The sequence below is a fragment of the Mesorhizobium sp. M0136 genome (genome assembly GCF_040322515.1).
In the GTDB taxonomy this organism is placed as follows: domain Bacteria; phylum Pseudomonadota; class Alphaproteobacteria; order Rhizobiales; family Rhizobiaceae; genus Mesorhizobium.
In genome coordinates this window covers 167333-282106 of the sequence record NZ_JAMYTP010000002.1, presented here as the reverse complement: position 1 = coordinate 282106, position 114774 = coordinate 167333, and the positions used below count along the sequence as shown (strand labels likewise).

101 protein-coding genes and 1 pseudogene (2 of these 102 only partly in view) are annotated in these 114774 nt (G+C 63.3%); 59 read left to right on the top strand and 43 right to left on the bottom strand.

The features are described 5' to 3' along the window. The 9 genes from NKJ35_RS03165 to NKJ35_RS03125 form a co-directional block, all read left to right on the top strand. On the top strand, positions 1-535 hold the 3' portion of the coding sequence (locus NKJ35_RS03165) for a GntR family transcriptional regulator (RefSeq protein WP_352644914.1). 191 nt of this gene lie to the left of the window's left edge; the window shows 535 of its 726 coding nt (coding positions 192-726); its start codon lies off the left edge, out of view; its stop codon occupies positions 533-535. 2 nt (positions 536-537) lie between these two features. Then, entirely contained in the window at positions 538-1584 is a 1047-nt protein-coding gene (locus NKJ35_RS03160) for an ADP-ribosylglycohydrolase family protein (protein WP_352644912.1), read from the top strand. Continuing rightward, positions 1581-2567 carry a PfkB family carbohydrate kinase gene (locus NKJ35_RS03155; RefSeq protein ID WP_352644911.1) on the top strand — a complete coding sequence of 329 codons (987 nt, stop codon included), beginning with the start codon at positions 1581-1583 and terminating at the stop codon, positions 2565-2567. Before NKJ35_RS03160 ends, NKJ35_RS03155 begins: the two co-directional genes overlap by 4 nt. Positions 2568-2606: 39 nt before the next feature. Continuing rightward, entirely contained in the window at positions 2607-3668 is a 1062-nt protein-coding gene (locus tag NKJ35_RS03150; RefSeq protein WP_352644910.1) for an ABC transporter substrate-binding protein, read from the top strand. A 60-nt stretch (positions 3669-3728) separates the two neighbouring features. Then, on the top strand, positions 3729-4598 hold the full coding sequence (locus tag NKJ35_RS03145) for an ABC transporter permease (RefSeq protein ID WP_352644909.1): 870 nt from the start codon (positions 3729-3731) through the stop codon (positions 4596-4598). Beyond that, a complete protein-coding gene (locus NKJ35_RS03140) occupies positions 4598-5386 on the top strand; it encodes an ABC transporter permease (protein WP_352644908.1) in 789 nt (262 codons plus the stop codon). The genes NKJ35_RS03145 and NKJ35_RS03140 overlap by 1 nt, the downstream gene beginning before the upstream one ends. Further along, on the top strand, positions 5386-6453 hold the full coding sequence (locus tag NKJ35_RS03135) for an ABC transporter ATP-binding protein (protein WP_352644906.1): 1068 nt from the start codon (positions 5386-5388) through the stop codon (positions 6451-6453). The genes NKJ35_RS03140 and NKJ35_RS03135 overlap by 1 nt, the downstream gene beginning before the upstream one ends. A 79-nt stretch (positions 6454-6532) precedes the next feature. Next, on the top strand, positions 6533-7780 hold the full coding sequence (locus NKJ35_RS03130; RefSeq protein ID WP_352644905.1) for an aconitase X: 1248 nt from the start codon (positions 6533-6535) through the stop codon (positions 7778-7780). Continuing rightward, complete coding sequence (locus NKJ35_RS03125) at positions 7777-8199, top strand: aconitase X swivel domain-containing protein (RefSeq protein WP_352644904.1); 423 nt, start codon at positions 7777-7779, stop codon at positions 8197-8199. Before NKJ35_RS03130 ends, NKJ35_RS03125 begins: the two co-directional genes overlap by 4 nt. A 1-nt stretch (position 8200) precedes the next feature. Here the strand turns inward: NKJ35_RS03125 and NKJ35_RS03120 are convergent, their stop codons facing one another. Next, complete coding sequence (locus NKJ35_RS03120; protein ID WP_352644903.1) at positions 8201-8485, bottom strand: hypothetical protein; 285 nt, start codon at positions 8483-8485, stop codon at positions 8201-8203. 24 nt (positions 8486-8509) lie between these two features. After that, on the bottom strand, positions 8510-9541 hold the full coding sequence (locus tag NKJ35_RS03115) for a LacI family DNA-binding transcriptional regulator (RefSeq protein ID WP_352644902.1): 1032 nt from the start codon (positions 9539-9541) through the stop codon (positions 8510-8512). A gap of 370 nt (positions 9542-9911) precedes the next feature. On the opposite strand from NKJ35_RS03115, the gene NKJ35_RS03110 reads away from it, so the two are divergent. The 15 genes from NKJ35_RS03110 to NKJ35_RS03040 all read left to right on the top strand — a co-directional run bounded on the left by NKJ35_RS03110 (position 9912) and on the right by NKJ35_RS03040 (position 25729). After that, a complete protein-coding gene (locus tag NKJ35_RS03110; RefSeq protein ID WP_352644901.1) occupies positions 9912-11525 on the top strand; it encodes an extracellular solute-binding protein in 1614 nt (537 codons plus the stop codon). Between the two features lie 78 nt (positions 11526-11603). Beyond that, positions 11604-12464 (top strand): carbohydrate ABC transporter permease, encoded by an 861-nt coding sequence (locus NKJ35_RS03105; protein ID WP_352644900.1) that lies wholly within the window; start codon positions 11604-11606, stop codon positions 12462-12464. Next, complete coding sequence (locus NKJ35_RS03100; RefSeq protein WP_352644899.1) at positions 12461-13414, top strand: carbohydrate ABC transporter permease; 954 nt, start codon at positions 12461-12463, stop codon at positions 13412-13414. The genes NKJ35_RS03105 and NKJ35_RS03100 overlap by 4 nt, the downstream gene beginning before the upstream one ends. Next, entirely contained in the window at positions 13411-14502 is a 1092-nt protein-coding gene (locus NKJ35_RS03095; RefSeq protein WP_352644898.1) for an ABC transporter ATP-binding protein, read from the top strand. Before NKJ35_RS03100 ends, NKJ35_RS03095 begins: the two co-directional genes overlap by 4 nt. Positions 14503-14506: 4 nt before the next feature. Then, complete coding sequence (locus tag NKJ35_RS03090) at positions 14507-15568, top strand: ABC transporter ATP-binding protein (protein ID WP_352644897.1); 1062 nt, start codon at positions 14507-14509, stop codon at positions 15566-15568. A 50-nt stretch (positions 15569-15618) separates the two neighbouring features. Then, the gene (locus NKJ35_RS03085) at positions 15619-16707 is read left to right on the top strand and encodes a Gfo/Idh/MocA family protein (RefSeq protein WP_352645046.1); all 1089 of its coding nucleotides are present in this window, start codon (positions 15619-15621) and stop codon (positions 16705-16707) included. A 26-nt stretch (positions 16708-16733) separates the two neighbouring features. After that, positions 16734-17648, top strand: coding sequence for a sugar phosphate isomerase/epimerase family protein (locus NKJ35_RS03080; RefSeq protein ID WP_352644896.1), 915 nt, complete (start codon positions 16734-16736; stop codon positions 17646-17648). A 37-nt stretch (positions 17649-17685) separates the two neighbouring features. Beyond that, entirely contained in the window at positions 17686-18627 is a 942-nt protein-coding gene (locus NKJ35_RS03075; RefSeq protein WP_352644894.1) for a sugar ABC transporter substrate-binding protein, read from the top strand. Between the two features lie 60 nt (positions 18628-18687). After that, positions 18688-19692, top strand: coding sequence for an ABC transporter permease (locus tag NKJ35_RS03070; protein WP_352644892.1), 1005 nt, complete (start codon positions 18688-18690; stop codon positions 19690-19692). Next, complete coding sequence (locus tag NKJ35_RS03065) at positions 19689-20471, top strand: ATP-binding cassette domain-containing protein (RefSeq protein WP_254820537.1); 783 nt, start codon at positions 19689-19691, stop codon at positions 20469-20471. Before NKJ35_RS03070 ends, NKJ35_RS03065 begins: the two co-directional genes overlap by 4 nt. A gap of 34 nt (positions 20472-20505) precedes the next feature. After that, positions 20506-21687 carry an aldose 1-epimerase family protein gene (locus tag NKJ35_RS03060; protein WP_352644890.1) on the top strand — a complete coding sequence of 394 codons (1182 nt, stop codon included), beginning with the start codon at positions 20506-20508 and terminating at the stop codon, positions 21685-21687. A gap of 91 nt (positions 21688-21778) precedes the next feature. Continuing rightward, positions 21779-22867, top strand: a complete 1089-nt coding sequence (locus NKJ35_RS03055) for a fatty acid desaturase family protein (protein WP_352644888.1) — start codon at positions 21779-21781, stop codon at positions 22865-22867. A gap of 42 nt (positions 22868-22909) precedes the next feature. After that, positions 22910-23224, top strand: a complete 315-nt coding sequence (locus tag NKJ35_RS03050) for a MocE family 2Fe-2S type ferredoxin (RefSeq protein ID WP_287249971.1) — start codon at positions 22910-22912, stop codon at positions 23222-23224. Positions 23225-23261: 37 nt separating this feature from the next. Next, on the top strand, positions 23262-24062 hold the full coding sequence (locus NKJ35_RS03045) for a 3-methyl-2-oxobutanoate hydroxymethyltransferase (protein WP_352644886.1): 801 nt from the start codon (positions 23262-23264) through the stop codon (positions 24060-24062). A gap of 224 nt (positions 24063-24286) precedes the next feature. Then, positions 24287-25729: a DHA2 family efflux MFS transporter permease subunit gene (locus NKJ35_RS03040; protein WP_352644884.1), complete on the top strand. Its 1443-nt coding sequence runs from the start codon at positions 24287-24289 to the stop codon at positions 25727-25729. Positions 25730-25810: 81 nt separating this feature from the next. Here NKJ35_RS03040 and NKJ35_RS03035 read toward each other — a convergent pair whose 3' ends face one another. The 11 genes from NKJ35_RS03035 to NKJ35_RS02985 form a co-directional block, all read right to left on the bottom strand. Continuing rightward, positions 25811-26698, bottom strand: a complete 888-nt coding sequence (locus tag NKJ35_RS03035; RefSeq protein WP_352645044.1) for an amidohydrolase family protein — start codon at positions 26696-26698, stop codon at positions 25811-25813. After that, positions 26698-27831 carry a vWA domain-containing protein gene (locus NKJ35_RS03030; RefSeq protein ID WP_352644882.1) on the bottom strand — a complete coding sequence of 378 codons (1134 nt, stop codon included), beginning with the start codon at positions 27829-27831 and terminating at the stop codon, positions 26698-26700. The genes NKJ35_RS03035 and NKJ35_RS03030 overlap by 1 nt, the downstream gene beginning before the upstream one ends. Beyond that, entirely contained in the window at positions 27828-28724 is an 897-nt protein-coding gene (locus NKJ35_RS03025; RefSeq protein ID WP_352644881.1) for an AAA family ATPase, read from the bottom strand. Before NKJ35_RS03025 ends, NKJ35_RS03030 begins: the two co-directional genes overlap by 4 nt. 9 nt (positions 28725-28733) lie before the next feature. Further along, positions 28734-29738 (bottom strand): xanthine dehydrogenase family protein molybdopterin-binding subunit, encoded by a 1005-nt coding sequence (locus NKJ35_RS03020; RefSeq protein ID WP_254820526.1) that lies wholly within the window; start codon positions 29736-29738, stop codon positions 28734-28736. A 1-nt stretch (position 29739) separates the two neighbouring features. Beyond that, positions 29740-31107 (bottom strand): xanthine dehydrogenase family protein molybdopterin-binding subunit, encoded by a 1368-nt coding sequence (locus NKJ35_RS03015; RefSeq protein ID WP_352644878.1) that lies wholly within the window; start codon positions 31105-31107, stop codon positions 29740-29742. Positions 31108-31120: 13 nt separating this feature from the next. Beyond that, a complete protein-coding gene (locus NKJ35_RS03010; protein WP_352644876.1) occupies positions 31121-31603 on the bottom strand; it encodes a (2Fe-2S)-binding protein in 483 nt (160 codons plus the stop codon). Between the two features lie 50 nt (positions 31604-31653). Then, on the bottom strand, positions 31654-32448 hold the full coding sequence (locus tag NKJ35_RS03005) for an FAD binding domain-containing protein (protein ID WP_352644874.1): 795 nt from the start codon (positions 32446-32448) through the stop codon (positions 31654-31656). 31 nt (positions 32449-32479) lie between these two features. Then, positions 32480-32923, bottom strand: a complete 444-nt coding sequence (locus NKJ35_RS03000) for an SRPBCC family protein (RefSeq protein ID WP_352644872.1) — start codon at positions 32921-32923, stop codon at positions 32480-32482. A 107-nt stretch (positions 32924-33030) separates the two neighbouring features. After that, positions 33031-33858, bottom strand: coding sequence for a helix-turn-helix domain-containing protein (locus NKJ35_RS02995; protein WP_352644870.1), 828 nt, complete (start codon positions 33856-33858; stop codon positions 33031-33033). A gap of 316 nt (positions 33859-34174) precedes the next feature. Then, a complete protein-coding gene (locus tag NKJ35_RS02990; RefSeq protein WP_352644868.1) occupies positions 34175-35173 on the bottom strand; it encodes an ABC transporter permease in 999 nt (332 codons plus the stop codon). A 34-nt stretch (positions 35174-35207) separates the two neighbouring features. After that, the gene (locus NKJ35_RS02985; RefSeq protein WP_023675804.1) at positions 35208-35948 is read right to left on the bottom strand and encodes an ATP-binding cassette domain-containing protein; all 741 of its coding nucleotides are present in this window, start codon (positions 35946-35948) and stop codon (positions 35208-35210) included. Positions 35949-36374: 426 nt separating this feature from the next. Here NKJ35_RS02985 and NKJ35_RS02980 point away from each other — a divergent pair, with 426 nt between their 5' ends. Together NKJ35_RS02980 and NKJ35_RS02975 are read left to right on the top strand one after the other, a co-directional pair. Next, positions 36375-37364 (top strand): sugar-binding protein, encoded by a 990-nt coding sequence (locus NKJ35_RS02980; RefSeq protein ID WP_023675805.1) that lies wholly within the window; start codon positions 36375-36377, stop codon positions 37362-37364. A gap of 153 nt (positions 37365-37517) precedes the next feature. After that, a complete protein-coding gene (locus NKJ35_RS02975) occupies positions 37518-38297 on the top strand; it encodes a FadR/GntR family transcriptional regulator (RefSeq protein WP_352644865.1) in 780 nt (259 codons plus the stop codon). Between the two features lie 946 nt (positions 38298-39243). Here NKJ35_RS02975 and NKJ35_RS02970 read toward each other — a convergent pair. Beyond that, on the bottom strand, positions 39244-40182 hold the full coding sequence (locus NKJ35_RS02970) for an NAD(P)-dependent oxidoreductase (RefSeq protein WP_352644863.1): 939 nt from the start codon (positions 40180-40182) through the stop codon (positions 39244-39246). A gap of 145 nt (positions 40183-40327) precedes the next feature. Here NKJ35_RS02970 and NKJ35_RS02965 point away from each other — a divergent pair, with 145 nt between their 5' ends. Further along, entirely contained in the window at positions 40328-41224 is an 897-nt protein-coding gene (locus tag NKJ35_RS02965; RefSeq protein WP_352644861.1) for an NAD-dependent epimerase/dehydratase family protein, read from the top strand. A gap of 91 nt (positions 41225-41315) precedes the next feature. Here the strand turns inward: NKJ35_RS02965 and NKJ35_RS02960 are convergent, their stop codons facing one another. Next, positions 41316-41804, bottom strand: a complete 489-nt coding sequence (locus tag NKJ35_RS02960) for a nucleoside deaminase (RefSeq protein WP_352456259.1) — start codon at positions 41802-41804, stop codon at positions 41316-41318. Positions 41805-42265: 461 nt separating this feature from the next. Between NKJ35_RS02960 and NKJ35_RS02955 the strand changes: the two genes are divergently transcribed. Then, positions 42266-42811, top strand: coding sequence for a type II toxin-antitoxin system HicB family antitoxin (locus NKJ35_RS02955; RefSeq protein ID WP_352644858.1), 546 nt, complete (start codon positions 42266-42268; stop codon positions 42809-42811). A gap of 230 nt (positions 42812-43041) precedes the next feature. On the opposite strand, the gene NKJ35_RS02950 is transcribed toward NKJ35_RS02955, so the two are convergent. The 3 genes from NKJ35_RS02950 to NKJ35_RS02940 all read right to left on the bottom strand — a co-directional run bounded on the left by NKJ35_RS02950 (position 43042) and on the right by NKJ35_RS02940 (position 45183). Further along, positions 43042-43212, bottom strand: coding sequence for an RNA-binding protein (locus NKJ35_RS02950; protein WP_352644857.1), 171 nt, complete (start codon positions 43210-43212; stop codon positions 43042-43044). Between the two features lie 502 nt (positions 43213-43714). Next, positions 43715-44572, bottom strand: coding sequence for an EamA family transporter (locus NKJ35_RS02945; protein ID WP_352644855.1), 858 nt, complete (start codon positions 44570-44572; stop codon positions 43715-43717). Beyond that, the gene (locus NKJ35_RS02940; RefSeq protein WP_352644853.1) at positions 44569-45183 is read right to left on the bottom strand and encodes a nitroreductase family protein; all 615 of its coding nucleotides are present in this window, start codon (positions 45181-45183) and stop codon (positions 44569-44571) included. Before NKJ35_RS02940 ends, NKJ35_RS02945 begins: the two co-directional genes overlap by 4 nt. A gap of 110 nt (positions 45184-45293) precedes the next feature. On the opposite strand from NKJ35_RS02940, the gene NKJ35_RS02935 reads away from it, so the two are divergent. Beyond that, positions 45294-46295 carry a LysR family transcriptional regulator gene (locus NKJ35_RS02935; RefSeq protein WP_352644851.1) on the top strand — a complete coding sequence of 334 codons (1002 nt, stop codon included), beginning with the start codon at positions 45294-45296 and terminating at the stop codon, positions 46293-46295. A 30-nt stretch (positions 46296-46325) separates the two neighbouring features. Beyond that, positions 46326-47099 carry a FadR/GntR family transcriptional regulator gene (locus NKJ35_RS02930; RefSeq protein WP_254819087.1) on the top strand — a complete coding sequence of 258 codons (774 nt, stop codon included), beginning with the start codon at positions 46326-46328 and terminating at the stop codon, positions 47097-47099. Positions 47100-47125: 26 nt separating this feature from the next. Here the strand turns inward: NKJ35_RS02930 and NKJ35_RS02925 are convergent, their stop codons facing one another. The 5 genes from NKJ35_RS02925 to NKJ35_RS02905 all read right to left on the bottom strand — a co-directional run bounded on the left by NKJ35_RS02925 (position 47126) and on the right by NKJ35_RS02905 (position 52423). After that, entirely contained in the window at positions 47126-48232 is a 1107-nt protein-coding gene (locus tag NKJ35_RS02925) for a Gfo/Idh/MocA family protein (protein WP_352644849.1), read from the bottom strand. A gap of 32 nt (positions 48233-48264) precedes the next feature. After that, entirely contained in the window at positions 48265-49077 is an 813-nt protein-coding gene (locus NKJ35_RS02920) for an ATP-binding cassette domain-containing protein (RefSeq protein ID WP_352645042.1), read from the bottom strand. Between the two features lie 14 nt (positions 49078-49091). After that, the gene (locus tag NKJ35_RS02915) at positions 49092-50207 is read right to left on the bottom strand and encodes an ABC transporter permease (protein ID WP_352491125.1); all 1116 of its coding nucleotides are present in this window, start codon (positions 50205-50207) and stop codon (positions 49092-49094) included. A gap of 205 nt (positions 50208-50412) precedes the next feature. Then, positions 50413-51381, bottom strand: a complete 969-nt coding sequence (locus NKJ35_RS02910; protein WP_352644847.1) for a rhizopine catabolism ABC transporter substrate-binding protein — start codon at positions 51379-51381, stop codon at positions 50413-50415. A 13-nt stretch (positions 51382-51394) separates the two neighbouring features. Continuing rightward, complete coding sequence (locus NKJ35_RS02905; RefSeq protein WP_352644845.1) at positions 51395-52423, bottom strand: polysaccharide deacetylase family protein; 1029 nt, start codon at positions 52421-52423, stop codon at positions 51395-51397. A gap of 348 nt (positions 52424-52771) precedes the next feature. Between NKJ35_RS02905 and NKJ35_RS02900 the strand changes: the two genes are divergently transcribed. Then, positions 52772-54016: a DegT/DnrJ/EryC1/StrS family aminotransferase gene (locus NKJ35_RS02900; RefSeq protein WP_352644843.1), complete on the top strand. Its 1245-nt coding sequence runs from the start codon at positions 52772-52774 to the stop codon at positions 54014-54016. A 169-nt stretch (positions 54017-54185) separates the two neighbouring features. Continuing rightward, positions 54186-54629 (top strand): SRPBCC family protein, encoded by a 444-nt coding sequence (locus NKJ35_RS02895; RefSeq protein ID WP_023675820.1) that lies wholly within the window; start codon positions 54186-54188, stop codon positions 54627-54629. A gap of 31 nt (positions 54630-54660) precedes the next feature. On the opposite strand, the gene NKJ35_RS02890 is transcribed toward NKJ35_RS02895, so the two are convergent. The 5 genes from NKJ35_RS02890 to NKJ35_RS02870 all read right to left on the bottom strand — a co-directional run bounded on the left by NKJ35_RS02890 (position 54661) and on the right by NKJ35_RS02870 (position 58414). Beyond that, a complete protein-coding gene (locus NKJ35_RS02890; RefSeq protein ID WP_352644841.1) occupies positions 54661-55026 on the bottom strand; it encodes a GFA family protein in 366 nt (121 codons plus the stop codon). A 191-nt stretch (positions 55027-55217) separates the two neighbouring features. Then, positions 55218-56684 (bottom strand): rhizopine catabolism transcriptional regulator MocR, encoded by a 1467-nt coding sequence (gene mocR, locus NKJ35_RS02885; RefSeq protein ID WP_352644839.1) that lies wholly within the window; start codon positions 56682-56684, stop codon positions 55218-55220. Positions 56685-56688: 4 nt separating this feature from the next. Beyond that, positions 56689-56895 carry a LacI family DNA-binding transcriptional regulator gene (locus tag NKJ35_RS02880; RefSeq protein ID WP_352644837.1) on the bottom strand — a complete coding sequence of 69 codons (207 nt, stop codon included), beginning with the start codon at positions 56893-56895 and terminating at the stop codon, positions 56689-56691. A 201-nt stretch (positions 56896-57096) separates the two neighbouring features. Then, positions 57097-58008 (bottom strand): myo-inosose-2 dehydratase, encoded by a 912-nt coding sequence (gene iolE, locus NKJ35_RS02875; protein ID WP_352644835.1) that lies wholly within the window; start codon positions 58006-58008, stop codon positions 57097-57099. A 118-nt stretch (positions 58009-58126) separates the two neighbouring features. After that, positions 58127-58414, bottom strand: coding sequence for a DUF3175 domain-containing protein (locus tag NKJ35_RS02870; protein ID WP_254819078.1), 288 nt, complete (start codon positions 58412-58414; stop codon positions 58127-58129). 176 nt (positions 58415-58590) lie between these two features. Here NKJ35_RS02870 and NKJ35_RS02865 point away from each other — a divergent pair, with 176 nt between their 5' ends. The 7 genes from NKJ35_RS02865 to NKJ35_RS02835 all read left to right on the top strand — a co-directional run bounded on the left by NKJ35_RS02865 (position 58591) and on the right by NKJ35_RS02835 (position 66577). After that, a complete protein-coding gene (locus NKJ35_RS02865; protein WP_352644833.1) occupies positions 58591-59823 on the top strand; it encodes an MFS transporter in 1233 nt (410 codons plus the stop codon). A 171-nt stretch (positions 59824-59994) separates the two neighbouring features. Continuing rightward, the gene (gene gntR, locus NKJ35_RS02860; protein ID WP_254819076.1) at positions 59995-61023 is read left to right on the top strand and encodes an HTH-type transcriptional regulator GntR; all 1029 of its coding nucleotides are present in this window, start codon (positions 59995-59997) and stop codon (positions 61021-61023) included. Between the two features lie 296 nt (positions 61024-61319). Then, the gene (locus tag NKJ35_RS02855; protein ID WP_352644830.1) at positions 61320-62444 is read left to right on the top strand and encodes a sugar ABC transporter substrate-binding protein; all 1125 of its coding nucleotides are present in this window, start codon (positions 61320-61322) and stop codon (positions 62442-62444) included. An 80-nt stretch (positions 62445-62524) separates the two neighbouring features. After that, positions 62525-64066 (top strand): sugar ABC transporter ATP-binding protein, encoded by a 1542-nt coding sequence (locus tag NKJ35_RS02850; protein WP_352644829.1) that lies wholly within the window; start codon positions 62525-62527, stop codon positions 64064-64066. Then, entirely contained in the window at positions 64063-65043 is a 981-nt protein-coding gene (locus NKJ35_RS02845) for an ABC transporter permease (RefSeq protein WP_352475436.1), read from the top strand. Before NKJ35_RS02850 ends, NKJ35_RS02845 begins: the two co-directional genes overlap by 4 nt. Beyond that, positions 65040-66026: an ABC transporter permease gene (locus NKJ35_RS02840; RefSeq protein WP_292658927.1), complete on the top strand. Its 987-nt coding sequence runs from the start codon at positions 65040-65042 to the stop codon at positions 66024-66026. The genes NKJ35_RS02845 and NKJ35_RS02840 overlap by 4 nt, the downstream gene beginning before the upstream one ends. A 71-nt stretch (positions 66027-66097) precedes the next feature. Beyond that, positions 66098-66577 carry a gluconokinase gene (locus NKJ35_RS02835; protein WP_352645039.1) on the top strand — a complete coding sequence of 160 codons (480 nt, stop codon included), beginning with the start codon at positions 66098-66100 and terminating at the stop codon, positions 66575-66577. Here the strand turns inward: NKJ35_RS02835 and NKJ35_RS02830 are convergent. Then, a complete protein-coding gene (locus tag NKJ35_RS02830) occupies positions 66574-67023 on the bottom strand; it encodes an RrF2 family transcriptional regulator (protein ID WP_006202816.1) in 450 nt (149 codons plus the stop codon). The genes NKJ35_RS02835 and NKJ35_RS02830 overlap by 4 nt on opposite strands. Before the next feature lie 245 nt (positions 67024-67268). Further along, the gene (locus NKJ35_RS02825) at positions 67269-68255 is read right to left on the bottom strand and encodes a sulfate ABC transporter substrate-binding protein (protein WP_352644827.1); all 987 of its coding nucleotides are present in this window, start codon (positions 68253-68255) and stop codon (positions 67269-67271) included. Between the two features lie 284 nt (positions 68256-68539). On the opposite strand from NKJ35_RS02825, the gene NKJ35_RS02820 reads away from it, so the two are divergent. Both NKJ35_RS02820 and NKJ35_RS02815 read left to right on the top strand, forming a co-directional pair. Continuing rightward, complete coding sequence (locus NKJ35_RS02820) at positions 68540-68812, top strand: antitoxin (RefSeq protein WP_352644825.1); 273 nt, start codon at positions 68540-68542, stop codon at positions 68810-68812. Then, positions 68812-69210, top strand: coding sequence for a type II toxin-antitoxin system VapC family toxin (locus NKJ35_RS02815; protein WP_352644824.1), 399 nt, complete (start codon positions 68812-68814; stop codon positions 69208-69210). The genes NKJ35_RS02820 and NKJ35_RS02815 overlap by 1 nt, the downstream gene beginning before the upstream one ends. Positions 69211-69224: 14 nt before the next feature. On the opposite strand, the gene NKJ35_RS02810 is transcribed toward NKJ35_RS02815, so the two are convergent. From NKJ35_RS02810 to NKJ35_RS02780, 7 genes are all read right to left on the bottom strand, one after another. Continuing rightward, a complete protein-coding gene (locus NKJ35_RS02810; RefSeq protein WP_254819067.1) occupies positions 69225-70265 on the bottom strand; it encodes a sulfate/molybdate ABC transporter ATP-binding protein in 1041 nt (346 codons plus the stop codon). 73 nt (positions 70266-70338) lie between these two features. Then, positions 70339-71223 (bottom strand): sulfate ABC transporter permease subunit CysW, encoded by an 885-nt coding sequence (gene cysW / locus NKJ35_RS02805; protein WP_254819066.1) that lies wholly within the window; start codon positions 71221-71223, stop codon positions 70339-70341. Next, positions 71216-72067, bottom strand: a complete 852-nt coding sequence (cysT, locus tag NKJ35_RS02800; protein WP_352644821.1) for a sulfate ABC transporter permease subunit CysT — start codon at positions 72065-72067, stop codon at positions 71216-71218. Before cysT ends, cysW begins: the two co-directional genes overlap by 8 nt. An 18-nt stretch (positions 72068-72085) precedes the next feature. After that, on the bottom strand, positions 72086-73114 hold the full coding sequence (locus NKJ35_RS02795) for a sulfate ABC transporter substrate-binding protein (protein ID WP_352505538.1): 1029 nt from the start codon (positions 73112-73114) through the stop codon (positions 72086-72088). Between the two features lie 221 nt (positions 73115-73335). Continuing rightward, on the bottom strand, positions 73336-74040 hold the full coding sequence (locus NKJ35_RS02790) for a M15 family metallopeptidase (RefSeq protein ID WP_352644819.1): 705 nt from the start codon (positions 74038-74040) through the stop codon (positions 73336-73338). 54 nt (positions 74041-74094) lie between these two features. Further along, complete coding sequence (pbpC, locus tag NKJ35_RS02785) at positions 74095-76185, bottom strand: penicillin-binding protein 1C (RefSeq protein WP_352644817.1); 2091 nt, start codon at positions 76183-76185, stop codon at positions 74095-74097. Positions 76186-76398: 213 nt separating this feature from the next. Continuing rightward, the gene (locus NKJ35_RS02780) at positions 76399-81879 is read right to left on the bottom strand and encodes an alpha-2-macroglobulin family protein (RefSeq protein WP_352644815.1); all 5481 of its coding nucleotides are present in this window, start codon (positions 81877-81879) and stop codon (positions 76399-76401) included. 273 nt (positions 81880-82152) lie between these two features. On the opposite strand from NKJ35_RS02780, the gene NKJ35_RS02775 reads away from it, so the two are divergent. From NKJ35_RS02775 to NKJ35_RS02750, 6 genes are all read left to right on the top strand, one after another. Next, on the top strand, positions 82153-84081 hold the full coding sequence (locus tag NKJ35_RS02775) for an autotransporter assembly complex protein TamA (RefSeq protein WP_352644813.1): 1929 nt from the start codon (positions 82153-82155) through the stop codon (positions 84079-84081). Beyond that, positions 84081-90131 carry a translocation/assembly module TamB domain-containing protein gene (locus NKJ35_RS02770; protein ID WP_352644811.1) on the top strand — a complete coding sequence of 2017 codons (6051 nt, stop codon included), beginning with the start codon at positions 84081-84083 and terminating at the stop codon, positions 90129-90131. Before NKJ35_RS02775 ends, NKJ35_RS02770 begins: the two co-directional genes overlap by 1 nt. A gap of 261 nt (positions 90132-90392) precedes the next feature. Next, complete coding sequence (locus NKJ35_RS02765) at positions 90393-92045, top strand: ABC transporter substrate-binding protein (protein ID WP_352475427.1); 1653 nt, start codon at positions 90393-90395, stop codon at positions 92043-92045. Between the two features lie 219 nt (positions 92046-92264). After that, complete coding sequence (locus tag NKJ35_RS02760; RefSeq protein WP_352491082.1) at positions 92265-93299, top strand: ABC transporter permease; 1035 nt, start codon at positions 92265-92267, stop codon at positions 93297-93299. A gap of 12 nt (positions 93300-93311) precedes the next feature. Then, on the top strand, positions 93312-94469 hold the full coding sequence (locus NKJ35_RS02755) for an ABC transporter permease (RefSeq protein WP_352644809.1): 1158 nt from the start codon (positions 93312-93314) through the stop codon (positions 94467-94469). 95 nt (positions 94470-94564) lie between these two features. Then, a complete protein-coding gene (locus NKJ35_RS02750) occupies positions 94565-96988 on the top strand; it encodes a dipeptide ABC transporter ATP-binding protein (RefSeq protein WP_352644807.1) in 2424 nt (807 codons plus the stop codon). Between the two features lie 14 nt (positions 96989-97002). On the opposite strand, the gene NKJ35_RS02745 is transcribed toward NKJ35_RS02750, so the two are convergent. Beyond that, positions 97003-97593: a transglycosylase SLT domain-containing protein gene (locus NKJ35_RS02745; RefSeq protein WP_352505546.1), complete on the bottom strand. Its 591-nt coding sequence runs from the start codon at positions 97591-97593 to the stop codon at positions 97003-97005. A 218-nt stretch (positions 97594-97811) separates the two neighbouring features. Here NKJ35_RS02745 and NKJ35_RS02740 point away from each other — a divergent pair, with 218 nt between their 5' ends. Continuing rightward, positions 97812-99350, top strand: coding sequence for a trimethylamine methyltransferase family protein (locus tag NKJ35_RS02740; RefSeq protein ID WP_352644805.1), 1539 nt, complete (start codon positions 97812-97814; stop codon positions 99348-99350). Positions 99351-99429: 79 nt separating this feature from the next. After that, a complete protein-coding gene (locus tag NKJ35_RS02735) occupies positions 99430-101871 on the top strand; it encodes a GcvT family protein (RefSeq protein WP_352644803.1) in 2442 nt (813 codons plus the stop codon). Between the two features lie 102 nt (positions 101872-101973). On the opposite strand, the gene NKJ35_RS02730 is transcribed toward NKJ35_RS02735, so the two are convergent. After that, positions 101974-102366 carry a DoxX family protein gene (locus NKJ35_RS02730; protein WP_352644801.1) on the bottom strand — a complete coding sequence of 131 codons (393 nt, stop codon included), beginning with the start codon at positions 102364-102366 and terminating at the stop codon, positions 101974-101976. A gap of 156 nt (positions 102367-102522) precedes the next feature. Beyond that, the gene (locus NKJ35_RS02725) at positions 102523-103299 is read right to left on the bottom strand and encodes a VOC family protein (RefSeq protein ID WP_352644800.1); all 777 of its coding nucleotides are present in this window, start codon (positions 103297-103299) and stop codon (positions 102523-102525) included. 470 nt (positions 103300-103769) lie between these two features. On the opposite strand from NKJ35_RS02725, the gene NKJ35_RS02720 reads away from it, so the two are divergent. The 5 genes from NKJ35_RS02720 (at position 103770) to NKJ35_RS02700 (ending at position 107979) form a co-directional block, all read left to right on the top strand. Continuing rightward, a complete protein-coding gene (locus NKJ35_RS02720) occupies positions 103770-105134 on the top strand; it encodes an NAD(P)-dependent oxidoreductase (RefSeq protein WP_352644798.1) in 1365 nt (454 codons plus the stop codon). Positions 105135-105136: 2 nt separating this feature from the next. After that, positions 105137-106450, top strand: a complete 1314-nt coding sequence (gene preA, locus NKJ35_RS02715; RefSeq protein WP_352644796.1) for an NAD-dependent dihydropyrimidine dehydrogenase subunit PreA — start codon at positions 105137-105139, stop codon at positions 106448-106450. A gap of 109 nt (positions 106451-106559) precedes the next feature. Then, complete coding sequence (locus NKJ35_RS02710) at positions 106560-107078, top strand: RrF2 family transcriptional regulator (protein ID WP_352644794.1); 519 nt, start codon at positions 106560-106562, stop codon at positions 107076-107078. 13 nt (positions 107079-107091) lie between these two features. Beyond that, positions 107092-107550 (top strand): carboxymuconolactone decarboxylase family protein, encoded by a 459-nt coding sequence (locus tag NKJ35_RS02705; protein ID WP_352644792.1) that lies wholly within the window; start codon positions 107092-107094, stop codon positions 107548-107550. A 51-nt stretch (positions 107551-107601) separates the two neighbouring features. Next, on the top strand, positions 107602-107979 hold the full coding sequence (locus tag NKJ35_RS02700) for a DoxX family protein (protein ID WP_352644790.1): 378 nt from the start codon (positions 107602-107604) through the stop codon (positions 107977-107979). A 38-nt stretch (positions 107980-108017) separates the two neighbouring features. Here the strand turns inward: NKJ35_RS02700 and NKJ35_RS02695 are convergent. Both NKJ35_RS02695 and NKJ35_RS02690 read right to left on the bottom strand, forming a co-directional pair. Continuing rightward, positions 108018-108728 (bottom strand): annotated as a pseudogene (locus tag NKJ35_RS02695) (SDR family oxidoreductase); the annotation flags it as partial. Further along, positions 108725-109576 (bottom strand): SDR family oxidoreductase, encoded by an 852-nt coding sequence (locus NKJ35_RS02690; RefSeq protein WP_352644789.1) that lies wholly within the window; start codon positions 109574-109576, stop codon positions 108725-108727. The gene NKJ35_RS02690 and the pseudogene NKJ35_RS02695, both read right to left, overlap by 4 nt. 105 nt (positions 109577-109681) lie before the next feature. Between NKJ35_RS02690 and NKJ35_RS02685 the strand changes: the two genes are divergently transcribed. After that, entirely contained in the window at positions 109682-110554 is an 873-nt protein-coding gene (locus NKJ35_RS02685) for a helix-turn-helix transcriptional regulator (protein ID WP_352644787.1), read from the top strand. Between the two features lie 22 nt (positions 110555-110576). On the opposite strand, the gene NKJ35_RS02680 is transcribed toward NKJ35_RS02685, so the two are convergent. Next, positions 110577-111218, bottom strand: a complete 642-nt coding sequence (locus NKJ35_RS02680) for a TetR family transcriptional regulator C-terminal domain-containing protein (protein ID WP_352644785.1) — start codon at positions 111216-111218, stop codon at positions 110577-110579. Positions 111219-111461: 243 nt separating this feature from the next. Between NKJ35_RS02680 and aptA the strand changes: the two genes are divergently transcribed. The 4 genes from aptA to hydA form a co-directional block, all read left to right on the top strand. Next, the gene (gene aptA, locus NKJ35_RS02675; protein ID WP_352644783.1) at positions 111462-112790 is read left to right on the top strand and encodes an omega-aminotransferase AptA; all 1329 of its coding nucleotides are present in this window, start codon (positions 111462-111464) and stop codon (positions 112788-112790) included. 136 nt (positions 112791-112926) lie between these two features. After that, positions 112927-113328 carry an endonuclease domain-containing protein gene (locus tag NKJ35_RS02670; protein WP_352644781.1) on the top strand — a complete coding sequence of 134 codons (402 nt, stop codon included), beginning with the start codon at positions 112927-112929 and terminating at the stop codon, positions 113326-113328. 13 nt (positions 113329-113341) lie between these two features. Continuing rightward, positions 113342-114592, top strand: a complete 1251-nt coding sequence (locus tag NKJ35_RS02665; RefSeq protein ID WP_352644780.1) for a Zn-dependent hydrolase — start codon at positions 113342-113344, stop codon at positions 114590-114592. Between the two features lie 57 nt (positions 114593-114649). After that, positions 114650-114774, top strand: partial view of a dihydropyrimidinase gene (gene hydA / locus NKJ35_RS02660; protein ID WP_352475407.1) — the 5' portion only. The gene runs 1327 nt beyond the window's last position; 125 of the gene's 1452 nt are visible here — the first part of the coding sequence; its start codon is at positions 114650-114652; its stop codon lies beyond the right edge, outside the window.

Sequence of the window (114774 nt, the reverse complement as noted above, 5' to 3'; positions counted from 1 at the left end):
CGGGCTGATCACCACCAAGGTCGGCATCGGCTCCTTCGTCACCTTCGACGGAATGCCGGTCGACGACGCGGTCGGCTGGTCGCGCGCGCTGGCCAATGCCGGCGCCAATGCTGAGACCCGCACACTCAGGCTCGAAGTACTGCAGGACGCGGATCTCGCAGCCAGACTCGGGATCGAAAGCCCCTTCTTCATCGCTGTCGACCGCGTGCGCACAAACGCCGATGACGGGCATGCCATCTCGATCGAGCGCAGCCGGCTGCCGCTTTCGCCTGAACTCGAGGACGTGCCGTTGCGCGGCCTGCGCGAAGGCTCGCTGCACCAGACGCTGCGCAGTGCCGGCCTTGTGCCGGATCACGGCGAGGAGTGGGTCGATATCGAGATGCTCAGCCAAGGGGATGCAGCGATCCTGAACTGCGCGCCAGGGACGCCGTTCCTGCGTACGCGACGGCTGACGCGCGCCGCCGATGGCCGCGCCATTGAACACGTCACCAGTCTGCTCAATCCGGCGCATTTCGCCCTCCACCTGGAGTTCTGAGCATGGATACGGCCGAGATGATCGACCGGGCCATGGGTGCGCTGATGGGCGGGGCGCTGGGCGATGCGATCGGCATGCCGACACAGCTCCTGTCGCCGGCCCGGATCGCCGAACTCTACGGCCATGTCGAGGACTTTGTGCCGCCCGTCGCCGACCATCCGGCGTCGAAAGGCCTCGCCGCCGGCACCATAACGGACGACACTGAACAGGCGCTGCTGCTTGGCCGCATACTGGTCGACTCCGGTGACCACTTCGATCACGCGCGCTGGGTCAACACCCTGCTCGCCTGGGAGCGCGAGGTCAAGGCGCGCGGCAGCTACGACTTGTTAGGACCGTCGACAAAACGCGCCATCGACGCCATCAATGCCGGTGTACCACCTGAGGAGGCTGGCCGCAGCGGCGATACCAACGGTGCGGCCATGCGCATCGCGCCGGTCGGCATCATGATGCCGACCGAGCCGCTCGACGCGCTGGTCGCCAAAGTCGCGGAAACTTGCCGGGCGACGCACAACACCTCGATCGCCATCGCCTCGGCCGCGGCCGTTGCCGCCGCGGTAAGTTGCGGCGTCGGCGGCGGCGAGTGGCGCGCCGCTTCGGATCAGGCGATTGTTGCGGCCAAGCGTGGCGCCGAGCTCGGCCACTGGGTGACCGGCGGCGATATCGCCGCCCGCATCGACTGGGCGAGGGGGCTCGTCCGCGGCAAGGCGACGACGGACGCGATTCGGCTGATCAGCGATCTGGTCGGCACCGGCGTCGCCAGTCAGGAGTCCGTTCCGGCTGCATTCGCAGTGCTGGAACTCGCCGGCGGTGATCCGTGGCAAGCGGCGGTCATCAGCGCCAATCTCGGTGGCGACACCGACACGATCGGCGCTATCGCGGCCGGCATGGCCGGCGCCTGCACCGGCTTTTCCCGATTGCCTCAGGACCGCGTTGCAGACCTCAAGGGCATTGACATAGCGGCGGTTGGCGCGCTCGCCGCCGACCTTGTTGCGGCGCGGATGTCCAAGCGCGGTGCGGACAAGACCGGTACCGGCAAGGATGCGGCATGAGCGGGCGTCTCGTCCATGTCGGCAGCGCGGTGGTCGACTACGTCTACCGTATTGACGCCTTGCCGGCGCCCGGCACTGAAAAGACCGCATCGAGCTTTGTTCAGGTCGCCGGCGGCGGCTTCAACATGATGGTCGCTGCCAGCCGCACCGGAATGACGGTCGTCTTCGGCGGCCAGCTTGGCAGCGGACCGAATGGCGACTTCCTGCGTGCCGCATTTGCCGCCGAAGGCATTGCGATCCTGACGCCGGCATCACTCGTAATGGACAGCGGCAATTGCGTCGCCATGATCAGCGGCAACGCCGAGCGAACCTTCGTGTCATGGCCTGGCGCCGAGAGTGTGCTCAGCCTCGGTATGATGGCGCCCGTCCGGGTTGCGCCGGGGGATTGGGTGTTCGCCTCCGGCTACACACTGAGCTATGTTGGAAGCCGCGACGCGCTGGTCGACTGGACCGAGGCGCTGCCGGCCGAAATTCCCTTGGTCTTCGATCCGACGCCGGTCATCTCGGACATTCCGCGCACCATTCTCGACCGGGTGCTGGCGCACACGAGCTGGCTGAGCTGCAACACCGCCGAAGCGGCTGAGATCGCCGGCACCGGCGATGTCGAGGCCATTGCTGCCCGGCTGCTGGCCAGCCACTGCTCCAAGGCGGCAGGCGTGGTCGTCCGCGCTGGCGCGAAAGGCTGCTTCGTGCGGCTGGCCGACGGCACCGCGAAAGACGTGCCCGGGTTCAAGGTCGCGGCAGTAGACACCAACGGCGCCGGCGACACTCATATCGGCGCTTTCGTCAGTGCGCTGGCGCGCGGCATGCCGCCTTTTGCGGCAGCGCGCTACGCCAATGCGGCGGCGGCCATTTCCGTCACCCGCCACGGTGGTTCATCAGCACCGACCGACCACGAGATCCAGACATTCCTGAGCCATGCTGACGGTCCGCCGACCGGCCTCCATGGCCGGAAGCAAGAGGCCAAACGCCCGACAGCCTGACAAAGCCCGGGAAGCGGGCAAACACAGAGAGGAACGAACATGCGCATGCCCGATTTGACTGCCCTGCTGACGGCGACCGCCGTCCTCATCTCCGCACTTGCGTTTGCCGCCAAGGCCGACGAGGTGCACGTACTCAACTGGAAGGGCTACGGCGCCGACGAGCCGTGGGCCATCGAGGCCTTCGAGAAGGCGACCGGCAACGAGGTCGTCAACGACTTCTTCAATTCCGAACAGGAAATGCTGACCAAGCTCAGGACCAATCCCGGCCTCTACGACGTCGTTATGATCAACGCCGCCTTCAACGACCAGGCAATGGCGGAAAAGCTGATCCAGCCGATCGACACATCCAAGCTGCCGAACTATGCCGACATCAGCAAAGACAAGGCGAGTTCGCCGATGCTCGTCCATGACGGCAAGGTCTATGGGGTACCTTGGGTCTGGGGACTGACGGCGCTCGCCATCAACGACAAGTCCTTCGACAAGCCGCCAACGAGCATCGCCGAAATGTGGGATCCCGCCCACAAGGGCCGCGTCACCATCCGTGACGATGCCGTCGAGGCGGTGCAGTTCGGCGCCATTGCCACCGGCCAGAACATCAACGATGTCAAGGACATGGAGGCGGTCAAGGCGAAACTCACCTCGCTGATGCCGCAGATCAAGACGTTCTGGAGCTCGGAGAACGACTGGAACCAGATGGTTGCCTCTAACCAGATCGACATCGGCACCTATTGGAGCGGCTCGGCCGACCGCGCCAAGACCCATTTCAAGCTGCCGGTCTCGCTCGTGATCCCGCAGGAGGGCGCTGTCGCCTGGCTCGACGCCTTCTCCATTCCCGTCGGTTCCAAGAATGTCGCCGGCGCCGAGGCCTTCATCAACTACATGGTCGACCCGACGTTCTATGTCGAATGGGTCACCAAGGTCGGAGCCCCGGTATCCGCCAATACCAAGGCTGTGGAAGCACTTCCCGAGGATGCGTTCAACCGCAAGGTGATGGGTGACCCGGCAGTTGCCAAGCGCATTCAGTTCCAGGCGCCGATCACAGACGCCCAGCGCGAAGCCTATCTGTCGCTCTGGCAGCAGCTCAAGGTCAACGTGAAGTAACAGCAGAAAGCGGGATCAGCCGATCTTACATGTCGGCTGATCCTTCCCTGGGAGGATGTCATGGCAGCACAGGTTGCGGCCGCGTCGCGCAGCGGGCTGAGATCGGCCTTGCCACTGCTGGCGCCTGCCTATCTCTGGCTGACGGTTGCGATCTTCCTGCCGCTCTCAGCCATGGTATTCTTCTCCCTCATGACCGAGCTGCCGCTGTCGGGCAAGCCGTGGGCGTTCACGCTCGAAAACTATGCCGCCTTCTTCTCGCAGAGCCTCTACCTGACGCTTCTGCTCGCCTCGCTGCGCCTCGGCCTCGAGGTGACGCTGTGGTGCATCATCATCGGTTATCCTGCCGCTTATGTGCTGGCCAAGGTGCTGAAAGGCCGCAGCCGCGAGGCGATTTTCCTCCTCGTCATCTTGCCGTTCTGGTCAAACGGGCTTGTGCGCATCTTCTCCTGGGCGATGGTGCTGCGCGAAGGAGGCATTCTCGACACCGCGCTCAACGCCGTGCTGCCGTTCAAGATCAGTATCGACCTGATGTATTCTTATCCGGCCGTCATCATCGGGCTAGTGCACTCCTACGTTCCTTACATGGTGCTGACTTGCTACCTGACCCTACAGGCCATCGATGACTCGCTGATCGAGGCCGGGCGCTCGCTCGGTGCCTCGCGGCTGCAGATGCTGAAGCGGGTCATCATTCCGCTGTCGATGCCGGGGCTGGTGGCTGGCGCAGCCCTCATCTTCGTCCCGGTCGTTGGCTCGTTCATGGAGCCGCGCATCCTTGGCGGCCGTACCGGCACCTTTTACGGCACTGTCATCGAGGACCAGTTCGTCGCCGTGTTCAATTGGCCGCTGGGTGCTGCGCTCTCCTTTATCCTGCTGGCCGTCGTGCTGGTCATCCTGGCGGTTGCCTCGCCGGTGCTGAGGAGGGCTACGTGATGGCGACGACACGGGTCCTCGAATGGCTCGGCCGCCTCTACATTTGGCTGTTGCTCGCCTTCCTCTATGTGCCCATCATCATCATGGCGCTGATGTCTTTCAACGTTTCGCCCTTCTATCAGTTGCCGTTCGAATGGACGACGGAATGGTATGCCTCGCTGTGGCAGAACGACCAGCTCATCTCAGCCACCTGGAACAGCCTCGAGATCGCGGTCATCACCACCATCATTTGCGTGGTGCTTGGCTCGGCGGCGTCACTGGCGCTCTACCGCTATGAGTTTCGCGGCAAAAAATTCCTGCAGGCGCTGCTGTTTCCGCCAATCGCCATTCCGTGGCTGATTACCGGCACGGCGATGTTGATCTTCTTCTTCGGCGTCGGCATTGGGCGCGGCCTGGTCGCCATCCTGCTCGGCCACGTCGCGCTTGCGCTGCCCTATGTCATCGTCGTGGTGTCGGCGCGACTGCAGACCTTCGCGCCCGAGTTGGAAGAAGCGGCGCGCTCGCTCGGCGCCAATCAATGGCAGGTGACGAACCGGGTAACCCTGCCCTGGATCATGCCGGGCGTCATTGCCGGCGGGCTGTTCGCCTTCGCCGTGTCCTTCGACCAGTTCGTCGTCTCCTACTTTTTGTCGACGCCCGGCCAAACGACGCTGCCGGTCGAAATCTACGCCGCGATCCGCAAGGGTTTCACGCCCGAGATCAATGCTGTCTCGACAATCATAATTGTCGTGTCGATGGCGCTGATGCTGCTGACAGCGCGCTTCTTCAAATTCGGCGGAGAGAAATAATGGCCGGCGTGCGGGTATCGAATGTATCGCGCAGTTTTGGTGCGCATAAGGCGCTGGACGATGTCTCGATCGATTTCGCCGACGGCGGCTTCTACGCCCTGCTCGGTCCCTCCGGCAGCGGCAAGACCACGCTCCTGCGCCAGATTGCCGGCTTCGACTTTCCCGACTCTGGCCGCATCTCCATAGGCGGCGAAAGTGTTGAGCGGGTGCCAGTGGAGAAGCGGCGCATCGGCATGGTGTTCCAGAACTACGCGCTGTTTCCCAATATGAGTGTCTCCGACAATGTCGCCTTCGGACTGTCGGTGCGTGGCGAGCCCAAGGCGGTGATTGCCAGCGAGGTGCAGCGCGCACTCGACCTCGTGCAACTCGGCACGCTCGGCGGTCGCCGGCCGCACCAGCTCTCCGGCGGCCAGCGCCAACGGGTGGCGCTCGCTCGCGCGATCGTCACCACGCCGCGCGTGCTTCTCCTCGACGAGCCGCTCGGCGCGCTCGACAAGGCGCTGCGCGTGGACATGCAAATCGAATTGAAGCGTATTCAGCGCGAGATCGGCATCACCACGATCTTCGTCACCCACGACCAGGAAGAAGCGCTGACGATGAGCGACCGTATCGGCATTCTGCGCGATGGCAAACTGGTGCAGGAAGGCCCGCCCGAGGAGATCTACGATCGGCCGAAGAGTGAGTTTGCCGCCACCTTCCTAGGCGACGCCAACATCCTTCGCGGCAACGCCACTGGTACGGGCATCCGGCTGCCTGACGGAACGGGGATTGCCGCAGGCGCAGGGGTTACGCTTGTTGCCGGCACGAAGGCGAGCTGCGCCGTGCGGCCTGAACGAATCCGCATCGCCACCAATGCCGGCGTTCCGGACCGAGCCCATGCCAACATGCTCACGGGGCGGGTTTCCAAGCGCATCTTCGCCGGCAACAACAGCACGTATTTTGTCGATCGCGATGGCCAGACAATCAAGGTCATCGTGCAGAACACCGGCATCGAAAAGCTGGCGGAAGGACAACAGGTGGTGCTGCGCTGGTCGTCGGAGAGTACGGTGCTGATCGACGCGAGCTAGCAGATCCAATCCTTCAGTCTTGCCAGGCGGTCCGCAATCGGGGAAAGCATGGTCGGGCAAAGTGTGAGCGGAATACTCGATGACGCTGGAATTGACGGCCGGCGACCAGTCGATGCTGCATGGCGAGCAAGGCTCGGCAGCGGCTGCCGCCATGAAGATCCTGGTCGCCTTCGCGAAGGCGGTCGGCGCGCGCAAGTTGTTGAATATTGCCGGTGCCCATATCGACGGCTGCCTCTATCACGGCCAGGCCAGCCTCGATTTTGTCGAAAGGCTGATCGAGGGCGGCGGCCGCGTTCGGGTGCCGACGACGCTGAATGTCGGTTCGTTCGACCTCATCCATCCCAGATTGGTGAAGATGCCGATGTCGCAAGAAGCGCCGGCGCGACGCCTGATGATGGCGCATCTGGACCTCGGCTGCCAGGCGACCTTCACCTGCGCACCCTATCAGACTCGGTTCCGGCCAAGGTTCGGCGAGCAGATAGCCTGGGGTGAGTCCAACGCCATCGTCTTTGCCAATTCGGTGATCGGGGCGCGAACCAACCGCTATGGCGATTTCATCGATTTATGCTGCGCAATGACCGGACGCGCGCCGGCCTGGGGACTGCATCTGAGTGAAAATCGACGAGGCCAGATCCTGTTCGAGCTGACTGGCGGCCTCGAGCCCAGCGACGCCCTGTTCGTGGGTGTCGGACTACTTGTCGGGCAAAAGAGCGGCGACCGCATTCCTGTCATATCAGGCCTGCCGCAGCCGCGCGACGAGGACCAACTGAAGGCGCTGGGGGCGGCGGCGGCAACGACGGGCGCTGTGGCGCTGTTTCATGCGGTCGGCATTACGCCGGAGGCGACGACGCTGGATGAGGCGTTGCACGGCCTGGCGCCGGAGGAAAAAATCCGGATCTCTCGCGCTGATATCCGCCATGCGCTGGCCAGGCTGTCGAGCGTCCCCGACGGCGTGCAGCTTGCAGCCGTGTCGTTAGGCACGCCGCATTTCTCCCATGAAGAGTGGATGCGCCTGTTGCCGCTGCTGCGCGAAGTTGCGCCGGGCAGGGGCGTCCCGATCTATGTCAACACAGGGCGTGCCACGCTGACACGACTGCAGGACGAAGGCGCACTGGCCGGCATGGAAGCCTTCGGCCTTGTCCCGGTCACCGACACCTGCACCTATGTCACGTCGATCCTCGAGCGTCTCGACGGCGTGGTGATGACCAATTCGGGCAAATGGGCGCATTACGCACCTGGCAACATCGGTGTCTCGGTGGCCTTCGGCGACATGGAAGACTGCGTCCGCTCGGCCGCGGCCGGCCGCGTCGTGCGAGGCGCGCCATGAAGGCGCCGGCCAGAACCGGTACATTCCACCTTGCCGGCTCCGCACAAGGCCCGGCGCTGGTGCTTTCGCAGGCGCTCAGCTTCTGGGGCGGGATCGACGTCGAAACGGGCGACATCATCGACCATTCGCATCCGGACCTGGGCGGCAATATCGCCGGCAGGATCCTGGTGATGCCGAGCGGGCGGGGGTCGTCGTCCTCGTCTTCGGTTCTGGCCGAAGCGATCCGCAGAGGAACGGCGCCGGCCGGTATTATCCTGGAGCGGCCGGACCCGATCCTTGCCGTCGGCGCCATCGTTGCCGAATTCCTCTACGAAATCAGCATGCCGCTGGTCGTCTGCGACATATCAGGCATTGCCTCCGGCGACCGGATCGCTATTGATCTGGGCGAAGATGCGCAAGCGATGGTGAGCAAGCTCTAGTCTAGCCGGCCATCAGTCCTGCCGCGCCCCGCCGCCAGGTCGACGCTGAAATCGAGTTTGGCGTGGCCGTTGGTGCGCCAGTGGCAAAGACGTTGACCAGATCGAAGCCGTCATCGACGAGCGCCGGTTCGTCCGGTTTGCTGCGGTTGGTGCGCGTGATCTTGCCAACGCTGAGATATTGCGCGCCAACGGTGAGCTGGTCTTCCAACATCCTGTTGTTCAGCGGCTGGCCAGAATAGACGACGCTGACGATCTTGGCGTCGATAAGCGCGCCGGCACGATTCACGAAACCCCGGCCATTCACCTGGGTTCAGATCTCCGGGATGCTTTCCCTGAAGATCACTTGCAGCCTCGGCTGGTGCAGTTCGTAGGGCAAGCCCTTGACCGCGTGGGTCAAGGTGTTGAGCGCCTCGCGGGCCTCGACGCGCGGGTTCTGGTCGATGACCGCGTCGAGCGTGCCGTCGAGCAGAAGCTCCTTGGTGCCTTCCGTCACCTCATGGCCGAGAAAGACCGTCGACAGCGCGCGCCCGCGTTCCTTCAGCGCGCGGGCGATGCCGGTGTTGCCAGCGCCGACATTGTAGATGGCGGCTAGGTCCGGGTGCCGGTCCAGCAGGGCGCAGGCCTCAGAGTAGGCTTTTTCCCGATCGTCGAGCATTTCGCGCATCTCGACGATCTGCAGATTGGGCGATTCTTCCGTCAGTATGTGGCGGAAGCCCATCTCGCGCTCTTCGTGGCCGCGGTAGGAGAGCGAACCGGCGAACAGCGCGACCTTGCCCGGACGCCCTGCGCCCATGAAGCGGTTGAGCAGGTAGCCGGCGAGCCGGCCGGCGGCGCGGTTGTCGATGCCGATATAGGCAACCCTCGGCACATGCAGGATGTCGGAAGCGAGGGTGACCACCTTGACGCCGCTGGCCGAAAGCGAGCGGATCGCCTCGCGCACCGTCGGATGGTCGAGCGCGATCACACCAACGCCTTGCGTCTGCCCGTGCAGTTCCTGCAGCAGACGGGCGAGCCGATCCGGATTGAAGCCTTCGATAGTGGCGACGCGGACGTCGAGGTCAGGGCGCGACTGCGCCTGCGCCTCGATCTGGCTGTGCAGCATCTTGATGAAGGAATTGGTGCCGGCGGGCAGGGCGAAATCGAGCCGCATGACCTCACCGCGCAGCGCGTTGAGCGAGCTCGGACTGTTTGAATTTTCAGCGATATAGCCAAGCCGCTGTGCCGTTTCGAGCACGACCTCGCGAGTGCGCGCCCTGACCCCGGCGCGGTTGTTGAGCACACGGTCGACCGTGGCGGCGGAAACGCCGGCTTCCCGGGCTATGTCTGTCAGGGTGGACCGCACTGTCGATCACCTCATTCCAAAATGTGCCAAAGGCGCATCGAGATTACGCATTTCATAGGTCCGATGTCGGAGAGCGGCCTAATCGCCGCTCGCGATTCTGATGGGAAATGATGTAACCGGCCTTGGCCGATCCGCAAGTCGCTGCGCTAGACCAAATTCCGAAGCGGACCAACGCGCCGAGGTGGGCAGCCTGGTTCCCTCAAATTCAAGCACCGGCTTCAGTGCGAGAGCCTTGATAAACGCCAATTTCCCCTCCCTTGAGATATTATGATGTGTCTTGATTATTTATGATGTTGACAGCCTTGGTGCAGTGCCGTCAATATCCATCATAAGGGCCGTGGAGGAACAAGGCCCTGAGGGAGGATTTCCAATGTCGAATTTGATCCGCGTGTCGCGGCGCCGTTTGCTGGCGTCCGGTGGAAAGGCGGCAGTCCTTGTTGCCGCCGCAGGTATCGCGCCGAAATTCATTCGCCCAAGCCGTGCCTATGCGGCCGATGCCCTGGCGCCCGGCATGATCGGTGGCCCGACCGGCTTCGACGGCTCGGAGCGCTATCAGTATGGCGCCGACACACCCGAGGGCCGCGCCATCGAGGCAGCCAAGGCGATGAAGGGCGCCGGCAAGGCGCCGACGAAGATCGTGCTCGGCCTGTCCGACGGTTCGATCGGCCAGCTGACGCAGCCGTTTCCGGCGGGCGCGCCGTCGATCAAGGATCTATGGGAGAAGGAAACCGGTATTCCGCTCGAGATCGTCGGTGTGCCCAACGGCCAGGAATTCACCAAGACGATGCAGGACATCTCCACCAAGGGTGGAGCCTACGACATCTACGCGGTCGAATGGAACCGTCTTGGCGACCTCGCCGAAACCGGCGGCATCCTCAAGCTCGACGACTTCGTTGCACAATATAAGCCGGAATGGGACGATCCCGAGCGTGGCTACGTCAACGGCCCCAAGGGCGTCTCGCTGCTCAACCAGTATCGCGGCTCGACCTACGGCGTGTCGCTGGATGGCGATTTCCAGACCTGGGTCTACCGCACCGATCTGTTCGGCGACGCAGCCGAGAAGAAGGCTTTCTCCGACAAATACGGGTATGAACTGGCAGCGCCGAAGACGTGGAAGCAGCATGACGAGATCGCAGCCTTCTTCCAGCGCCCGGACAAGGGCCTGTTCGGCTCGACCGATCTGCGCAACCAGGGCTGGGGCTATACCAACTGGTATCAGCGTTATGTCTCAATGGCTTCGCCCAATCAGTTCTTGTTCGACGATGCCGGCAAGCCGCTGATCAACTCGGAGCAAGGTATCGCAGCGACCAGCGAGTACATTGCGTCGCTCTCGCATCATTCGCCGGATGCGATCTCCTGGGGTTGGCCGGAGCAGTACGGCAATTTCGCCAAGGGCGGTGCGGCCATGACCTGTGCCTTCTCCAACCTGCCGAAATTTCTCGACAATGCCGGCAACAAGGATTCAGCTGTCACTGGAAAGATCGGCTCCATGCTGCCGCCCGGCCGCGAGATCGACGGAAAACTGGTCAGCCGTTCGGTGCTGTGGCTTAACCTGTCGGCGTCGGTTTCCTCGCAAGCCAAGAACCCGGAAGCCTGCTACCTGTTCCTGCAATGGCTGGGTTCAAGCCGCATCTACGCCTGGATGACCGCCAATCCGGGCGGCTATTTCGATCCGTTCCGGCTGTCGGATTTCTCCGATCCGCTGGTTCGCCAGACCTATCACGCCTACCACATGGACGTGGTGCGCGAGACGGTCGCCCGCACCGTGCCCACCATCAACTATCCCGGCGCCACCGCCTTCCACAACGCGCTGGACGAGAACCTCGTCGCCGCGTTGACCAAGGCCAAGACAGCCGAGCAGGCGATGGCCGACACCGAGGCCGAGTGGAAGAAGATTGCCCGCCGGACCGGCGAGGAGAAGCTTCTCGAAGCCATCAAGACCAACAAGGAGGCCTGGCCGACCGTCCTCGATCCGATCGCCTGATCCTCGCAGGATCTTACCAAGGAGGGGAGGAGCGGCCGCTCTTCCCCTCGCCAACGAAGGACCCAGCAAAGCCGCAAGATGAAGCGTTCAGTCCCTTTCGAGATATTCCGCTATGCCGCGATCCTTGCAGCGATGGCGGTGACGCTGGTGCCGATCCTGTGGATGGTGTCGATGGCGTTCAAGCCGATCGCCGAATGGTCGGCGACCGGCGCCGACCTGACCTGGTGGCCGAAGAACCCGACACTCAGCAATTTCCGCTTCGTCTTCGGTGAATCGACCAACAATCTGATCGTCGCGCTCGACCGCACAGCTTTGAAGCCGATCCTGTCATCGCTGCTGTCGGCCACGTTCGGCACGGCAATCGCCATGTCGGCGGGCACCGCGGCGGCCTACGGGCTGTCGCGCTTCGGCTCGGGCCAGAACCTGCCGCTGGCGCTGATCCAGCTTCGCCTGTTTCCGCCGATGGCGGTCATGACCCCGGTGATGATCATGTGGGCTTTCCTCAACTTCACCGACAGCTGGTGGGGGCTGTCGCTGATCTATGGCATCGTCACGCTGCCTTTCGCCTTCTGGCTGATGAAGACCTTCTTCGACGACATGCCGCGCGAGATCGAGGAGGCGGCACTGGTCGAGGGCTGTTCGCGGTGGCGCGTCTTTACCCGCATCACGCTGCCGATGATGCGCGCGCCGTTGGCCAGTGCCGCGCTGTTCGTTTTCATCCTCAGCTGGTCGGACTATCTGATTGCGCTACTTCTGACGACGCGCGAATGGGTGACGGTCCCTGTCTACATGGCCTCGCTGTCCTCCTCGATGACCGGACAGCTCTATGGCGCCAAGGCTGCTCTCGGCCTGATCGCCGCGGTGCCGCCGGTGATCATGGGCATCGCCATCCAGCGCCATCTGGTGCGCGGGCTGACCTTCGGGGCGCTCAAACAATGAGCGCGGTGGCAGCGACGATTTCGGAGGGCGACATGTTAGCCTCCAAAGCGGCGTCGGTGTTGCCGGACGAGGGCGCACGGCTCGGCTTCCGGCTGACCCTGCCGGCGCAGATCCTGGTGCTGTTTATCGCTGTCTTCCCGCTCCTGATGCAGCTCTATATCAGCCTCACCGACTGGTCGCCGCTGTCGGGCACCGGTTGGTGGAATGCCTGGTCGATGTGGAACAGTTTCGCCAACTACACCGACCTTGCCGTCGACGCACGCTTCTGGAGCGCGCTGAAGCGCACGGCCATCGTCATGATCGTCTGCGTGCCGGCGGAGTTCCTGCTCGGGCTGGCGCTCGCGACGCTGTTTGCCGACGAGTTTCCGGGCAAACGGATCTTCTACTCGATCCTTTTGATGCCGATGATGGTGGTGCCGGCGGTGGCCGGCTACATGTTCTTCATGCTGTTTCAATCAGGCGGCCCGGTCAACGACATCCTGTCGGCGATCTCCGGCTTTCCAGTCACCATCGCCTGGCTGTCGGACCCGACGCTGGCACTCATCGCCGTCATGGTCGCCGACATCTGGCAGTGGACGCCGCTGATGTTCCTGATCCTGCTTGCCGGCCTGGTCGGCGTGCCTGAGGACCAGATCAAGGCGGCGACGCTGCTCGGCGCCAACCCCTGGCAGCGGTTCGTCACCATCGTGCTGCCGAAGATGAAGACGATCATCATCATCGCACTGGCGATCAGGGTGATCGAGAACTTCAAGATCTTCGACACGCTCTACATCATGACCGGCGGCGGTCCCGGCGTCGCTACCGAAACCATCTCCGTCTACATCTACAAGCTCACCACCCAGGACCTGATCTGGGGCTATGTGGCGGCAATCGCGCTGGCCATATTAATCGTGCTGTCCATCGCCGCGGTGTTTGCCATGAAACGCATGGGACGCGAGGTGGCGGCATGAGCACCATCCACCTGCAGAACCTGGTCAAGAAATTCGGCGATTTCACCGCGCTGAAGACGATGGATCTGGCCATCGCCGACGGCGAGTTCATGGCGCTGCTGGGGCCGTCGGGCTGCGGCAAATCGACGACGATGAACATGATCGCCGGCATGGAAGAGCCGACCAGCGGCAAGATCCTGTTCGGCGAGCGCGACATGGCCGGCGTGCCGATGGGGCGGCGCGGCGTCGGCTTCGTCTTCCAGAACTATGCGATTTTCACCCATATGAGCGTGCGGCAGAACCTCGCCTACGGGCCGAAAATGCGCGGCGCACCCAAGGCCGAGGTCGACCGCCGCGTTGGCGCCATTGCCGAGATGCTGCAGCTGACGCCGCTGCTCGACCGCAAGGCCGACCGGCTTTCGGTCAACATATTGCAGCGGGTGGCGATCGGCCGTTCGGCGATCATGGAGCCGGCGATCTTCCTGCTCGACGAGCCGCTTTCCAATGTCGACGCGGCCTTCCGGGCGGTGATGCGGACCGAATTGAAGCAGCTGCAGCGGCAGTTCCGGCAGACCATGGTCTACGTCACCCACGACCAGCTCGAAGCGATGACCATGGCCGACCGCATCGCGGTGATGGACCACGGCGTGCTGCAGCAGGTCGGCACGCCGCTCGAGGTCTACAACGATCCGGCCAATGTCTTCGTCGCCCGCTTCATCGGCGCGCCGGGCATGAACCTGCTCAAGGGCTGGCTGGCCGAAAGCGACCGTGGCCTGGTCGTCGATCTCGGCCCGCTCGGGGCGACGCCGCCGCTGCCGGTCGAGATCGCCGATGTCGCGCGCCGGCTGCGCGGCGAGGTGTTTTATGGCTTTCGACCGGAGCAGGTGATGCTGGCTGAAGACGGCCGTGGCCTGTCCATGCCGGTGAGTTTCGTCGAGCGGATCGGCGCGCGCACCATCATCCACCTTGGCGACGGGGAAACCGCGGTTAAGGCGGTGTTCGACAATGATGTCGGGCTGGCGATCGGGCAGGCAGCCGTCGTCGCACCTGCGGTGAAGGCGGTGCGCGTCTTCGACGCCGCCACCGGCCTTGCCTTGAGAGCGGGCTGAGACCATGGCCGATATCGTCTTCCGCAATGTGACCAAACGCCACGGCAACACGCTCGCCGTCGATGACGCGTCGTTCACTGTCAACGACAATGAGTTCTTCTGCTTCTTCGGCCCGCCTCTATCGGGCAAGTCGACGGTGCTGCGCCTGGTGCTTGGGCTCGAGACACCGGACGCCGGCGAGATCCTGATCGACGGAAAGCCGGTCAACGCAGTGTCGCCGGCCGAACGCAACGTCGCGATGGTCTTCCAGAACCTGGCGCTGTTTCCGCATATGAGCGCGCGCGACAACATCCGCTTTCCGCTGGTCGAACGCCGGGTCGCCGAAGCCGAGATCGAAAAGCGCCTCGCCGACGTCGCGGCCAAGCTGCATATCGGCCATATCCTGCACAAGCCGCCAGCACAGCTTTCCGGCGGTGAGCGGCAGCGCGTGGCGATTGCCCGCGCGCTGGTACGGGATCCCGCCGCCTATCTGATGGATGATCCAATCTCGGCGCTCGACGCCCGGCTGCGCGAGGAGACGCGCGTCGAGCTGAAGCGCATCCAGCGCGAGCTCGGCAAGACGCTGATCTATGTCACGCACGACCAGGAAGAAGCGATGTCGGTCGCCGACCGAATGGCCATTCTGGACAACGGCAAGATCAGGCAGATCGGCGCGCCGGCCGAGATCTATGACCGCCCGGCCAGCACCTATGTGGCGCGGCTGCTTGGCTCGCCGATGATAAACATACTGAAGTCGGTGCACGGCGCTGAAGGCGTGAAGGCGGCCGAAGGCACGATCCGCATCGCGGACAAGGCGGCGCCGGCCGATGCCGTCGAAATCGGACTCAGGCCGGAAGACATCAAGGTCAAGGCCTGGTCGGTGGGGGGCGCGGGCCGCCCGGCACGAGTGTTCGAGGTCGAGCCGCTCGGCGGCTACACCGTGGTGACGCTCGCCGCCGGGCAGGCGCGTCTGCGGGCGCTGTTGCGCGGCCAGCCGGACATCAGGCCGGACGCGATGGTGGCGATATCCTGCGAGCCGGGCAGGGTGCATTATTTCGGGCAAAGCGGGGGAGCGCTGGCAAGGTGACGGCGGCTGCAAGAAACGAGCTTCGGGAGGAACATATGGCAAGCCAAGAAATGGTGGGCAACGGCTTCGAGCCGGACGTTAAAGTCCGCACCAGGGAATACAGGATCGGCTGCGTCGGCGCCGGCATGATCATGGCCGAATGTCACCTTGCCGCCTACAAGGAAGCCGGTTTCCCCGTGGTGGCGATTGCCTCGCGGACCAAGGCCAGCGCCGAGAAGGTCGCCAAACGTTGGGATATCCCGGCCGTCCACGACACGCCGGAACAGCTCATCGAGGACAAAAACGTCGAGATCATCGACCTTGCCTTTCCGCCCGACCAGCAGCCGGCGCTGATCCGCCATGCGCTGAAGCAGGCACATATCAAGGCGATCCTGGCGCAGAAGCCATTGGCGCTGTCCCTTGAAGAGGCCGTCAAACTGCGCGACGAGGCGGCCAAGACAGGCAAGATCCTCTCGGTCAACCAGAACATGCGCTACGACCAGTCGATGCGCGTCTTGAAGCAGGTCATCGACAGCGGCGCGCTCGGCGACATCGTCTTTGCCCAGATCGACATGCATGCGATCCCGCACTGGCAGAGCTTCCTCGAGGACTATGACCGATTGACGCTCGCCAACATGAGCGTCCACCATCTCGACGTACTACGCTTCCTGTTCGGCGATCCCCTAGAGATCACCACCCTGACCCGCAAGGACCCGCGCACCCGCTTCGACCATTCGGACGGCATCACAGTGTCGACGATCAAGTTCCCGTCCGGTGTGCTTGCCGTATCGCTGGAGGATGTCTGGTCCGGGCCGCGCCAGGAGGGCTACAAGGACGACCAGCACATCAACTGGCGCGTCGACGGCACCAAGGGCGTCGCCAAGGGCACCATCGGCTGGCCGACTGGCGCTGCCTCGACGCTGACCTATGCCTCGACCGAGACCACCGGTGGTGAATGGGTGACACCCAGCTGGGACACGATGTGGTTCCCGCATGCTTTTATCGGCGTCATGGAGCAGCTCCAGCACGCGGTCAAGACTGGCGAGCCGCCGGCGCTGTCCGTCGCCGACAACGTCAAGACCATGGCGCTGGTCGAAGCCGGCTACCGCTCCATCGACAAGGGCCGGACGGTCAAACTTTCCGAAATATCAACTGACTGAATCACTTACAGGGAGGACTTCACACCATGATGCAGGCAGGTATTTTCACGGGTTATTTTCCGTATGGCCTCAAGGAAACCGCGCAGAAGATCCGTGCGCTCGATTTCAACACCGTGCAGCTCGACCTGCATTTTAGGGACATCGACCTGTCGGCCGGACAGATCACCAGGGACAAAGCCAAGACCGTCCGCGATACGTTTCGCGACCACAATCTGCCGATCTGCTGTGTGTCGGGCTACACCAACATCATCCATCCGGATATGGGCGAGCGCGAGCGGCGCGTCGGCTATTTGAAGGAGATCATCCGCAACGCGCGCCATTTCGGCACCCCTTACGTGATCTCGGAAACGGGTACCTACAACACCGAATCCGACTGGGTGCATCACCCGAAGAACAAGACCGAGGAAGGGTTCGAGGAATGCCGCAAGGTCATCGCCGACCTTGCCCAGACCGCCTATGACCACGGCGCGGTGTTCCTGCTCGAAACCTATGTCAACAATGTCGTCGGCTCGGTCGAGGAGACGGTGAGGATGTTCGCGCAGGTCGACCACCCAGGCCTCGGCCTGTTGATGGACCCGACCAACTATTTCGAAACCCACAACATCGACCGGATGGATCAGATCCTGAACCAGGTGTTCGACACGCTGACCGACAAGATCAATATCGCCCACGCCAAGGACGTCAAGCGTTCCGGCGGCGACAAGTCGGAGAAGCACGCAGACATTGGCGACGAGGACGCGCTGGAGAGCCACACTTTCCGCGGCGTCGGCGAGATCGAGCTGCCGGCGCCCGGCCTCGGTTCGCTGAACTACGACCTTTATCTCAAGCGGCTGGCCGAAAAGCACCCGAACACCCCGGTCATCATCGAGCATCTTTCGGAAGACGACGTGCCGCGCGCCAAGAAATTCCTCGACGGGAAATTCCGCGCCAACGGACTGTGATGGCGCGGTTCGGCTACGAAACAAGGGAGGAAGAGAAATGTTGAAATTCGCGTTGAAAATCGCTGCTGCGGCGACCGTTCTTGCCAGTGTGGCGCTGGCTACGCCGGCGCTGGCACAGGATGCCCAGAAGACGTTCTACCTGTTGTCGCATGGCGGCCCGTCGGACGCCTTCTGGATCGACTGGAATGCCGGTGCCACCAAGGCGTGCGACCAGCTCAAGGTGACCTGCAAGATCTCGTTCAGCGGCGGCGACATGGCGGCGCAGAAGGAAGCCTTCAACTCGGCACTGGCAGCCAAGCCGGACGGCATCGCCACCACCTCAGCGCAGCCCGGCCTGTGGACCGAAGAGGTCAAGGCGGCGAAGGCCTCCGGTATCCCTATCGTGTTCTTCAACACCGACGATCCGGCGACCGGCCGGCAAGCCTATGTCGGCGCCGACCTGAAGGAAGCCGGTGTCATCTGGGCGAAGTATCTGGTCGACCACAAGATGGTGAAGCAAGGCGACAAGGTGTTCCTGCCGGTCGAAGTGCCGGGCGCCAGCTACCAGCAGCTCGAGACCGAAGGCATTGCCAGCGTCTTCGATCCGCTCGGCATCAAATATGACGTGGTCGATTGCGGCACCGATCCGGCCGGCATCATCGCCAAGATGACCGACTACATGGTCGCCAACAACCCGCCGGCAATCATCGCGCTCGGCGATTCCGTTGCGGCCAGCGTCAAGCGGGTGTTCGACGGCGCCGGCGTGCCGGCCGGCAAGATCCCGGTCGTCGGCTGGGGAAATTCGAAGGAAACGGCCGAGTCAGTCAAGTCTGGGTTCATCAACGCGGCTGCCTGGCAGTTTCCCTCGGCGCAAGGCTTCATGCCGGTGGCGCTGCTCGGGCTGGCCGCCGCTGGCGAACCGATCGGCTACGACATCCACACCTTCAGCCTCTACGACGCCTCGAGCGTCGAACCGATCCTGAAACTCTACAATAAGTGATTGGAACTGACGCTCGCCGCGCAGGCGGCGGGCGTCACCTAGCGTATGGTTCGAGCTGTCATGACAATTACTGCAGAAGAGGAAATGCCGCGTGCCAGACGCAGGTCGAGCCTGATGCGCTCGCCGCAGTTCTCTTCGCTCGTCATCCTGATTGTCCTGCTTGCGGTGTTCGCGATCGCCGACGCCAACTTCCTGTCGCCGCTCAACATCTCCAACATGATGGCGTTTCTGCCCGAGCTCGGCATCATCGCGCTCGGCATGACGCTGCTTTTGACGGCTGGCGAGTTCGACCTTTCGGTCGGCGCCGTATTCGGGCTGGCGCCGGTCGTGGTCATGCTGCTGGTGCAGAACGGCGGGGTCGATATCGGCGTGGCGCTGCTGGCCGGACTGGTGCTCTGCATAGCGATCGGTGCGATCAACGGGCTGATCGTCACCAAGATCGGCATTTCGTCCTTCCTGGTGACGCTGTCGATGCTGCTCGTGGTGCGAGGCGCTGCCCTCTACATCACCCAGGGCTTTCCGCTGAAGTCCTGGGACCAGCCAGGCTTCTTCGTGACGCTGCTGGCCGGCAGCTTTAGTATCGGAACGTTCCGTTTCTATACCTCGCTGTGGTGGTTCATCGGCCTGTCGCTGCTGGCGGTCTATGTGCTGCGCTACGCCAAGCTCGGCAACTGGATCAGCGCTATCGGCTCGAACCGTAACGCTGCCGTGGCGCGTGGTGTGCCGGCCGATGCGGTCAAGATCTGGCTGTTCATCCTGACCTCGGTGCTGGCCGGTCTCGCCGGCATGATCAGCGCCTTCCGCATCTCGGCGGCATCGCCGGTGGCCGGCACCGGCTATGAGCTGGAAGTGATCGCCATGGTGGTCGTCGGCGGCACCGCGCTGACCGGTGGGCGCGGCACCATTTTCGGCACCATCGTCGGCGCGCTGATGCTGCGCAGCATCCGCAACGGCATCGTGCTGATCGGCGTGCCAGGGCTCGCCTACAACATCTTCGTCGGCGTCATCATCCTTGCCATGCTCATCCTGCACGCTTTGCTGCAGAAGAACGCCGCCAGGAGCTGATCATGGAAGTGCTTCGGCTGCAGAACCTGCAAAAATCCTTCGGCAGCGTCCGCGCCCTGAAGAGCGCGTCCTTCACGCTCAACGAGGGCGAAGTGGTGGCCTTGCTCGGCGACAACGGCGCCGGCAAATCTACATTGATCAAGGCGATCTCCGGGGTCTTTCCCGTCGATCGCGGCGACATCTATGTGCGCGGCCAGAAGGTCTCCATCCGCTCGACGCGCGACGCGATGGATCTCGGCATCGAGACCATCCACCAGGACACCTCGCTGGCTCCCGATCTCAGCATCGCGCGCAATCTTTTCCTCGGCCGCGAGCCGGTCAACCTCAAATGGCTTGGCGTGTTCGCGCCGCTCGATCTCGCTCAATTGCGCGATGCCGCCTCGGCACTTTTGAAGCGCGTCGGCATCTCGAAGAAACTCGACGCCGATGCGCTGGTCTCAACGCTGTCGGGCGGCGAGCGTCAGTCGATCGCCATCTCGCGCGCCATGCAGTTCGCCGCCAAGGTCATCATCCTCGACGAGCCCACCAACAATCTCGGCGTCGAGGAAACACACGGCGTACTGCGCTTCGTCAAGGAGGTGCGCGATGCCGGTCACTCGGTGCTTTTGATCACCCACAACATCCATCACGTCTTCCAGGTCGCTGACCGCATCATCGTTATGCGCCGTGGCGAGATCGTCGCCGAGCAGACGGTCGCAGACACCGACCTGCTGACCGTGGAAAGTATCATCACCGGCGCCGACATGTCGGCCCTCCTCAAGGAGACGAGAGCGAAGTGAAGGACGGGAGCAAAGTGAAGGAACTGGCCGTCACATGGTAGAGCTTTACGGCAAGACGCTGTCGCGCCGGCAGGTCTCGGAACGCTCGGGCATGCTGTCGCAATTCGCCGGCGTGCGGCTGATGACGCTTGGCGACGGGGTGGAGCGCGGCATCCGTATGCTCGAATTCCGCACCGGCTCCGGCCTGCGTTTCACCGCGCTGGTCGACCGGGCGCTCGATATCGCCGATTGCGACTTCAGGGGCCAGGCGATCGGCTGGCATTCGCCGAGCGGCTTTCGCCATCCCGGCCTGCACGAATACGAAGGCGAGGAGGGGCTGGCCTGGGCGCGGTCGTTTTCCGGCCTTCTGCTGACCTGCGGCCTCGACCATATATTGTTCATGAACGAGGTACCGGCCGACACCTACAACTATCCGCCCAAGAAGACGGTGCGCCACTCGCTGCATGGCCGCGTCAGCACCATCCCGGCGCGGCTGACCGGCTACGGCGAGACCTGGGACGGCGACCACTGCGTGTTGTGGGCCGAAGGCATCGTCCAGCAATCGACTGTATTCGGCGAGGATCTGCACCTGCTGCGGCGCATCGAGGCCGATGTCGGCGGCAACGAGATCCGGCTTTCGGACCGTGTCGTCAATCACGGCTTCAACCGGACCCCTCATATGTATTTCTACCACATCAATGTCAGTCATCCGGTGCTCGACGAGGGATCGCGCTACCTGGCGCCGATCCGCGACGTCGTCTGGGCAGGCCATGCCGGCGAGCGCTATGAAGCGCAGAAGGTCGGCTACCGCACGGTGCCGGCGCCGCAACCGGGATTCAAGGAACAGGTCTGGCAGCACGAACTCGGCGCCGACAGCACCGGCCAAGTCCCGGTGGCGGTGGTCAACGACAGGCTCGGCCTCGGTTTCGAGGTGGTCACGCGCAAGGACCAGTTGCCCTGCGCCTATCAATGGCAGAATTTCCAGGCCGGACGGTACGCGCTTGGCATCGAGCCGTCGACGCATCATGTGCTTGGGAATCTGGCGGCGCGCGAACGCGGCGAGATGATCTGGCTGGAGCACGGCGAGAGCCGCACCTACGATGCGGTGTTCCGGGTTCTCGACGGTGCCGGCGAGATCGCCGCCGCCGAAAGCCGGATCGCGGCGATTGCCAGACAGCCGCAGCAGGATTATCCGCAGCCGTCGGGCCGTTTTCCTGTTCTTGGAGGCAGGTCGTGATAATGGCGAAGAGGATACGGGACACCAGTTGGGAGGCTGGCTCCGGCCGGAGCGGGGAGGGCTCGCGGTCGAGCTGGAATTGGAGGTCACAATGGCTGGCACGGTAAAGCGCGATTACAGCCTGGTCGGCGAGAGCACGCGCAGGGCGATCGAGACGGGACTGGCCTCAGCGGAGTGGTACCACACGGATGTCCCCCGCAAGGCGATCAAGGAGTTGATGCAGCGCTCAGACGGTCCGGCGATCCGCGACACGATCATCTGGATCGTCGCCATCCTCGGCTCGGCCGCCGGCGCCGTCTATTTCTGGGGCACCTGGTGGTGCGTGCCGTTCTTCTTCGTCTACGGCGTGCTCTACGGCTCGTCCAGCGACTCGCGCTGGCACGAATGCGGCCACGGCACGGCCTTCCGCACGCGCTGGATGAGCGATGTCGTCTATCAGATCGCCAGCTTCATGCTGATGCGCAACCCGGGGACCTGGCGCTGGAGCCATGCCCGCCACCACACCGACACCATCATCGTCGGCCGCGACGCCGAGATCGCCGTGATGCGCCCGCCAGACCTTTTGCGTGCCGCGCTGGCCTTCACCGGTATCCTCGATTTCCGCTATTCGCTTCCGGCGCTGGTACGCCAGGCGTTCGGCAAGCTGACGCCCGACGAGAAAAGCTACGTTCCCGAGATGGAACAGCACAAGGCCGTCATCGCGGCGCGCTGGCATATTGCCATCTACATTGCCACGATAGCACTCGCCCTCACCATGCAGTCGTGGGTGCCGGTGGTGCTTATCGGCGTGCCGCGCCTCTACGGCACCTGGCACATGGTGATGACCGGCCTGCTGCAACACATCGGTCTGGCCGATAACGTCGTCGATCACCGGCTCAACACCAGGACCGTATACATGAACCCGATCAGCCGGTTTATCTACTGGAACATGAATTATCACGTCGAGCATCACATGTTTCCGATGGTGCCTTACCACGCGCTGCCCAGGCTGCACGAACTGATCAAGCACGATCTGCCGGAGCCGAACCCGTCGATATGGCATGCCTATCGCGAGGTCTGGCCGGTCCTGCTCAGGCAGCTCAAATACGAGGATTATTTCCTCAAGCGCGAACTGCCGCCAACGGCCAGGCCCTATCGTGGCGAGTTCCACGAAGTGAACATGTCGGCGGCGGCTGAATAGGCACCGCAGCAGCGCAACGCAGAAATTTCGGGAGAAGCAGAGATGGCCGATTGGGTCGAAGCGTGCGCCGTGGACGATGTCGACGAGGAAGACGTCATCCGCTTCGACCATGGCGGCCGCACCTTCGCAATCTACCGTTCGCCGGACGATGAATTCTTCGCCACCGACGGATTTTGTACGCATGAGAAGGCGCATCTGGCCGACGGGCTTGTCATGGACGACATCATCGAATGCCCAAAGCACAATGGCCGCTTCAATTACAAAACAGGCCAGGCCAAAGGGGCTCCCGTCTGTGTCAATCTGCAGACCTATCCCGTCAAGGTGGAAGCTGGCAAGGTGATGATCCAGATCGCCTGACCGGCCTTCTGTCACGTAGCAAAGGGGACCAAAATCCATGAGCCGGAAAAGACCGACCGTCGCAGACCTGCGTGCCCTGAAGGGCAAGCGGCAGCTGACGATGCTGCGCGTGCTGACGATGGACGAGGCCGAGGCCGCCGAACGCGCCGGCGTCGATATCGTCTCGGTGCCGCCGGAGCTCGTGCTCAATCCGCAATACCGCGATGCGGCACCCAGCCTGTTCACCATGCCGGGCGAGAATTTCTTCGAGATCGGCACAGCAGATGATTTCGTCCGCTGGGCGTTCCGGCTCTACAAGGCCAGCGCCGATGCGGTCTATTGCAGCGCCGGCTACGCCACCATCAAGCGGATGGCCGACGATGCCATTCCGGTAATCGGCCATGTCGGTCTCATCCCGTCACGCGCCACCTGGACCGGCGGCTTCAAGGCCGTCGGCAAGACCGCCGATACCGCCATGCAGGTGTTCGAGGCGGTGAAGCAACTGGAGGCCGCCGGCGCGATCGGCGCCGAGATCGAGGTGGTGCCGGTCGAGGTGGCCAAGGCGATTTCGGAACGCACGTCGCTGATCATGTTGTCGATGGGGGCGGGCACCGGCTGCGATGCGCAATACCTGTTCGCAGACGACATCCTCGGCCAGAACCGTGGCCACATGCCGCGCCATTCCAAGGTCTATCGCAATTTCGCCGCCGAATACGATCGCCTGCAGGCCGAACGCATCGCTGCCTTCTCCGAATATGTCGCCGATGTGAACAGCCTGGCGTATCCCGAAGACAGGCACGTCGTGCACATGGACCCGGACCAGCTCAGCTTGTTCCTGGAGAAGATCGAAGCCGCATGAGACACGCCGCCTGCGGCGCGAAGCGCCATCGCGGATCGTGAAAGGCCGGTTCGGCGGCAGGGCCAGGTCATCGCATGGCCGGCTGCGATGCCACACGAAGGTTTGTTGGACCAGGTCTGGACGGCACCGGCCAGATGCTGTTGAAACCGGTGCGTCATCGGTTTGCCGGACAATTGTGCGGTTGCCGATGGAGCGGGTGAAAATCCCCTTCGGACAGTCTGTGCATGACCGCCATTCCCGAAAACAAAGCCTTGCCCGAAACCGCGCCGGCGGCGCGGCAAGCCCAGCGGGTGGCGCTGATCGTCGCCGTCGCCTTCTTCATGCAGCTTCTGAATTCGACCATCATCTCGACCTCGCTGCCGCAGATGGGAAAATCCTTCGGCGTGCCGGCGGTGGCGATAAGCATCGGCATCACCGTCTATATGCTGACCATGGCGGTATTCGTGCCATTGTCCGGCTGGCTCGCCGACCGCTTTGGCGCGCGCAACGTCTTCCTCGTGGCGATCGCCCTGTTCACGCTGGCCTCACTCGCCTGCGGCATCTCGCAGAACCTGGCCGAGTTCGTTGCCGCCCGCGCGGTGCAGGGCCTGGGCAGCGCGCTGATGACGCCGGTCGGCCGCATCCTGGTGCTGCGCAATGCACCGAAATCCGAGCTTCTCAACGCCACGGCGCTGATCACCTGGCCGGCGCTGTTTGCGCCGGTGGTCGGGCCGGTGCTTGGCGGCTTCATCACCACTTATCTCTCCTGGCACTGGAATTTCTTCATCAACATCCCGCTTGGGGTTGCAGGTTTGGCGCTGGTCGCCCGCTTTATTCCCGGCGACCGCGAAGCCGGAGCCAAGCCGCTCGACTGGCCGGGCTTCCTGCTGACCTCGGTGGGGCTCGCCTCGATGCTCTACGGCCTCGAGCGCATCGCGCATCCGCAAAAGGGTGTGTTGCCGACCGTGGCACTGCTCGGCACGGGCATTTTGGTCGGCTGGCTGGCGGTGCGGCATCTGCGACGCGCCAACCATCCGCTGCTCGATCTCACAGCTTTCAAGGTGCAGACCTTCGCCATCTCGACGCTGTCGGCCGGCACGATTTTCCGGATCGCCATCAACGCCACGCCGTTCCTGCTGCCGCTTTTGTTCCAGGTCGGCTTCGGACTGAGCCCAATCGATGCGGGCATGATGATCCTGGCCTATTTCTTCGGCAATCTCGGCATGAAGGCGGTGACGTCGCCGACGCTGAGGCGCTTCGGCTTCCGTTCGGTGCTGATCGTCAACGGGGTGATCGCCTCCTTGTCGATCATGGCCTGCGCGGCGCTTTCGCCGCAGACGCCGCAAGCGTTGGTGGTGGTGCTGATGCTGATCGCCGGACTGTCGCGTTCGATGCAGTTCACCGCGCTCAACACACTGGCCTTCGCCGATGTGGCCCCACTGCAGCGCAGCTCGGCGGCGACGTTATCCAGCATGCTGCAACAGGTGGCGATGCTGTTCGGCGTAGCGGTCGCCGCGGCACTGCTCAACCTGTCGCAGATCGCCAGGGGCGCTGCGGCGCTCGATCTCGTCGACTTCCGACTTGCCTTCCTGGCGATCGGCGCAATCGGGCTCGCCGCCTCGTGTCGCTTCCTGGCGTTGCCGAACGCTGCCGGCGCCGAGGTCTCGGGTCATGTTTTGCGGAGCTGAAATCGGCCGCAGTTGTCCGACCTGTGTCGGCGGAGGCGGGGAGCTTTTCCTTCTCTCCTTGGGGAGAAGGAAAGGGCGGCGCTACACCGGCCGATATATCTTCTCCGCCGTGTTCCAAAAGACATCCGCCTCGGCGGTCGCGCCGTGTTTTGCCACGGCCTGCCGGTGCGCCCTGATCAGCTCGGCATGGCTGGTCCACAGTTTCTCGATCGGGAAGTTCGAGCCGAACATCAGATGATCGCTGCCGAGGATGTCGATGGCATTGTCGACGACATAGCTGATCAGCGCCGGATCGTTACGATGGACGAAGGTGCCGAGGCCGGACAGCTTTGCATAGAGGTTGGGCGCCGCTGACAGCGTGCGCAGCCCTGCCTTCCAGGCCTCGGTGGTTTCGGGCTCCATGCCGGTCAGCATGCCGGCGTGGGTGAGAATGAAATTGGTCTCGGGGTTCTCGCCGACGAGCGTCAGCCCATCCTTCATCTGGGCGGGGAAAAGCTGCAGGTCGAAGGACAGGCCGTAATCCTTGAGGCGCGCGACATTGGCCCGCACCTTCGGGTCGATGACCTGATCGGCCGAGGCGGCGAAGCGGAAGGCCGGCGTTTCGTGCCAGTGCAGCTGCATGCGCACGCCGCGCAGCAGAGGGTATTTGATCAGCCGGTCGATCTGGGAACGCACGTCGTTCACGGTCATGTCGGCATAGCCGACAATGGCGTGCGGCCAGCCGGTTTCTTCCGCGGTCTTCTGCAGGAAGGCGACCTCGTTCTCGAAATCCTCCTTGGCCCAGTTGGTCTGGACATAGACCGCCTTCTCGACGCCCGAGCCTTGCTGGTCGGCAAGGAATTCCTCGATCGGATAGTCGCGGCGGATTGGCTCGTAGGGGCCAAAGATGCGCGGCACCATCGGCCCGACCAGCCACGGCTGGTCCTTTTGGCGCCAGACGTGGAAATGCGCGTCGATCGCCTTCTGCATCACGAAACCCTCTTCCAGATTGCCGCGGCCACGGGGACGGGGCGGGCGAGCGACAGGATGAAATCGGTGAGGCCCGCGATGGACGAGCCGTCGACCAGGTCGTCGAGCATCGGCAGGATGGCGCGAAGTGCTGCCGTTGCCGGCTGGAAACGCGGATCGCCGGCCAACGGCGTAGCCAGGGAGAGTCGGAAGGCGCGGGCACTCAGCCGGCGCATCGCCATTTCCAGCTCGGCATGATCGCCGCGCTCGAGCGCATCCGACAGGATGACGATTGCCGCCCCGCGTGCAAAGGCGGAGAAGCGCGGCACCGAGAGGAAGGCTAGCAGCGTTGGACCCATGCGGGTGCCGCCGTCCCAGTCGTCGACCTGGGCAGCGGCGCGGTCCAGCGCCTGGTCGCGGTCGCGAATACGCAGCGCCGAGGTGATGCGGGTCAGCCGTGTGCCGAAAGTGAATACCTCCGCCCGGTCGGCGCCTTGCACCGCCGCGTGTGCCAGCTTGAGATAGTCCGATGTGTAGTGCTTCATCGAGCCCGACACGTCGATCAGGATGAGAAGCTTGCGAGGCACTGTCTGCCGCCGGCGCAGCAGCGGCGAGGGGATATCGCCGTCGGCACTGACGATTTCGCGCAGCGAGCGGCGTAGGTCGAGCTTGCCGCGCGCATGCGTGCGCACGGTGCGGAAGGACCGGCGGGCGGGCAAAGCGGTGGCGAGCTTGCGGCGGAAGGCGGCAAGCCCGTCGCTATCGCGCTGGAACTCGCGGACGCTCAACTGTTCGCTGGCCGAAGACAGTTCGCCGCCTTCCTCCTGGCGGACCACTTCGATTTCTTGTTTGCTGGTTTTGCCGTCGTCCTTGATGCGAGCTTCCTCGTCGGCGTCGCCTTCTACCAGCGCCGCGGCATCCCCATAGAAATGGCTCCGGAAATGCGCCTCGAATTCGTCGCGGCGGTCGGGCGGCGGCGCCAGCGTGGCGAGGGCCGCTTCGCGGATGTCGGCCATCGAGCGTGGGCCCAGCAACGTAACCGCCTGCATGAAACCGGAGACCTGCTCGGGCGCCACCGGGAAGCCGTAGCGGCGCAGCAGCCGGCCGAAGCCGAGGAAGGGTGCTGCCCCTTGAGGCAGGCCCGCCGCGCTCACGCTAGCGCCTCCTCGACAATCTTGCCGAGCTCGGGCGCGATGCAGGAAAAGTCCTCCTCGTCTTTGATCAGCACGCCGATGGCGCGGCGGAAGGCTTCTGGCCAGGGGCTGCCGCCCTTTTCGAGGATGGTGGCGGCATTGGCCCATTCGACCGCCTCGGCGATGCCTGGCGGCTTGGCCAGCGGATGCGCCCGGATGTCGCGCACGGCGGAAGCCACGGCCCGCGCCGTGGCCTCGGCGACGTCGCCGGCGCGCAGCATGATGATCTCGGCCTCGCGAATGGCGTCGGGATAGGTGATCCAGTGATAGACGCAGCGCCGCCGCAGCGCTTCGGCCAGTTCACGGGTGCGGTTCGAAGTCAGGATGACGATCGGCTGCGCCGTCGTGCGAATAGTGCCGCGCTCGGGAATGCTGATCTGGAAATCGGACAGGAACTCCAGCAGCAGCGCTTCGAATTCATGGTCGGAACGGTCGATTTCGTCGACCAGCAGCACGCGCTTTTCCGGCGCCTTCAGCACCTGCAGCAGCGGCCGCGCGATCAGGAAACGGTCGTCGTAGATGTCGACCTCGTGCTCGCCGGCATGGCGGATGGCGAGCAGCTGGCGCTGGTAGTTCCACTCATATAGCGCATGTGCGGCGTCGATGCCTTCGTAGCATTGCAGCCGCACCAGATCGCGCCCGAGCAGTTCGGCTATCGCCTTCGCCGCTTCGGTCTTGCCGACGCCGGGCGCGCCTTCTAGCAGCAGCGGCTTACCCAGCCTGATCGCCAGGAAGATTGCGGTGGCCAGGCTTTCATCGGCGAGATAGCGCGAGGCGGCGAGGCGGGACGCCACCGCCTCCGGCGAGGTCGCGACTGTCTCTGCGCTTGAAGTCCGGGCGCTTCTCTTGGGCATTTCCAGCACTCAGTTCGATGCTTGCGCCTTCAGCGCCCGCAGGATGCGCTCCGGCGTGATCGGCAGCGTGTCGATGCGCACACCGACGGCGTCGAAGACGGCGTTGGCCACCGCCGGGATTTGCGGGTTGGCGCACATTTCGCCCGGCCCCTTGGCGCCGTACGGCCCGTCGGCCGAGGGCCTCTCCAGCACGATGATCTCGGTTTGCGCGAGATCGCCAGGACCCGGCATCAGATATTGGTTGAAGTCGGTGCCGCCATGGTCGCGGTTGGGATAATAGGGCTCGGTCGTTTCGTAGAGAGCATGGCTGATGCCCATCCACGAACCGCCGACGAGCTGCTGCTCGACCATTTTCGGGTTCAGCGCGCGGCCGATCTCAAAGACGTTCTTCACCGTCAGCACGGTGACTTCGCCGGTCTCGTCATCGACCTCGACCTCGGCAACCGTGCAGGCGTGGGCGTAGCAGGTCGACGGCTTCATCGCGCCGGTTTCCTTTTCGGGATAGGAGCGGGGGATCAAAAACATGCCGCGGCCGGAAATCGAGCGTCCGCGCTTGAAATGCGCCGACAGCGCGACATCGAAGATCGAGATCGATTTTTGTGGCGCGCCCTTGACCAGGATGTTGCCCTGGCCATCAGTCTCGAGGTCCGACGCATTCACCTCCAGCTCCTCGGCCGCTACTTCCAACATCACCTGGCGGGCTTCCCTGGCCGCCTGGATAACCGCATTGCCGGCGCGGTGCGTGCCACGCGAGGCGAAGGTGCCCATGCAGTGCGGACCAGTGTCGGTGTCGGCGGTGTCTACGACGACACGGTCGGTCGGCACGCCGATCGTCTCGGCGCAGATCTGCGCCATGATCTGCTTCATGCCTTGGCCAAGGTCGACACTCGACAGCGTCACCATGAAATTGCCGGTCGGCGTCGAATGCACCAGCGCCTGGGTCGGGTCGCCGCCGAGATTCATGCCGGTCGGATAGTTGATCGCGGCAACGCCGCGTCCGCGCCTGATCGCCATCTCAAGCTCCCTTCGCGTAAGACGACATCGCCATGAACTTCTCCGCCACCGGCCAGTTGGCGGCGCGTGAGGCTTCCTGCATGCACTCGATCAGCGCCGCTCCCTCGGTCGGCTGGCGATGCGCCTTCATGTCGCCGTCGCGGTAGGCGTTGATGAAGCGGAATTCGAGCGGGTCCATGCCGATCAGCCGTGCGAGCTTGTCCATCTGCACCTCCAGCGCGAAATCGCCGATGGTGACGCCGAAACCGCGCATCGCCGAGGACGGGGTGCGGTTGGTGTAGACGCAATAAGTGTCGATCCAGACGTTCGGGATCGTATACGGGCCGGGATAGTGGCCTGCGCCCTTCTGCGCGCCGTAGGGCGAATGGCGCGAATAGGCGCCGGCATCGGTGTAGCCGGTCACTTTGCGCGCGACGATGCGGCCGTCGTTCATGACGCCGTCCTTGATGACGACCTTCTCGGCGGCGCGCGGCGAGGAAATCTGCATCTCTTCCTCGCGGCTGTAGATAAAACAGACCGGTCGTCCTGTTATTTTGGCGCCAAGGATGGCGATCGGCTCGACGATGACGTCGACCTTGCCGCCGAAGCCGCCGCCGACGGTGCCGCCGACGAAATGCAGCTTGTTGCCGGGCATCTGCAGGATGATCGAGGTGTTGTCGAGGGTGAAGAACATCGCCTGCGTGTTGGTGTAGCAGGTGAAGCGGTCGTTACCCTCGGGTGCGACGATGCAGCCTGTCGTCTCGGTCGGCGCATGCTCGATCGGTGAAGACTGGTAGGTCTGTTCGAGCACGTGGTCGGCTCCGGCAAAGCCTGCCTCGACATCGCCGAAGCGCACCTTGCGGCATTCGCCGCTGTCGTAGAGGTAATAATTGCGGCCGTGATATTCGTTGACGATCGGCGCGCCGGGCTTCAGCGCTTCGTCCATGTCGAAGACGGCCGGCAGCACCTCGTAATCAACCTTGACCTTGGCGGCGGCTTCCTGGGCGGCACGCTCGGTCTCGGCCAGCACCGCCACCACCGCCTCGCCCTTCCAGCGCACCTTGCCGTCGGCCAGCACCGTCTCGTCCTCCGGCCCGATCTGGATCAGGATCAGGATGGTGTAGACATTGTGCGGCACATCCTTGGCGGTCAGCACCTTGACGACGCCCGGATGTTTTTCCGCTTCGGATGTATCGATGCTGCGGATGCGGGCGTGGTGGTGCGGGCTGCGCACCATCTTCAAATGCAGCATGCCGGGAAAATTGCGGTCGGCGAAATAGGTGGTCTTGCCGGTGACATGGCCGGGTGAATCCGAACGCGGCCGCGGCTGGCCGATCTCGTGCAGATCGTCCTTGCGCTGGTCGGCGAAATAGCTCTTGCGGAGTTCCATTTTCTTAACCCCCTCAAGCCGCGTTCTGCGAATTGGACTGCGCGGCGGTCAGCACCGCCTGGATGATCGGCTCGTAGCCGGTACAGCGGCAGATATTGCCCGACAGCGCCTCGACCACGTCCTCGCGGCTGGGGTTCGGCGTGTGATCGAGCAGCACCTTGGCGGCCATGATCATGCCCGGTGTGCAGAAACCGCATTGCGTGGCGAAAGCGTCGAGGAAAGCGCGTTGCAGCGGATGCAGCACGCCGCCTTCCGAAAGCCCTGACGTTGTGGTGATAGTCGCACCATTGCAGGCCTCGGCCAGCGTCAGGCAGGAGAGCCGGAGTTCGCCATCGATGATGACCGAGCACGCACCGCAGGTGCCCTGATGGCAGCCGCCCTTCGGCGAGGTGTCGCCGATCTTGTCGCGCAGCGCATGAAGCAGCGTCGTGCCGCTGTCGATGAATTCGGCCTTTTCGGCACCATTGAGCGTGAACTGAACCGGGACCTTTGCCATCTTTTTTACTCCTTGCGCCGCAGCCAGGCGGACATACGCGCCCCGATCTTTCAGGCGAGCAGCAGCCGGCCGAGATGGACCGGCAGGACTTCGTTGCGATACCAGGCACTGGCGATCGGATCGGTGGGCGGCGAGATGCCGTCGCGCGCGACAGCCAGTGCCGGCGCGATGCCTTCGGCGGTGAGATTCCGGCCAATCAGGGCTTTCTCCGCCGCCCTGGCACGGATCGGCCGATCGGCCATGCAGCCGAACGCGATCCGCGCTGACCACACGGTTCCGTCCGGCGCCTGTTCCAGCACGGTGGCGATGCTCAGCACCGAGACGCCCTTTGGCTTGACCCTCGACACTTTCAGGAAGCGAAAGCCGCCTTCCTTCGGAAGCGTGAAGCCGACCGCGGTGACGATGGCGTCATTGCTCTCGCGCCTTGCGAGGAATGTCTCAATCGGCAGCTCGCTGTCACCGGTGCTGACGGTTGCGTCCAGAGCCAGCAGCGCAACGGTGAAATCACCGTAAGGTGTCGGCGCGAAGAGATTGCCGCCGACGCTCGCCATGTTGCGGATCGCGGGTCCGCCGACGACGCGCGCGGCGTGGGCCAGGGGGGCGAGATCCGGATGGCGGGCGATCGCCGCCATGGTCACCGAAGCGCCAATGCGGACCTCGTTATCGGAAACGGCGACGGCCGACAGCGCCGGCTCGGTCGACCTGACGAAACCGGAGATCGACACATCGCCTTCATTGGCGGCGCGCACGACCAGCGTGCCGCCACCGAGATAGCGGACGCCAGCGGCTTTCAGCGCCGCGCCGGCGTCCTTCACCGTCGGGAAAGTCTGCAGTGCAAGCGTCATGGAACGCTCCTGTTTGTCAGCTCAGTCCAGTTCAACCTTGGTCGGCAAAATGGGCCTTCAGAGCGTTGAAGCCGCCCTGGAAGACGTTTGCGCCCATGCCTTCGGCCAGCTTGTCGGCCTCCTCTGGGGGCGCGTCGAAGCTGGCGGTCCATTCCGCATAGGTGCGGCCGCCGTCGGTCACCCGTCGCAGTTGCAGCGTCGCCTTGTGGTTGCTGAGCGGCTGCGGCGTCTCCAGGATGGAGTAGCTGACGAGGAAATTCTCGTCGGAGAAATCGAGCAGCTTTTCGCGGAGGCGGGCGCCGCTGGCGAGCTGGAAATTGCGCACGCAGCCGATCGTGCCGGCATCCTTGCCGTCCTCGATATGACTTTCGACCATGCGCGGGTGCCAGGTCGGCAGGCCGTTGAAGTCGCGTATGCGCGCCCAGACCTTTTCGACCGGCGCGTCGATGACGCTGGAGATAGTGACTTTCGCCATTTGATCGTTCCCTCGCAAATCAGCTGCCTGGGAGGGTAGGGCGGCGGACTTGGCGGCGCTTATCAATGCGTCTTGAACGCCTATCAAATAGTCTGAAAAACGGACGCTCAGCTGATCGCCCGTGCCGCCTCGCGGTAGAGCGTCGGCGGGACGCCGACATGGTCGCGGAAGAAGCGCGAGAAATTGCCCTGGGTAGTGAAGCCGAGATTGCAGGCGACCGAGATCAGCGGCTCCTGCGACCATTGCAACTGCCGCACCGCTTCCTCCATGCGCAGCGTGTTCCAATAGATGTTGGGCGTCAGATTGGTCTGTTCCTTGAACAGTGCGAAGAAATGCGGCCGCGACAGGCCGACGCTGCGCGCCACGTCGTCGAAGCAGATGCGCTCGCAGACATTGGCTTTCATCAGCTGGATCGCCTTGCGGACGCGGAAGTCCTGCATGGTGTTGACGCGGGCACGCACGGTCTGCGGTGCGGACGCGTCGGCGGCATCGAGCACGCTGTCGATGAAGCGTTCGATCTCGTAATTGGCGATGTCGTCGATGCTCTCATTGTCGCTGAGATGGTCGAGAAGGTTAGCCGCCGCCTTGTGCAGCCAAGGCTCGAGCGTGATTGCCGGGCTTGAGAACAGCGGCGCGGCGGAAGGCAGCTCGCGGCGTTTCCGTGCCCAGTCCGGATCGATGTAAAAGGCGAGGAACAGGCCGGGCGTGCCGTCGCGGGACAGAGCGTGGCTGTGCGGCTGGAAGGAATTGATCCCGGCGGCGGTGCCCGGTCCAAGCCGCACCGTCTCGCGACCGATGGTCATCTCGCCGGCGGTGCCTTCCAGCCAGATGATGATATGCGCCTCGACATGGGCATGGGTGACGAAGTCGCTGGCGACGTTCAGGACAGAAACATGTCCGAACCGGCCCCAGTAGAGCCTGATCGCTTCCGTCATGGGTATATCCTCCCGCAGGCGACTGGCCTCCCTTCGCCTGTTGCGGGCGATTGTGCGGCTCAGTTTGGGCTTGCGTCAAGACGGGATGTGCACGTCCGGGCGCCGGCCATGCGCCGCACCGGCGGATTTTCAGACTCGGCGATAGGAGCGCGTCCCCTTCTCCCCCTGCGGGAGAAGGTGGATCGGCGCGTAAGCGCCGAGACGGTTGAGGGGTGTTGGAAGAAATGAGGCGATGCCAAGCTGGCGCACCCCTCATCCGTCGCCTTCGGCGACACCTTCTCCCACAAGGGGAGAAGGGGACGTTGGGGCTTGAACGTCAGTCGTTGCGCCTGAAATTGCGGATGCGGTCGAACAGCACGGCGAGCAGGATGGCGCCGCCGATGAACACGCCTTGCCAGAAGGCATTGATGCCGAGCAGGCCGAGGCTGTTGCGGATGACCTCGATGAGCGCCGCGCCGACGACCGCGCCGAAAGCGGTGCCCATGCCGCCGGCCAGGTTGGCGCCGCCGATGACGGTGGCGGCGATCACCTGAAGCTCCATGCCGTTGCCGAGATTGGTGGTGACCGCGCCCAGCCAGCCGGTCTGGATGATGCCGGCAAGGCCAGCCGCCAATGCCGAGATCATGTAGACGACAACCTTGATCTGGCGCACCGGAACGCCAGTCAGCGTCGCCGCATGCTCGTTGCCGCCGATGGCGAAGATGTGCCGGCCGAATTTCGTCCAGCGCAGCACAAAGCCGGTGATCAACGCCAGCACGATCATGTAGAGCACCGGATTGGCGATGCCGAACACCCATGCGCCGCCGCCCAGCGCCAGCAGCTTGTCGTGGTCCGGCCCGAACTGGAAGACAACGGTGTTGTTGGAGGCGACCATGGCAAGGCTGCGTGCGATCGACAGCATGCCGAGCGTCACCACGAAGGGCGGGAAGCCGAGATAGGCGATCAGAACCCCGTTGAAGGCGCCGATGATCAGCGCTGTGGCGATCGCAGCGGCAATGCCGATCTCGATGCCGTAGCCGGCATGCATGGTGACGGCCAGCACCATCGAGCACAGGCAAAGCACGGAGCCGACCGACAGGTCGATACCGCCGGTGATGATGACGAACGTCATGCCGAGCGCGACGATGGCGACGAAGGTGACGTTGCGGGTGATGTTGTAGAGGTTCTTGGTGGTGGCGAAGGAATCCGTTGCCACCGACAGGAACAGGCAGGCGAGGATGACCGCGATCACCACCCAGAAGGTCTGGCTGGCAAACACCTTGCTCAGCAAGGTGTGCTGCTTGTGCGCGATCGTCTGATCAAGGGTGACTGCCATTATCGACCTTTTTTACTCATGGTTGAGGCGTCAATCATACCTGTTCGATGGCGCCGGTGATGAGCCCGGTGACTTCTTCCGGCGAACTCGATGCGATCGTCTTGTCGGCGACCTTGCGGCCGCGCCGCATGACGATGACGCGGTCGGCGACGTCAAAGACGTCGGGCATGCGGTGGCTGATCAGCACGACGGCGATGCCCTGGTCGCGCAAATGGCGGATCAGGTTCAATACCTCGGCGACCTGGCGCACCGAGATCGCCGCCGTCGGCTCGTCCATCAGCACGATCTTGGCCTGCGAAAGCATGGTGCGGGCGATCGCCACCGCCTGCCGCTGGCCGCCCGACATTTGCTTGACCAGGTCGCGCGGGCGGGTTTCGGATTTCAGTTCGGCGAAGATCTGGCCGGCACGCTTGTACATCGCGGCATAGTCGAGGATGCGAAGCGGCCCGAGGCCGCGGCGCAATTCACGGCCGAGATAGACGTTGGCGGCGGCCGTCAGATTGTTGCACAGTGCCAGGTCCTGATGGACGATTTCGATGCCGTGCTGGCGCGCCTCGACCGGCTTGTGCAGGATCAGCTCCTTGCCGTCCATCTGCATCGTGCCATGGCTCGGCGGGAAATTGCCGGCGATCATCTTGACCAGCGTCGACTTGCCGGCGCCGTTGTCGCCCATCAGGCCGACAACCTGTCCGGCCTCGATCGACAACGAAACGTCGTTGACCGCCTGGATGGCGCCAAAATGCTTCGAGATGTTGGTGAGTTCGAGAACCGCCACCAGCCTTCTTGCCTCCCCGTGCTTTGCGGCCTGCGGTTCTGCCGCGGCCATTCGCTCTCCCCAGTTCCTCCCGGAAGCAGCGATTTTGCCCATTTACGCATAAGCCTCCTTGGCGTCAACCACGGCTTCTTTCGAAAAATCAGTTTTGTAGGACAAATAGCATTGACGTCGATGACAAGGCGATATTAGCTAAGTGTCGGAGGAGCTTGCGCCGAGCCACCGGGTTGCCGGAAGGAATCGGTGAGGGTTTGTCGGTCAGGGATTTGGTAACCAGCGATATCTGTCGGTGCCGGTCTGAGACTGAATATGAAAATGCTTATCGACCTGGCTTGGCGACACGAGTGCGACGTCCTCTGTCATCTTGCTCCGGGTCGGTCTGTGTGTGGCGGGCACGCCGTGTCCGTTTGTTTCAAAGGGAGGACTGACATGAGGAAATCACTATTGCTCGCTGCCGCCGCCGTCATGGCGTTGGGTGCCGGGCCGGCTATGGCCAAGAAACAGCTCGTCATCGTGGTGAAGGGTCTCGACAATCCATTCTTCGAGGCGATCCACCAGGGTTGCGAGAAATGGAACAAGGAAAACGCCAGCTCGGAATATGAGTGCTTCTACACCGGACCGGCGTCGACCTCGGATGAGGCCGGTGAAGCCCAGATCGTCCAGGACATGCTGAGCAAGCCCGACACGGTGGCGATGGCGATTTCGCCGTCGAACGCGCCATTGATCGCGCAGACGATCAAAAGCGCCAATCCGTCGATCCCGATCATGACCCTCGACGCCGACCTCAGCAAGGAAGACGCGGCGCTGCGCAAGACCTATCTCGGCACCGACAATTACCTGATGGGTCACAAGATCGGCGAATACATCAAGAAGGCCAAGCCGAATGGCGGCAAGATCTGCACCATCGAAGGCAATCCGGCCGCCGACAACATCCTGCGCCGCGCGCAGGGCATGCGTGACGCGCTGTCGGGCAAGGACGGCCTCGCGGCGCTGGCGGGCGAAGGCGGCTGGACGGAAGTTGCCGGCTGCCCGGTGTTCACCAATGACGACGGCGCCAAGGGCGTGCAGGCGATGACCGACATTCTCGCCGCCAATCCCGATCTCGACGCCTTCGGCATCATGGGCGGCTGGCCGCTGTTCGGCGCTCCGCAGCCCTACCGCGACCTGTTCAAGCCGATGGCCGACAAGATCGCCAGCAACGCCTTCGTTATCGGCGCCGCCGACACGATCGGCGACGAGGTGGCGATTGCCCGTGACGGGCTGGTGACCGCGCTGGTTGGCCAGCGGCCGTTCGAGATGGGCTACAAGGCGCCGTCGGTGATGATCGACCTGGTCGACGGCAAGCCGGTCGCCGATCCGGTGTTCACCGGCCTCGACGAATGCACCAAGGACACCGTCGACACCTGCATCCAGAAGTAGGTCGGCAATTTCGGGGCGCCCGTCGGGCGCCCCGTTCGCACTGTCCATACAAACGCACGAGGCGACGCTGCTTTGGAGCGTAGGCCGCTGCTTTGCCATGCCCTGAGTTAAGGTCTTTCGGCAAAGGTGAATAGCAGCTGCCGGGGAATACGAATGCCGGACGCGACATCAAAAAAGCGACCCGCCAAGTTGAAGGCAGAGGCTGAGCGGCCGGCCGTCGTTCGGCGTGCCGACGCAGCACACTTTCCCGGCTCGAGCGTGCACGCCTCGCTGGCCAACGAGATCGGGCTGAGGATTGTGCGCGGCGACTATCCGCCTGGAACCATCCTGCCCAACGAAGCCAAATGGTCCGAGACCTTCGACGTCAGCCGCTCGGCGGTGCGCGAAGCCATAAAAATGCTGATGGCGAAGAGCCTATTGGCGTCACGCCCGAAGATCGGCAGCTGGGTCGAGCCGAAGGAGCGCTGGAACCTGCTCGATCGCGACGTGCTGGCCTGGTATGCGACCTCGCCGGACCGGGAGGTGTTCCTCAGGACCGTGCAGGAATTCCGCCACATCATCGAGCCGGAGGCCAGCGCTTTTGCCGCCATGCGGCGCACCGACGAGCAGATGGCCGAGATCAGCCAGGCCTGCCGCGAGATGGGCGAGGCGACCAACCTGCAGGAGCGGACGCGCGCCGACACGCGGTTTCACCTCGCCATCCTGCGCGCCTCGGGCAACGATCTGCTGGTGCCGCTCGGCGTGCTGATTGAATCGGCGCTCGACCATTTGTTCCAGTTCGTCACCCGCGAGACCAGCGATCAGCGGCGGGCGCAGGCACTGCACGAGGCGATCGAGAAGAACATCCACCTGCAGCGGCCCGCCGCAGCCCGCGCCGCGGTGCACAGACTGCTCGCCAATACCGACGACGTTATCGGCCGGTCGCGGCGGTGATTTATGCGCCAGGGCTGGCGTTACTCCGAACGATTGCAAAACTAGCATTCCTTCGCGCCCCTCCCTGTCCTGCCGGACATCTCCCCCACGAGGGGGGAGATTGGATGCCATTTCGGCTTTCGCTGATCATCAACGCTAGGCAATGAGGGCGGCGACCTCGGGTGGGAAAGGAATTCGGACTTTTTTGCCGTCGCAGCTATTTTGTTCTTGCTTTGTGCCGGCAGCTATGCTACTAATTTTGGTATGGTGCTAATTGGCTCCAACGACCCGCCTCCCGAGGCGGGTTTTTTGTTTCTGGCTTCTTTCGATCGGAAGTGCGCGTGCTTTGGTGCACAGACTTCTCGCCAATACCGACGACGTTATCGGCCGGTTTCGGCGCTGATTCGATCGTTTCTCGGCCAACTGCGTATAAGGCGGGTCAACCAGCAACGAAGGTCGATCATTCCCGTCAGTCGCAAATCGCAAATTTAGGAGATTAGCCGAAACCCTCCCTTCGTCATCCCTGGGCGGAGCAAGGAGCGAAGCGACGCGGCGCAGACCCTGGGATCCATGCCGTTACCTTGCGGCAGTGCTCCAGCAGACCAGAACCAAACGCTGCCACCCGGTCCTGCGAAAAAGCTCGAAGCACTCTGGGACTGGTCGTCTCGATCAATTCGGTCTTCCATTGGCGGAGCCAGCGCTTCCGCAGCTTCTGGCTCGCGGTCATGGTGGAAGGGCGACGAGCGCAATGGCGGATACAAGCGCCGTTCTGAGCCGCTGCATTCTTCGGCTGATGTCACGGCATGGATCCCAGGGTCTGCGCGACGTCGCTTCGCTCCTGCTCCGCCCTGGGATGACGAAGGTGTGGTGTCATATGCTAATCGCCAGCGTTGGAGATTGGCGGATGTAGCTGGTCGGCAGCGAACGTTTGCAGTTGCGACACTCCCAGGCGTTAATCCCAACGTTCTCAGATCGTCTGCTTCTTGCCATCCCTGGTCGGCATCAGGTCAACACCGTTGACCTTGCCGATATGCGTGGCCAGCATCGGCACATACTGGTCGGCGGGGCCGGCCGCGAAGGCGCCGGCGAAGGCGTTCTTGGTGGCGTTGCCGAGCGGGTTGGCGATGCCGGCAGCACCCGCCATCGATTCGAGATAGGTGAGGTCCTTGAAGGCATTGGCGATGGTGAATTTGTGCGCGTCGCGGTCGCCTTCCAGCGTCCAGCGCATGAAGGTCTGGTAGAAGCCGCAATCCATGCGGCCGTTGCGGATGACGCTGTCGAAGCGCGGCGGCGAGATGCCGACCTTCTGCGCCAGCGCCAGCGCCTCGGAATAAATCGCGGCGTAGCCGAGCGAAATGAAATTGTTGAGCAGCTTCATGCGATGGCCGTCGCCGGTGTCGCCGATATGGACGATGCGCCCGGCCCAGGTTTCGAGCACCGGCTTCAGCCGGGCAAAGACCGCATCGGGCGCGCCGACCATGGCGTCGAGCGTGCCTTCCCAAGCCTCCTTCGGGGTGCGGCTGAGCGGGGCATCGACATAGTCGACGCCGAGCGCCTTGAGTTCGGCGGCCAGCGCCACCGTCGAAACGGGATCAGAGGTCGAGCAGTCGACGACAACCGATCCCTGCTTCAGGCCTTCCTTGAGGCCGCCTGGGCCGCGGATGATGGCTTCGACCTCGCGCGAGCCGGTGACGCAGATGAAGACGATATCGGATGCCGCCGCGACATCGCGCGAGGTTGCCGCTTCCCTGGCGCCGCGGCCGAGCAGGTCTTCCGCCGGCTTGCGGTTCTTGCGGCCGAGAAACGTCAGCGGATAACCCTTGTCGACGATGTTCTTCGCGATCCCGTGCCCCATCAGGCCAAGCCCGATGAAGCCGATCTTTTCGCTCGCGGCAGTCGTGTTCATGTCGTTTCGTCCTATTTGCAGTGATGGATGACGGCGCTGCAGCTTGCCGGCGAATTGTTGAAGCGGGTTTTTGCCGCATGCCATGGCAGGCGATTGCAGAGTTCGATATTGTCTGACAATACACATGAATTCCAGGGAGAGCAAAATGACGAAGCGGATCATGTTCACCGGCGGCAGCGGCAAGGCCGGGCGCCACGTCGTGCAGTATCTGGTCGAGCAGGGCTGCCAGGTGCTCAACATCGACACCAAGCCGCTCGACAATCCCAAGGTGCGCACGCTGATCACCGACATCACCGACAGCGGGCAGGTGTTCAATGCGCTGTCGAGCTATATGGGCCTGCATGAATTCGACCCGTCGCTGCGCTCGCAGCCGGTCGATGCCGTGGTGCATTTCGCGGCGATCCCGCGCATCATGATCACGCCCGACAATGAGGTGTTCCGCATCAACGCGCTCGGCACCTACAACGTCATCGAGGCTGCGGTGAAGCTCGGCATCCGCAAGGTGGTGATCGCCTCCAGCGAAACGACCTACGGGCTGGTCTTCGCCAACGAACCGCGCGATCCCACCCATTTCCCGCTCGACGAGGAGTACGACGTCGATCCGATGGACAGCTACGCGCTGTCCAAGGTCGTCAACGAGAAGACGGCGCGCGCCTTTGCGCTACGCAGCGGCTTCGACATCTACGCCTTGCGCATCGGCAACGTCATCGAGCCGCATGAATATTCGCTGTTTCCGAAATGGTTCGCCGATCCGGGTTTCCGCAAGCGCATCGCCTGGAGCTATATCGACGCGCGCGACCTCGGCCAGATCACGCTGCGCGCCATCGAAAAGGACGGGCTCGGCTATCAGGTGTTCAACGCGGCCAACGACGACACCTCATCCGACCTGCCGACAGCCGAACTGCTGAAGCGGTTTTATCCCGACGTGCCGGTCAAGGCCGAACTTGACGACTACGAGACGCTGCTCTCCAACCGCAAGGCACGCGACATGCTCGGCTTCCGGCCGGAGCACAGCTGGCGGAAATATGTCAAGACGGCCTGACGGAGGCAGCTGACGCGAAACCGGCACTGGGCCAGCCCCGAATTGCTCGTCACGAGCCTAGCACTCACTCGTTTGCCGAGTAGCAATTGAGCTACTTGTCCTTCCAGAATTCGGCCTGGAGTTGCGCCGCTTCATCGGCAAGCAGCGGGCCGACGACTTCGGTCGGACGCTGCCCGGCTTCGAAGACGATCCTGCAGGGCAAGTCGAGTGTGGGGTTCTCGACATGTGCGCCCGTCACCCGCTTGAGGTCGTGTTCGCTCTGCCCAAAGACGACCCGTCCGATGCCCGCCCAATAGATTGTCCCGGAGCACATCGCGCAAGGTTCGGCCGAAGTGTAGAGTGTGCAAGAGGCCAGCTTTTCGAGACTGACATTCATCCCCGCCCACGAGGCCAGCAGCCTTTCGGCATGAGCGGTGCGGTCGCCTCCGCCGGCTTTGTAACCGTTGGGCTGCTCGCGCAACACATTGCCGTCCTTGTCAGCGAGGAGCGAACCAAAGGGATGTTCGCCAGCATCGCGGGCCCTGCGCGCCACTTCGAACGCCTGACGGAGCAGACGCTCATCATAGGGGCGTTGTGGCATCGGCAGACCCTCCGGCTATGCCGTTTGATGATAGTGCCGAACAATCCGTCGACACAAGTCGGCAGGCCAGGCGGCAATGACAAGCATCTCGTAACCCTGCGTCGTTTTTTCCGCAGGGGACTCCACTTTTCGATTCCATTATGATACCGCCTATAGTACTATGGATCGAAAGAAGCTAGATAGACTCTGGAAAGAGTTGGCGGCCGCGCGTAGGTCCGCAAAGAAGGGATCGGACCTTGAGCATCTCGCCTTGATGGCTGAGAGAACCAAGTACTCCGGCAGCAACCACATGATGTGGCAGTCGGCATTCCCGGCGCACAGGCCCTTTCCAATTGGTCGGCACGGGGGGGACCCAGAGGTAGGACAGCGCGCACAGAAAGTGATCTTGGGGCTTCTGGAAGCAGACGCGGTGGCTTGGGAAGAATGGCTCGACGCGCAGGAATTGGACGATACAGAAGAAAATGACGGTGGAAACAATGGTCACGGACATTCTTAGGAAGCCCTACGCTCGAATGGTGATTCCAGATTCAGATGGAACTTTCTCCGCTGAGATTGTGGAGTTTCCGGGCTGCATCGCCTCGGGTGCAACAGCATCGGAAGCGTTGGCAAATCTGGAGGAAGTCGCTGCCGACTGGATCGACGCGGCTTTAAATCAAGGTCAGGAAATTCCGGAACCAATGGAAGCAGCGGGATATAGCGGAAAGCTGGTCCTTCGTATGCCCAAGAGCCTGCATCAGCGGGCAGCGCTGTATGCGGAACGCGAGGGAGTTAGCCTGAATCAGTTTATCGTAACTTGCCTTGCTGAGCATGTTGGAGTCCGCGCTCAATCGATGACTTTGAGCGCGCAATCGCTACAAAATGTCTACGCTCCAATCTTCCTGGGGGCCAACATTGCGGTTTTGAACCAAACTCTTTCCGCGTTCCATCCTCAGGGCCAGACTGCCATGACCTCCGGACCACAACTTATTGTGACGCCAATCAACAAAAGAGTTCCCGTAGATGCCTGAGATAAATCAATACCAGTTCAAGCATAAGGAAGTAGTGGAGGCTCTCGTTAAGCAAGCGGGGTTGCATGAAGGGAAATGGCAGTTGCTCATAACGTTCGGCTTGGCGGGCATGAACATGGGTCCGTCGCCGGCGGACGTGGTCCCGGGCGCGGCAGTGGCCATTACTGGGATAGGTCTTCAGCGAGCGACGCCAGAATCACCGGATTCTCTGGTAGCCGACGCCGCAGAAGTTAATCCCGCTTCCACCTAGAGGCAGCCGCCTTCTTCGCGATCTTCGCGCGGCGTTCTGGCGTCATGTTCTCGGCGCGCTTCTTGCCGCCTTGCGCGCCAAGAGCCTTCGCAGCGGGGTCTTTGCCGTCGTCAATCACGTCGTCGGCTTCCTCGCCAGTCGCGATGCGCATGACGCGGACGGCATACCGATCACGTCGGCGGCGCGCTTCTGGCCTTTAGGTCCGGTTGGCATATTCAATAACGCTTCTTGATTGTGAAGGTGCGGCCTGACCCCTCTACGATTACGCCGTAAGGCGGAGAATGGGTCTGATCCTGTTCGCAGGTTGCGTAACCCTCATTGGTCGCATATTCCATCTGAGGGACGTTCAGCGATACTAACAGCCTAGCTTCGTCGGGGCTGTCGGCTTGAAGCCAGAACCCCATATGGGGTTGCCTATTCACAGGAACGACTAAGAAATGCACGTTGGCCTCCGTATGCTTTCCGCTAAGCATAAGGCGTTCCTGCCTACCGGAGCAAACGAGATGAGGCGCTTTCGCCTAAATCTCGAATTTCAACCAGAGGCACTACCTAACGAAGGCGGGTGAGCCCGAAAACCGGCATTGAGGCCGCACCGAATTGCATGTCATGACACGATGCGATCTGGAGTTGAAGCCCTCGGCAACCCGGAGCGTTCACCCTGACTTGCCATTGGGCCGTTGAGCCAGCCAGATGCTGCCGATGACGAAAACGACGCCGGCGATCTGAGGCAAGGTCAGCGTCTGATCCAGGATTACCCATCCGAGCAGCACGGCGGTCACCGGGCTGAGGAAAAGCAGCGATGACACCACTGCGGATTCCAGTCGCGCAATGCCCCGGAACCAGAGGACATAGGTCAGCGCCGCACCGATCAGCCCGAGCCACGCCAGTCCAAGCAGGTTGGCCGCGGTCGGGAACGGGATGGACGGCTCGAAAAGCAGGACCACCGGAACGAGAAGGAGACCACCGGCAGTCAGTTGCCATGCCGTAAAGGCGAGCAGCGATGCTGGCGGCTGCCACTTGCGGCTCAACACGCTTCCGAAGGCCATTGAGGCCGCCCCGGCGAGGCCGGCGGCAACGCCGGCCGCATCGAGCGTCGCGTTCGGGGTCAGCACCAGCAATGCAACACCGGCGATCCCGACAAGGGCGGCGACGATCGCCAACCGGCGGACAGGGCTGGCAAGCAGGGCAGCAGCGAGGAAAATCACCATCAATGGCTGGACCGACAGCACGGTCGCCGCGACCCCGCCCGGAAGCCGGTAGGCGGCGACAAACAACATGCTCAGGAAGATCGAGATGTTGAGGGCTCCGAGGATGAAACTGCGCAGCCACCATATGCCCGTCGGCAGTTGCCGGACGATCGCCAGCAGCAGCAATCCGGCGGGCAGGGCTCGCAGCATTGCGACCGTCATCGGCGAGAAGTTCGGCAGGAACTGCGTGGTGACGATATAGGTGCTGCCCCATATCGCGGGTGCAATGGCTGTAAGCAGCAGATCGGAACGGTGCGTTTTCATAAGATTTCCAGAACTTCGGCAAGAGGGCGGCGCGGCTTTTGCGGCCAGTTTCCGGGCGCGGCGCGGCCAACCGCGATGAGCATCACCGGCACTTCATTGCGCGCAAGGCCAAACTCGCGGGCCACGCCTTCGGCATCGAAGCCTGCCATCGGACCGGAGACGAGGCCCAGCGCTTCGGCCGCGAAAATCAGCGTTGCGGCGCCGAGCGTTGCCGAGCGCACGGCTTCGTCGCGGGCTGCCCGAGGATCGGCATATTGGGCGCGGGCGCCCTCCTGCCAGCCCGAAGCCATATCCGCCGGCATGAAGCCGGCTTCGACGAAAGGACGCAGCCTTGCATTGAGGGCAGCGTGGTCGGGGAGTACGCCGCAGATGATGAAGGTGACCGCTGCTTCCTGCACCTTGGCCTGGCCATGGGCCACGCTGCGCAATCGCGCCTTTGCTTCGGGCGTCCGCACGGCGATGAAACGCCAATTCTGAAGGTTGTAGGCGCTTGGCGCGCGCGTTGCGAGACGTGCCAGTTCCTCGATCTCGGCATCCGTCAATGTATGCGAGGCATCGAACCGGTTGGCCGACATGCGTCGCTCGATAAGGGAGATTGCGGGGTTGGTCATCATGTCATTCCAAACCTGAGAAAGTCGTTCGGAAAGCAGATAGAGAATTTACCAAGGAGCGATAATATGCAACAATTGCAAGACATTATTTACTGGAAGAGAATGGTGCGATGGATCGCCTGACGGCGTTGCAGGTTTTCCGCCAGGTGGCGGAACTGAACAACTTTGCCGAAGCTGGACGGCGGCTCGGTCTCTCTCCTCCCGCGGTCAGCAAGAACATCGCCGAACTGGAGGCGCATCTGGGGGTGCGGCTCATCAACCGGACAACGCGGCGCATGGCGCTGACCGAAGAGGGCAGGATCTACCTGGAGCATGTCACGCAGGGGCTCGATGCGCTGGCCAGGGCCGACCAGGTGCTCGGCCCGATCAAGACGGCGCCGAGCGGCACGTTGCGGGTCAGCGCGCCGATGACTGTCACGTTGACGCGGCTTTCGGCTGCCATCCCCGCGTTCCTATCGCGCTATCCCGATTTGAAACTCGATCTGCATCTTGACGACAGGCGCGTCGATATCGTGCGGGAGGGATTTGACCTGGCCATTCGCGGCAGCGACAATCTCGAGGATTCCAGCCTGGTCGCGAGAAAGCTTGCGGTCATGCCGCACGTGCTTTGCGCAGCTCCGTCCTATTTCGAGGAGCATGGCCGGCCCAAGACGCCTGCCGATTTGAAGGCGGCCAATTGCATCCGGTTCAGCCTCTCGGGGCATGCGGACATATGGGAATTCCGCAAGGACGGCCGCGTCGAGCGGATCGCTATCGACGGACGATATTCGGTCTCGTCAAGCCTTGCCGTGCGCGATGCGCTGCGCGCCGGCTTCGGCGTCAGCCTGATCCCCTATCCCTATGTCGAGAGCGACCTGAAAGCAGGCCGGCTGCAATCGGCTCTGGATGACTGGGAAAAGGTCGAAACCACGCTCTACGCGGTCTATCCGGCACGGCAGCATCTTGCCCCGAAAATCCGCGTCTTCCTTGATTTCCTGATCGAGGAATTCAATCGGAACAAAGAGAAGCTGTTTGTGCCGCTCCGGCGTGAGCGCTCGGCAAAGCGCGGTGTCGGGGAGGGGACTGAGGCGGAAAACCAAACTGAGATATTGCCGTCGATTTCATCTCCTTGACACGCCTCCAAATCCGGACTTTGTGGAGCTATGCAGGACGCGAAGCCGAACAAGGGAAAGACAGCGGCCGAGGCGTTCGCCGAACGCACGAGCGGTATTCGCCGGGCCGATGCGGCGCGCATACCCGGGTCGAGCGTTCACGCGTCGCTGGCCAACGAAATCGGGCTGAGGATCGTGCGCGGCGATTATCCACCGGGAACCATCCTGCCCAACGAAGCCAAATGGTCCGAGACCTTCGACGTCAGCCGCTCGGCGGTGCGCGAAGCCATAAAAATGCTGATGGCGAAGAGCCTGCTGTCGTCACGTCCCAAAATCGGCAGCTGGGTCGAGCCGAAAGAGCGTTGGAACCTGCTCGATCGCGACGTGCTGGCCTGGTACGCGACCTCGCCGGATCGCGAGGTGTTCCTCAGGACCGTGCAGGAATTCCGCCACATCATCGAGCCGGAGGCCAGCGCCTTTGCCGCGATGCGGCGCACCGACGAGCAGATGGCCGAGATCAGCCAGGCCTGCCGTGAGATGGGCGAGGCGACCAACCTGCAGGAGCGCACGCGCGCCGACACGCGGTTCCACCTCGCCATCCTGCGCGCCTCGGGCAACGATCTGCTGGTGCCGCTCGGCGTGCTGATCGAATCGGCCTTCGATCATCTGTTCGCTTTTACGACGCGGGAACTCGACGATTTGCAGCATGCGCAGAGGCTGCACGAGGCAATCGAGAAGAGCATCCGCCTGCAGCGGCCGGACGCGGCGCGCAATGCGGTGCGCAAGCTGCTTGCCAATACCGACAGCGTCATCAAGTCCAGGTAGCGGCCGTTCGGCTACAGGTTGAGCGCTCAGTCGAAGGGTGCGGTCGCCAGATGCTGCCATGTCAGGCCGAGGAGCAGCTCCTGGTCGCGGGCGGCGTGTTCGGGCGGGTTGACGACGGGGTCGCCATTGACGATGGCCGCCCAGAAGCCACGCATCTCCTCGACGAAGGCTTCTGCGTAGCCGGCGCGCAAATCACGCTTCGACAGTATGTGACCGTCCGAGGTCGTCACCGTCAGCCGGGTCGGATGATGGTTGAGCCAGGGCGAGGGGAATTCGAGCTCGAGGCTGGCATCGTCGAAGAACAGCGTGATCCGCTCCTTGTAGTCGGCAAGCTTGGGCACGGTGAGATGGGTCATGGTCCACAGGGCCTGCCCGTCCAGCAACTTGACGGCGCCCTGGCCGCCGTCGCCATTGGCAAAGATCTGCGCGCCGACGACCTCGCCGTCCGGCACGCCGAGCGCGTCGAGCAGGCCGTGGACGGCGTTGACGTCGTGAATCAAGGCCGAGCTGTAAGCGCCGATAAATCCACGGAAAGCGAGCTTCGTCACAGGGACACCGATGGCGTATTCGACCTGGCGCTTCTGCTTGGCGGCGACAGCGGCGATCAAGTCGTTGGGGATATCGGTGCCGCGCCTGTAGGGCTGGTGGGTGATGAACGGCCAGGCGTCGGGATCGTTCACTTCCACCGAGACCGCGCGCAGCGTGCTTGATGTTCCAGGCAGCGAAGCGAGCGCCAGCCGGTAGCTCGGATCGAAGCGCTTCATATAGCCGACCTGAACGATTTTCCTGGCGGCGTCGCGCGCGGCGATGATCTCGGCGATTTCCGCCAGCGAATAGCAGAGCGGCTTTTCGCAAAAGACATGCAGGCCAACCGCCAGCGCCGCCAGCACCTGTTCGTGATGTAGCGCGTCCGGCGAGCCGATCACCACAGCGTCGAGGCGTTGGTCGAAGAGCTGGTCGATCGTTTCGAAATTGGCAATGCCATGGGTGTCGGTGACGAACTGCCGCGAAATCCTGGAGGGATCGGCGACCCCGACCAGCTCGAACAATTCACCGAGGCGCAGCAGATTGGGAATATGCTCGACCTGCGAGATCATGCCGGCGCCGACGACCCCGACGCGTATCCTGCTCATGCCATCATTCCCCGCAATGTCCTGATGTCAGCTCAAGGCGCCGCAGGCGGCCGGTTGCCGATCTGGGCGAGCAGGCCGGCAATCTCCGCCTCGACCGCCTTCAGATCCTCGCCGCCCGACATGATCGAGATGACCTCGTCGCGCGAGATCTCCGACTTGGCGTAGGTACCGCGATTGCGGCCGCGGTTGAGCAGGGTGAAGGTGTCGCCGACCGGATAGGCATGGTGGATGTTGTGGCTGATGAAAATGACGGCCAGGCCCCGCATGCGCGCTTCGATGATGAATTTCAGCACCATCGCCGCCTGGTGGACGCCGAGTGCGGAGGTCGGCTCGTCGAGGATCAGCACGCGCGCACCAAAATGCACGGCGCGGGCGATCGCCACCGACTGGCGCTCGCCGCCCGACAGCGTGCCGACGGCTTGCGTCGGATCGCGCACGTCGATGCCGATGTCGGCCATCGCCTGCCTGGCGATGGCGTTGGCGCGCTCCTTGTCGATGCGCGAGAAGGGCAGGCTGCTTTTGGTCGGCTCGCGGCCGAGGAAGAAGTTACGGGTGATCGACATCAGCGAGATCATGCCGAGGTCCTGGAACACCGTTGCCACGCCGAGTTCCTGCGCGTCGCGCGGGCTGCGGAAGGTGACCGGCTTGCCGTCGACCAGGATTTCGCCCTTGCTCGGCCGGTAGACGCCGGACAGAACCTTGATCAGCGTCGACTTGCCGGCGCCGTTATCGCCAAGCAGGCAGTGGACCTCGCCCGGATAGACCTTGATGTCGATGTCCTGGAGGGCGCGCACCGAACCGAAATTGACGCTGACGCCGCGCAGTTCCATTGCTGGCGCAGTCATTTGGGCTGGCTCGGTCATTTGCCACCTCCGCGGCCGAGCGCCTTCAGCCTGATGTAGTTGTTGACCAGCACAGCCATCAGGATGACGATGCCGAGGAAGACCTTGAACCAGTCAGTGTCGATGCCGGTGTAGAAGATGCCCATCTGCACCAGCCCGAAGATCAGCGCGCCGAACAGCACGCCATAGACGGTGCCGTAGCCGCCGGTGAGCAGCACGCCGCCGATGACGGCGGCGATGATCGCCTCGAATTCCTTGAGCAGGCCGCGCGTGGTGTCGGCGGAGCCCGCCTCCATCACCTGGATGGTGGCAAGCAGCGTCGCCGCGCAGGCGGTGTAGATGAACAGGCTGATCTTGACGCGATCGACCGGCACGCCAACGTTGCGGGCTGCGATCAGGTCGCCACCGGTGGCGAAGATCCAGTTGCCGTATTTCGTCTGGGTCAGCACGTAGCCGGCCAGCGCCGTCAGGCCGAGCCACCAGACGATCGACATCGGAATGCCGGCGACGAACGGGATGCCGTCGCTGCGGGTGGCGATCCAGCCTTGCGCGCCCATCCAGTGGAACAGGCCGGTGAGCAGATGGCCGTTGAAAATGCCGGCCGTCGCCGGATCCGGTGCGCCCTCGAGTATGTAGGGGATCTGGGTGCGGCCGGTGACGGCGCGGGTGATGCCGATCGACAGTCCGCGCAGGATATAGAGCGTGGCGAGCGTGACGATGAAGGAGGGCAGGCGCGTCTTCACCACGATCAGGCCATTGAGATAGCCGGTGAGGATGGCAACGGCGAAGGCGCAGGCGATGCCGCCCCATAGCGGCAGTCCCCAGTACTTCACCGTCAGCCCGATGACGACACCGGCGAAGCCGACCATGGAGCCGACCGAAAGATCGAACTCGCCGGCGATGATGAGGAGTGCTGCCGCGGTGGCGACGATGCCGAGCTCCGCCGACAGCGTCAGGAAGGTCATTGACCCTTGCAGCGAATAGAGGTTCGCTGCGCCCGGCAGCAGCGCAAAGATGATGATCGTCGCAAGCAGCCCACCGGCGGCACCGGCTTCCGGCCGGCGCAGCCACTGGGTCAGCTTGCCGGTGCTGGCCAACCGTTCGTCGGCGCCGGCGGCCCGCTTCGACGTCATGCCGAAGCGGTCGGTCGCCTTCAGTTCACTCGGAGATATCGCCTTGTCTTCCACGACTGCCATTAGGCTCTCCAATCGCTCAAATCGCAATCTTCGAAGGAACGGGAGAGCGCTTGGCGCATTCTCCCGTTCCGTCGGAGCGCTGGCCTAAATTTTGATGCATGTCGTTACCGCAAAACCGCTGCACACTTTTGCGCGACATGCATTAGCGGATGCCCTCTTTGGCGAGCGCCAGGATCGCCTTGGCTTTTTCCGGCGTATCGATGAACAGCGGTCCGGTATAGGCGTTGTTCTGCGGCCAGAAGCCGTGCGTCGCCTGCTCGACCAGATAGATCACCGGCAGATAGCCCATCAGATATTGCTGGGCGTCCATGCCGAAGCCCATTTCGCCAGCGACGACAGAGTCGAGAACCTCCGGGCTGATGTCGAAGGTATAGAGCTTGAGCTTGCCGAACAGTTCCTTGTCGCGGAACATCGGGATCAGCGGATTGGCGGCAGTGGCGCCAAGCGCGAAGACGGCCTGCGTGTCGGGATGTGCCGACAGATAGGCTTCGGTGCGGCGCTGGATGTCTGCGGGATCTGGCGCTACGGCCAGAACCTCGGTGCCGCCGCCGGATGGCTTCAGCCCGTCATTGAGGCCCTGGCAGCGCTGGTCGAGGCTGACATTGCCGACCTCGTGATTGATGCAAACGACCTTCAGCGTGCCTTCCTTGGCCAGCCGCTCGCCGGCCTTCTTGCCGGAATCATATTCGGAAACGGTGCCGACATAGAGCGTCGTGCCGAGCTCGGCGCCTTCCTTTTCGCCGGAATCCAGAACCACCATGGGAATATTGGCGGCAAGCCCGGATTTGACCGATTTGCCGAGTGCATTGGCGTCGGCGATGGAGACGGCGATGCCGTCCGGCTTGGTGGCAATGGCGGCGTCCAGAAGCCGGGCCTGCTCGACCACGTCGAAGACCTGCGGCGCGTAGTATTCGACCTTGGCGCCGGTGAGGGCGGCCGCGTCATCGACGCCGCGCTTGACCACCGACCAATAGGGATCGGACGCCGACCCGTGCACCACGAAGGTGATGCGGACGTCCTTCGGATCCTTGAGGCCCGCGGCATACGCAATGCCTGTCATCAGGCCCGCCGAGAGGAAGGCGCCCAATGCCGCTTTCAGAAGAGTTTTCATCTTATTCTCCCATTTATCGTTGCAGTTCCAATCCCTCTGGCGCCGTTTTCCGGCCGCGACGATCGGCCCACGTCGCGGATCGGGTGGCCGCTTTGCGGGCCTTTGCCGACGCCAATCGCTGTTCGCCCGCATTGCTGCCGCGGGCCGTTGTCGATGATCGCCCGGCCGAGAGCGTGGCGCGAAGCTCCTCGCGCAGCGGCTTCATGCCGATGACGTCGATCGGCTGGGCGGCGAGCCAGTCGCGAAAGCCCTGGTCGCGGAACAGCTCGTACTCTTCGGTGCGGATATAGGCGGAGCGCGGCTCGATCAGCTCGAGTTCACCGGGCGCGTTGCAATGCAGGCAAAAGAACGTCAGGCCCTCGCGCACGCCCTCGATGAGCGCTTTGTAAGCGGGCTCGATCGGCCTGGAACGCGGCCGGCCCCAGGTTGTCTGGATCGCGGCGTCGAAAATGGCAAAGCCGCCGGCGCGGGCCAGCGCCACGCCGCGCTGGAACGCCTCCTCGGTAACGCCGACCAGATTGTCGTTGGGGGAATAGGCGGAGAGCGTCTTGGTCAGCAGCACGGGCAGCTGATATTCCAGCCCGAGCTTGATGTAGATTTCGCAAAATTCCGGCGACAATGCCGCGCCCATATGCGCGTCGAGATGGGTAACGTCGATGCCGGCGCGATAGGCGGTGTCGATCTGGGCGCGAAGCTCGGCCTCGACCGCCTGCGGCACCGCCTTGCGGCGCGTGGTCGCCACATCGGGCCAGAAGAAGCCGAACTCGTCGGTCAGGCCGGCCGCTCGCGACGGCGCGGTCAAGGGCCGCCATTTGTAATGCTGCTTCTCGCTGTTCAGCGTCAGGTGGACGCCAAGGTCAAGGCTGGGGTTGGCGGCGGCGCCTTCGGCCATCTCGAGGAACCAGGGGCACGGCACCATCACCGCGCCGGAACTGCAGACACCCAGCCCGCTCAATTCGAGGAAGGCGCTGTTGGCACCGTGGCACATGCCGACATCGTCCTCGTGGAGCACGATCCGTTTGCTGGAGCCGGCGGCGTTCACGAATGGCCGCCTTCCCGCCGGCATACCGGTTTCGAGGGTCTTCCAAAGTGTGTCCCGTATTTCATGGAACCAACCGTTTGCCCAACTGGCCGGAATGGAACGCCGAAACCCGGCTTTCCGACAGGGCCACTTTGGCGAATTCGGATGGATACGATTTGCCTGCCGGCTGAGACACTTAGCTACCGATTTCCCCAATCACGGTTCAAAACCACTCGTAGGAACCGTCTTTCCGGGCGCAGATGGCTTGGTCGAATAGCGGCGGAGTGGTTCTTTCAAACTGTGCCGACAAGCCTACAGCTGTCCACACCATCGAGCGACCCACATTACCAAATGACTTGGAGGCCTGTCATGTACACCGCCGGCGAAGAGGAAATCGAAGCCATTGCCAGGGTGATCCGCTCTGGCGCGCTGTTTCGTTACGGCAAGGACAGCGAATGCGACCGCTTCGAGGCCCGCTATGCGCAGCATCTTGGCGTCGAGCATTTCGCGCTGGCCGCCAGCGGCACCTATGGGCTCGCCGCCGGCCTGATCGGCCTCGGCATCGGCCCGGGGGACGAAGTGCTGGTGCCGGCGCACACCTATATGGCGACCGCGACCGCGGTGCTTTCGGTCGGGGCCATTCCCGTCATCGTCGACATCGACGAGAGCCTGACCATCGATCCCATCGCCTTGCGGGACGCCATCGGGCCGCGCACCAGGGCGGTCATCCCGGTGCATATGTGGGGCGCGGCCTGCAACATGAATGCGATCATGGACATTGCTGCCAAGCGCGGTCTGCTGGTGCTGGAGGATGTCTGCCAAGGCATCGGCGGCGGCTATGAGGGCCGCAGGCTCGGCTCGATCGGCCATGCCGGCGCCTATTCCTTCAACTACTTCAAGAACATGACCTCGGGCGAGGGCGGCGGCATCGCCACCAGCGATCCGAAAGTGGCGGAGCGGGCGCGCTGCGCCATCGACCCTTGCCATTTCTACTGGCAGGGCAGAAGCGACAGCATCAAACCCTTCGCCGGCATCGGCGCGCGTGCTTCCGAACTGATGGGGGCGATGCTCAACGTCCAGCTCGACCGGCTGGACGGCATCATCGAGGCGATGCGGGCCGAGAAGAAGACGGTGCTGGCCGGTACCCGCCATCTTAGCAGTCTTGGGCTGACGCCGTCGCCGATGAACAGCGCGGACGACGATTGCGCCGCACAGGTGATGTACCTGCTGCCGAGCGAGCAGGCGGCGCAGACTTTTTCGAGGACCATTCCGAGCGTCGTTGCCGGCAAGACCGGCCGTCACAATTTCACCCAGTGGGACCAGGTGCTGATGCATGAAGGGGCGCATCACCCCGCGCTCAATCCCTACGCGCTGCCCGAGAACCAGGGCCTGCGGCTGGATTATCCCGACGACCTCGGCAAGCGCTCGCTCGACATCCTCAACCGCACCGTGATGGTCGCCATGAACCCAGCGCACAGCGATAGCGACATTCAGGACATGATCCACAACATCGACGCGGCGGCGCGGGTGTCGCTGGAGAATGCTTCGCTCGATGATATCGAATTGCGCAAGGCGGCACCGGTTGATCTGCAGAAGTTCGACAGTGTGAACTAGACCAGATCCGGCGCGGTTTGCTACCCTGCGGTCGAATTCCTTGTCCGGTGGCCGGGCGCGGTTTCCGGCCGGCATAACCGGCCGCCAAAAAATCCGCGGGCCCGTGTCGGATAGGCCGGGCTCCGTTCGTCCTAGGGGGCATCGATCACCAACACGGAGGATTAACGATATGCCCGGCACCGTACGGCTGCACCGCGTTCTGACAACAAGCCCGGAGAAAGTCTACCGCGCGTTCCTCGAAGCGGATGCACTTGCGAAATGGCTTCCGCCGAACGGCTTCACCTGCACGGTTCATCACTTCGAGGCGAAAGTCGGCGGTACGTTCAAAATGTCCTTCCGCAACTTCACCACCGGCGACAGCCACTCGTTCGGCGGCGAATATGTCGAGCTCGTGCCCAACGAGCAACTGCGTTACACCGACCGGTTCGACGACCCCAACCTGGCCGGCGAGATCGAGGTGACCGTGACATTGAAGAAGGTGTCGGTCGGCACCGAAGTGAATATCACGCAGGCAGGTATTCCAGACGCCATCCCGGTCGAGGCCTGCTATCTCGGCTGGCAGGAGTCGCTGCGAAATCTGGCGAAGCTCGTTGAACCCGAGATCAACCAGTAAGATAAAGCGCTACCCTGGCGGGTTGGCGTCGCTAACCGGAAACCCAGGGATGGCGCCGTTCTTCCCACCCAACATGCGCCGGAGCCGGAAAGGCGGGATCGGCGAAGCAGCCGACCGCGACGGCGATCCATTCAGGCTTTCGCTCGGGCTCCCAGAAGACGCTCGAGCCGCAGCCCGGGCAGAAATGGAAAGTGACGTGATGGCCGCTCCGAGCCGATCGCCTGTAGGTGCTGGCGTCGCCTTCGGCTTCTACCTTGTCGCGCGCAAAGAAGGCTGCGACGCCGTACGTGCTGCCGGTTCGCTTCTGGCAGTCGAGGCAGTGGCACTGTGCAACCAGTTGCGGGTCTCCCTCACAGGAGATCCTCAGTTGCCCGCAGGCACAGGATGCGGTTCTCATGGCAGTCCTCACGGTCAGACGAATGCGTTGCTCCGCCAATTTCGGCGGTTGGCATGCTTCTGGTTTTCGGGGAGATTCGGCCTTGTGAGTGGCTCCTTGCGTGAACGCGGCGAAGGACCAGGACCGATGCCGCATTTCTAATCGCCTCGGGCGACTGTTGCAACCGCGGTGAACGAGATGACGCGCTTGGCCTAGCTTCTGTCCAACCTTAGGAATGCGGCGCGCAGCGCCAGCACGGCGCGCAGGATCTGGCGCTCGTCCATCGCCGCATAGCCGAGCAGCAGGCCGTGCTCGGGTTCAGTGGAATGGTAGTTGATCGAGATGCCCTGGACGTCGAGCCCCTCCTTGAGGGCTGCAGCGACCACGTCACTGTCCTTGTAGGGCCTGACGAAGCTCGCCAGCAGCTGCATGCCGGAATCGTTTTCCATGACGGTCAGCCATTCCGCCAGATGCTCCTGGCACAGCTTGACGAAGTTCGCCTGCCGGCGGGCATAGAGCCGGCGCATGCGCTTGAGGTGTGTGGCGAAATAGCCCTGCGTGATGAAGTCGTTGACCGTTGCCTGCAGGATCAGCGGCGCGAACTGGCCGGTGATGCTCACTGCCCGATCGAACGGCACCGACAGTTCGCGCGGCACGATCAGATAGCCGATGCGCAGCGCCGGGATCAGCGTCTTGCCGAAGCTGCCGATGTAAACGACGCGGTCGGCGTGGTCGAGCCCGCGCAGCGCCGGTACCGGCCGGCCGCGGAACCGGTATTCGCCGTCATAGTCATCCTCGACGATCCAGGCGCGGTTGCGCTCGGCGATGTCGAGCAGTTGCAGGCGCTCCTCGATGCGCATGATGGTGCCGAACGGCCATTGGCAGGATGGCGTCACATAGATCAGCCGCGGCGGCGGCAGCTCCGGATCGGCAAGATGCCAGCCGCGCCGGTCGACCTTCAATGGTGCTAATTTGGCGCCGCTGGCGAGAAAGGCGCTCTTGGCGCCGAGATAGCCGGGCTCCTCCATCCAGACATGGTCGCTTTCGTCCATTAGCACGCGCGAGACGAGATCGAGCGCTGCTTGCGCACCGGTGACGATGATCACCTGGTCGGCGGTGCAGCTGATGCCGCGCGACAGGCCGATGGTCGAGGCAATGGCCTGACGCAGGCCGGGGTGGCCGGCAAAGGACAGATAACCCAGCAGGCTCTCGTCGCGGCTGCGTGCATTGCGCACCAGAAGGCTTGACCAGATGGTAAACGGAAACGATGCCGTTTCAGGCACGCCGGGATGGAAATTGATGACGCCGGCATTGCGCGGCGGTTGCGGGCCGTTGACGATGGTCTGGCCACGCCGCGACAGCTTTTGCGGCGCTGCCAGTCCGGCGCGCAGGGACGCCAAGGGACGGTTCTGCTGGATCGGCGCCACCCAAGTGCCCGATCCGGCACGTGCCTCGATAAAACCTTCGGCAAGGAGCTGGTCATAGGCGGCGATGACCGTGTTGCGCCCGACCTTCAGATCTTCGGCCAGCGAGCGGGTCGACGGCAGCAGCGTGTTCTGCGGGATCTGGCCGTCAAGGATGAAGCGTCGCAAGGCGCCGTAGATCTGACGATGCATCGGTTCTTCCGAAGCGCGGTCGACCGACATGATGTCGAGGGAAAGGCGCATGTGGTCGGCCACGGCACTATCCCCCGACGAACCGGGCAGCGCGGGCGATCTTTTCCTCGTTGAGCCGACAGACGGTATCAAGCACCGGTCGCCTGGTTTCGGGGCGGACCTCGCGGCTGTTCTTCAGCGCGCGATGCACGGTGGCGGTGCCAAGTTCCGCCTTCTCGGCAATCTCCCGGATGGTGCAAAGCCGTTCCATGCCAAGCGCAGCTTCGAAAGCCATGTCGCTCCTCCTCGGTTGCATCAAGACACGGGCTCCGGCCGGCCTCAAGCTTGAAAGTCGGGGTTTGAAATCCAGAGCGGGGATTTCTGCGATCCGCGCCGCACAGGGAGCAAGGCGGCGCGGATCGCCGGGCGCTTTCGCGTCGCTAAGCCCATCGAGGCGCGCGCCCATTATGTTCCTCCGGCTCGCAATGCGGTCCGGTCAGTCTGCCTGCCGCGTCGCCACTTCGAAGCCGGCTTCGCGGGCGGTGGCGAGCAGCGAGACATAGCCTTTGCTGGCATAGGTCAGCGGATGCGCCTTGGCCGGATCCTGCTCGGCTTCGACAACGATCCAACCTTCATAGCCGCGCGCGGCGAGGGGTTTAAGCAACGACAGGAAATCGACCGAGCCGTCGCCGGGCACGGTAAAAATGCCGTCCATTACCGCCGCCATGAAGCTCATGTCCTCGCGGCGTGCCCGTTCCAGCACCGCCCTGCGAACATCCTTGCAATGGAAATGCGCGATACGGTCGAGATGCCGTTGCAGCAGCGATTGCGGGTCGCCGCCCGAAAACAGGCAGTGGCCGGTATCGAACAACAGGCCAACGCATCGGCCCGTCGCCGCCATCAGCCTGTCGACTTCATCGTCCGTCTCGACAATGGTGCCCATGTGGTGGTGGAAGGCCATGCCGACCCCGAATGCGGCCATGCGGTCGGCGAGGGCGGTAAGTTTCTCGCCATAGGACGGCCAGTCGCTGTCGGCGAGGCGCGGACGCTCGGAGATCGGTGCGAAAATACCGTCATGGCGACCACGCGAGGTGTCGGCATAGACGACGATCCTGGCGCCGAGATCGCGCAGCAGCTTCAGATGCGGAGTGATCGCCGCGAATTCCTCGTCGACCGTGCGGTCGAGAATGCGGCCATCATACCAGCCGGAGACGAGTTCCAGGCCATAGGAACACAGGAGCGGCCCAAGCACTTCGGCCTGGCGCGGAAATTTGCCGCCGAGCTCGGTGCCGCGGTAGCCGGCCTGCGCCGTTTCCGACAGGCAGGTCTCCAGGGGCGTATTCCCGCCAAGCGCCGGAACGTCGTCATTGCTCCAGGTGATGGGATTGATGCCGATCTTGACCGTCATGGCGCCAGACCTTTGCGGGCTTGGGAATACAAGCCGAGCCTGCAGACTGGCGGCAAAGAGGACCCGTCACTAGGTCCAGTTCAGCGGAATTTGGCAGAACCAATCGATGTGAGCGATTCTAGTCTTCCTTTGGGCGGCCAAAAAGGACGCGCAGTTCATCTTTAGCGTCCTCCAGCACCTTCTTCTGCGCCGCCGGCAGGTTCTTGCCGGCGCGGTTGATGTAAAAATTCAGCATCGACATGGCCGATTGAAACGGCCCTGCCTTGCGTCGGTCGCTGCGCTCGGCCGACCGCTTCAGCGAGGCGGCGATCTTCCTTGGATCGTGCGATTCGAAGATGTGTTCCTCGAGGTCCAGCGCGTCGCTATGCTCGGTGACGTCGGCGGACCATTTCCGTTGCGCGGTCATGGCAAACTCCTTCAACTAGGTCGTTGCCGGGAAAACGCCCCATGGTGGGCCGCTGTTCCACTTCGGCCCGAAATCCCTGGAGCCACGGATTTGCCCATCGTGGCGCTGCTCGGCGACGCGAATGCGCCGATAGTGGTCTGAACCGCCGATTCAAGAACTGCGGACAGGAAACGCTCTTGCCCCCAATCGTCTCAAGCCAGGCAGGAAGTTCCGGCATCGACAGTGCCTATGCCTGGATACGTCTCGGCATCTCGATGCTGCTGGCAACGATCGGCGGGGTCGGCATGTGGGCGGTGGTCGTGGTGCTGCCCGCCGTGCAGGCAGAATTCGGTGTCGATCGCGCCGCTGCCTCGATGCCCTATACGGCGACGATGGTAGGCTTTGCCGCCGGCAATGTGCTGGTCGGCCGCGCCATCGACCGCATGGGGTATTGGGTGCCGGCGCTGATTGCCGCGATTACACTTGGCGCCGGTTTCCTGCTGGCGTCGCTGACCAGTTCGATCCTGCAGTTCACCCTCGTCCAGGGCCTGTTGATCGGCGTCGGCTCGTCGGCAATCTTCGGGCCGCTGATTGCCGACATCTCGCACTGGTTCAACCGGCGCCGCGGCGTTGCGGTGACGGCTGCCGCGTCCGGCAACTATCTCGCCGGAGCGATCTGGCCGACAGCGATGCCCTATGTCATGCAGGCGCAAGGCTGGCGCTTCACCTATGCCGCGATCGGTGTCGTCTGCCTGGTCACCATGGTGCCGCTGATCCTACTGCTCCGGCGCGGCGCCCCGCCCCAGGCGGCTCCGGGATCGCCGGGCAGCCGCGTGGTGCAGCCGATCTCCCTGTCGCCGGCGGCCTTGCAGGCGCTGCTCATCGTCGCCGGGCTCGGCTGCTGCGTGGCGATGTCGATGCCGCAAGTCCATATCGTCGCCTACTGCATGGATCTCGGCTACGGCGTGGCGCATGGCGCCGATATGCTGTCGATCATGCTGGCGGCGGGCGTCGTCAGCCGGCTAGGCTCGGGCTTCCTTGCCGATCGCATCGGTGGCGTGAAAACCCTGCTGATCGGCTCGGTGCTGCAATGCCTGTCGCTGTTGTTCTATATCCCTTTCGACGGGCTTGCCTCGCTCTATGTCGTCTCGCTGGTCTTCGGCCTGTCGCAGGGCGGCATCGTGCCCTGTTATGCGATCATCGTGCGCGAATATATGCCAGCCAAAGAGGCTGGCCAGCGCGTCGGCATCGTCATGATGGCGACCATTTTCGGCATGGCGATCGGCGGCTGGATGTCGGGCTGGATCTATGATTTGACCGGTTCCTATGCCGCCGCGTTCCTCAACGGCATCGCCTGGAACCTGCTGAACATTTTGGCCATGGTGCTGCTGCTGTGGAAGGCCCGGCGCAGCGCTGCTGTGACGGCCTGAAGCACGGCGGTACGGGTACAGCCTCTCCGTCCGTCGCTTGACAATAGGCGAAGGCTGCGCGACGCCAGACAGGTGTGGCAACGGGCCAGGTTGGCAGGCAGCAGTGGCAAAGACGCTGAACATCGTCTCACGGTCGCATCTGGGCGGTTGCCCGGCCTCGGAACCAATGCGGTGATCAAGCCGCGCTCGCGCCGCGGCGGCGGCCGCCCGACCATCGCCGACGTCGCGCGCAAGGCCGGGGTCGGCGCCATTACCGTATCGCGCGCCTTGCGTGAGCCGGGGCGTGTCTCGGAAGATCTGCGCCGCCAGATCGAGTCCGCCGTGAATGAGCTCGGCTATGTGCCCGACCCGAATGCGCGGGCGCTGGCTTCGGCGCGCGCCGAGGTCTTTGGCGTTCTGGTGCCGTCGCTTACCAACAACGTCTTTGCCGAAGTGGTGCGCGGCATCTACGACAGCCTGTCGGACGGCCCTTTCCGGATCCAGCTTGGCAACACTCACTATTCCGGCCTCGAGGAAGAGCGGCTGCTGCAGGTGTTTGGCCCGCAACGCCCGGCGGCGCTGATCGTGGCCGGCATCGACCAGACGCCGGCATCGCGAAAATTGCTGGAAACGGCAGGCTGTCCGGTGGTGCAGGTGATGGAGACCGGGCCCGATCCGGTAGACATGATGGTCGGTTTCTCACATTTCGAGGGCGGCAAGGCGGCAGCCGAACATCTGATCGAGGCAGGCTATCGGCGGATTGGCTTCATCGGGGCGCGCATGGATCCGCGTTCGCAGCGGCGCTTGGCCGGTTATCGCGCGGCGATGGAGGCGGCCGGCCTGTTCGATGCGCGGCTTACCACCACCACGCCGGTGCCCTCCAGCGTTACCCTCGGCCGCGAATTGTTCCGCGACGCGCTGGCCAAGGTGCCGAGCCTCGACGGCGTGTTCTGCAACAATGACGACATAGCCCTCGGGGTGCTGTTCGAATGCCATCGCGCTTCGATCGCCGTGCCGAAGACGATCGGCATCGTCGGCTTCAACGATCTCGACATGATGGAAGTGGCGTTTCCGTCGGTCACCAGCGTTCGGACCTATCGTTACGAGATCGGCCGGCGGGCTGTCGCCATGGCGCTTGCGGCGATCGAGGGCAACAGGCCGGAGTCGCGCGTTGTCGATCTCGGCTTCGAGCTCAAGCGACGTGAAAGCACGGCGCGCTGAAGCGAGCTTCAACGCAATGGCGCTTTACACTACGTCATGGTAGCGCTACCAGTTATCCCTGGGTAGTACATCGCTCAGAAGAGCGGAAGCTGTTTATTATACATAAGCGACAGCTCATGCTTGTTTATTATGTATAATATGATAGTTTTTGCGGGACTAGCCGGGCAACAAAGGAGGGGATCGGGTCGGCATTCGGCCACCTGAACGCACAGCGGATACGGCGGGAGGTGCCGGACCGGAAAAGCGCAATTTCATCGGCGTAAGAACAAACAAAACTGCAAATGGGAGGAATATCGATGATCAAGTCACTCGTTGGCGGTATCGTTGCCGCCACTGCTTTTGTCATGCTGAGCTCGTCGGCGATCGCCGAGCCTGAAATCGTCAAGGGGCCATCGGCCGAGCCTGGCTGCTTCGCGCCCTGGTCGGCCGATACGCAGTTCTTCAAGTTCCCCAAAAAAGACGGCCCGTACCGCATCGCTCTGGCCAACGGCTATATCGCCAACACGTGGCGCATCCAGATGGTGCAGACGGCAAAAGCCTATGCAGCGCAGCCGGAGGTCGCGGCCAAGCTCAAGGAATTCAAGGTGGTCTCGACCGGCGAAGACGTGCCGGCCCAGATTTCGGCAATCAATAATTTCATCGATTCCGGCTATGATGCGATCGTCGTCAACGCCCAAAACCCGACCGCATTCGGCCCTGTCATCAAGCGGGCCAAGGAAGCCGGCGTGGTGCTGGTCGCTTTCGACAACATCCTCGACACCAAGGATGCCATCAACGTCAATGTGGACCAGAAGGGCCTTGGCGAATTGTGGGGCAATTGGCTGGTCAAGCACGTGCCGAACGGCGGCAAGGTGCTGGAAGTGCGTGGCGTAGCCGGCACATCCGTCGATACCGACCGCCATAACGGCATCCACGAGGTTCTCGACGCCTCCGGCAAGAAATGGGATGTCACCGAGGTCGTCGGCAAGTGGGATGACGGCGTTGCGCAAAAGGCTACCGCCGATGCCATTGCCACCAACGGCCCCTTCGACGGCATTACCGGACAGGGCGGCGATACCGGCATCGTGCAGGCGATGATCGATGCCAAGCATCCGTTCGTGCCGTTCGGCGGCGAGACGGAGAACGGCTTCCGCAAATTCTGCGCCAAGTTCGCCGCTGATGGCCTGAAATGCTCGTCGGCCGGCACCGGCCCGGCTCAGGTGGCGGTTGCCATCAAGACGGCGATTGCAGCACTTGAAGGCCAGGTCGTGCCGCAAGCGATCAAGCTGCCGCTGGCTATCGTCGAGGATCCGAACTTCAAGGAAGGCCAGGACTACTTCCCCGACCAGTCCGACAATTTCTTCGTCGGCAATTCCTTCCCGACCTGCGGCATCAATTTCACGGCGCAGGAAATCATGGGCCAGAGCAAGGAAAACCAGTAAGCTCCGACAGCCCGACGCCGCGGGAGATCCCGCGGCGTCGGCGCTCGACATCCTGATTGCCAAGCGCCTGGGGAGGGCCGATGGACGGTGCGGTTCCGCTCTTCCGCATGGAAGGCATATCCAAGCGCTATGGTGGCGTGCGCGCGCTGGAGAAGGCCGAACTGTCGGTCACTCCAGGCAGCATCCACGCCATCCTCGGCGAGAACGGCGCCGGCAAATCGACGCTGATCAAGGTCATGGCGGGGGTCGTCGCGGCCGACGAGGGCCGCATGATGCTGGACGGAAACGAAGTGAGCTTCGCTTCGCCTGCCGCCGCCAACCAGGCCGGCATCGTCTGCATCTTCCAGGAACTGTCACTCGTCCCCGAACTCAGCGTCGCCGACAACATCGTCATTTCCGATCCGCCGAAGCGTTTCGGCATGATCGACCGCAAGGCGCAGCGCCGCGTCGCCGAAGATGCCCTGGCTCGCGCCGGCGCGTCCGATATCCATCCGCTGGCGCTGGTCAAGGATCTTCCTCTTTCAAGAAGGCAGATGGTCGAGATCGCCAAGGCACTGGCGCGCAAGCCGCGCATCCTGATCCTCGACGAGGCGACCTCGGCGCTGACCGCGGCCGACGTCGCCAGGGTTTTCGCCGTGTTGAAGCGGCTGCGTTCGGAAGGGCTGGCGCTGCTCTACATCTCGCACCGTATGAACGAGATCGCCGAGCTGGCCGACCAGTGCACGGTGTTCCGCAATGGCCGCAATGTCGCCAGCTACGCGGCCGGCACCAAGAGCGACAACGAGGTCGTCGAACTGATGATCGGGCGCGAATACAGCCACATCTTTCCGCCCAAACCCGCGCGGGCGGCTGCCGCAGCCACGCCGGTTCTAGAGGCGCGCAGCCTGTCCTGGACGGATCGGCTGCACGATGTCTCGCTATCGGTCGGGGCGGGCGAGGTGGTCGGGCTCGGCGGCCTCGACGGCCAGGGCCAGCGCGAATTGCTGCTCGCCTTCTTCGGTGTGCTGCGTGGCCTGTCGGGCCAGATCCTGATCGACGGCAGGCCGGTGGCGATCGCCAGTCCGGCCGCGGCGCGTGACGACCGGATCGGCATGGCGCTGATCCCGGAGGATCGCAAGACGGAAGGGTTGATGCTGCCGATGACGGTGCGCGAAAATCTCTCCTTCGCCGCCCTCGACCGGCTGTCCAGGGCCGGCATCATCGATCGCCCCGCCGAGCAGCGGCTGATCGACGACATGGTCGGTCTCCTGGCGATCAAGACGGCCGGCCTCGACATTCCGGTCGGCGCGCTATCCGGCGGCAACCAGCAGAAGGTCGTCATCGCCAAATGGCTGATGCGGCAGCCGCGCATCATTCTGCTCAACGACCCGACGCGCGGCATCGATGTCGGCACCAAGCAGGAGCTGTACCAGTTGATGCGCAAGCTTGCCGACCAAGGTGCGGCGATCCTGTTCTATTCGACCGACTATGACGAGCTGATCGGCTGCTGCGACCGAGTGCTGGTGCTCTATGACGGCGCGGTCAAGCGCGAACTGGTCGGCGCCGAAATCACCGAGAGGGCGCTGATTGCCAGCGCGCTCAACATTCACGAAGAGATGCCAAGGCAAGGAGCGGACGCGTGAAGGATTGGCGCTATTGGCTCGCCGAACAGCGCGGAACGCTGCTGGCGTTCGGCATCTTCGTTGTCATGTTCATCATTTACACCTCGAACCATCCGGCGGGCTTCACCGCCAATGTCGTGCAGACGGCGTCGAACAAGGGCGTGCTGCTCGCCTTCGTTGCGATGGCGCAGACGCTGGTGGTGATCACCGCCGGCATCGACCTCTCCGTCGGCATGATCTTCACCCTGACCAATTGCCTGGCCTCGTGGCTGGTCGTCGGCACCGGTCTCGAGACCGCCTTCGGCGTCATCGCCGTGCTCGGCACCGGGCTGCTGTGCGGGGCAATCAACGGCGCCATCGTCATCTATGGACGCCTGCAGCCGATCGTCGCCACCATTGCCACCGGTGCGGTCTATTTCGGCATCGCCCTGCTGCTTCGGCCGTTTCCGGGCGGCTCGGTCAATGAAGGGCTCGCCGATGCGCTGACCGGGCGCCTATTTGGTATTGTGCCGGCGAGCCTGGTGACGCTGCTGGCGGTCGTGCTCGTTGTCTGGGTGCCGTTCAGCCGGTCGGTGCTCGGCCGCGCCGCTTATGCGGCCGGCTCCTCGGAGATGGCGGCCTACATGTCCGGCGTGCCGATCCGGCGTGGAAAGTTCGCCGCCTATACGCTTGCCGGGCTGCTGGCCGCGATCGGCGGGCTGTTCCTGACGTTCTTCACCTATACCGGCGATGCGGCCTATGCCAGCGGCAATGCCTATACGCTGTTTTCGATTGCCGCGGTCGTGCTTGGCGGCGTGTCGCTGTTCGGCGGCAAGGGCAGCGCCATCGGCGCGATCTTCGGCGCTCTTGCCTTCCGCACCATCGGCGACCTGCTGTTCGTCTTCGATTTCGATCCGCTCTGGCAGCCCCTGTTCCAGGGCGTCATCCTGCTGATCGCGGTCAGCCTCGGCGCCTTCGCCCTGTTTCGGGTCCGCAACCGGCTGGAGTGGTTCCTGTGAGCGAAACGACTGTGAGTGGTCTCGCCGGCCGCATGCCGAAATTCCTCCGCCGCGCCGACCCTGCGGTGCTGACGGCGTTCGCCTGTATCGTGCTGCTGTTGTTCCTCGGCAGCCTCTATTCGCGCAGCTTCCTGTCGCCTGAATACCTTTTGCAGCAGCTCAAGGTGGCGTCGTTTCTCGGCGTCATCGCCACCGGCATGATGCTGGTCATCCTGCTCGGCCAGATCGACCTGTCGGTACCCTGGTCGGTGGCGGCCGGCGCGATGATGGCCTGCGCCGCGGCCGCTTATGGGCCGGTCGGTGTGGCGCTTGCCATTCCGTTCGGCATCTTCTGCGGTGTTCTGATCGGCATCGTCAACGGCATCGGCGTCGCCTATCTGCGCATTCCCTCGATGATCATCACGCTTGCCACCAACGCCGTCGCGCAGGGGCTGATGGTGGTCTACACGGGCGGTTTCTCGCCGCAGGATTCGGCGACCGGTGCGATGCGCTATCTGGCGACCGGCTTTGCCGTTCCTGGCGTGCCCAACGCCGTGCTCATCTGGGCACTGATCGGCGCCGCAATGGTGTTCGTGCTGACCCGCACCGGCTTCGGCCGCACCGTCTATGGCATCGGCAACCGCGAGCGTGCCGCCTATCTTTCCGGCATCGACACGAGGCGCGTGGTGATGATCGCCTTTGCGGTTTCGGGCGGGCTCTCCGCCTTCGGCGGCGTGCTTTTGGCCGGCTATGCCTCCAAGGCGGCACAGTCGATGGGCGACGCCTATCTTCTGCCGTCGATAGCAGCGGTGGTGCTCGGCGGCACCTCGATCCTCGGTGGGCGCGGTTCCTATCTCGGCACCGTCGCCGGCGTGATCCTGATCACGCTTTTGCAATCCATTCTTTCCGTCATGCAGATGCCGGAGGCGGGACGGCAGATCATCTATGGCGTCGTCATCGTCGCCATGCTGCTGCTCTATGGCCGCGCGCCGGCAAGCCGCTGACCTGCATGACCGGGAAAGACGTGGCATATAGACCGGCGAGCACTGTTCGAACGTTGCCTGCCGTCGTGGTGATGGGCGTTGCCGGCTGCGGCAAGTCGGTCATCGGCGAAGCGCTTGCAGCGGCATTGGGCGCGCTCTTTATCGAAGGCGACAGGCTGCATCCGCCCGAAAACGTCGCGCGCATGGCGAGCGGGCAGCCGCTTACCGACGCGCTGCGCGAGGGCTGGCTCGACGCGATCGGCCAGCGTATGGCAGCGTCGGTCGCAAGCGGGCGAGGTGTGGTCGCCGCCTGCTCGGCGCTGAAGCGCAGTTATCGTGATCGCCTGCGCGGCTTTTGCGTGGATATCGTTTTCGTTTACCTTGAGATCGACCCGGCAACGGCGAAACAGCGCGTAGGCAGTCGCAAGGGTCATTTCATGCCGGCAAGCCTGGTCGACAGCCAGTTCGCCACGCTTGAGGCGCCAGCGGCGGACGAGGCGGCAATGACCTTGGATGGCACGCGTCCGGTCGCCGACACCGTCGCGACCGCCTTGAGCCTGCTCGCGCGCTAGATTTGCGACGTCAGTTCGACCGGGAAATCGTCATTGTCGGCGTCGCGCATGGCGGCGAGGCTGCGGTTGTCGAGCACCTCGGCGATCGCCTGACGCACCTCCAGCATCATGTGCCGGACCTGGCAGGTCGCCTCGTCGCAATCCTCGCAACGCTGGTATTGCGTGCGGCTGGCGCAGGGGATCGGCGCCAGCGGCCCGTCGAGGACGCGCACGACATGGCCGATCTTGATCTCGGAAGCCGGCCGGGCGAGGCGGTAACCGCCTTCCTTGCCCTTGCGGCTCTGGACGAAGCCGGCGTTGCGCAACTCGCCCAGGATGGCATCGAGGAATTTCTTCGGGATGTTGTTGGCGACCGCGATGTCATTGACGAATGCGAGCTGGCCGACTGGCAGGCCCGACAGATGCACGAGGGCCTTGAGGCCGTATTTGCCTTTTTTGGTAAGCATGCCCGAACCAACCCATAAAGCCCCAACCACCCGCATCTGGCGGCTGTTTGTGTGCAAATAATGACGGTTTGGCCGTGCGATGCCGTTCGCGCAGACAGGCCGCCCGACGACATATTGCGCGCAAACGCGTTGATTCTTCGTAACGTTTTGGCGGGCGGGCGGTCCGGAACGTGCGGAAGCTGCAATTTCGGCGGGCAAAGTGAAGGAAAAGCCGGCAAGCGCCGGCTTTCAATGAGTTGGCGACCTCAGCGGCTGCCGTAAGTCTGGTCGAGCAGGCCGCCCGCTGCAAAATGCTCGGCCTGGACCTTGGCCCAGCCGCCGAAGACCTCCTCCACCGTCAGCAGCCGGACGTCGGGAAACTCAGCCTTGTATTTGGCGGCGACCGCCGGGTCGCGGGCCCGCAGGCCGTTGCGGGCGGCGATGTCCTGGCCCTCCGGCGTATAGAGGAAGTCGAGATAAGTCTTGGCGAGATCGCGCGTGCCATGCTCGTCTGCGACCGTATCGACGATCGCCACCGGAAATTCGGCCAACAGACTGACCGAAGGCGTCACCTGCTCGAATTTGTCCTCGCCATACTCCTTGCGGACGCCGCGCGTTTCCGACTCGAAGGTGATCAGCACATCGCCGATCTCGCGCTGCACGAAGGTGGTGGTCGCGGCGCGTCCGCCGCTGTCGAAGACCGGCACATTGTTGAACAGCTTGGTGACGAACTCCTTCACCTTGGCATCGTCGCCCTTGAAGGCTTCCTTGGCGTAGGCGGTGGCCGCGAGATAGGTGTAGCGCGCATTGCCCGATGTTTTCGGATTAGGGAAGATCACCTGGACGTCGTCACGCACGAGGTCGTTCCAATCCTTGATGTGCTTCGGATTGCCGGCGCGCACCAGGAAGGAGGGCAGCGAATAGAAAGGCGAGGCGTTGTCCGGAAAGTCCTTCTGCCAGTCGGCGGAGATGAGGCCCTTCTTGACCAGGAAGTCGATGTCGATGACCTGGTTGAACGTGACCACGTCGGCGCCGAGACCTTCGGCGATGGCGCGCGCCTGCGCCGAAGTTCCGGCATGCGACTGATCGATGGTGACGCCGGGGTGCCCGGCGACGAACGCTTTGTTGACCTGCGCAAACAGTTCGCGGCCGACATCGTAAGAGGCGTTCAGCAATCTGTCGGCCGACCAGGCTTGGGAGGATGCGAGGACCAGGCCGGCCAATGTGGCGACGCCAAGCAAAAATCGCTTCATGAAAATAGGGCTCCAATGCGGTACGCTTATTGCCGGACCATAGCGGCAAGGCCTCGTGCGCGACGAGGCACGCAGAGCGGCCCCTCGACGTTATCGCGAGAAAAAGTAGTCCCGCTGTGGGCGATTTCTAGTTTTTTCTTTCAAGCAGAGTCTCAGGACAGCTTGGCAGCGGTGCCGATGTCGTCGGCGTGTACGATGGTTCCCGGCTGGCCAACGCTGTGCAATGCGATTGCATCGCCGCGCTGTCTGGCATATACAAATAGTATATACAAGGAGCTGTTGTCATGCCTCAACACCGCCATTCAACAACCCCGCCGAAAGAGGCAAAGCTGTTTCGTAACAATCGCAGCCAGGCGGTGCGCATCCCTGTCGAGTTCGAACTTCCCGGCGAAAAGGTCTTGATCAGCCGTGAAGGCGACCGCCTGATCATCGAGCCGGTCCGCAAGCCTGGCCTCACCGCACTGCTCGCGCAATGGGCGAAAGAGCCACCGCCCGGTGTCGAGGAAGACTTTCCCGATGTCGAGGATATGCCTGTCAAATCCGAGGAAGTTTTTTGATGCGGTTCATGCTGGACACGAACATTGTCAGCGACATGATCCGAGATCCGGCCGGGAAAGCCGCAAGCGCTGTCCTGCGCGTGGGAGACGCCGCCGTGTGTACCAGCATCGTGGTCGCGTCGGAACTGCGATATGGCTGCGTCAGGAACAGATCGGCCAAGTTGCACAAGAAGGTCGAGGAATTGCTGGCTGAGATTCCCGTCTTGCCGCTCGATGTGCCAGTGGATGCCGAGTACGGCGCGATTCGCGCAGAACTGGAAGGCAGGGGCCAGACCATCGGCCAAAACGACCTTTTTATTGCTGCTCACGCCCGTGCGCTGGGAACTACCCTGGTGACGGCCAACACCGGGGAGTTCAACCGGATCAAAGGCCTGAAGGTCGAGAACTGGCTGGTGTAGCGCCTGATAGATGATCAAGCAGCCGGAAAAAGCTTCCAGCGCCGCGGCCGAAAAGCCACGCGACTTTTCTGCGCCGCAGGATGGTCGACGGGCAATTCGATCTCGACCCGCTGGCGCTCGCCGCCGATTTCGAGTTCTACCCTTCGGGTGCCGGCGACGCGGCGGCTGGCGGCGACCGTGCCGGCGATGCAGCCGTTGCATTCTTCCACCAGATCGACGTCGTGCGGGCGGAAGAACAGCGTCGCTTCGCCTTGCGGTGCGTGCGGCGCGGAAAGCCCGATCGGCCGGTCGGCGATCCAGACCTGGCCGTCCTCGACCTTGACCGGAATCGAGCTCGATTCGCCGATGAAGCCGTAGACGAAGGGCGAGTTCGGCGTGTCGTAGATCTCGTCGGCGGTGCCGACCTGCTCGATGCGGCCCTGGCTCATCACCACGACGCGGTCGGCAAGCTCCAGCGCCTCTTCCTGGTCATGGGTGACGAAGACGGTCGTGTGGCCGGTGGCGTCGTGGATGTCGCGCAGCCAGCGGCGCAGTTCGCGGCGCACCTGGGCATCGAGCGCGCCGAACGGCTCGTCGAGCAAAAGCACCGCCGGTTCGATCGCCATGGCGCGGGCCAGCGCCACGCGCTGGCGCTGGCCGCCCGAAAGCTGTGCCGGATAGCGTTTTTCCAGACCGGAGAGCTGAACGAGGTTGAGGAGTTCCGAGGCGCGGCGGCGGATTTCCTTCGCCGACGGGCGCGACGGCCCGTGCCGGACCTTGAGTCCGAAGCCGATATTGTCGGCGACCGTCATATGGCGAAACAGCGCGTAGTGCTGGAAGACGAAGCCGACATTGCGCTCCTGGATCGACTTTTGCGAGGCATCCTCTTCGCCGAAGAAGATCTTTCCGCGGGTCGGCCGCTCCAATCCGGCAATCAGCCTGAGCAGCGTCGTCTTGCCGGAACCGGACGGTCCCAGCAGAGCGATCAGTTCTCCCGACTTGATGTCGAGCGAAACGTCGCGGAGGGCCGGAAACCGCTCAAACTCCTTGCGCACGTTGGCAACGCGAACTTCCATGCAAATCCCTTTTGTAGTTGATGCATGTCGTTATCCCAAAACCGGTTCCCACTTTTGGGCGACATGCATTTTGTCAGTGTCCGCGCGTCGCGGCGATCTCGGCGCCGTAGCGCATCTCGAGAAGTGTTTTCAAGACCAGCGTGACGAGCGCCAGGCCGGCAAGCAGCGAAGCGACGGCAAAGGCGGCGGCGGCATTGTACTCGTTATAAAGGATTTCGACATGCAGCGGCATGGTGTTGGTCAGCCCGCGTATGTGGCCCGAAACGACCGAGACCGCGCCGAACTCACCCATGGCGCGGGCATTGCACAACAGCACGCCGTAGAGCAATCCCCATTTGACGTTGGGCAACGTCACGTACCAGAACGCCTGCCAGCCATTGGCCCCGAGCGACAGGGCCGCCTCCTCGTCGCCATTGCCCTGCTCCTGCATCAGCGGGATCAACTCGCGGGCGACGAAGGGGAAGGTGACGAAGATCGTGGCCAGCACGATGCCCGGCACCGCAAACAGGATGACGATGCCATGCGCCTTGAGCCAGGCGCCGAGCAGGCCTTGCGCGCCGAACAAGAGCACGTAGACAAGCCCCGAAATGACCGGCGAGACGGAAAAGGGCAGGTCGATCAGCGTGGTCAGGAACGCCTTGCCCTTGAATTCGAACTTGGCGATGGCCCAGGCGGCGGAAATGCCGAAGACGATGTTGAGCGGCACCGAGATCGCCGCGACCAGAAGCGTCAGGCGGATCGCCGAGCGCGTATCCGGTTCGCCTAGCGCCTGTGTGTAGGCCTCGATGCCCTTGGCGAAAGCTTCCTTGAAGACGATGATCAGCGGCAAGAGCAGGAAGATGGCAAGGAACGCAAACGTTACGGCCATCAGCACGGTTCTCGCCGTGCGGCTTTCGGTCACCGCCGGCGACTGGCTTTCATGGTGCGGCGCGTAGGATTTGATCTCCGGGTCAGCCATAGCGCTTGCGGCTCCAGGTCTGCACCAGGTTGATGACCAGCAGCATGACGAAGGACAGCGCCAGCATGATCGCCGCGATCGCGGTCGCCGCCGCGTAATTATATTCCTCCAGCCGGATGACGATCAGAAGCGGTGCGATTTCGGATTTATAGGGCAGATTGCCGGCGATGAAGATGACGGAACCGTACTCGCCGACGCCGCGCGCGAAGGCCAGCGCGAAGCCGGTGACGATGGCCGGCGCCAGTCCGGGAAGCAGAACGCGGCTGATGATCTGGAAGCGATTGGCGCCGAGCGTGGCGGCCACTTCCTCTACCTCCTTGTCGATCTCCTCCATGATCGGCTGCACGGTTCGTACGACAAAGGGCAGGCCGATGAAGATCAGCGCAATTACGATGCCAAGCGGCGTGTAGGCGATCTTGATGCCGAGCGGTGTCAGAAGGCTTCCGATCCAGCCGTTCGGTGCGTAGAGCGTGGTCAGCGCAATGCCGGCGACCGCTGTCGGCAGCGCGAAGGGCAGGTCGACCATGGCATCGACGATGCGGCGGCCGGGAAAGCTGTAGCGCACCAGTACCCACGCGACGATCGTGCCGAAGACGACGTTGACAGCGGCGGCAATGAAGGCGGTGCCGAAGCTGATCTCAAGCGCGTTGATGGTGCGGCGGTCGGTGACGATCGCCCAGAAGTCGGTCCAGCCGAGCGCCGCCGAGCGCCAGATCAGCCCGGACAGGGGAATGAGGATGATGAGGGTGAGGTAGGCAAGCGAGAAGCCGAGCGTCAACCCGAAACCCGGAATGACGCTCGGCTGCCTGAATCGCCACCCCGCCTTGGCGGGTGCTGTGGTCATGTCGTCCTGATCTAAATGCTACTGGGCCGGCTTGTAGATCTGGTCGAATATACCACCATCGCCGAAATGATAAGGCTGTGCCTTCTTCCAGCCGCCAAAAAGCGGGTCGTCGATGGTGATCAGCTTGATCTCAGGCAGCTTGGCCAAGTCCTCCGCCGGCACCAGGTCGGGCTTCGAAGGGCGATAATGGTTCTTGGCGATGAGCGTCTGGCCTTCCTTGGAATAGAGATAGCTCAGATAGGCTTCGGCAACTTTGCGTGTGCCTTTGGCGTCGACATTGGCGTCGACCACGGCGACCGGCGGCTCGGCCAGGATCGAGGTCGGCGGGTAGACGATATCGAAATTGTCGGCGCCGAACTCATCGAGCGCCAGATAGGCCTCGTTTTCCCAGGCGAGCAGCACGTCGCCCAGCCCTTTTTGCGCGAAGGTCACGGTGGCGCCGCGCGCACCGGTGTCGAGAACCGGGACATGCGCATAGAGATTGCCGACGAATTCCTTGGTCTTGGCCTCGTCGCCGCCATCCTTGGAGCTGGCATAGGCCCAGGCGGCGAGGTAGTTCCAGCGCGCGCCACCGGAGGTCTTGGGATTCGGCGTGATCACTTGGACGTCGTCCTTGACCAGATCGCCCCAGTCATGGATGCCCTTGGGGTTTCCCTTGCGGACGAGAAAGATGATGGTCGAGGTGTAGGGCGCCGAATTGTTTTCGAATTTCGTCCGCCAGTCTGGATTGATCTTCTTCGCTTTCGAAACGATGGCGTTGATATCGCCTTCGAGCGCCAGCGTCACCACGTCGGCGTCGAGGCCGTCGATCACGGCGCGAGCCTGCGCGCCGGATCCGCCATGTGACTGCTGGACGGTGACCGTCTCGCCTGTCTCTGCCTTCCAGTGGGCAATGAAGGCCTCATCGAATTGCTTATAGAGCTCACGCGTCGGATCATAGGACACGTTGAGAATGGTGGTGTCGGCAAACGCGAAACCGAGCGTGCCGAACTGGACGGATGTGGCGACCAGTGCGCCGAGCAGTTTCCTGAAATGAGGTTTGGTCATTTCCGCCTCCGTTGAACTCGCGCCAAATCTACCGAATTGATAGAATTTAGATGCAATCAATGTTGCCTTTTTTGGCTCATTGAAGCAATTTTTCGCCTGGTTTCGGCGATGCGAGGAACTATTTTCCCGCATGGACCATGATCGCGCTCCCGACGCGATTAACTAGAGACGGCCAGCTCTTCGGCAATGGCTGCGTCTCGTCTGAACGAGGTTTCGGCAGCTTATTCGCCGGTAACGGGAAAGTTGAAGCGCTCTCTTGGAAACGGCTCGTTTTCCAGCGTGAAGTGCCACCATTCGCGTGGGTAATTCTTGAAGCCGCCGGCGCGCATCGCCTCGAAAAGTCTTTTGCGGTTAGCCGCGGCTTCATCGTCTATCGCTCGGTGAGCCGTTTCGCTCGCCGGATCGAAACAGTCGAAACCGGTGCCGAAATCGAGCGTGTCGGCATCGGTCGCGCCGCAGGCCGGTTTCGGAGCGCTCGTGCGGCCGGCCTGTTCTTTATGGTTGACCCGGGCGATCGCGACATCGACCGTCGATCCGCGCGAATGGGTGGACAGTTCGCCGATATAACCCTTGGCGATGAGATCCTTGCGCTTGACCTTTGGATACCATTGCGGGTCCGGTGGCCCGCCCGTTTTTGTCCATTCACTCATGTCGGAGACAGCCCGCGCAGGGCGGTAGCAGTCGAACACGACCAGCGTCAGCCCTTCGGCAGCAATCGCTTTCTGCACTGCCGAAAGCGCTTGCGCCGCTTGCCTGGTGAGGACGCATACCGGCGCATCGTAGCCGCTTACCTTGCGATGCAGGAAATTTTCGAGGCCGGCATAGCGGATATCCTGCCGGATACTGGGATCGATGTCGGCCAGCCGAACAAAGCCGGCGGGGAGGGTGTCAGCAAAGGCCGAGGAAATACCGGCGGCCGAAAGCAAGGCGTAAACCCCACTCCCTTGAATCACCTGCCGGAATCTATTCAAGGGAAATTTTCACTCGACAAAAACCTTTACGCTGGCCGCGCGTCCCGCCGCGTCGATCACGGTCAGGGTCGAATAGCCGGCGCCGTCCGGCTGCCAGGTCGCGGTGCGCCGCCGGTCGATGCCGACCAGCGGCTTGCCGTTGGCCAGCCAGCGGAATGGTGCGCGGCCGCCCTGCAGCTTGAGAACCAGCGGCGAGGCATCGGCCGAGGAAGTGCCGAGATCGACGCGGGCGCCGTCTGGCGGAAAGATGATGGTTGGCGCAGGTTCGGTCGGCGTCGCCTGCACCAGCCCATCGGTGCCGGCGCCGAAGCGCGTCAGCGTCACCGGCAGCTCCTCGCGTTTGGGACGCCGGACGCCGGACGGCTGGCTTGGCAGTGGTACGGCGGCCAGGCCGGAACGGACAAAGCCTTCGAACAGGATGGGCGCCGCCGAGATGTAGCCGGACAGGCCGGGCACCGCGCCGGCGTCGGGGCGGCCGACCCATACGCCGAGCACATAGCGGCCGTCAAAGCCGACCGACCAGGCGTCGCGATAGCCGTAGGAGGTGCCGGTCTTGTAAGCGATGCCGCGTTGGGCGGCACCCTGAGGCGGCTTGACGCCTGACAGGATGTCGGTGATCTGCCAGGTCGCCTGTCCGTCGAGGATGGTGGTGGTCGAGCGTTCGGCATTCGCCGGCTCGGTGCCGTCACGCAGCGTGTGTGCCTTGCCGCCATTGGCAAGGCCGGCATAGAGCTGAACCAGGTCGCGCAGTGTCATCCCGACGCCACCGAGGCCGATTGCCAGGCCAGGCGCCTCGTTGACGGGCAGTACAGGGGTCACATCGGCCTGGCGAAAGCGCGCCATCAGCCGGGCCGGGCCGACCGCGTCGAGCACGCGGATCGCCGGAACGTTGAGCGACAATTGCAGCGCCTGCCTGATGCTGACATCGCCCTGATAGCCCATGTCGAAGTTCTTCGGCCGGTAGCCGGAGAAATCGGCTGGGCTGTCCTCGATCAGCATCTCCTGCGCCACCAGGCCTTGTTCGAAGGCGAGGCCGTAGATGAACGGCTTCAGCGTCGAGCCAGGCGAGCGGACGACTTTGGTCATGTCGATCCAGCCCGAACGGGTAGCATCGAAGAAATCGGCGGAGCCGACCTCGCCAAGGATATCGCCGGTGCGGGCATCGGCCAGCACCATGGCCACCGAGAGGCGAGGGCCGAGCCTGGCGGCTGCATCTTTCGCCACCTGCTCCAGCCCTTCCTGGACGCTCTTGCGGATCGTCAGTTGCAGCTTCTGGCCGGGGATGGCCTTGGGCAGCATTGCATAGGCCGCATGGGCAGCGAGCGCCGGCAAGGTGCGCCGCAGCCCCGACACATCGTCGAGCCCGGCACGCGCGGCCTCACGTTCGCCGAGCAGGCCTGCCGAGACCATGCGGGTCAGCACCCTGTCGCGGGCAGCGTGGGCAATCTCGAGATTGCGATCAGGGCGTCGCTTTTCCGGCAATTGCGGCAAGGCGACGAGCAGGGCGGCCTCCGAGACCGTCAGCCGTTTCGGCTCCTTGCCGAAATAGGCGAGCGAAGCGGCGCGCACACCTTCGAGATTGCCGCCATAGGGCGCCAGGGTCAGATAGCGTTCGAGGATCTCGCGCTTGGAAAGCCGCCGTTCGATTTGCAGGGCGCGCAGCATCTGCTTGATCTTCGAGCCGAGGCTGCGGCTGTCGCGTGGTTCGATCAGGCGGGCGAGCTGCATCGAGAGCGTCGAACCGCCGGAGACGATATGGCCGCTGGTCGCGACCTGGCCGGCGGCACGCGCCAGTGCCAGCACGTCGATGCCTTGGTGACCCCAGAAACGCTTGTCCTCATAGGTGACGAGCATGTCGACGAACTGCTTGTCGACCTGGTCCAGGCTGGTAGCGAGACGCCAGTAGCCGTCCGGCGTGGCGAAGGCGCGCAGCAGTTGGCCGTCTCGGTCCTGCACCTCGGTCGAGACTGTCAAAGCAGCCGGCAGCGGCGGCGGAAATGAGCGGTCGAGCTGCCAGAGGGCGACGGCGGTGATTGCAGCGAGAGCGGCCAAGGAAATGCCCGTGATGGCCGCTCGGCGCAGGAATTTTCTGGAGAGCATGGCGCTGCCCCTCATCCGCCTGCCGGCGCCTTCTCCCCGTTTAGTGACGGGGAGAAGGAGGCTGTCGCGACCCTTGGCGCCTTTTCTGCGGTGTTAAAGTTCGGCGAAAACTTCGGCGCATGGCTCTTTCTCCCCGTCTCTATACGGGGAGAAATGCCCGGCAGGGCAATGAGAGGCAGCGCCATCGCCATATTCCTATCCGCCTTTTTTGCCTTACGGCGCCTTGACCTCCATCATGCCGGTGGCGGTGCGGGCCGAATATTGCGGCCGGTACATGTCCTCGATCGTTGCCGCCGGGTGGGCATAGGTGCCCGGCGTCACCGCGCGCACGACGTAGGCGAGCGTTATGTTGCGGTCGCCGTCGCCGTCGCTTGGATTGAACGCCGCGACGAAACGGTCGTCGCGGAATTCGAGATGGGCGGCATCGGTCTGCGCCAGCCAGGAGAAGTTCGTCAACTGAGCGCTGGAGACCAGGCCCGGATTGTCGATCTCGAAGCCGGCCGGCAACAGATCGGTGATCAGCAGCCGCGAAGGCCAGGTGTTCTGCTCGTAAACCTTGAGCACGACGACATAGCGTTCGTTCTGTTTGACCTCCGTCACGTTGGCCTCTGTGCCGTCGAGCTTGTAGTAGGTACGGCTGATGGTAAAGCCGTTGCCGCCGGCCGGGAGAGGCTGGATCGGCGAGGCCACAGTGGTGACGACCGCCCGCAGCGGATTTCTGCCGGTATTAACGATGGTCAGCGGACTGTCGGCCAGGTCGCCACCGGCGATCTGGTCCGAATAGCCGCCGGCATGCGGTGCGCCGTTGACGGTCAGCGCGATCGAATCATTGCCGGCCTTCAGCGCCCGGGCCGCCAGCAGCATCCAGGACTCGTCCTGTGTGCTGGTCCACCTGGCCTCGGCGCGTTCCCTGGTCACCAACTGGATCAGCGCCGGCACGATGGTCGGCACCGGCTTGCTTTCCGCGGCAAGCGCCAGGATTGCCGCGCCGTCACGCAGCGGCGAGCCATAGTCGGATCGGTAATAGTCATATTCGGGTGTCGACTTGGCCAGTTGCAGCGCGGCCTGGAAGGTTGCCTCCGAGCGCTGCGTGTCACCGTAGAGCGCGAGAGACGCCGCCAGCTGGGCGACGGCCATCGGGCTGGTAAAGGCCTCGAGCTGGGTGTCGGCATAATAACGCAGATCGCCGACCGAGGCCTTCTTGTTGCGGGCAAGCACATAGAGGGCGTAGGCGATCTCGCTGCCACGATCCTGGATGTCCTGATCGTAGCCGATCGCGTTCTGCAGATTGCTCAGCGCCTGGTTCATCGCCAAGGCCGGCACGTCGTACTTCTGCTCGCGCGCCCGGGTCAGGAAATCGGTGACATAGGCGTCGAGCCACAGATCGCCGGAACCCGGACCCCACAGGCCGAAGCTGCCGGCCGATGCCTGGTAGCTCAGCACCTTGTAGATGGCGTCCTGGACGCGGCCATGCAGATCGGGGTCGCTGGCCATGCCGATGCCGGAAGCCATGTCGTTGACGTAGAGAAGCGGCATGGCGCGGCTGGTGGTCTGTTCGGCGCAACCATAGGGATAGCGGCCGAGCGTCATCAGCAGCGACGGCACGTCGAAGGCAGCCGCCTGCGAAACGCCGACGCTGACCGAAGCGCCATCGAGCAGGCTTGCCGCCAGCAGTTCCTTGTCGACGCGCAGCGCGCCGCCATTGCCCTTGAGGTCGACGACCATGCGGGTGGTCACCGGCAGTTGCGCCGGGCGCACCGGCACATAGAGCGTCTGCTCGACGGCGGTGCCGTCGGCATGCGCAAGCCTGATGGTGATCGAGGCGTTGCCTGCGGTCTGTGCAATCAACGGCACGGTTAGTGTCTGCCGCTTGCCTTTGGCGAGCGTCAGCTTTTCAGGCAAGGCGGCATTGCCGGTTGACAGGTCGCCTGTCGTGTTGACGGTCAGCTTGTAGTCGCCTGCGGGGCCGTCGGTGTCGGCGACGTCGAGCCGCATGACGGCGGAATCGCCGGGCGCCAGGAAGCGCGGCAGGCCGGTGGTGATTACCACCGGATCACGCACGATGACGTCGGACTGGGAATGGCCGACCGCTTCCTTGGTCCAGGCGACGGCCATGACGCGCACGGTGCCGTTGAACTGCGGAATGTCGAAGTCGATCCGCGCCTTGCCGTCGGCGTCGAGCTGGACCGGGCCGGAGAAGAAGGCGACCAGCTTTTCGGTCGGCGGACTGCCTTGCGATTGCATGTTGGCACCGTCGCCGCCGGTGCGCAGCTTACCGGTTGTGCCCAGCGAGCCGTCGATCAGCCGGCCATAGATGTCGCGAACCTCGAGACCGAGCATTCGCTGCCCGAAGAACCAGTTCTCCGGATCCGGCACCTTGTAGTTGGTCAGGTTGAGGATGCCGACGTCGACGGCCGCGACCATGACATAGGCGTTGGTGCCGGGCTGTACGCCGGCAACGGCGACCGGGATCGACAGCTGCTGGCGCGGCATGGTCTTGTCCGGCGTCGCCAAGCTGACGGCAAGCTTCCGCGAGCCGGGATCGAGCTTCAGCCATTTGACGCCGATGGCGCGCGCCGGCATGCGTGTCTCTTGCGCATCGCCCGGCCTGAATAGCGTTGCCGTGACGTAGGCGCCGGCACCCCAGTCGTCGCCGACCGGGATGTCGACAGTGCTGCCGCCGGCCGGCACGCTGGCGGTGACGGTCTTCAGGAGCTTGTCGGCGCCGATGGTGACGAGCAGCTCGCCGGCAAAGTGCGGCGACACTTTGAGCTTGGCCACTTCACCCGCCGCATAGGTATCCTTGTCGAGGGCGATCTCGAGGCCGTCGGGCGTTTCGGTGGTGGTGGAACTGACATACCAGCCGGCGTCGAACTCATAGCTGGTGGCCGGGCCTTCCGGATCCGCTGTCTCGATCTCGAGCCGGTAGCGGCCCCAGTCGACCGGCAGCGACACCGTAGCCTCGCCATCGGCGCTCAGGTCGACCTGGCCGTTGGCCACCGCCTTGGTGAAGGTGACCGGCTCATAGTTCCAGGAGTTGCTCGAGCGATACCACTGGTAGCTGCGCTCGACCTTGACCAACGACCACTGTGCGCCCTTCAGCGCCTCACGCTTGCCGTCTGGGTCGACGGCGATCAGGCTGAACTTGGCCGTGCCGCCTTGCGGCACCTCGTCTCCGTCGAAATCCGGGCGGATGCCGATCATGTGGCCCTGCGGGCGGATGCCGATATTCAGCGAGCGCTCGACGGCACGGCCGCCGGTTTCACGCATCCTGACCGTGATCTTGGCATCGACCAGCTTGGTGGTGGATGGCAATTGGTCGACGGAGACCGGGAAGGTCGCCTTGCCGTCCTCGCCGACCACCGGCAGGCCGGTGAAGGGCGTCACTGTCGGTTCAGCCGACTGTTCGTCGGCGAGACCGAAGGAATAGCCTTTGAAGCGGTCCCAGTCGCGGGCGGTCGACAGCGTCAATTCGCCTTCGAGCGCGAGGCCCGCGGCCGGCGCGCCGTAGAGAAAGCGGCCGTCGACGGTAATGTTGGCGGTCTCGCCCTGGGCGATCTCCTGCTTGTCGGAGGACAGGTCGAACTCGATGCGGTCCGGTACGAAGTCCTCGACCAGCAACATCTGGCTGGCGACCGCCGCCTGCTTGGGATCGGTATGGATCGCCACCGTCCAGGTGCCGCGCATGGCGTTAGGTTCCAGCGGCAGGTCGACGGCGTAACCGCCGGCCGACGCGCCGTCGCTGACGATGCGGCGGTCCTCGACGCCGTCGGGCCGCGAGAAGACGAAGGTCAGCGGCAGGTTCTCGACCGCCCTGGCGGCACTATCGCGGGCAAGCGCCGCGACATGGACATCTTCGCCGGCGCGGTAGATGCCGCGCTCGGTCCAGGCATAGACGTCGAGCGCGCCAGGTGCCGGCCGTCCGGCGACGCCACGGTCGGACAGGTCGAAGCCGGCGCGGCCCATATCGAGGAAGACGAAATCGTCGTCGCCCTGTTTGGCCATCAGCACGGCCGGCGCCATGCCGCTGTCGCCGCGCGTCAGGCCGGGATTGAACACCGCCCGCCCTTCCGCGTCGGTGGTCGCGGTGCCGAGGATTTCATTGTTCCTGGCCAGCAGCGTCAGCTCGGCGCCGGCAATCGGCTTGGCGGTTGCGAGCGAACGCGCAAAGACGTTCAGTCCATCCTGTCCGGTATAGGTCGACAGGCCGATATCGGAGACGACGAACCATTGCGTGGCGTGCGAATCATAGTCGTCGCTGCGATCGTCGACGGCTTGTGCGGTCAGCACATAGACGCCGGGCTTGCGCTTCGGCAACGCCTCATCGATTGGGAAGGAGGTGGTGACTTCCTTGTTGAGGTCGTTGGCGATGTCGAGCTGGCCCTGCCAGACCGGCTCGCCCATCTGTTCGGAGATGTTCGAAATGTCGTAGCCGTCAAGCTGGCGCAGGAACTGGTACCCCGACAGAAGCTGGGCCAGCGAGCGGTCGCCGATGCGGAAGAGCTTCATTTCGGCGGCATTCATGTTGACGGTGACGACCGGTATGCCGCGGCGTGCGCCGGCGGGCAGCACGAAACTCTCGCCGGTGAAGCGGGCCGAAGGCGCGCGGTCCTGCACGTAGATCGACAGCACCACCGGTGCCGCGGTGACCTCGCCAATGGCGGCCGGCAGGCCGGCGCGGAAGGTCACGTCATAATGTTGGCCGTGCTCGAGCCCTTCGACGCAGATCTGCTTGTCCTTGGCTTCGACGGCCTTGGGAGCGGCGTTGTCGACAGTAACAAACTGCGAGTAGTCGACGCCGGTCTTGACCAGCCCCTCGGAGAACTGCGCGCAGATGCGTGGCGCGCTGGTGTCGGCATCGACGGTATGATCTATGACGCGGAAGCCCTTGCGGGCCTTGAGATCCTGGTAGGCGGCCCTGACTGCCGGCGAATTGACGAGAGCGAGGCTCGCCTCGTAGGCCTGCAGGGCCGGCCTGTAGAGATCGCGGCGATCAAGGCCGTCCCCGAGCAGCGCCAGCACGTCGGCGCGCGTCCTGGTGGTGCGCAGCAATTTGTAGGCATTGAAGGCGGCGGAAGTGGCGTTCGCCGGCAGCGTCGACGGCTCCGAACTGTTGGCAGTCGGATGAACGGCAAGCGTTTCGCGCGCCAGCTTGAGCCAGAGCTGGCCATCATCAGGCAACACCGAAACCGCCGCCTCGTATTTGTGCATCGCCGAGCGATGATCGCCCGTCAGCGCCGACTGTTCGGCGGCGGCCCTCAGCGCCGTCAGCCCCTCGGTCGGCTTGGTGTAGGTCGGGCCGGTGAGCTTGTTGCGGTATTGCTGGGCCTGGTCTGCCATCCAGTTGGGGAAGAAGGCGAGTTCGGGTGGCGCGCCGATGTCGGGATCGCCATCGATGTTGACGACCTTGCCGGCGACGGCGCCGCTGAAGGGTTTCAACGAATTGTAATCGGATTTAAGGAAGCACCATTTGGCCTTGAGGTTGTAGGTGAAGGCGCGGCAGGCCGGGTCACCGAGGCAGGTGGTCTTGCACTGGTCGAGGCTGACATTCTGGTCGGATCTGAGATCGAAACCAAAATAGTCGGAATTGTTCGACGTCACCACCCGCCGGGCTTCGGCCGCTTGCGCGACACCGCTCCAGGCAAGAAAGAGAAGGAAAAGAATCGATAGACCACGAGCCGCGCGCATTGCCATAAACCCCTCCAGACAAGTGCTGACGTCCAGAAATCTTCAAGCTTCAGTCGCGCTTGTCAACATCAGGACGCGGCAGGATCCGCCTGCCAACGGTTTGCTTTCCGGCCGATGACCGGTAGTAGCTCCATAGGACAGGGGATCACGCTTTCTTGCGGCGACGCAGAAGGTGTGAGTTCCAAGCCCTGTCTATTTCAGCAATTGGATTGTGGCCCCTTTACGAGTGCTTCAGAACTTCATTCCAATTTTAGGTTTGCGAGCTAGGCTAGGAGCGTAATGCCGGCGTATGAAAGGCAGATGTCGGGAGGAACCGCGCCACGGCGCGCGCTTTCGCGCGCCCTGCTTTTCGCCTTGCTGTGCTCGGCGGCACTTATTGTCGAGACCGGAAATGCGGCAGCCTTCGAGATTTTCGGCATCAAGCTATGGGGATCGTCGAAGGACGAAGATGCCGAGATCGTCGACCCGCTGCGCTATGCCGTGACGATCGAGACGCCCGACGCCGACAAGGATCTCGCCGAGAAGCTCGAAAACGCCTCGGCGCTGAAAGCCGACGAGGAACACCCGGTATCAGGTTCGCTGGGTCTTTTGGCCAAGGCGCGCAGCGACCGTGAGCAACTTGTCGCCGCGCTCTACGCGGACGCGCGCTACGAGGGTGTCGTCACCATCACCATTCAAGGCAAGCCGCTCGACGATCTGCCGCCCGATGCCGAGTTTTCCGGCCCGCAGCCGATTCCGGTGGTGATAAGCATAGCGGCCGGGCCGAAATTCACGCTTGGCAACATCAGACTGAAAGGCGATGCAGCGGGGCTGGCAAGTGCCGATTTCGGTCTGATCGCCGGCGGTGACGCCAGTTCGGGCGCCGTGCTCAAGGCCGAGGCGGCGATCGTGCGGGCACTCAAGCAAGAAGGCAGGCCGCTGGCCAAGGTGACGGGCCGCGAGATCGTCGCCGAGCACGCCGGTTCGACGCTCGACGTGACGCTCACCGTCGCGGCCGGCCCGGTCGCCGGCTATGGCGACACCACTGTCGAGGGCACCGAAAAGGTCGACCGCGACTTCACCGAATATATGACCGGCCTGAAGCGTGGCCGCCAGTATTCGCCCGATGAGATCGACGATGCACGCGACCGGCTGCTCGGCCTCGAGGTCTTCAACAGCGTGACGGTGAAGGAAGCCGACGCCCTCGACGCCGAGGGCAACGTCCCGATCGGTGTCCAGGTCAGCGAACGCAAGCCGCGCTATTTCGGCATTGGCGGCAGCTTCTCAAACACCGAAGGGCTGGGCCTCGAAGGCTATTGGGGGCATCGCAATCTGTTTGGCCGCGCCGAAAAGCTGCGCATCGACGGCAAGATCAGCGGCATCGGCAGCAACGACTTGACCCAGCTCAATTACAATGCCGGCGTCATGTTCGAAAAGCCGGGCGTGGTCGGGCCGGCGTCGAAATTCATTGCCAGCGTCAATGCTGTGCTGGAGCACCCCGACGCCTATGACCATTTCTCGGTCAAGGGCAGTACCGGCCTATCCTACGAACTCGACAAGAAGCAGACGGTTTCCGCGCAAGTCGCGCTGGATTATTCGAGGATCCACGACGCTTTCGGCAAACACACCTATCTGATCGCCAGCATTCCACTGCAATATGTCTACGACAATCGCGACAGCAAGCTCAATCCGACCCGGGGCTTCAGGGTGCTGGCCTATGCCGAGCCGAGCTACGACATTTTGAGCGGGGCTGCCTTCGTCAAGCTGAAGGGCGAGGGGTCGGCCTACCAGTCGCTCGATTCGGCCTCGAAATTCGTTTTCGCCGAACGTGCCGCCATCGGCTCTATCATCGGCGCCAGTCTTCAAGATGTTCCGGCAGATCGACGCTTCTACTCAGGCGGCGGCGGTTCGGTGCGCGGCTATGCCTATCAAGGCATCGGCCCGAAGGACAGCAATGGAGAGCCGATCGGCGGGCTTTCCTTCTTCGAGACCTCGGTCGAGATGCGCATCGCCGTCACCGACAAGATCGGCGTCGTGCCGTTCGTCGATGCCGGCACGGTGTCGACGAGGCAGGTTCCCGATTTTTCGGACATGAAGGTCGGCGCGGGTGTAGGCTTGCGCTATCTGACGGCGTTCGGGCCGCTGCGCATCGACGCGGCAGTGCCGCTCAACCGCGGCCCCGACGATCCTCATTTCGGCATTTATGCCGGCATCGGCCAGGCATTCTGATGGCAATATTCAGGCGCATCCTTCGTATCCTTTTCTACACGCTGCTCATCGGCGTGGCAGCGGCGGTGGGGGCGCTCGTCGTGCTGACCAAAACCGAGCGCGGCCGCGAAAACCTTGCCGGCATCATCTCGACCATGGCCTCGACCGGTGATCGCAAGGTCACTGTCGTCGGCATCGACGGTATCTGGTCGGGCGCGCTGAGGGTCGATCATGTCGTTCTGGAGGATCGCGAAGGCGCCTGGATGGTGGCGCGCAAGGTGGCCGTCGATTGGTCGCCGCTGGCACTTCTGTCGAAGAGCTTCAGCGCCGATCGCATTGGGGCCGAGCGTATCGAGCTGGCAAGGCTGCCGGTGGCCAATACACAGCCGCGCCAAAGCGGGGCGAACACGCTGCCGGTTTCCATCGATGTCAAGCAGCTCGACCTTCCCGAAATCGCACTCGGGCAGGCTCTGGCCGGCAGCGGTGTTGCCGAGCTCGCAGCCAAGGGAGCGCTCAAGGCGGATGCCTCGCCGTTGGCGATCGAGACCAACCTCAACATCGTTCGCCATGACGGCAAGCAAGGCACGGTCGACGCCAAAGCCCAATTCGCGCCGGCCGACAACAAGCTCGACCTCGACTTGAGGGCATCCGAGCCGGCCGGCGGCATCATCGCCAACCTGCTCAAGCTGCCGGGCGCGCCGCCGGTCGAGATTGTCGTTTCCGGCACCGGACCGCTCGCCAACTGGAATGGCATCGGGACCTTTGTCGTCGATCGCCGGATCGTCACCCAGCTTACCGGTCGTCATCAGCTCACGGACAAGGGTCATTATGTCGAGGCCAAGGGTGACGGCGAGTTCGAGCGCTTCCTGCCCGAAAATCTGAAGCCGCTGCTTGCCGGCAAGACCAGCTTCGACCTCGCCGGCACAGCGACCGCGGCCGGCGGCGTCGACGTGGAGCGCGCCAATATCGACAGCGATGCCGTGCACGCGACGGCCGCCGGCACTGTCGATCCGAACGGTGCCAGCGATCTTTCCGTTAAGCTCGCCGCAAAGGGGCCGCCGATCGTGCTTAGTCTCGGCAGCGAGGCGCAGCCGATAACCGTGGCGATCAAGGACGCCACGGCCCGCGCTTTCGGCGATGGCAAGGCGCCGATGGTCGATATCGGCGCGTCGCTGGTCTCGGTGGTGGCGGGCGGCACGCGGGTGGACGACCTGATCGGGCAAGTGCATTCGGATGGTTTCGACATCCAGAACCGTAGCGGGCCTGTCACCATCAAGCTGACGGCGGCCGGCCTGAACACCGACGTTGCGACGTTGGCGCCGCTGATAACGGGCAGGGTCAGCGCCGGTCTCGCCGGCTCCGTCAGCAAGGACCAGGTCGTCGTCGACCAAGGCACGCTGCGCAGCGACGCGCTCAATGCGTCCGTAACGGCCACCGTGGTGCTGGCCGATCTGTCGATGACGCTCAAGATGAATGCCGACGCGGCTTCGACGGCGCTGCCGCCGCAGGTCAGTTCGGTTCTCGGCCAACGCGTGCAGTTTTCCGCAACCGCGACCCGCGACCCGGACGGTGCGTTTGCCGCCAATGCATTGCAGCTCACCTCCGGCACGCTCAACGCCAGCGGCACCGCCAGCGCGCAGGGCACCGATATCCGAGCCGATATCAAAGGAACGCTCGGCGACGTGTCGGTGCTGTCGCCGCTGGTTGGCGCGAAGGTCGGCGGCGCAGTCGATTTCGCGCTGACCGCAAGCGGTGCGCGCACCGCGCCGGACTTCTCGGTTTCGGCCAGCAGCGACAGCCTGACGGCGTCCGGCCATGCGGTGAAGCAGATCAAGCTGAGCGCGCGCGGCAAGGCCGATATCGCCAGTCCCGCCGCCGATGTCTCGCTGACCGGCTCGGTCGACGACCAGCCGCTCGACGTCAAGGCATCGCTGGTCACGATCGACGGCAAGCGCTCCATCAATGGACTTGCCGTCTCGCTGGCCGACAACAAGGTCTCCGGCGACCTGACGCTCGACGACGGCCTGCTGCCGCTCGGCACGTTGACCCTCGATGCCGCGGATATTGCTCCGCTGGCGTCGCTCGCCGGCCAGACGGTTGCGGGCGACGTGCGTGGCACGATCCGCTTCGCCAACGACAATGGAGCACCGACGGTCGCGATCGATGCGACGAGCACCGCGATTTCGCGCGGCGAACTGGCGGCCAAGACAATCGCCGTCAACGCGCTGGTCGCCAATTATCTCAAAGCCCCGGCGATCGCCGGCAAGGTCAAGGCCGACACGATCACCTCGGGAACCACGGTGATCAGCGGCATCGATGTCGACCTGAAGCGCGACGGTGACTGGACTGGCTTTAGCGGCGGCGCCACGGTCGCCGGCATTCCGGCCAGCGCGGCCGGGCGGGTCAGGATCGCGAACGGCATCACCAGCATCGAGCTTGCCTCGGGCGAGGCAATCATCCGCGGCATCAAGGCAGCGATCGCACAGCCGTCGGCGCTGACAATCGCCAATGGCATGGTGAGCATTGAGAACCTGGCGCTCGGTGTCGGCGGCGGTTCGGTTGCCGTGTCGGGTACGGCTGGCCAGACGCTCGATCTCGCTGCCACCTTGTCGGCGGTGCCCGCAGCGCTTGCCAATGATTTTTCACCGGGTCTCGATGCCGTGGGCGCGCTCAGCGGCACAGCGCAGGTCATGGGATCGTCGGATGCTCCCGACATCCGTTTCAACGCCCGGCTCAGCGGCGCCGAAACGAACCAGACCCGGCGGGCCGGGCTCGGGCCGCTCGATCTCGATGCGGCAGGCCGCTTCTCGCCGGCCAGCGGCATCGCCATCGAGCATGCGACGCTCACGGGCGAGAAAATCTCCGGCAAAGCAGCCGGCACCGTCAATCCGAACGGCGCCAGCGATTTCTCGCTCGACCTCGCCTCGACCGGTCCGAGCCTGCCGCTGTCGTTCGGCAGCAAGGCAAGTCCGATCAAGCTCGAGCTGCAGGCGATATCGCTAAAGGCGGCCGGGCAGGGCACGCAGCCGAAGCTCGACATCTCCGCGACGCTGCCATCGGCCGCCACCAATCTGGCTAAGGTCGAGGGCATCACGCTTGCGCTGCACTCCGATCGCTTCGACGTGAAAGCCCGGAGCGGGCCGATCTCCGGCTCGGTGATCGCCGAAAAAATCGGCCTCGACAATCCGACCGTCGCACCGCTGGTCGCCGGCAAGGTCACTGCCAAACTCGCCGGCAGCCTTGCCGCCGACGCTGTCATCATCGATAGCGGCACCGTGACCAGCGACGCGTTGAACAGCGGCTTCAACGGGCGGGTCTCGCTGGCCGACGGCGCCATCGATCTAAATCTCAAGGCGGATGCCGCGTCGGCGGCGCTGCCGGCGGCGGTACGTGGCGTGCTCGCCGAGCGAACCCAACTCAGTGCCGCGCTGAAGCGAGACGCCAACGGCAATGTCGCCGCCAACGCCGTCAGGCTGTCGTCCGGTTCGCTGACGGCAGACGGGCAGGCGAGCCTTGCCGACAACAAGCTCAGCGCCGACGTCAAAGGCGCGCTGGGCGACGTCTCGCTGGTATCCAAGGACGCCAAAGGCGCCATCTCTTTCGCGCTGAATGCGCAAGGCGCCAGTACCGCGCCGGATCTGTCGCTGACTGTCAACAGCGACAGGCTTTCGGTCGCGGCGCGCGAGATCACTGGCCTGAAGCTTACTGCCACAGGCAAGGCTGATGCCGCCAACCCGGCTGCGAATGTGCAACTCACCGGAAACGTCGCGGGTCAACCGCTGCAGGGCAGCGCCGTGCTGGCGACATCCGACGGCAAACGCGCCATCAATGGGCTTTTGCTGTCGCTGGGCAAGAACCGTATTTCCGGCGACCTGGCGCTTGACGATGCCTTCGTCCCGGTCGGCACGGTGGCACTTGACCTGCCCGATATCGGTCCGCTTGCTGCCCTGGCACTGGAAAAGGCCGATGGCGATGTGCGCGGCACTATCGCCTTCTCCAAGGCGGGCGCCGTGCCGCAGGTCGCCGTCAAGGCGATGACGGGCTCGATCTCGCGCGGCGATGTCTCGGCCAAGGCCGTGACCATCGATGCGCTGATCGCCAACTATCTGGCGGCACCAGTGATCTCGGGAAAAATTCGTGCCGACAGCGTCACCTCTGGCGGCACGGTTATCCGTGGCGTCGACGTCGATCTGAAGCGCGACGGCGAATGGACCGGTTTTTCCGGTGGCGCCACTGTCAAGGATATTCCGCTGAAAGCCGGTGGGCGGGTCAAGGCGGTCAAGGGCACGACGACGGTCGAACTTGCCTCCGGCGAGGCGACCATCCGCGGCATCAAGGCGGCTATCGCCCAGGCCTCGACCATCAACATCGCCAATGGAGTGCCCAGCTTCGACAGGCTGGTGCTCAACCTCGGCGGCGGCACGGCGACGGTCACGGGCAAAGCTGGGCAGGCGCTCGACCTCAACGCGACGCTGGCCCGCGTCCCGATCTCGATAGCCAACGGTTTTTCGCCGGGCCTCGATGCCGCCGGTTCCATCTCGGGCACGGTGAAGGTGACGGGTGCGCCGGCCAATCCGGCCGTTGCCTTCAAGATCGATGCAGCAGGCGTTCAGACGTCGCAGACCCGTGGTGCAGGCTTCGGCGCCATGGGCGTTTCATCCTCAGGTACCTATTCGGGCAACAGACTGACCTTTGACGCCAACATGAGCGATGCCGCCGGCCTCGGCCTCAAGGGCGGCGGCACGATGACGACATCAGGCGCGCCCACCCTTGATCTCAACTTTTCCGGCAAGGTGCCGTTCGCCTTCCTCACCAGGACACTCGCCGCGCAAGGCTTGTCCTTGAGCGGCACGGCCGACGTCGATATACAGGTACGCGGCCCGGCAACGTCGCCGGTGATCTCAGGCACGGTCCGCACGTCAGGCGCCCGCCTTCTCGACGCGCGTTCGGGGCTTGCGATCAACGATATCACTGCCGATGTCGCCGTCGGTGGCGGCGTGGCAAGGATCAATCGACTGACCGGCACGCTGTCGACGCGCGGCAGCCTTTCGGCCAGCGGCACCGTCGGCATCGATCCGGCTAAGGGTTTTCCGGCCGATCTGTCGATCAAGCTCGTCGACGGCCGCTATACCGACGGCAAGGTAGTCACCGCCAATCTTGGCGGCGACCTGACCGTTAAGGGGCCGCTCACCTCCGCGCCGGTGATTTCCGGTACCGTCAACCTGGCCAAGACCGTCATCACCGTACCCGAAAAGCTGCCCGGCTCGCTGGCCGAGCTCAACGTAAAGCACAAGAATGCGCCGGCCGCCGTGCGTGCGCAGGACAAGGCGTTGCGCCCGGCCGCTGCAAGCAGCGGTGGCGGCGGCAGCGGCCTCAATCTCGACGTCACGGTCAATGCGCCGAGCCAGATCTTCATCCAGGGCAGGGGCGTCGACGCCGAGCTCGGCGGTTCGCTGCGGCTGACAGGCCCGGCATCGTCACCCCAGGCGGTCGGCACCTTCACCTTGCGGCGAGGGCGGCTGACGATCCTTGCCAAACGGCTGACCTTCACCGAAGGCACGGTCGGCTTTTCCGGCTCTCTGGTGCCCTACCTCAACCTCACGGCGCAATCGAAGACGACCAGCGCCACCGTGACCATCGTGGTGTCGGGCGAGGCGACCAACCCGAAATTCACCTTCTCCTCGGTACCGGCGCTGCCGGAGGACGAGGTGCTGGCGCAGCTGATCTTCGGCCGTTCGATGTCGAACCTGTCGCCGCTGCAGATCGCTCAGCTTGCCGAAGCTGCCGGACAACTGGCCGGCGTCGGCGGCTCGACCTCCCTGCTGCAGAACCTGCGCAGCGCGATCGGCGTCGACGATCTCGACGTGATCACCGACGAAGAGGGCGGCACCGCCGTCTCGGCGGGCAAGTATCTCAACGACCGCACCTACGTGACGATCCAGAAGGGCGACAGGCCGGGCTCGGGCAAAGCAACCGTCGATCTCGACGTTGGGCGCGGCGTCAAGCTGCGTGGCGAGGCAACCGACGCCGGCGAAGCCAAAGGCGGTGTTTTCTACGAACGCGAATATTGAAACCGGGCGTTCGCGCAGAACAACTGGTTGCCCGAAGAACGAGCGGCGCAGCAGCGAATGTCCCGGTTTAATTGTCCGTGGAGATTTCGGGCGAAATCCCTGGCGCAGTAGCAAATTTGCGCCAAGACTGTCGCTATCGCGCGAACCGCCCTGCTTTCAAAGTTGCACATTCCTTGGCATGTTCCCAATCCGTGCCGTCTTTGACATCATGGCGCGGATGCGGAATGTTAAAAGGCAGAAAGCCAACAATGGGAGTTAGTCATGACGATCTACAAGAGTAACGGCGACCGCGTTCCCGATCACATCCTGGCCATGGCCGAAGACGCCAAGGCAGGCAAGATGGATCGTCGCGAATTTCTGGCTCTCGCCAGCGTCTTCGGAGCCTCGACGGCGATGGCCTATGGCATGCTTGGCCTTGCAGACCCGACGCCGGCCAAGGCGGAAGAGGTCCAGGGCAAGAAAGGCGGCGTGTTGAAGGTCGCGCAATGGATCAAGGATCCGAAGGATCCGCGCAAGTCCGACTGGTCGGAAATCGCCAATGCCGAGCGCCAGGCGCTCGAGCCGCTGGTCAAATATACCACCGAATACACATTCCGCCCCTATCTGCTGGAGAGCTGGGACGTGAATGACGACGCTACCGAATACACGCTGCATGTGCGCAAAGGCGTCACCTGGAACAACGGCGATCCGTTCACCGCAGACGACGTCATCTTCAACCTCAAGCGTTGGGCCGACAAGAAGGCCGAAGGCAATTCCATGCCGGGTCGCCTCGGTTCGCTGGTCAAGGACGACAAGCTGGATGAGAGCGCGGTGACCAAGGTCGACGACCACACGATCAAGCTGACGCTCAGCAAGCCGGATATCGCCCTCATTCCCAACGTGTGCGACTATCCCGGGCTCATCGTCCACAAGACGTTCGATGAAAAAGGCGGCGACTTCAAGTCCTGCCCGATCGGCACTGGGCCGTTCGAGCTGGTCTCCTACGATGTCGGCCAGAAAGTGGTTTACAAGCGCCGCGAAGATAACAAATGGTGGGATGGTGACGTCTTCCTCGACGGCATCGAGTTCATCGACTACGGCACCGATCCGGCGGCCATGGTCAGCGCCTTCGAAGCAGGCGAGGTGCACACCAACTTCGAGACGTCGGCCGACTATGTGTCAATCCTCGACGGCATGGACCTGGTGAAGTCGGAGATTGTCACCGCCTCGACGATCGTCTGCCGCACCAATGTGACCAACAAGCCTTACGGCGACCAGAAGGTTCGCAACGCCCTGCAGCTCGCGGTCGACAACAATGTCGTCCTCCAGCTCGGCTACGGCAATGCCGGCACGGTTGCCGAAAACCACCATGTCGCCCCGATCCATCCGGAATACTACGAACTGCCGAAGATTGCTCGCGACCCGGCAAAGGCGAAGGCGCTGATGGCGGAAGCCGGCCAGGCCGATTTCGAGCACGAGCTGATCACGGTCGACGAGGACTGGCACAAGAATACAGGCGATGCGATCGCCGCGCAGATGCGCGACGCCGGCATCAAGGTGAAGCGTACCGTGCTGCCGGGTTCGACCTTCTGGAACGACTGGACGAAGTATCCGCTGTCGATGACCAACTGGAACATGCGGCCGCTCGGCGTCCAGGTTCTGGCGATCGGCTATCGCACAGGTGAAGCCTGGAACGAGACGGCCTGGTCGAATCCGGAGTGGGATGCCAAGCTCAATGCTGCGCTCGCAGTCGCCGACGCCGCCAAGCGCAAGGAAATGATGAAGGACATCGAGCAGATCCTGCAGGATTCCGGCATTATCATCCAGCCTTATTGGCGCAAGCTCTACAGCCATTCGGTCAAGGCGGTGCAGAACTACAAGATGCACCCGACCTTCGAGCGCGACTATGGCAAGGTCTGGCTCGAGCAGGCCTGACCGGACGATCCGGAAAGGGGCGTCTCGCCCCTTTCCGTCGCTCTTTGCATGATCCATCGACCGGAAGTCGGCGCAGCAAAAAGTTGCGGACTCTTCGGCCGGGGTCTGCAATAAAAAGGGTATTGCATCTGGGACTGGTCTGAAGGCTTGTTCTGCCGCTGGCGGCAGGGCGGCTTGCAAACCGGTTCCAACCCCCAACCCGACCGGCAGGGGACCGCCATGCTTTCTTTCGTTATCAGGCGTCTCGGCACCATGGCATTGACGATGCTGTGCCTGACGATGATCGTCTTCTTCCTGGTCAATCTCGGGCCCAATCTGAAGAAGCTGGCGATCAGCCAGACCGAAATGCACACATCCGCCGAGCAGCTTGAGGCCTGGCTGGTCAACCATGGCTATCGGCAGAATTTCTTTGTCCGCTACGGCCAATGGCTGGGCATCATGCCAAAGCAGCCGGTGACCGACCCGGCGACCGGCAAGCCCGCACAGCGTTTCTCCTTCTGCAACGATCCGGTCGTGCCGACATTCTCCGGCATCCTGCAAGGCGATTTCGGATGCTCGACCAAGTTCAAGACGACGGTCGCTTCGAAACTCTTTCCGGCGCTCAGCGCCACCGGCATCCTGATGCTCTGCGTGCTGGCCGTAATGGTGCCGATCTCGCTTTTGATCGGCATTCTCGCCGGCATGCGCGAGGGCTCACGCACCGACCGTACATTGTCGGTGGCTTCGATCGCCTCGACGGCGACGCCCGAATACGTTTCGGGCGTCATCTTCACAGTGATCTTCGCCTCCTGGCTCGGCGTGCTGAACGGTTCGGCGGCCTCGGCCAGCCAGGGCATCACCTTCTACAATTTCACCTTGCCGGTAATGACGCTGGCGATCTACGGCATCGGCTACATCGCCCGCATGACCCGCGCCTCGATGGTGGAGGTGATGACACAGCAATATATCCGAACCGCCCGGCTGAAGGGCCTCTCCTTCGGCAGCGTGGTGATAAAGCACGCTCTGCGCAACGCGCTGATCGCACCGTTCACGGTCATCATGCTGCAGTTTCCCTGGCTGCTCACCGGTGTCGTTATCGTCGAGGTGATGTTCCGCTACCAGGGTTTCGGCTACACGCTGGTCGAGGCTGCCGGCAACAACGACATCGATCTTCTGCTCGGCTGCTCGCTGGTCTCGGTGTTTATCGTCTTGATCACACAGCTCATCTCCGATGTCGGCTACGCGTTCCTCAATCCGCGCATCAGAGTTCAATAGGAGACCGGGCGGATGCAGGTCGAATATCTCAGCGCCCTCAACGTCGTACTCGGCGTGCTTGCCCGCTTCTGGCCGGTCTGGATCGCTCTTGCCCTGGTGATGGGAGCGAGCTTCGGCTACAAGAAGAAACTAGGCCTTTACGGCCAGCTTTTCGACAGCGGCGTCGGCATCGTCGGCGTCGGCATCTGCCTGTTCTGGCTGTTTACGGCGATCTTCGCGTCGACCATCTCGCCCTTCGATCCGCTTGCCCAGGTGCCGATCATGAAGGACGCGCTGCCGGGCGCGATCGAGCCGACGTCGAAACTTGTATACTATTTCGGCGGCGACAAGCTCGCCCGCGACGTGTTCTCCCGCATGGTCTATGGCAGTCAGATCGTGCTGATCATCGCGCCGGCGGCGACCGGTTTTGCGCTGATGGTCGGTATTACGCTCGGCCTGCCGGCCGGCTATTATGGCGGCAGGATCGATACGGTGCTGTCCTTCCTCGCAAACCTTGTGCTGGCCTTCCCGGTGATCTTGCTGTTCTACCTGCTGGTGACGCCGGGCATCATGGACACGCCGATCCCCTACGCGATGGCAGGGCTGTTCTTCCTGTTTCCGATCATCTTCTTCAGTGTGTTGTTCTGGACGCGCTACAAGAACCGTCCCGACCGCCTCTATATCCTGCTTGGCCTGACGTTGGTGCTTGGCGGCTGGATCTATGCCGGCCTTGTCTTCGATGCCGATCCGTTCAAAATCATCCACATCGATCCCAACCAGCTCAACATCTTCGTGGCGGTGGTGTTCGCCTCCAGCCCGGGCGTGTTCCGCATCGTGCGCGGTCTGGTCATGGACATCAAAACGCGCGACTATGTTGCGGCGGCTCAAACGCGCGGTGAATCGCCCTGGTACATCATGCTGTGGGAGATATTGCCCAATGCGCGCGGGCCGCTGATCGTCGACGCCTGCCTGCGCATCGGCTACACTACGATCCTGCTCGGCACGCTCGGCTATTTCGGGCTGGGACTAGCGCCGGAAAGCCCGGACTGGGGCACGGCGATCAAGGATGCAAGCCGGCTGCTGCGCTCCTTCATCCACCCGGCGCTGCCGCCGACGATCGCGTTGATGTCGTTCGTGCTCGGCCTCAACCTCCTGGCGGATTCGCTGCGCGAACAGTCTATGAAAGATTGATGCCGGGAAAGATTGATGCCGGGAAAGATTGACGCTGGGAAGACCGATGCCGGGTTCGGCCCGACGTGCCTGAAGAACAAGGATTGGAGCGACCCATGAATGAGGCAGTGCGAAATCCCGCCAAGCCGACCAATGGCCCGACCAATGGGCCGATCATCGAGATCGAGAACCTGTCGATCTCCTTCTTCACCCGCAAGGGCGAGATCCCGGCGGTCATGGATTTTTCCTGCACGGTCATGCCCGGCGAGGCAATGGGCATTGTCGGCGAATCCGGTTGCGGCAAGTCGACCGTGTCGCTCGGCATCATGCGCGACCTCTCCAACATCGGAAAGATCGTCGGCGGAAAGATCAAGTTCCAGGGCAAGGACATGGGAGAACTGTCCGACGAGGAACTGCGCGCCATCCGCGGCAACAAGATCGCGATGATCTACCAGGAGCCGATGGCCAGTCTGAACCCGGCAATGAAGGTCGGCCAGCAGCTGATGGAAGTGCCACTGATCCACGACAAGGTGTCGAAGGACGAAGCTTATAAACGCGCCTTGGAAATGGTGCGCGCGGTGAAGCTGCCGGATCCCGAACGCATGATGCGTTCCTATCCGCACCAGCTTTCGGGCGGCCAGCAGCAGCGCATCGTCATTGCCATGGCGCTGCTGTCGAAGCCGGCGCTGCTCCTGCTCGACGAGCCGACGACAGCGCTCGACGTGACGGTGGAAGCCGGCATCGTCGACCTGGTCAAGGGGCTGGGCGAGAAGTTCGGCACCTCGATGATCTTCGTATCGCACAATCTCGGGCTGATCCTGGAGACCTGCGACTGCATTACGGTGATGTATTCGGGCGAAGCGGTGGAGACCGGCAAGATCAAGGACGTCTTCGACCGGATGCGCCATCCCTACACGCAAGGCCTGTTCCGCTCGATCCCGCTGCCCGGCGCCGACAAGAATTCGCGGCCGCTGATCTCGATCCCGGGGCAGTTGCCGCTGCCGCACGAGCGGCCGAAGGGCTGCAATTTCGGCCCGCGCTGCCACCATTTCGTCGAGGGCGTCTGCAACGCCGCCGAAATTCCGATGATCGCGGTCGAAGGCCATGACGGGCATTTCTCGCGCTGCGTGCGCTTCAACGAGATCGACTGGGAGGCGCTGCCGCCCGGCGCCAAAAAGGTCAACGAGCGCGTGGTGCCCGGTGCGCCGGTGCTCCAGATCGAAGACCTCAGGAAGTATTACAAGGTCGGCGGCAGCGAAGTGTTCGGCTCGAGCGAGGGCCGCGTCGTCAAGGCCAACGAGACGATCTCCTTCATGGCCCGCGAATCCGAGACCGTCGCTATCGTCGGCGAATCCGGCTGCGGAAAATCGACCCTGGCCAAGGTGCTGCTCGGCCTCGAAACGGCAAGCTCCGGCCGCGTTAAGCTCGGCAACAAGGAGATCCAGTCGACCGGGATCGAGAAGCGCAGCGTCGACACGGTGTCGTCGATCCAGATGGTGTTCCAAAATCCGTTCGACACGCTCAATCCCAGCCATTCGGTCGGTTCGCAGATCATCCGTACGCTGGAAAAGTTCAATGTCGGCAACACGGTGGCCGACCGCCGCAAGCGGATGCTGGAGTTGCTCGACCTGGTGAAGCTGCCGAGGGCGTTCGAGTCGCGCAAGCCGCGCCAGCTTTCAGGTGGCCAGAAACAGCGCATCGGCGTGGCGCGGGCTTTTGCAGGCGACGCCAAGGTGGTGGTGGCCGACGAGCCGGTCTCGGCATTGGATGTGTCAGTGCAAGCGGCGGTGACCGAGCTGCTGATGGATATCCAGCGCAAGAACAAGACGACGATGCTGTTCATCAGCCACGATCTGTCGGTGGTGCGCTACATCGCCGACCGCGTCGTCGTCATGTATCTCGGCTATATCGTCGAGCAAGGCACGACCGACCAGATCTTTTCGCCGCCCTATCACCCCTACACCGAGGCGCTGCTGTCGGCGATCCCGATCGCCGACACCAGCGTGGTGAAAAGGCACATCGTGCTTGAAGGCGACATTCCGTCGGCAATGAACCCGCCCTCGGGCTGTCCGTTCCAGACGCGCTGCGGCTATAAGAAGCTGGTGCCGGACAATCTTTGCGAAACCAAGGTGCCGCCGGTCAAGCATCTCGGCGACGGCCATATGAGCCTGTGCTGGCTGGCCGACGACGTGCTGGCGAAAATGGAGCCGGTGATCAAATTCGACAAGGAGCACGCCGCGAATGAGGGCGTGCCGGACGATGCGCCGCACGGTACTGGTCCGGGCTTTGCCGGTGATCCGCCCAAGCGTCCACACGGCAAGACCGGCAGCGCGGAAGCCGATGCCGAGGGCGAGGTAGCGGAGAATGGAGAAGCGGTCGCCAAAGCCCGCCGTCATGAGGTTCGCGACGAGGTTTCAGAGACCGGCGGCACCTCAAGCTCTGCCGATAGCGCGTCGGCACCAATCATGCCGCCGACAGTCGGCGACGGCCGCCAGGCGGACGACGCCACTCGCAAGCCACGCAAACCCAAGGGCGGCTGAGAGCCGTTAGTAGGCTAGGGCGCGCATTGCCGTAGCTGAGCGGCGTAGTCCTGCGCCATCTGCTCCGTGGCGTGCGCATAGCGCTGCACGTCGGCGTCGCCGCGACTGCCGCGCTTGTAGGCATTCCAGCCGAGATAGTAGGCGAGATACAGATTGTATGTGTCGTTGCGGGCGACGCCGAGCGTGTCGGCGGTCTTGGAATGATACCAGCCGACAAAATCCACGGCATCGGCAAACCTGGTGCGGCGCGCCGCCCAGCTGCCGGTCTCGTTCTGGTATTGCGCCCAGGTCCCGTCGAGTGCCTGCGAGAAGCCGGTGGCGCTGGAGATATGTTTCCAGGGAATGAAGCCCAGCAGCTTGGTGCGCGGCGGCCTGGCATTGCTCTTGAAGCCGGACTCCTTGCGCACCGTCGCCATCAGCACGGGAACCGGCACACCGTACTTCTGCTCGGTGCGTTGTGCCGCCGCCTGCCAATTGTCGAACCAGCCGTCATTCTGGTCGAAAACGGCGCACACATCGTTGATGTGGTTCGGCGGCGTCGCGCAGGCCGAAAGCGCCAGCGGCACGGCAATCGCTACAATTTTACTAAAACTCGACCTACGCATCGGAAGAGCATTAGGCCGAAAACATAAAAGGAATCTTGCTGTCTTCCTTAACGGCTCATCGGCCGCTTTGGCCGACACTGAGCAGGTATAAATATTCCGACGTTTGCTGTCGCTTTTACCGACGTGAAATTCTCACAATGGCGCCTTGGCTAAAATCACGCCCGCAGGTGGCGGATTCTTGACAGCCCGATGCTCATGCCGGCGCTTTGATGCGCCGCATGAGCGAACCAAGACGCAAGCGCGGCGCCGAGCGAACCAGCAACAGGGGACCGACCGCCATCCCACAACTGCCGCTCAGGCGGGTGACAAACCCTTATCCGCCGATGGCGATGCTCTCGGCCGACCAGATCGAGGCGATCCATGAAGCCTCTATGCATATTTTGGAGAATTTCGGCATCGAGGTGATGAGCCAGCAGGCACTGTGGCTATTCGAGAAGGCCGGGGCCAAGGTCGATCATGCCTCGATGAACGTCCGCATCGATCGCGGCTTGATCGACAAAGCGCTGAAGACGACACAGTCCAGCTATACGCTTACGCCGCGCAATCCCGCCCATGCCGTCCACCTCGGCGGCAATACCATCAACTTCACGCTCGTCGCCGGGCCGCCGAATGTGCACGACATGGAGCGCGGCAGACGTGCCGGCAATTTGCGCGATTATTCCGATCTCGTCCGGTTGGCGCAGCATTTCAACTGCATCCACATGCTCGGCAACCAGGTCTGCGCGCCGGTGGAGCTGCCGGCGAATTCCCGTCACCTCGACACCTATTTCGCCAATCTGACACTGACCGACAAAAGCTTTCACGTCTCGGCCATCGGCCGCGGCAGGGCGCTCGACGGCATCGAAATGATGGCAATCGCGCGCGGACTGACGGTTGACGAGATGCGCGACGATCCCGGCGTCACCACGATCATTTCGGTCAACTCGCCGCGTCGCTTCGACGAGATGATGGCCGAGGGACTGATGACCATGGCCGAGTTCGGCCAGTCGGTGGCGGTGACGCCGTTCACGCTGATGGGAGCGATGAGCCCGGTGACGCTTGCCGGGGCGCTCGCCCAGCAGAATGCCGAGGCGCTGTTCGGGGTGGTGCTGACGCAGCTCGTCCGCCCCGGCGCGCCGGTGATGTATGGCGCCTTCACCTCCAATGTCGACATGAAGTCGGGTGCACCGGCCTTCGGTACGCCTGAAAACACCAAGGCGAACATCGCATCCGGACAATTGGCGCGGCGTTACAAGCTGCCTTACCGCACGACACCGGGCTCGGCTTCCAATGCCGCCGACGCGCAAGGCGCTTATGAGACGCTAATGGCGCTGTGGGGCGCGGTGCTCGGCCATGGCAACCTCGTCTACCATGCCGCCGGCTGGCAGGAGGGCGGGCTGACTGCGTCGTTCGAAAAGTTCATCATCGACGTCGAGATGATCCAGCACATGATGGAGTTTTTGCGCCCAATCGAAGTCAACGAGGCCGAGCTCGCCGTCGAAGCTCTGGGTGCGGTGCCGACCGGCGGCCACTTCTTCGGCGAGCCGCACACGTTGGAACGCTACGCCACGGCCTTCTACCAGCCTATGCTGTCCAACTGGCAGAATTTCGAGGCTTGGCAGGAAGCTGGTGGGCTAGACGCCACGGCGCGAGCGACAAGGCTGTGGAAGAAGGCGCTGGAGGACTATGTCGAGCCGGTGATGGAAATCTCCAGGCGCGAGGCGCTGGAGGCGTACCTGGTCAAGCGCAAGGAAGCGATCGGGGCGGGCGAGCCCTAAGCGCCACCCTTCTCGGATTCTTTTTCTTCTCCTTCAGAATCATAAAACCCGTCCAACTCTTTGAAATGACGAGAATCCCATGAAATCACATGCAAAGGTCGTGGTTATCGGCGGTGGCGTTGTCGGGTGCTCCATACTGTTCCATCTCGCCCGCCATGGCTGGACCGATGTCGTTCTATTGGAGCGCGACGAGCTGACCTCCGGCTCGACCTGGCACGCGGCCGGCGGAATGCACACGATCAATGGCGATCCCAACGTCGCCAAACTGCAGAAATACACGATCTCGCTCTACAAGGAGATCGAGGAACTGTCGGGGCAGGCGACCGGCGTGCATCTGACGGGCGGCGTGCTGCTGGCCGCCACCGAGGCACGGCTCGACTGGTTGCGTGGCGTCGTCGCCAAGGGCCGCTATCTCGGCATCGAGCTCGAGGAGATATCGCCTGATGAGGCTGCCGAGCTGATGCCGTTGCTCGACCCCAAGCAGTTCGTCGGCGCGGTGCGCAACAAGGAGGACGGTCATCTCGATCCGTCGGGCGTGACCCACGCCTATGCCAAGGCCGCGCGCAAGCTCGGTGCCGAGGTGGAGCGCTTTACCAAGGTCGAGGACATCGTGCAGCGCACCGACGGGCTGTGGCGCGTCATTACCAACAAGGGCGAGGTGGTGACCGAGCATGTGGTCAACGCGGGCGGCCTGTGGGCGCGCGAGGTCGGCCGCATGGTCGGGCTGGAGCTGCCGGTGCTGGCGATGGAGCACATGTACCTGATCACCGAGGACATGCCGGAAGTCGCCGCCTGGAACCAGAAGACCGGCACGGAGATCATCCATGCAGTCGATTTCGACGGCGAGCTGTATCTGCGCCAGGAGCGCGGCGGCATGCTCATGGGCACTTACGAAAAGGCCAACAAGCCATGGTCCGAGTTCCAGACGCCATGGAATTTCGGCCACGAACTGCTCGAACCCGACATCGACCGCATCGCACCGTCGCTGGAGATCGGCTTCCGGCATTTCCCGGCGTTCCAGAACACCGGCATCAAGCAGATCATCAACGGACCCTTCACCTTCGCGCCGGACGGCAATCCGCTGGTCGGACCGGTGCGCGGCCTGCCGGGGTTCTGGGTGGCCTGTGGTGTCATGGCGGGGTTCTCGCAGGGCGGCGGCGTCGGGCTGGCGCTGTCGAACTGGATGATCGAAGGCGATCCCGGCGCGGATATCTGGGCGATGGACGTTTCGCGCTACGGCGACTGGGCCACAATGGCCTACACCAACGCCAAGGTGCGCGAAAACTATTCGCGGCGGTTTTCGATCCGCTTCCCAAACGAGGAATTACCGGCCGGCCGGCCCCTCAAGACGACACCGGTCTACGATCTGTTGTCGGCGAAGGGCTCGCAATGGGGCGTCGCCTTCGGGCTGGAGGTGCCGCTGTGGTACGCGCCCGAAGGCGTCAAAGACGAATTCTCCTGGCGCCGCTCGAGTGATTTCGAGCATGTCGCGAAAGAGGTGGAGACGGTTCGGCAACGCGTTGGTCTGTCGGAAATCTCGTCATTCGCCAAATACAAAGTAACCGGCGAGGGCGCTGCGGCCTGGCTCGACCGCTTGCTGGCCTGCAAGCTGCCAAGGCCCGGACGCATGACGCTGGCGCCAATGCTGAAGGAAGACGGCAGGCTGATCGGTGATTTCACGCTGGCCAATCTCGGCGGTCCAAATTCTGCAAGTAAGGATTGGTTCCTGGCCGGCTCCGGCGTCGCCGAGCAGTACCACATGCGCTGGTTCGAAGCGCATCTGCCGAAGGACGGCTCTGTCAGCATCGAGGCGCTAGGAGCAAAACTCACCGGCCTGTCGATCGCCGGGCCGAGCGCGCGGAAGCTTCTTGAAAAGGTCACACGATCTGACGTGTCGAATACGGCCTTTCCATTCATGGCCATCACCAGGATGGATATCGGCATGGCGCCGTGCCTGGTCGGGCGCGTCAGCTACACCGGCGACCTCGGCTACGAAATCTGGGTGGCGCCGGAATATCAGCGTGCCGCCTATCAGGCGCTGATGGCGGCGGGCGAGGAATTCGGCATCGGCCTGTTCGGCTCGCGCGCCCTCAATGCGCTGCGGCTCGAGAAGAATTACGGCTCATGGGCGCGCGAATACCGGCCGATCTATGGGCCGCTGGAGGCCGGCCTCGACCGCTTCGTCGCCTACGGCAAGCAGGCCGATTTCATCGGCAAGCAGGCGGCGCTGGCCGAGCGCAAGCAAGGCGGCAGACTGCGGCTACGGGCCTTTGTCGTCGATGCTGCCGATGCCGACGTCATCGGCGACGAGCCAATCTGGTATGGCGGCGCCGTGCGCGGCTGGGTCACGTCCGGCGGCTACGCACATCATTCCAAAAAATCTGTCGCCATCGGTTATGTGCCGAAAGAGATCGCCGACGAGGCCTACGGTTTCGAGATTGAGCTTCTGGGCAAACGCCACGCCGCGAGCATGCAGCCGACCCCGCTGTTCGACGCGAATTTCGAACGGATGAGAGGGTGAGGAACCGGCTCGCACAGCGAATTCGCCGTGCCGGTGGCACGGCGAAAGGTTCCGAACGCCGGGGAGCCGGAGGCAGCGGGCCCACGGCCGGGAGACGGTGAATTACGAAGCCCGGCGGTTGTCCAGCGCCAGGGCGCCGGCGCCGGCGAACACCAGATAGAGGAAGATGAAGCAGAACGATATTGCCGCATCGCCGCCGTTGTTGACCGGGAAGAAGTCGCGCGGCATGTGCGCCATGAAATAGGCGATCGCCATCTCGCCGCTGAGAAGGAATGCCACCGGCCTGGTGAAAAGCCCCAATACCAGCAGGATGCCGCCGGCGAATTCCAGGATGGCCGCAGTCAGCGACAGCCCGCTCAGGGTGCCGGCATGGTCGCCGACAGGGAAATTGAAAAGTTTCTGAGTGCCGTGCTCGATGAACTGCAGCGCCGTCATGATGCGCAAGGCGGCAAGAGCGAACGGTTGATATCCGGCCAGGCCTTCGAAAAGCTTCATCTACGACTCCATTTTCACCTCGCCCGGCCATAGGTCATCGCCAAAGGCCGGACCATTCACATAGTCCGGCCTGCCATCAACTGTCGGTGAGTGAGTCGTGAGAAGTGCTGCAGCCTTGGGGCCGCACCAAGGCGGCCCCGCAATTGGCGCGGCCTGTTACCGCGTCGGTGCCATTAGCGCGAAATGGGCGCCTTGCGGGTCCGTGCACTGCACGATCCAGCTGCCGCCGGGAACCTCCATCGGGCCCATGAGGATCTTGCCGCCATCGTCGGTGACACGCTTGGCTGCCGCGTCGATGCCGGGCACGTTGAAATAGAACTGCCAGACCGGCGCCGGGATCTGCTCGGGCTTGTTCATTATGCCGCCAACGGGCTCGCCGCCGAAGGCGAAAAGCTGGTACACGCCCATCGGACCCATATCCATGGCGTCGCCCTTCTCCCAGCCGAACTGGCTGGAATAGAAATCGAATGCCGCCTTCCAGTCTGACGTGTAGAGCTCATGCCAGCCGATGTTGCCGGGTGTCGACGATGGCAGCGGCGGCTGGTCGGGGCCGCTGGGCTGCAGGAAGTTGAATATCGCGCCTTGCGGGTCGGCAACGACGGCGAAGCGGCCGACACCAGGAATGTCATCGGGCTCGCGGTGAACCGCGCCACCAGCCTTCTTGAGGGACGCCGTTGCGGCATTGACGTCCCTGGTGAGGATGTAACCGATCCAGGCCGGCGGCATGCCCATCTTGCGCGCGTCCTCGGGCAGCGTCATCAGCCCGCCGACGCCGCGCTCGCCGACATTCATGACGATATAGCGCGGCATGCCCGGGGCCCCTTCGAAAGGCTGCCCCCTCCAGCCCACCACTGAGGTGTAAAACGCCTCGGCGGCGTCGAGATCGGTGGTCATCAGCTCGTACCAGAAGAAGGGCATCGGGGACTGTGGCATTGTCGTGCTCCTTGCGGTTTGTACATCGATCATGCGCGATCCATTCTAGGACGATCTTCGCGACGAAAATCCGGCAGCGGTCAAAAAAAGTTATGGCGCACAGCCCGTGGCCTGCGCGCTTTGTGTTTGGATTTCCTACAGCGGAGGATCTTCGGTCTATACCACCCGGCTGGAACGCCGGCGGCCTATATCGCTCGTGGCGGCTTAGCCGGCGAGACGTGCATCCGCATGGTTGTTATGCGTTTCTTCCGCTTTCGCGGGGGATGGCATCAAGTGCTCAAGCTTATGCAAGCGCCTAGCGCCGACGAAGCGGCATTTCGGCCTTTGACAGAGCCATCAGGCAGCTCAAAATATGAGTTTGACTATCATGTTCGTTGAACCGTTCCAGCGGCTTGCGCCGAAAATTGACCAATTGATAAAAAAATAAAACGTGCTAGCCTTCCCCAAAACAAGAACATGGGGAACTGACGATGCCAGAAGGCCAGTTCAAGCAAGGCATTGCCGGCGGGCGACTTTCGCCGGAACAATATGCCGACAATTTTTCCGATCTGCATCCGCCGCTCGATCATCACGAGGCGCTGGTCGAATCCGACCGCTGCTATTTCTGCTACGACGCGCCGTGCATGAATGCGTGCCCGACCTCGATCGACATCCCGCTGTTCATCCGCCAGATCGCGACCGGCAATCCGATCGGCTCGGCCAAGACGATCTTCGACCAGAATATTTTGGGCGGCATGTGCGCCCGCGTCTGCCCGACCGAGACGTTGTGCGAAGAGGTCTGCGTGCGCGAGGTGGCCGAAGGCAAGCCGGTGCAGATTGGTCGCCTCCAGCGCTACGCCACCGATGTCGCGATGGCCGAAAACAAGCAGTTCTACAAGCGCTCCGAACCGACCGGCAAGACGGTCGCCGTGGTCGGCGCCGGACCGGCCGGGCTTGCGGCCGCGCATCGGCTTGCCCGCCACGGCCACGACGTGACCATCCTGGAAGCCCGCCCGAAGCCCGGCGGCCTCAATGAGTACGGTATCGCGGCCTATAAGAGCGTCGACAATTTCGCTCAGGCCGAAGTCGACTATGTCACGTCGATCGGCGGCATCGACATCCAGAACGGCAAGGCGCTCGGCCGCGATTACCAGCTGTCGGACCTGATCAGGAATTACGATGCGGTGTTCCTCGGCATGGGGCTTGCCGGCGTCAATGCCTTGCGAGCGGACGGCGAGGAGGCGCAAGGCGTCACCAATGCCGTCGAGTTCATTGCCGAGCTGCGTCAGGCCAGTGATCTGGCCAGCCTGCCGGTCGGACGGCGTGTTGTTGTCATCGGCGGCGGCATGACGGCGATCGACGCGGCGGTGCAATCGAAGCTGCTCGGTGCCGAAGAGGTGACGATCTGCTATCGGCGCGGCCCGGAGCACATGAATGCCTCCGAATTCGAGCAGGATCTGGCTGCCGCCAACGGCGTCATCATCCGGCACTGGTTGCAGCCGAAGCGGGTCATTGCCGACGCCGGCAAGGTGTCGGCGATCGAGCTCGAATACACCGCGATGGACGGCGACCGGCTCGTCGGCACCGGCGAGCGGCTGACGCTGACCGCCGACCAGGTGTTCAAGGCGATCGGCCAGAGCTTTGTCCCGGCTGCGCTCAATGGCAGCGGAGCCTTGCTTGCCCTGGAAGCCGGCCGCATCAAGGTCGACGCGGAAGGGCGCACCTCGCTGGCCAATGTCTGGGCTGGCGGCGACTGCATTTTCGGCGGCGACGACCTGACTGTTTCAGCCGTCGCGCAAGGCCGCGATGCGGCGGAGAGCATTCATCGGGCACTGACCTCGAACGGGAGGGCATGAGCATGGCAGACATCCGCAACAATTTCGTCGGCATCAAGTCGCCGAACCCGTTCTGGCTAGCCTCGGCGCCGCCGACCGACAAGGCTTACAACGTCATCCGCGCCTTCAAGGCGGGCTGGGGAGGCGTGGTGTGGAAGACGCTCGGGGAAGAGGGCCCACCGGTGGTCAACGTCAACGGGCCACGCTATGGCGCGATCTGGGGCGCCGACCGTCGTCTGCTCGGCCTCAACAACATCGAGCTGATCACCGACCGCGACCTGCAGGTCAATCTGCGCGAAATCAAGCAGGTCAAGATGGACTGGCCCGACCGGGCAATAGTCGTCTCGCTGATGGTGCCGTGCGAGGAGCATGCCTGGAAGGCGATCCTGCCGGTGGTCGAGGAGACCGGCGCCGACGGCATCGAACTCAATTTCGGCTGCCCGCATGGCATGTCGGAACGCGGCATGGGTGCGGCGGTAGGCCAGGTGCCGGAATACATCGAAATGGTGGTGCGCTGGTGCAAGGCCAACACCCGCATGCCTGTCATCACCAAGCTGACGCCCAACATCACCGACATACGCAAGCCGGCACGCGCTGCCCTTGCCGGCGGCACCGACGCGGTGTCGCTGATCAACACCATCAACTCGATCACCGGCGTCAATCTCGATAGTTTCGCGCCGGAGCCGACGATCGACGGCAAGGGTTCGCATGGCGGCTATTGCGGCCCGGCGGTGAAGCCGATCGCCATGAACATGGTGGCCGAGATCGCGCGCGATCCGGAAACGAAGGGCCTGCCGATCTCCGGCATCGGCGGCATCACCACCTGGCGTGACGCCGCCGAATTCATGGCGCTCGGCGCCGGCAATGTGCAGGTGTGCACGGCGGCGATGACCTATGGCTTCAAGATCGTGCAGGAGATGATCGCCGGCCTGGAAAACTGGATGGACGAGAAGGGCCATGCCTCGCTGGACGACTTCGTCGGCCGCGCCACCCCCAACGTCACCGACTGGCAGTATCTCAACCTCAACTACGTCGCCAAGGCGCATATCGACCAGGACGCCTGCATCAAATGCGGCCGCTGCCACATCGCCTGCGAGGACACCTCGCACCAGGCGATCACCAGCATGGTCGACGGCGTCAGGCATTTCGAGGTGATCGAGGCCGAATGTGTCGGCTGCAATCTCTGTGTCAATGTCTGTCCGGTCGAGAATTGCATCACCATGGAGCCGCTGGCGGCCGGCGTGATCGACCAGCGCACCGGCAGGCCGGTGTCGCCGATCTATGCCAACTGGACGACGCATCCGAACAATCCGATGGCCAAGGTGGCGGCGGAGTAGCGAACAGCGCGTTGTGGGAAAGCGGCACCTGCGGGCGCCGCTTTTTTCAAATAGGTATTGCGGATGCTTGTTATCCAGGATAACATGTATCCATGAATAGGAGAGCGAAATGAAGCTGGGCGAAGGGGTCGAGGCGGCTATTCATTGCGCCGCCATGCTAGCCGGCATGGAAGGCGCGGCGACTATGCCGGGTGCTGCCATGGCCGAAGCGTTCGGGCTGTCGCCGAGCTATCTGCTTAAGCATCTCAACATGCTGACAACGTCGGGCATTCTGGAATCGGTGCCGGGGCCGTACGGCGGCTACCGGCTGGCGCGGCCGGCGGAACGCATAACGCTGCTCGATATCGTGCTGGCCGTCGAGGGGCGCGAACCGGCCTTCCGCTGCGCCGAAATCCGCCAGCGCGGCCCAGCGAAGCTCGATGCCTCGGTCTATGTCAAACCTTGCGGCATCAACGTAGCCATGCTGAAGGCCGAGCGTGCCTATCGCGCCGCGCTCGCCGACGCCCGGCTGTCCGACATCGTTGCAGAATACACGGCGGACGCCGATCCCCGTTCGATCGCCGCGAACTGCGCCTTCGTCGAACGCCATCAGCGGCCGCAGAAATCAAGTTCAACCAAGCAAGCATGAAAGGCTACAGACGATGAAACAGAGGCTGCAATTTTTCGGCGCGGCGCCGGAGATCATGAAGGCGGTGTCGGCGCTCAACAAGGCAGTCGACGAATGCGGGCTCGAAAAAGGCCTGTTGCATCTGATCAAGCTCAGGGCGTCGCAGATCAACGGCTGCTCGTATTGCGTCGAGATGCACAGCCGCGAAGCGCGCCGCGACGGCGAAAGCGAGCAGCGGCTCTATCTGGTCTCCGCCTGGAAGGAATCGCCGCTGTTTTCCGAGCGCGAACGCGCTGCCTTCGCCTGGACCGAGGCGGTGACGAAGATCGCCGACAACGATATTTCGGACGAACTCTATGCAAGGACGCTCGAGCATTTCTCGGAAGAGGAACTGGTCAAGCTGTCGGTTGCGCTCGGCATGATCAATACCTGGAACCGGCTTTGCGTTCCGTTCCATGCAATCCATCCGATGCCGGCGGTCAAGGCCGCTTGAGGACAGGCGCGCGGCCTTGCGGCGCGCGCCTCTTTTCCAAGGACCGACAGCATGTTTTCAAACTTTAATAATGAAATCCTATTCGCCGCCCGCCTGCTGCTTGGCGGCGCTTTTGTCTTTGCCGGCCTACGCAACATTCAGAACGCGGCGTTGGTGAGCCAATTGATGACGACGCGTGGCGTGCCGCAGGCGCGGCTGGTGCTGTGGCTGGGGATCGTCCTGCAGATCATCGCCGGAGCGCTGGTGATCGCAGGCATCTGGACCCCTCTGGCGGCGGCATGCCTGATCCTGTTCCTTATTGTCGCTACGCCGATGTTCCATAATTTCTGGGATCATCAGGGCCCGGAGCGCGCGTCCCGCATCAATGGCTTTGTCGGCAACGTGGCGTTGACCGGAGGATTTCTGGCGCTGATCGCGCAGCCGCTTTGACAACGACCGTCGCCTGGGGCAGCCGCTTTACGCCGCATACGCAAACCTCCGTCGCAGGTCAGGACCTGGCCGGTGACGAAGCTGTTCGAAACCAGGAACGCAATCGCCTCGGCGACGTCCTCGGCGCGGCCGATGCGGCCGACCGGCGTCTTGCCGGCATATTCGGCAAACACAGCCTGCCGCTGATCGTCGGGCAAAAAATCCCACCATGGCGTGTCGATGACACCCGGTGCCACGACATTGACGCGTAACGGCTTCAGCTCCATCGCCAGGATCGGCACCACGGTCAGCAGCATGCCGTTGACGGCGGCGATGCCGGCGACGCCGGGCGCCGACAATTGCGCCGACACCGCCGAGATGAAAGTCACCGAGCCGCTCTTGTTCAGCGTCGGCAAGGCGGCCTGCAGGCAGGAGAGCTGTGGCCGGACCTTCTCGTCGACGCCACCGCCGATGTCGGTCAGGTCAAGTGTTTCGAACGGGCCGAGCCCCTTGCCGCCGCTAGCGGCCAGCACCAGGTGATCGAAAGGGCCGAGATCGCTGAAGAACCGGCGAACCTCGTCCGGCTTCGCGGCGTCGAAGGCAGCTTTTTCGACCGCGCCGCCCAGGCTTTGCCATGCGTTGTCGAGCCTTTCCTGGTTGCGCCCGGTGATCGTCACCTTCATGCCCGGGCCGAGCAGCTTTTTCGCGGTGGCGAGGCCGATGCCGGAGGAGCCGCCGACCACCACGGTGTGATTGGTTTTCTCGATCATGAATTTTCTTTCTTCGATGTTGCGGAAGCGGGTGCGAGCCCGACAAGGCCGAGGCTCAATTCGCGCAACTGCTGCCTCGCCTTAGCGTCATAGGCTTGCGCATCGGCGCGGGATTCTCTTTGGCCGTCGAAATAGAGGCCGCTTCGCCCCTCAAGCGCCGGCGATGTGGCGAGGTTGATGATGGCCTCGGCGCCGGTTTCGACGGAGCTCCAGGGTGTGATGCCCGCCTGCCGCACCATCGTTGTGTTCATGTAGCTTGCCGGATGCAGGCTGTTGACCGTGACACCGGTGCCGTTGAGCTGCTCCGCCAGATCGATGGTGAACATGATCTGCGCCAGCTTGCTCTGGCAGTAAGCACGGACGCCGTCATAGGAGCGGGTCAGCATGACGTCGTCGAAGTCGATCGCCTGCTGGCCGGCCGAGGCGACGTTGACGATGCGCGCCGGCACGCTGGACTTGAGCAGCGGCAGCAGCTCCGTGGTGAGCAGGAAGCCGGCGAGATAGTTGACGGCAAAGCGCAACTCATAGCCGTCGGCGCTGACCTGGCGTTTCGCGTTGGGGCCGGCGGTGCCGACGCCGGCATTGTTGATGAGGACATCGAGCCGCTTGGTCCTTGCGCGCACGGCCTCGGCGAGGCGGCGGACTTCCGCCAGGGAGGAGAGGTCGGCGACCAGCAGCTCGGCCTTGCCGCCGGCGGCTTCGATTTCGGCCACGATCGCCTTACCCCTTGTCGCGTCGCGGCCATGCATCAGGATGCGCGCGCCGCCGGCGCCGAGCCTTTGCGCGACGACGCGGCCGACGCCGTCGGTAGACCCTGTGATGAGGATTGTCTTGTCTTTCAGTTCCATGTTCGGAGCCTCCATCTCGTAGCTTTGAGCGGAAAGATGGGGCACCAGCCACTTGCCAAACAGTTCAAACTTTATCCTGGTATCGGTACTGCTATAATAGCGCCGATGGATTCCACCACGCATTCCGCCGAAGACAGCCGCCGCCGCGAGCTTGGCGCCTTCCTGCGCTCGCGGCGCGAAAGGCTTACGCCTTCGGCCACCGGCATCTCGACAGGGTTGCGCAGGCGCACGCCCGGGCTGCGGCGTGAGGAAGTGGCGATGATCGCCGGCGTCGGCACGACCTGGTACACCTGGCTGGAGCAGGGCCGCGACGTTCGGCCATCGGCAGAGGTGCTGACGGCGCTCAGCCGGGCGCTGCGCCTGGACACGGCCGAGCAACGGCATCTGTTCATCCTTGCCGGCCGACCGCAGCCGGAGCGTCGCGTCGATACGCCGGAAAAAGTCGATAGCCCGTTACTGCACATGCTGCAGAGCCTGGTCCTGCAGCCGGCCTATGTCCTTGGGCGGCGCTGGGACGTGCTGGCCTGGAACTCTGCCGCGGCAGCCGTGTTCGGCGACTATGGTCTGCTGGAGGGCGATGCCCGCAACATTGTCCATATGGTGTTCACCAGCCCGCAGCACCGGCGCCTGCTCGTCGACTGGGAGGAACTGGCGCGTGCCGTGCTGGCGTCATTCCGGGCAGAAAGCGCCAGATATGTCGGCGATCCGGATTTCGAGCGGCTGATCGCGCTGATGACGCGCTCGAGCCCGGAGTTTCGCGCCTGGTGGCCGCTACGCGATGTGGCCCGTAACCTATCGGGTGTGAAGCATGTCCGGCACCCGATAGCGGGCGCCATGGCTTTCGAGCATATGAGCCTGTCGATCGACGACGGCTCGGACATGAAGCTGATCGTCTACACACCGCTCGCCGAGCAGAACTCGATCGCCAAGCTCGAACAACTGCTGGAGACGCTTCCGGCCGAGCGGCGCAGGGCGTGATGCCCATCGCTTCGCTGAAGCCTCAGCCCTTCGGCTTCAGCCCGTCGATGAACAGCTGTTCCAGGAACCTTGCGGCATCCTCGAAGCGGCCGTCGCCGCCGCGGTCGGGGCCGAGCACGGCGCGAACCTGGACGTCGAAATCGGCATAATGCTGCGTCGTCGCCCAAATCGAGAAGATCAGGTGCCAGGGGTCGGTGCGGGCAATCTTGCCGGCGCGCATCCAGCCCGTGATGACGTTGGCCTTTTCGTCGACCAGTGTCTTCAACTCGCCCTCCAGCATCGGCATGATGCGCGGCGCGCCCTGCAGGATCTCGTTGGCGAACAGCCGGCTCTCGCGCGGGAAATCGCGCGCCATTTCGAGCTTGCGCCTGATATAGCTGCGCAGTTCGGTCAAGGGATCGCCAATATCGTCGAGTTCGCGCAGCGGTGCCAGCCAGGTGTCGAGAAGCCGCTGCATCAGCGTCTCGTGGATGTCCTCCTTGCGGCGGAAATAATAGAGCAGGTTCGGCTTCGACATGCCGGCGGCTTCGGCGATCTGGTCGATGGTCGAGCCGCGAAAACCGTTGGTGGAGAAGACTTCGAGCGCTGCCTCTAGGATGAGCTCGCGCTTTTCCAGTTGGATGCGGGTGCGGCGAGGAGCGGAGCTTTCGACCGCCCCCGTCACCTCGAAAAACCTTCGCCGCGAGGAGTGTCTGGACCAATTCTCTGGACCAGTTTTTCTCCGCCCTGTGGAGCGCACTTCGAAAGCCGCATTTCCGCTAGTAATCCCTTGACCGCTGATAAGGCGGTGCTAACGTTTGTCCAACCGGTCAAAAATTTGCGTAGCACGAAAACGCAGCAAAGACCAAGTGTTGGAAAGACCAGGCGTTAGCCGCACCGAAACGGGTTACAAGGGGAAGTCTTGGTCATGTCCAACCGGCTGAAAGTCACGCCGAACGATCTCAGCGCATTCTGGATGCCGTTCACGGCAAACCGGCAGTTCAAGCAGGCGCCGCGCATGTTCGTGTCCGCCAAGGACATGCATTACACGACCAGCGACGGGCGCAAGGTTCTCGACGGCACCGCCGGCCTGTGGTGCGTCAATGCCGGCCACTGCCGTCCGAAAATCACCGAGGCGATCCAGAGCCAGGCGGCAGAGCTCGATTATGCGCCGGCGTTCCAGATGGGTCACCCGATCGTGTTCGAGCTTGCAAACCGGCTGGTCGATATCGCGCCGAACGGCATGGACCATGTGTTCTTCACCAATTCCGGATCGGAATCGGTCGAGACCGCGCTGAAGATGGCCATCGCCTATCACCGCGCAAAAGGCGAGGGCTCGCGCACCCGCCTGATCGGCCGCGAACGCGGCTATCACGGCGTCAATTTCGGCGGCATTTCGGTTGGCGGCATCGTTACAAACCGCAAGATGTTCGGCACGCTGCTCGGCGGCGTCGATCACATGCCACACACCCATCTGCCGGAAAAGAACTCCTTCACCAAGGGCGTGCCCGAGCATGGCGCCGAACTGGCGAACGAATTGGAGCGTATCGTTGCCCTGCACGACGCCTCGACAATCGCCGCTGTCATCGTCGAGCCGGTTGCCGGTTCCACCGGCGTCATCCTGCCGCCGAAGGGCTATTTGCAGAAGCTTCGCGAGATCTGCACCAAGCACGGCATCTTGCTGATTTTCGATGAGGTCATCACCGGTTTCGGCCGTCTCGGCACGCCGTTTGCCGCCGACTATTTCGGCGTCACGCCCGATATCATGACCACCGCCAAAGGCGTCTCCAACGGCGTCATCCCGATGGGCGCGGTGTTCGTGAAGAAGGAAATCCACGACGCCTTCATGACCGGGCCCGAGCACATGATCGAGTTCTTCCACGGCTACACCTATTCGGGCAATCCGATCGCCTGCGCCGCGGCGCTGGGCACGCTCGACACCTACAAGGAAGAGGGGCTGCTGACGCGCGGCGAGGAACTGGCGCCGTACTGGGAGGACGCGCTGCATTCGCTGAAGGGCGAGCCGAATGTCATCGACATCCGCAATATCGGCCTGATCGGTGCGATCGAACTGGCGCCGATCGCCGGCCAGCCGACGAAGCGGGCCTTCTCGGCTTTTGTGAAGGCGTTCGAGCGCGGTGCATTGATCCGAACCACCGGCGACATCATCGCGCTGTCACCGCCGCTGATCATCACCAAAGGCCAGATCAACGAATTGATCGACCACGTGCGCGAAGTGCTGAGGGCGGTGGATTGAACCAGGTGCAGCTTTCCCTCCCCCTCGAGGGGAGGGTGGCCGCGAAGCGGCCGGGTGGGGTCGGTGCGGCAGTGCGCCGACCTGATCTTTTGCTGCGAGATCGTTTTTGATGCCCCGTACCCGTGTGAGCTTCGAAATGCGCCAAAAGGCACGGGCGCTGCGAGTTCACGCGACCAAGGGCGAATCCCTGCTTTGGTATGAACTGCGCGAGCTGAAATCGGCCGGCATCAAGTTCCGGCGCCAGTGCCCCATCGGACCGTATATCGTCGACTTCGCTTGCCTCGCTGTAAAGCTGGTGGTGGAAGTGGATGGCGACTTGCACGAACAGGAGAAGGGCAAACGGCACGACGCCGTCCGTGATGCCTATCTGCGATCGCTTGGGTTCGATATCTTTCGCGTCGATGAGCCCGATGTCATAAACAGCGCTTGGCATGTCGCACAGGTGGTCAAGGAGAAGGTCGCGCGTATGTTCGGCGACCCCACCCGACCGCTTCGCGGCCACCCTCCCCTCAAGGGGGAGGGGGACGCCGCGCAATAGAAGAGGACTTTATATGGCCGCCCCCGGCGAGAATCTGCGAATCAATTCAGACCGTTTGTGGGATTCGATAATGGAGATGGCGAAGATCGGCCCCGGCATCGCCGGCGGCAACAATCGCCAGACCGTTACCGACGAGGACGGCGAAGGGCGGCACCTGTTCAAGCGCTGGTGCGATGAGGCGGGGCTCGAAATGGGCGTCGACGAGATGGGCACGATGTTTGCCCGCCGCGAGGGCACCGACCCAAGCCTGCCGCCGGTCTATGTCGGCAGCCATCTCGACACGCAGCCGACCGGCGGCAAGTATGACGGCGTGCTCGGCGTGCTCGGCGGCCTGGAGGTCGTGCGCTCGCTCAACGATCTCGGCATCAAGACCAAGCACCCGATCGTCGTCACCAACTGGACCAACGAGGAAGGCGCGCGCTTTGCGCCGGCGATGATGGCGTCGGGGGTATTCGCCGGCGTGCTCGACCAGGCCGACGTCTATTCACATGTCGACAAGGACGGCAAGAAATTCGGCGAGGAACTCGAACGGATCGGCTGGAAGGGCACCGAGAAAGTCGGTGACCGCAAGATCCACGCCTTCTTCGAATTGCATATCGAGCAGGGCCCGATCCTCGAGGACGAGGGCATCGACATCGGTGTCGTCACCCATGGGCAAGGGTTGAAATGGCTGCAGGTGACGCTGACCGGCAAGGAGGCGCACACCGGCTCGACGCCGATGCCGAAGCGGCGCAATGCCGGGCTCGGCATGGCGCGGGTGATCGAATTGGTGCACGAGATCGCCATGGACTACCAACCCGACGCCGTCGGCGCGGTCGGCCATATGGAGGTCTATCCGAACTCGCGCAACATCATCGCCGGGCGCACCGTCTTCACCATCGACATCCGCTCGCCGGAAAAGGAGGTGCTGGACGCCATGGACGGGCGCATCCGCGAAGGCATCGACACGATCTGTGACGCGCTCGATATCAAATATCAAATCGTGCAGGTCGGCCATTTCGACCCGGTCACCTTCGACGCGGGCTGCGTCAAGGCTGTGCGGGATGCGGCGGAGCGGCTGGGATATACGCATCGCAACATCGTCTCGGGCGCCGGCCATGACGCTTGCTGGATCAACCGTGTTGCGCCCACCGCAATGGTGATGTGCCCCTGTGTCGACGGTCTCAGCCACAACGAGGCCGAGGAAATCACCAAGGAATGGGCAGCGGCCGGCGCCGACGTGCTGTTCCATGCGGTGGTGGACACGGCGGTCATTGTCGAATGATGGGATAGCCTCGCAACGCCGCTCACAAGAAGCGCGAGAGAACAAGGGAACAAGAAAATGACCAAAGTCATCAAGAATGGCACCATCGTCACCGCCGACCGGACGTGGAAGGCCGATGTGCTGTTCAAGCACGGCAAGATCATCGGCATCGGACCGGATCTTCACGGCGACCATGAGTTCGA

What these genes read in the sequence shown, in the direction of transcription:
- NKJ35_RS03160 (WP_352644912.1), top strand. Translation starts at nt 538, where the DNA reads ATGGATACGGCCGAGATGATCGACCGGGCCATGGGTGCGCTGATGGGC.
- NKJ35_RS03155 (WP_352644911.1), top strand. Translation starts at nt 1,581, where the DNA reads ATGAGCGGGCGTCTCGTCCATGTCGGCAGCGCGGTGGTCGACTACGTC.
- NKJ35_RS03150 (WP_352644910.1), top strand. Translation starts at nt 2,607, where the DNA reads ATGCGCATGCCCGATTTGACTGCCCTGCTGACGGCGACCGCCGTCCTC.
- NKJ35_RS03145 (WP_352644909.1), top strand. Translation starts at nt 3,729, where the DNA reads ATGGCAGCACAGGTTGCGGCCGCGTCGCGCAGCGGGCTGAGATCGGCC.
- NKJ35_RS03140 (WP_352644908.1), top strand. Translation starts at nt 4,598, where the DNA reads ATGGCGACGACACGGGTCCTCGAATGGCTCGGCCGCCTCTACATTTGG.
- NKJ35_RS03135 (WP_352644906.1), top strand. Translation starts at nt 5,386, where the DNA reads ATGGCCGGCGTGCGGGTATCGAATGTATCGCGCAGTTTTGGTGCGCAT.
- NKJ35_RS03130 (WP_352644905.1), top strand. Translation starts at nt 6,533, where the DNA reads ATGACGCTGGAATTGACGGCCGGCGACCAGTCGATGCTGCATGGCGAG.
- NKJ35_RS03125 (WP_352644904.1), top strand. Translation starts at nt 7,777, where the DNA reads ATGAAGGCGCCGGCCAGAACCGGTACATTCCACCTTGCCGGCTCCGCA.
- NKJ35_RS03110 (WP_352644901.1), top strand. Translation starts at nt 9,912, where the DNA reads ATGTCGAATTTGATCCGCGTGTCGCGGCGCCGTTTGCTGGCGTCCGGT.
- NKJ35_RS03105 (WP_352644900.1), top strand. Translation starts at nt 11,604, where the DNA reads ATGAAGCGTTCAGTCCCTTTCGAGATATTCCGCTATGCCGCGATCCTT.
- NKJ35_RS03100 (WP_352644899.1), top strand. Translation starts at nt 12,461, where the DNA reads ATGAGCGCGGTGGCAGCGACGATTTCGGAGGGCGACATGTTAGCCTCC.
- NKJ35_RS03095 (WP_352644898.1), top strand. Translation starts at nt 13,411, where the DNA reads ATGAGCACCATCCACCTGCAGAACCTGGTCAAGAAATTCGGCGATTTC.
- NKJ35_RS03090 (WP_352644897.1), top strand. Translation starts at nt 14,507, where the DNA reads ATGGCCGATATCGTCTTCCGCAATGTGACCAAACGCCACGGCAACACG.
- NKJ35_RS03085 (WP_352645046.1), top strand. Translation starts at nt 15,619, where the DNA reads ATGGTGGGCAACGGCTTCGAGCCGGACGTTAAAGTCCGCACCAGGGAA.
- NKJ35_RS03080 (WP_352644896.1), top strand. Translation starts at nt 16,734, where the DNA reads ATGATGCAGGCAGGTATTTTCACGGGTTATTTTCCGTATGGCCTCAAG.
- NKJ35_RS03075 (WP_352644894.1), top strand. Translation starts at nt 17,686, where the DNA reads ATGTTGAAATTCGCGTTGAAAATCGCTGCTGCGGCGACCGTTCTTGCC.
- NKJ35_RS03070 (WP_352644892.1), top strand. Translation starts at nt 18,688, where the DNA reads ATGACAATTACTGCAGAAGAGGAAATGCCGCGTGCCAGACGCAGGTCG.
- NKJ35_RS03060 (WP_352644890.1), top strand. Translation starts at nt 20,506, where the DNA reads ATGGTAGAGCTTTACGGCAAGACGCTGTCGCGCCGGCAGGTCTCGGAA.
- NKJ35_RS03055 (WP_352644888.1), top strand. Translation starts at nt 21,779, where the DNA reads ATGGCTGGCACGGTAAAGCGCGATTACAGCCTGGTCGGCGAGAGCACG.
- NKJ35_RS03050 (WP_287249971.1), top strand. Translation starts at nt 22,910, where the DNA reads ATGGCCGATTGGGTCGAAGCGTGCGCCGTGGACGATGTCGACGAGGAA.
- NKJ35_RS03045 (WP_352644886.1), top strand. Translation starts at nt 23,262, where the DNA reads ATGAGCCGGAAAAGACCGACCGTCGCAGACCTGCGTGCCCTGAAGGGC.
- NKJ35_RS03040 (WP_352644884.1), top strand. Translation starts at nt 24,287, where the DNA reads ATGACCGCCATTCCCGAAAACAAAGCCTTGCCCGAAACCGCGCCGGCG.
- NKJ35_RS03035 (WP_352645044.1), bottom strand. Translation starts at nt 26,698, where the DNA reads ATGCAGAAGGCGATCGACGCGCATTTCCACGTCTGGCGCCAAAAGGAC.
- NKJ35_RS03025 (WP_352644881.1), bottom strand. Translation starts at nt 28,724, where the DNA reads ATGCCCAAGAGAAGCGCCCGGACTTCAAGCGCAGAGACAGTCGCGACC.
- NKJ35_RS03020 (WP_254820526.1), bottom strand. Translation starts at nt 29,738, where the DNA reads ATGGCGATCAGGCGCGGACGCGGCGTTGCCGCGATCAACTATCCGACC.
- NKJ35_RS03015 (WP_352644878.1), bottom strand. Translation starts at nt 31,107, where the DNA reads ATGGAACTCCGCAAGAGCTATTTCGCCGACCAGCGCAAGGACGATCTG.
- NKJ35_RS03010 (WP_352644876.1), bottom strand. Translation starts at nt 31,603, where the DNA reads ATGGCAAAGGTCCCGGTTCAGTTCACGCTCAATGGTGCCGAAAAGGCC.
- NKJ35_RS03005 (WP_352644874.1), bottom strand. Translation starts at nt 32,448, where the DNA reads ATGACGCTTGCACTGCAGACTTTCCCGACGGTGAAGGACGCCGGCGCG.
- NKJ35_RS03000 (WP_352644872.1), bottom strand. Translation starts at nt 32,923, where the DNA reads ATGGCGAAAGTCACTATCTCCAGCGTCATCGACGCGCCGGTCGAAAAG.
- NKJ35_RS02995 (WP_352644870.1), bottom strand. Translation starts at nt 33,858, where the DNA reads ATGACGGAAGCGATCAGGCTCTACTGGGGCCGGTTCGGACATGTTTCT.
- NKJ35_RS02990 (WP_352644868.1), bottom strand. Translation starts at nt 35,173, where the DNA reads ATGGCAGTCACCCTTGATCAGACGATCGCGCACAAGCAGCACACCTTG.
- NKJ35_RS02980 (WP_023675805.1), top strand. Translation starts at nt 36,375, where the DNA reads ATGAGGAAATCACTATTGCTCGCTGCCGCCGCCGTCATGGCGTTGGGT.
- NKJ35_RS02975 (WP_352644865.1), top strand. Translation starts at nt 37,518, where the DNA reads ATGCCGGACGCGACATCAAAAAAGCGACCCGCCAAGTTGAAGGCAGAG.
- NKJ35_RS02970 (WP_352644863.1), bottom strand. Translation starts at nt 40,182, where the DNA reads ATGAACACGACTGCCGCGAGCGAAAAGATCGGCTTCATCGGGCTTGGC.
- NKJ35_RS02965 (WP_352644861.1), top strand. Translation starts at nt 40,328, where the DNA reads ATGACGAAGCGGATCATGTTCACCGGCGGCAGCGGCAAGGCCGGGCGC.
- NKJ35_RS02960 (WP_352456259.1), bottom strand. Translation starts at nt 41,804, where the DNA reads ATGCCACAACGCCCCTATGATGAGCGTCTGCTCCGTCAGGCGTTCGAA.
- NKJ35_RS02955 (WP_352644858.1), top strand. Translation starts at nt 42,266, where the DNA reads ATGACGGTGGAAACAATGGTCACGGACATTCTTAGGAAGCCCTACGCT.
- NKJ35_RS02950 (WP_352644857.1), bottom strand. Translation starts at nt 43,212, where the DNA reads ATGCGCATCGCGACTGGCGAGGAAGCCGACGACGTGATTGACGACGGC.
- NKJ35_RS02945 (WP_352644855.1), bottom strand. Translation starts at nt 44,572, where the DNA reads ATGAAAACGCACCGTTCCGATCTGCTGCTTACAGCCATTGCACCCGCG.
- NKJ35_RS02940 (WP_352644853.1), bottom strand. Translation starts at nt 45,183, where the DNA reads ATGACCAACCCCGCAATCTCCCTTATCGAGCGACGCATGTCGGCCAAC.
- NKJ35_RS02935 (WP_352644851.1), top strand. Translation starts at nt 45,294, where the DNA reads ATGGATCGCCTGACGGCGTTGCAGGTTTTCCGCCAGGTGGCGGAACTG.
- NKJ35_RS02930 (WP_254819087.1), top strand. Translation starts at nt 46,326, where the DNA reads ATGCAGGACGCGAAGCCGAACAAGGGAAAGACAGCGGCCGAGGCGTTC.
- NKJ35_RS02925 (WP_352644849.1), bottom strand. Translation starts at nt 48,232, where the DNA reads ATGAGCAGGATACGCGTCGGGGTCGTCGGCGCCGGCATGATCTCGCAG.
- NKJ35_RS02920 (WP_352645042.1), bottom strand. Translation starts at nt 49,077, where the DNA reads ATGACTGCGCCAGCAATGGAACTGCGCGGCGTCAGCGTCAATTTCGGT.
- NKJ35_RS02915 (WP_352491125.1), bottom strand. Translation starts at nt 50,207, where the DNA reads ATGACGTCGAAGCGGGCCGCCGGCGCCGACGAACGGTTGGCCAGCACC.
- NKJ35_RS02910 (WP_352644847.1), bottom strand. Translation starts at nt 51,381, where the DNA reads ATGAAAACTCTTCTGAAAGCGGCATTGGGCGCCTTCCTCTCGGCGGGC.
- NKJ35_RS02900 (WP_352644843.1), top strand. Translation starts at nt 52,772, where the DNA reads ATGTACACCGCCGGCGAAGAGGAAATCGAAGCCATTGCCAGGGTGATC.
- NKJ35_RS02895 (WP_023675820.1), top strand. Translation starts at nt 54,186, where the DNA reads ATGCCCGGCACCGTACGGCTGCACCGCGTTCTGACAACAAGCCCGGAG.
- NKJ35_RS02890 (WP_352644841.1), bottom strand. Translation starts at nt 55,026, where the DNA reads ATGAGAACCGCATCCTGTGCCTGCGGGCAACTGAGGATCTCCTGTGAG.
- NKJ35_RS02880 (WP_352644837.1), bottom strand. Translation starts at nt 56,895, where the DNA reads ATGGCTTTCGAAGCTGCGCTTGGCATGGAACGGCTTTGCACCATCCGG.
- iolE (WP_352644835.1), bottom strand. Translation starts at nt 58,008, where the DNA reads ATGACGGTCAAGATCGGCATCAATCCCATCACCTGGAGCAATGACGAC.
- NKJ35_RS02870 (WP_254819078.1), bottom strand. Translation starts at nt 58,414, where the DNA reads ATGACCGCGCAACGGAAATGGTCCGCCGACGTCACCGAGCATAGCGAC.
- NKJ35_RS02855 (WP_352644830.1), top strand. Translation starts at nt 61,320, where the DNA reads ATGATCAAGTCACTCGTTGGCGGTATCGTTGCCGCCACTGCTTTTGTC.
- NKJ35_RS02850 (WP_352644829.1), top strand. Translation starts at nt 62,525, where the DNA reads ATGGACGGTGCGGTTCCGCTCTTCCGCATGGAAGGCATATCCAAGCGC.
- NKJ35_RS02835 (WP_352645039.1), top strand. Translation starts at nt 66,098, where the DNA reads ATGGGCGTTGCCGGCTGCGGCAAGTCGGTCATCGGCGAAGCGCTTGCA.
- NKJ35_RS02830 (WP_006202816.1), bottom strand. Translation starts at nt 67,023, where the DNA reads ATGCTTACCAAAAAAGGCAAATACGGCCTCAAGGCCCTCGTGCATCTG.
- NKJ35_RS02825 (WP_352644827.1), bottom strand. Translation starts at nt 68,255, where the DNA reads ATGAAGCGATTTTTGCTTGGCGTCGCCACATTGGCCGGCCTGGTCCTC.
- NKJ35_RS02820 (WP_352644825.1), top strand. Translation starts at nt 68,540, where the DNA reads ATGCCTCAACACCGCCATTCAACAACCCCGCCGAAAGAGGCAAAGCTG.
- NKJ35_RS02815 (WP_352644824.1), top strand. Translation starts at nt 68,812, where the DNA reads ATGCGGTTCATGCTGGACACGAACATTGTCAGCGACATGATCCGAGAT.
- NKJ35_RS02810 (WP_254819067.1), bottom strand. Translation starts at nt 70,265, where the DNA reads ATGGAAGTTCGCGTTGCCAACGTGCGCAAGGAGTTTGAGCGGTTTCCG.
- cysW (WP_254819066.1), bottom strand. Translation starts at nt 71,223, where the DNA reads ATGGCTGACCCGGAGATCAAATCCTACGCGCCGCACCATGAAAGCCAG.
- cysT (WP_352644821.1), bottom strand. Translation starts at nt 72,067, where the DNA reads ATGACCACAGCACCCGCCAAGGCGGGGTGGCGATTCAGGCAGCCGAGC.
- NKJ35_RS02795 (WP_352505538.1), bottom strand. Translation starts at nt 73,114, where the DNA reads ATGACCAAACCTCATTTCAGGAAACTGCTCGGCGCACTGGTCGCCACA.
- pbpC (WP_352644817.1), bottom strand. Translation starts at nt 76,185, where the DNA reads ATGCTCTCCAGAAAATTCCTGCGCCGAGCGGCCATCACGGGCATTTCC.
- NKJ35_RS02780 (WP_352644815.1), bottom strand. Translation starts at nt 81,879, where the DNA reads ATGGCAATGCGCGCGGCTCGTGGTCTATCGATTCTTTTCCTTCTCTTT.
- NKJ35_RS02775 (WP_352644813.1), top strand. Translation starts at nt 82,153, where the DNA reads ATGCCGGCGTATGAAAGGCAGATGTCGGGAGGAACCGCGCCACGGCGC.
- NKJ35_RS02770 (WP_352644811.1), top strand. Translation starts at nt 84,081, where the DNA reads ATGGCAATATTCAGGCGCATCCTTCGTATCCTTTTCTACACGCTGCTC.
- NKJ35_RS02765 (WP_352475427.1), top strand. Translation starts at nt 90,393, where the DNA reads ATGACGATCTACAAGAGTAACGGCGACCGCGTTCCCGATCACATCCTG.
- NKJ35_RS02760 (WP_352491082.1), top strand. Translation starts at nt 92,265, where the DNA reads ATGCTTTCTTTCGTTATCAGGCGTCTCGGCACCATGGCATTGACGATG.
- NKJ35_RS02755 (WP_352644809.1), top strand. Translation starts at nt 93,312, where the DNA reads ATGCAGGTCGAATATCTCAGCGCCCTCAACGTCGTACTCGGCGTGCTT.
- NKJ35_RS02750 (WP_352644807.1), top strand. Translation starts at nt 94,565, where the DNA reads ATGAATGAGGCAGTGCGAAATCCCGCCAAGCCGACCAATGGCCCGACC.
- NKJ35_RS02745 (WP_352505546.1), bottom strand. Translation starts at nt 97,593, where the DNA reads ATGCGTAGGTCGAGTTTTAGTAAAATTGTAGCGATTGCCGTGCCGCTG.
- NKJ35_RS02740 (WP_352644805.1), top strand. Translation starts at nt 97,812, where the DNA reads ATGAGCGAACCAAGACGCAAGCGCGGCGCCGAGCGAACCAGCAACAGG.
- NKJ35_RS02735 (WP_352644803.1), top strand. Translation starts at nt 99,430, where the DNA reads ATGAAATCACATGCAAAGGTCGTGGTTATCGGCGGTGGCGTTGTCGGG.
- NKJ35_RS02730 (WP_352644801.1), bottom strand. Translation starts at nt 102,366, where the DNA reads ATGAAGCTTTTCGAAGGCCTGGCCGGATATCAACCGTTCGCTCTTGCC.
- NKJ35_RS02725 (WP_352644800.1), bottom strand. Translation starts at nt 103,299, where the DNA reads ATGCCACAGTCCCCGATGCCCTTCTTCTGGTACGAGCTGATGACCACC.
- NKJ35_RS02720 (WP_352644798.1), top strand. Translation starts at nt 103,770, where the DNA reads ATGCCAGAAGGCCAGTTCAAGCAAGGCATTGCCGGCGGGCGACTTTCG.
- preA (WP_352644796.1), top strand. Translation starts at nt 105,137, where the DNA reads ATGGCAGACATCCGCAACAATTTCGTCGGCATCAAGTCGCCGAACCCG.
- NKJ35_RS02710 (WP_352644794.1), top strand. Translation starts at nt 106,560, where the DNA reads ATGAAGCTGGGCGAAGGGGTCGAGGCGGCTATTCATTGCGCCGCCATG.
- NKJ35_RS02705 (WP_352644792.1), top strand. Translation starts at nt 107,092, where the DNA reads ATGAAACAGAGGCTGCAATTTTTCGGCGCGGCGCCGGAGATCATGAAG.
- NKJ35_RS02700 (WP_352644790.1), top strand. Translation starts at nt 107,602, where the DNA reads ATGTTTTCAAACTTTAATAATGAAATCCTATTCGCCGCCCGCCTGCTG.
- NKJ35_RS02690 (WP_352644789.1), bottom strand. Translation starts at nt 109,576, where the DNA reads ATGGAACTGAAAGACAAGACAATCCTCATCACAGGGTCTACCGACGGC.
- NKJ35_RS02685 (WP_352644787.1), top strand. Translation starts at nt 109,682, where the DNA reads ATGGATTCCACCACGCATTCCGCCGAAGACAGCCGCCGCCGCGAGCTT.
- aptA (WP_352644783.1), top strand. Translation starts at nt 111,462, where the DNA reads ATGTCCAACCGGCTGAAAGTCACGCCGAACGATCTCAGCGCATTCTGG.
- NKJ35_RS02670 (WP_352644781.1), top strand. Translation starts at nt 112,927, where the DNA reads ATGCGCCAAAAGGCACGGGCGCTGCGAGTTCACGCGACCAAGGGCGAA.
- NKJ35_RS02665 (WP_352644780.1), top strand. Translation starts at nt 113,342, where the DNA reads ATGGCCGCCCCCGGCGAGAATCTGCGAATCAATTCAGACCGTTTGTGG.